We start from the raw sequence: 114,476 nt of genomic DNA, 5'->3' as shown, positions 1-114,476 counted from the left end.
CCGACGGTGGTGCCGTTGCGGGGGTACACCGCAGCATCGGCCTCGTTGGCTTTGGCCACCGTGCTGAAGGTCTGGGATTTCTTCGTCTCCCGGCCCGCTTCGTCGACGATCGTGAAGGAGTATGTGTAACGGGTGTCGAATTCCAGTGGATCCTGCGCGGTCCAGGTGGATTCGTCGGGGCTGGTTGTCCCCGGTACCCGGTCCCCGCCGTCGACAGGTTCCAGCACGACGTCCTTTACGAGGCCGTTGACGGCCTTGACGGAGGCTGCCGCGGCAGGGTTGACGTCTTTGGCATCATCGGTGGGGGTAACGCCCAGCTCGACGGGTTTAACCACCGGGGCGCCGAGGCCGGGAACGTTCCGCATGGGCGATGACGATTCCGAGGGCATGGCACCGCCGGCCCAGCCCGGGGAGCTGGCGACACCGATCCCGCCGGCGCCGACCGCCGCGCAGAGCAGCAGCACGGCGGCCATTTTCCTGGCGGACTTTCCGTTGGCCGGGCCGCCGGACCGCGGACCGCTCACGGTCTCCTCGCGTCGGCGCCCCATACCTCGAACCTTCATCATTTCTTCCATCTTCCGTCCCCCAACCGAATTTCCACTCCTGGCGTCCGCGCAGCCGTCCGCGGCCTTTCGCCTCAGTTCGCGTACTGCGCCCAGGGGATGTTCCAATCCCCGTAGCCGTCGTCGAAGGCGGCGAAGTCTCCTTCGGTGTTGACCACCTGGACCACGTCACCGGTGGTCATATTGTCGAACACCCATTGCGCACCGTCCGGCCCGAGGCCGACGCAGCCGTGCGAAAGGTTTGCCTTGCCGAGAAAGGGCATGGCCGAGTCCGTGGCCTGGTGGATGAACTCCCCGCTTGTGGTCAAGCGCGTGGCGAAGTTGACGTCGAGCTGGCCGTAGTACGCGGGGTCGCCCGGCTTGAGCCCGATGGTGGACGCATCCATGTGCTCCACGCGGTACTTCTCCATGAACACAAGGTACCCGCGGGCAGAAGGGAACCGGGTGTCGCCCATGGTCGCAGGCCATTTGCCGACCTGCTGGTCGTTGATGCTGGCCGTGAACGTGTGCGCGGTCGCGTCGGCGATGGCGACCTTCTTGTCGCCGATGTGGACGGTGACCTTCTTGTTGAAGTTGCCGATCTGCCCCTTGCCGAGGTCCACGCCGAACAGCTGCATGTCCATCGTGATGGTGCTGTTTGCCGCCCAGAAACTCTCCGGACGGTACCTGACCATCGTGTCGCTGAACCAGTGGAAGTCACCCGCCTGCCCGGACGTGGAGGTGATCTTGATGGCCTTCTCGACGGCGTCCCGGTTCAGGACCGGTTCGCTGAAAGTGATCTGCAGGGGCTGCGCGACGCCGACCTTCATGCCGTCCAGCGGGTAGATCGCGGCGTCGGCCTCATTGGCGGTGGAGACCGTGGTGAAGCTTTGCGTGGTGTTGCTCTTGCGCCCGGCGTCATCCAGCACGGAGAACGTGTACGTGTAGCGGGTATTGAATTTCAGCGGCTCCGACGCTGTCCAGCTGGCGCCGGCGGCACTGAGGCTGCCCTTTACCGCGCCGCCGGAATCGCTGGTGAGGGCCACCCGCTCGATTTTTCCGTTGCTGACTTTCAAGGTCACCGGCGCGCCCGGGTTGACCTGCGTGGCGGCCTTGGCCGGGGAGACATCCAGCCTGACCGGGGCCACCACGGGGAAGGCCAGTCCCGGCGTCGAACGTTCCGGCGACGCGGCCTCGGACGCGAAGGTCGGGTGGGCCAGCGGACCTGCCGCGGCAAACACTCCGCCGCCGGCCGCCAGGGCGCAAACCGCTCCGAGCAGGACGAGCTTGCGGCCGGTGCTCCAGCCTTCCGGGGCGATCACGATACTCAGGTCCTTCCAGACGTTACCTTGCCAGCATAAGCGAACCCGTGGCCCAATCCACCGGCCGGTTCCGCCACGATACGGTCACGAAGAAGGGGCTCCGGACCGGGCGGTCCGGAAGCCCCTTCCAGCTGTGCTTGCTCCTAGTAGCGGTAGTGCTCCGGCTTGAACGGACCGGCCACATCCAGGTCCAGGTACTCGGCCTGCTCCTTGGACAGCTCGGTCAGTTCGACGCCGAGGGCGTCCAGATGCAGCCGGGCGACCTTCTCGTCGAGAATCTTCGGCAGCACGTAGACCTGCTTTTCGTACTCGCGCCCGCCCTCGGGCTGGTCCCGCTTGGTGAACAGTTCAATCTGCGCGATCGTCTGGTTGGCGAAGGAGTTGCTCATTACGAACGAGGGGTGCCCGGTGGCGTTGCCGAGGTTCAACAACCGGCCCTCGGAGAGGACGATGATGGACCGTGCTGCCGGGGTACCTTCATCGAAGATCCACTCATGCACCTGCGGCTTGATCTCGACCTTCTTGATGCCGGGGATCCGGCCGAGTCCGGCCATGTCGATCTCGTTGTCGAAATGGCCGATGTTGCCCACGATGGCCTTGTCGCGCATGCCGGCCATGTGCTCGGCCATGATGACGTCCTTGTTGCCGGTGGTGGTGATGAAGATGTGGCCCTCGCTGAGCACGGATTCCAGCTTCGCGACCTGATACCCGTCCATGGCGGCTTGGAGCGCGCAGATCGGGTCGATCTCGGTCACGATTACCCGGGACCCCTGGCCGCGGAAGGCTTCCGCGGCACCCTTGCCGACGTCGCCGTAGCCGCAGACGACGGCGACCTTGCCGCCCATGAGGACATCGGTGGCGCGGTTGATGCCGTCCGGCAGCGAGTGGCGGATGCCGTACTTGTTGTCGAACTTGCTCTTGGTAACCGAGTCGTTGACATTGATCGCCGGGAACAGCAGCTTTCCCTGCTCGGCCAGCTGGTACAGGCGGTGCACGCCGGTGGTGGTTTCCTCGGTGACGCCGAGCAGGCGGGAGCCGATCCTGGTCCACCTCTGGGCGTCCTCCTGCAGTGAGGCGCGCAGCACGTCCAGGAAGATCCGGCCTTCTTCGGATTCATCGGCAGCGGCGTCCGGCACGGCTCCGAGCGCTTCGAATTCGACGCCCTTGTGCACCAGCATCGTGGCGTCGCCGCCGTCGTCAAGGATCATGTTCGCGCCGAGGTCCGGGTCGGTGTCCGCGCCCGGCCACGTGAGGATCTGCTGGGCGGTCCACCAGTATTCCTCGAGGGTTTCGCCCTTCCAGGCGAAGACCGGGACGCCCTGCGGGTCCTCGACGGTTCCGTTGCCCACCACAACGGCGGCCGCTGCCTCGTCCTGGGTGGAGAAGATGTTGCAGGACGCCCAGCGGACCTCGGCGCCAAGGGCGGTGAGGGTCTCGATCAGCACCGCGGTCTGCACCGTCATGTGCAGGGAGCCGGCGATCCGTGCGCCCTTGAGCGGCTGGCTGGCGCCGAATTCCGCGCGCAGGGACATCAGGCCGGGCATTTCGTGCTCGGCCAGGCGGATCTGGTGGCGGCCGGCTTCGGCCAGGGAGATGTCCGCGATCTTGTAGTCGAGAGTCATGTGAATCCTTTGTGTTGCCGGCTGGTCGTCGGTGGCCGGGTGGCTGTGACCTTGCGTGTCGGTGACTGGAAGTAGTTCGGCGCCGCTTGTTTCGGGGATTGGCGCGGAAGGACAGGTCCGGGCGGGGGCCGCCGCGGGACGGGCCTTGCTGCTGCTGGTCCCGTCCTTGCCCTAACCCGCGGCGCGGGGCCCGGCGTCGTGCTGGTCGGAGGGCGCAGCGGTGGCAGCCGGGAGCAGCTCCGGCGGCAGCAGCAGCGGGATACCGTCCTCGATGCGGTAGCGCGGCTTCGCGCCGGAATCGTCTGCCGCCGTCGCGACGAGCTCCTCGCCCTCCTGGACCAGGGCGGATCCAGTGACGGGGCATCGGAGGACAGACAAGAGCTCAGGACTGAGATTCGGCATGGTGAACGCTCCTGGTGGGCGCCGCAGCAGGCGCCGGTGGCTTACGGATTTTGCAGTTCCAAGCCTACCGCCAGTTGCAGCTCACGATGGTTCGCGCAAAATGCGCAGGTGCCCCCTGCGGGTGCCTTCCGCCGCGGCGGGCGCCTCCAGGGCGGGGTGCGCGCTCCGCTGGCCCGGGACCGGGTCCGACGCGCGGGGACGCGAAGCTGCCTCGCGGACGGCGTTTGCCAGCGCCAGCAGGTCGTCCGGGCCGGGCCCCGCCGGGGTTGCCGGCATGGCCAGCCGAAGGACTTCCCAGCCACGCGGGACGGTCAGGGATCCGGCATGCTGCTCGCACAGGTCATAGCAGTGCGGTTCGGCGTAGGTGGCCAGGGGCCCCAGCACTGCGGTGGAGTCCGCATAGACGTACGTCAAAGTGGCCACCGCCGAATTGCGGCAGGCTGACCTTGAACAAAGACGAATGGCACCCACGACATCACAGACTACTCCCCTTCCGCGCCGGATTCCCGCACCCGGGGACCTCCCGCGGCGGGTCGCGGGGGCCATATCGCGTAAATCATCCGCCGGGTTTAGAGTCAACATATGCAGTCATCGCACCAAGATCCGGGTTTTACGGTCCGCTTGGCTGACCCCGCCGCCGCAGCCGGCGACGTTTCCGCTGCCCCGGCCGGTTCCGGTCGCGGCGCCGCGCCAAGGGGATTCCGGCAGCGGCGCAGGAACAGGCACGGGCGCGGCCTTCGGGGCGAACTCATGCTGCCCACCCTGCCGGCATACCGGACACGCTCCGAGCGCTTCGACGATTTCGTCCTCGACTCGGCCCAGCGGCTCCATGACATCTGGGGCAAACCGCTGGACGGCGTGCGCTTCGCCGTGGACGAGATCCCTCCGGGCCTGGAACAACTCGTTGCGGATGGTGCCCCTGCCCCGATGGGAGCTTACAGCCCGGCGACTGAGGAAGAGGGTCCGGTCATTACGCTCTTCCGGCTCGTCGTCGAACAGGCCTGCGGCAGCCGGGAGGAACTGCAGGACCTCGTGCACGACGTCGTCGTGGAGCGCACGGCCGAGATGCTTGGCGTGCCGCCCGAATCCCTCGACCCGGTGTACCGCCGCCGCTACTGACCCGGCGGGCGCCGCCGGCCGGCACCGCACCCGATGGCCCCTGCAGCAGCAGCTGCGTACCGGCCAGAGTCAGTATCCCAGCGTGACCGGGACCTGTTCCTGGCCGGCGGCACCGGGCGCCACCGCGACCGTTGAGATGTCCTGCGTGCCGTCCTGCTGCAGCAGCACGGCGCCATAGGCCGCCTCGCCGGCGGCGGAGAGCAGATACCCGACGACCGGCGAACCGTCCACGTCGGCGGGCACCTTAATGGAGGCCGTGGTGCCGCCGGCCATGTCCGCGGCGGCGGCCGATCGGATCTTTCCGTCGGCCGTAATCGGCGTGTAGGAGATCGTGGCCCGCCCGTCCGGGGCCCCGAAGACCAGATAGCGGTCCCCGGTGGTGGGTAGGGGCACGACGTGCTGGCTTCCGAGCCTGGCCGAGGCCGGGGACCAGGCGAGATCCGCGGCATCCTCGGAGGCGAGCCCCTTGGTGACCCGGGCGGCAGCGGTGAAGGAGACGTCCGAGCTGGCTTCGACCGTGTAATAGCCAGCCGGCACACCGGCCAGCGAGACTTCGGTGACCGAGCCGGCCGTCGCCTTCACGACGCCGCCACCGGGCAGGGCCTTCTGCCCGTCGCGGCCGTAGAGCTTGATGGCCACGACGGCGTCGGCGGATCCGGGCACCGCGATTTGCAGTGATGGTCCGGCATCCGCGAAACCCGGTTTCGCAGTCAGGGTCGCCAGCGCGGCGGGGTCCTGGATATCCACGCCGGCGATCACCTGGCGGACGGCGGGAGCGGTTCCCGGCACGATGAAGTCCACCCCGCCCGGGGTGAGTCCGCGCAGCACGCTTTGCTGGATGACGGCGGCCACCGGACCGCCGGCGCTGCGCACCCGGACGCCGAGCCGTTGCTGTCCCGGGGCCAGGCCGGCCAGGATGACCGAGCGGGTGGTGCCGGGGGCAACGAGGAGACCCCGGCTTCCGGGGGCCTGGATCAGGCCCTTCGCGCCGTACAGGTCGAGGCTGACTGTGGCCGGGGTGGTCGAGGCGTTGGTGAGGTTCAGGACGGCAGTCCGGCCGAGCGCGGTGTTCGCGCCGACCAGCCACAGATCGTTCGCCGGCTGCTGGCAGGCCGCGGCGGCTGAACCGCGAAGGTCGCCGTCCCCGGCCGTGTAACTCATCAGGGCACCGGCGGAGGCCTGCCGGTTCGCCTGGGCATCCGCGCTCAGGACGCTGACGGCGTCGACGGGGCGCTGCGGTACCACCCCGGCCAGCAGCACGGGCGAACCGGCGGCGGGCTTGGCGGCGGGCGTATCCGGCGCGGACGGGTCGGCGGCCTTAGCGAGCTCAACCAGGGTCTTGCCCTTCAGCGAGGCGAGCCGGCTGCCGGGGAGCTCTCCCGCGGTGGAGCCGAGCACCACGGCGTTCACAACGGTGTTTGCGGTGCCAGATTCGGGACTGAACTGCGGATCGGTGCCTACCGGGGTGCCTTCCAGCAGCCGCGCGGGACCCGGACAAACGCCGACGCTGCTGCCGGCGGGGACGGCGGCCAGCGGCGCGTCGAGCTGCCTGCTGCTGCCGGGGCCCTGCGGCGACAGCGAGGCCGCCGACACGAGCCCGCCGCCCGCTGCAACCAGCACAAGGGCGGACAGGACGCCGGCCACCGTGCCGCCGCGCGGACGGCGTTGCCGTCCCGCCGGCGCCGCCGAGTCGGCTGCCCGTCGGCTGGCCGGCTTTGATCCATCCTGTTCCGCGGCTTCGTGGCCGGCGTTCTCGCCGTCGCCGGATTCCTTATGCATGCTGATGTTCCTTACGCAGGGAGCCTTCGTCCCGTGAGAGCCCGGTGTTCGGCCGGCGCGCCGGCATGGGAATGGCGAGCAGGGCGGTCAGGCCAATCACGATGGCCTGGGCTATGCCCGCCCAGAGGGCCCACGGCGCCTCGTAGCGGATGCTCAGCTGGCCGCCCTCGGCCGGCAGGGTGAAGGCCTGCGCCCAGCCCGAGGCCGTGGCGGTCAGGCGGCGGCCGTCGAGCCAGGCAGTCCAGCCCGGGTCGGCGCGTTCGGCGAGTACGACGAGGCGGCCTTCCGGCCCGGCAGGGACCGGGGCTCCGGCGGACACCGCTTCAGAGGGCAACAGTTCGATGGCCGCACCGGCGCCGTCGACGATCCGTACGCGGTGCGCGACGTCGGAGGCTTCGATGACCGGCTGGTTCAGGGGGCTGATCCGCCACAGCCAGCCGGCGTCGGTCTTGCCGACGGCGACCAGCCCGGGGACCGCGTCCATCCGGCTGGAAGTGAGCTGGGCCGCCGTGTCCGAAGCCCGCAGGACCACGAAGCCGACTCCGAGCCGTTCCAGGTCTTCACGGGGATCCACTCCCTGTCCGGCCACGATCGTCGCCACCACGCTGCGCAGGGACCCGGCGACGGCGTCGTCGTCGCGGACTGTTTCGTTCCCCGGCGCCCCCTGGATGGACCGGGCCGCGGCGACGGCGGACAGCGCATCCAGGGTGGTACCGGCACCGCGCATCAGGGTGGCATCGAAGCCGCCGTCTCCGGTGATGGAGATGATCAGGGTCCGGGCCTGTTCCGGGCCCTCGCCGCGGTCGATCGCCGTAGCCGGGAGGGCGCGGGGCGTCGCCGGCTGGACCAGCCGCGGGGTGCCGAGGCTTCCCGCGGCGGCGGACGCCGCAACGGGGGTCCCGGGCTGCAGGAGGTTCTGCGCCGCCCACGCCGTGAGTCCGGCGAGCGGTCCGGCGAGCAGCAGGACCGTGGCGGCGGCGGCGGTGGCGCGGATCAGGATCCTGCGTCCGGCCGTCGCTGCTGCGGCCCGGCCGGCGGCGTCCAGCAGACCTTCGGTTCCGAGCAGGGCGGCGCCAAGGATTCCGAACGCGGCGGCGGATACGGCGGATCCGGTGAAGGGAGTGACCAGGACGCCGGCACCGGCCCCGGTGGCGACGTGCCCGGCGAGCCAGCCGCCGGCCAGCATGAGCACTGACCCCGCAAAGAGCCACCGGGCCACGCGTGCGCGGCGTCCGGGCAGGAAGAGCGCGGCGATCGCGAGCAGCAGGACGGGCAGCCCGATCAGCAGGGCGAGCAGCAGGGCCCATGGCACAAGCGGGCCGCCGGCGCTGCCGCCGAAGACCGGAAGGCCGGTGAGGCCGCCGTCCGCGGCGAACCGGACCGGCTGGCCCAGCGCCTGCTGCCAGAGCGGCGCGGCGTCGAAGCCCAAAGGCAGGCCCGGATCGGCCAGCAGGGCCCGCGGCCGGTCGAGAACGGAAAGGGCAAAGGGTACAAAGAGCGCCGCGCTGGGCAGCAGTGCCCACCACACCGTGCGGCCCCGGCGGCCGAGGAGCACGCCGCACAGAATGACCACCACGATGGCGGGTACCAGCAGGGCGGGGGCCGCCGCGGTGACGACGGCGAGCGCGAGCCCGGCTGCGGCGGCCGCGGTCCAGGAGGGGGTTCCGTTGATGCCGGGCTTGACGGGAGGCTTCTCGGTAAAGCGCTTCTCCCCCGGTGCGGGAGCTGCATATCGCCCGCGTCCGACGGCCGTGCCGGTGGCGCGCAGCAACGCGAGGACCAGCAGTGGCATCATCACGTGGGCCAACAATGCGCCGACGCGGCCCTGGTTGAGTGCCACCTGAAGGGCCGGTGCGCAGGCCCAGAAGAAAGCGGCTGCCAGGCGGAGCCGGCGTCGTTGCGTCAGTGCGCCGGCAGCCAGCCAGGCACCGAGCGCGGACAGCGGCATGGCGAGGATGAGCAGCCAGAGGACCGCCGCGTTGGCATCTCCGGCGCCAAGGACGCCCAAGATCCAGAGCACGTAATCGAAGGGGTCGCCGTGGCCGGGGAGTCCGGCACCGAGGCTGATCCACCAGCTGGAGGCATGGGTCCAGATCTCGGCCAGCCGGAGCGAGACCGGAATCAGCGCACCGCCCGAGACCGCGTCGGCCCGGAACACGTTGAGCAGCCCGAGCAGGGATGCGGCGGTGGTGACGAGCACGGCGAGCAGCGCACCGTTGCCCACCCAGCCGCGCTCGGAGGTGGCGAGGGCAGCGAAGTCCTGCGATGAGTCCCCGCTGGGTTCGTCGGCCAACTCGTCGCCGGCGAGGCCATCGGCGGCGTCATCGGCTCCCAGGGCTTCCATCAGGGAGCGCCGGTGGGCCCAGACCTCGCGCCGCGGTGTCTGGAGTCCCTTGATGACGGAGCGGCGGATGCGGCGGGACTTGGCTGCGTTGCGGCGGCCTCGGACCACCGCTGCGGGGCGTCCGAGGGCGACCAAGGTTGCAAGCAACTGGGAGAAACCGTGGCCCGGGTCTTTGACGGCGATGCTTAGGACAAGTTTGAAAAGGCTTCCCAGGAGGGCGCCTGCCGCGTGCAGCGGGACCTGCCAGCCGGCCGCATGCTTGAGCCGCAGATGGACCTGGGCCTTGCGGGCCGCCTTCGCGTTGCCCAGCGCGTGGGGGCGATGCGAAACGTGGAACATTTTGGCGGTCGGGACCACCACCACCCGGTGTCCGGCCAGCCGGTTGCGCCAGCAGAAGTCGATGTCGTCGCCGCTGCCGGGAAGCGCGGGGTCAAAACCTCCGAGATCCTCCCAGACATCCCGGCGGACGAGCATGCCGGCGGAATTAACGGCGAACGTGTCGGTGCGGCCGTCGTACTGGCCCTGGTCGAGTTCGTCAGCGTCGATCAGGGTCAGCCGCTCAGCCCAGCGGCTGGTGGACAGCCCGACGTCGATCAGGTGCCGTTCGGCATGCCAGTCGAGTTGTTTACAGCCCGCGACAGTGACCGACGGGGCCCGTTCCACGGCGTGCAGCAGTTCGGCGAGGGCCTCGGGGGCCGGGGCGGCGTCGTCGTGCAGCAGCCAGATCCAGTCCGTGCCGGGCTGGTCGGCGCCGCCCTCCGCGGCGGCGCCGGTGGCCGCGGCGGTGCCGGTGGCCGTGTGCCATGGTGCGAGGGCGCTGAGCCCGGCTGCCACGGCGGCGCCCATGCCGCTCCGGGGCTGCTCGAAGTGCGTGACGTTGGCCTTGCCCAACGCCTGTTCCAGGAGAGCCGCGGAATGGTCACGGGAACCGGTGTCGACGCCGATAACAGCATCCGCCGGCCGGGTCTGGCCCGCCAGCGCCGCCAGGGTCCTGGGGAGGAAGTCACCGCCGTCGTGGGAGACCACGACGGCGGTGACTCGTACTTCCTGAAGAATTAGACTGCTCGCTTCCTAAGCCGGCGGCGCTCCCGCTCGGAGAGACCGCCCCAGATCCCGAAACGCTCGTCGTTGGACAGGGCGTACTCGAGGCACTGCGAACGTACATTGCATGCGCCGCAGACCTTCTTGGCGTCGCGGGTGGAGCCGCCCTTCTCGGGGAAGAACGCCTCCGGGTCCGTCTGCGCACAGAGCGCATCCGTCTGCCAGCCGAGCTCACCTTCATCGTCGAAGTCCTGCTGGGACGGCAATCCGATCCAGACCGGCTGCGCGGTGGTTCCTGCGTGGAGGGTCTGCAGTTCCATCGGCGGGTCGTGCAGATCGTTATCCTGGTCCGGGTTACCGGCCAGAAGTTCGTGCGCCGCGAGGAAGGCCGTGGCCTGGTCCTGGAGTGAGTCCCTGGCGTGTTCGTTGTAGCGGTCTGCTGCGTCCGGGTCGGCCGGATCTACGTACCAATCACTCGGCACGCCGCGCGAACGGTATTTCGCCGTCGCCTGGCCGGCAACTACGGCATCTTCATGGATACGCTCTGCAAGCCCCATGGCGTTTCCCTCCTGATTTTGCAGCCTCTGCCTGTCCCTAGGACACTCGGATGTGTTCCGGTTTCTGCGCATTGGCCTTCGATACCTAATTACACGCGTGTAAGTATCCGGGAGTCAAGCCACGGCGGGAATAATAATCAAGGTCGGACGCGAACCGGGGGCACGCCACGCCCGCACTTTCGAACCTTCCGAGGTGCTGCAGGCCTGCAATTATCAGCGTACTGAGTACTTTCAACGGTTTTTACCGGAATTCCGCGGTAGTTGCGCATCCTCACTGCGCCGGAAACCGACCCCCAGGGCGGGGCTATGACAGAGATCACACCCGGGCGCCCCGCGGCACAACTGCCGTGACAAGATGAACCCATGAGCATCCCGGCATTCGATCTGATGACAGCCCTGCGCTCCGGCCAGTCCACCTCGCCGCGGCTCACCTGGTACGGACCGGAGGGCGAGCGCGTGGAGCTCTCCGGCCGGGTCCTGGACAACTGGGTGGCTAAAACCAGCAACCTCCTGCAGGACGAGCTCGACGCCGAGCCCGGAACGCGGCTCCGGCTGGACCTGCCCGCGCACTGGAAGTCCCTGATCCTCGCCCTCGCGGCCTGGCAGCTGGGGATGGAGCTGGTGCTCGACGCGGGCGAAGCGGACCTGCTGGCCACCGCCGACCCCGGCCCCGCCGCCGCCCAAGGTGCGTACGACGCCGTCCTGGCGGTGGCGCTGCCCGCCCTCGCCATGCGCTGGCCGGGCGAACTACCGAGCGGCGCCGTCGACTACGCTGCGGAAGTGCGGTCCCATGGTGACGTGTTTATGCCGCACATCGAGCCGGAAGCCTCCCGCCCGGCCCTGCTGACCACCGCCGGGACTGCCCACACGCACGGCGGCCTGCTGGACGGGTTCGCGGCACTGCAGGACGAAGCCCAGCGGCTGCTGGTGCCCGCCGCGGACGGCCTCGAGGCGGCCCTGGCCCGTTCTCTGGGCGCCTGGAAGCACGACGGTTCGGTGGTGCTGGTGCACCCCGACGTCGAAGTGACGGACAAGCTGCTCAGCGCCGAACGGGTCGACACCTAGCAGCCGGCCCCACCTGCTGGCGCCGGGGAACCGGCCCCGGCTAGGACTGGTGGCCGGGCAGCTCCGGATCCTTGACCTTCGGCTCCGGTACCCGGACGCCGTCGGGGGTGTGCGGGTGCGGGTGCCGTTCGATGATTTCGTGGTCGTGGGAGAACTCCGGCTCTTCGTCGAGTTCCTTGTTGAACACCAGGAAGCGGTAAGCGAAGAAACGCACCACTGTTGCCACGAGGATGCCGGCGATGCCGGCGGCGAAGAGCATGTTCTTGTCCGTGACACCGAACGCGTACTTGGCGAGCGCGGTGAATCCGGTGGAGATGCCGATGCCGATGCCGTTGATGAGGATGAACATCAGGAACTCGCGCACCACATTGTCCTGGCGGCGGTGGCGGAACGTCCAGAAGCGGTTGGCAATCCAGGAGAAGATCGTGGCGACGCTGGCGCCCACGAGTCGGGCCTTGGCCTCGCTGTCGGTCATCGGCCCGTGCATCAGGTAATACGTGAGTCCGTTGTCTATGACGAACGCAACACCGCCCACGGCACCGAACTTGGCCACTTCGCGCCAAAACAGCGAGGCCAGCCCGCGCATGCGCTCAGTAAGTGTAATATTCATGACCCTCCGTGGCCTGCTCAGAACTGTCGGCCTTTGGGCCAACGGCCCATTTTAGCGCCGATTGCCGGACATGTGCCCCGCCCTGGCGCTTCCCTTGCGGTTGGAATTGGCGCCCGGCACCCCCGCTGCCCGTCCCGCCAGGGCTGGAAATACGACGGAATACGCCGCCCCGCCTGTCTCCGCCGCCGCAAAGTCGGGGTTAGGGCGAGGCTTTCGGTAGTCTGGGAGATGTGACTTTTCCTGTAATCGGTGTTGTTGGCGGCGGCCAACTTGCCCGAATGATGGCCCCGGCAGCCACTGCCCTGGGCTTCGAGCTCCGCGTCCTTGCCGAAGCTGAGGATGTCTCGGCGGTCTCCGCCGTGGCTAACGCCCCGGTCGGTGATTACACCGACCTGGACCATCTCCTCGAGTTCTCCCGGGGCGTGGATGTCCTGACGTTCGACCACGAGCATGTCCCCACCGAGCACCTGCGTGCCCTGATCCGGGCCGGCGTGAACGTCCACCCGGGCCCGGATGCCCTGGTCAACGCCCAGGACAAACTGGTGATGCGCGCCGCCATCGACCGGCTGGAACTGCCCAACCCGCGCTGGGCCGCCGTCGCTGACCTGGCGGAGCTCATTGCCTTCGGGGACGACACCGGCTGGCCCGTGGTCCTGAAAACCCCGCGGGGCGGCTATGACGGCAAGGGCGTGCGGATCATCGATTCCGCCGAGGACGCCGCGGGGGCCGCCGCATGGTTCGACGCGATGACTCCGCTGCTGGCCGAGGCCAAGGTGGAGTTCAGCCGCGAACTCTCAGCCCTCGTTGCCCGGACCCCGGATGGCGAGTCCCGTGCGTGGCCTGTGGTGCACACGATCCAGGTCGACGGCGTATGCGACGAAGTCATTGCCCCTGCCCTGGACATCCCGCTCGAGGTGGCCGCCGCGGCGGAAAACGCCGCTATCCGGATCGCCACCGAGCTGGGCGTCACCGGTGTCATGGCCGTTGAACTGTTCGAAACCCCGGGCATCGGCGCAGGCTTCCTGATCAATGAACTCGCCATGCGCCCGCACAACACCGGCCACTGGACGCAGGATGGCTCGGTCACGAGCCAGTTCGAACAGCACCTCCGTGCCATCCTCAACTTGCCGCTGGGCGCCACGGACGTCCTCGGACCCGTCGTCGTCATGAAGAATTTCCTCGGCGGCGACAACCAGGACCTCTTCTCCGCCTTCCCCGCTGCCCTCGCCAGCGAGCCCGCCGCCAAGGTCCACTGTTACGGTAAGGCCGTGCGGCCGGGCCGGAAGATCGGCCATGTCAACCTCGTCGGCACGTCCACGGCTGAGGTCGGGTCCGTCAGGGCACGGGCCACCACCGTGGCCAACATCATCAGCACCGGACGGGCTCAGGCCAGCATGCCATCAGTACTTTCCGAGGAGACCGCATGAGCGCCAGCATCGAAACGCAGACCGCCGGCAGCGCATCGCAGAATGCCGGCAACGGTGACCCCCTCGTGGGACTCGTCATGGGCTCCGACTCGGACTGGCCCGTGATGGAGGCCGCCGCCGAGGCCCTCGCCGAATTCGGCATCCCCTTTGAGGCCGACGTCGTCTCCGCCCACCGCATGCCCGCCGAAATGATCCGCTACGGGCAGACGGCGCACCAGCGCGGACTGCGGGTCATTATTGCCGGAGCGGGCGGCGCAGCGCACCTGCCCGGCATGCTCGCGTCCGTCACGCCGCTTCCCGTGATCGGCGTGCCCGTGCCGCTCAAGACGCTCGACGGCATGGATTCCCTGCTGTCCATCGTGCAGATGCCCGCGGGCGTTCCGGTCGCCACCGTGTCCATCGCAGGTGCGCGCAACGCCGGATTGCTGGCCGTGCGGATCCTGGCGTCGGGCACGGACAGCCTGGCCGTCCAGCTCCGGGCAGACCTTGTTGAGTTCGCCCAGGAACTCAACGACGTCGCCTCGCGCAAAGGCGCCAACCTCCGCCAAAAAGTGAGCGAAGTGTTCGCCGACGGAAACGTCGTTCCGCGGGGCAGCCGTTAAGGATTACCTGATGACCAACAGCTACGCCCCCGCGCCGCAGAACAGTCAGCGGCCGGATCGGCAGAACCAGCAGCCGTCCCTGACGAACCCTGTCCGGTATCCCTCGGGCGCCGCGGCACCGGTCCTGACCAAGCGCGCGTTCCTGCTGGTCCTGATGACACTGCTGGTTCCCGGAAGCGCCCAGATCGTTGCGGGCAACCGGCGGCTGGGGCGGGCCGCCCTGCGCGTCACGCTGGTGGTGTGGGCCCTGGTCCTCTTGGCGGTGGTCCTGCTCCTGACCGCGCGTTCAACGCTGATCAACCTGATCACGAACCCCCTCGCTTCGCTCCTGCTGGTCATTGGCCTCGCGGCGCTTGCCCTCGGCTGGGCCGTCCTGTTCTACAACACGCTGCGCCTGATCCGCCCCGTCCTGCTGAGGCCGAAAGTGCGTCCCGCCGTCGTCGTGGCCCTGGTGCTTGCAATGGTCCTCGGCAGCGGATCACTCGGCTACGCGGCCTACCTGCTCAACGTGGGACGCGACGCGATCGGGAACATCTTTTCCAACGGCCCCACTATCGAACCGTCCGAGGGCCGGTACAACTTCCTCATGATGGGCGGCGACGCCGGGGCGGACCGCACGGGGCGCCGGCCGGACAGCCTCTCCGTCATCAGTGTTGACGCCAAGACCGGCAAGACCGCCATCATTTCGGTGCCGCGCAACCTGCAGAACGCGCAGTTCAGCGAAGACTCCCCCATGCGCAGCATCTACCCCGACGGCTACGACTGCGGCGACGAGTGCCTCATCAACGCCATCAACACGGAAGTCACCAACGAGCACCAGGACCTGTACCCCGGGGTGCAGGATCCGGGGGCGCAGGCGACGCTCGAGGCGGTTTCCGGAACGCTCGGCATCAAGGTCCAGGCCTACGTGCTGGTGGACATGGAGGGCTTCTCCAAGCTCATCGACGCGATGGGCGGCATCAGGATCAAGGCCGGCGGCTGGGTCCCCATGAGCGGTGACATGGTGGACGAGGCCAATGGCATTCACGGCATGCCGCTGGGTTGGATCCCCGCCGGGGACCAGACCCTGGACGGCTACCACGCCCTCTGGTACGGCCGTTCCCGGGAATTCGTGGACGACTACGCCCGGATCCAGCGGCAGCAGTGCGTCCAGCAGGCCATGCTCAAACAGCTCGATCCGGCCACCCTGCTGTCCAAGTTCGAAGACATTGCCAAGGCGGGCACCAAGGTGGTGGACTCCAACATCTCTGCAAGCCAGCTCGGAAGCTTCGTAGACCTTGCCATGAAGGCCAAGAGCCAGGACGTGGGCCGGCTGACCATCGGCCCGCCCGACTTCGACGCGTCTTTCTCCACGGTGCCGGACTTTGACGTCATCCAGGAGCGGGTGGACCAGCTCCTCGCCGCGAAGGCCTCGGCTTCCGCCGATGACGGCGTGCTGCCCCAGGCTGCGGCGCCCGGACCGCTCTCCGCCGCCGGCGCGGTCCCGGGCACGCAGCCCGCGCCGTCGCCGTCGGACTTCACCCCGGTCACCACGACGCCGGACGGCAAACCGATCACGGAAAAGATGCTCAACAATTTCAAGCGCCAGGGCGACGAACAGTCGATCCGCGACCTGGTCGCCACGAACGGGCAGTGCGCGCCCCTGTAGTATCTTCCCCGCACACCGGACTGCGGGACGCGGCCGGGACCGGATCAGGTGCTCCGCCGAAACCTCCACGACCGAACGTTCTTGACCAGATAGGGACCAGGCAGTGTACGAACTCGAGAACGTCCTCCGGCCTTACGCCTGGGGTTCCACGACGGCGATCGCCAAACTGCTCGGCCGGACCGCCTCCGGCGGTCCCGAGGCTGAGCTGTGGATCGGCGCGCACCCCGATTCCCCGTCCGTGGCGCTCTCATACGCGGCGTCCGGCTCCGGCGGGGCGCACGCCGCGGGCTCCGACGACGACGGCCGCCGGAGCCTGAACGCCCTGATCGCGGAGGACCCGGCACACCATCTGGGCGGCGAGAGCCTGGCCGAATTCGGTCCCCGGCTCCCGTTCCTGCTCAAGGTCCTCGCCGCCGAGCGCCCGCTCTCCCTCCAGGTCCACCCGACGCTCAAACAGGCGCGGGAAGGCTTTGCGCGCGAGGAGGCAGCCGGCATGGACCCGGCCGCGGCCGAACGCAACTACAAGGACGACAACCACAAACCTGAAATGATCTTCGCGCTGACGGACTTCGAGGCGCTGTGCGGCTTCCGGCCGGCCGCGGAGTCGCGGGCCGTTTTCCTGCATCTGGCCGCCTGCTTTGACCTGGCCGGGCTGGAGCTTCCGCCGCTGCTGCCCCTGTTGCTGGATGATCTGGCCCAGCCCGACGAGCCGGCGGCCCTCCGCGCCGCCTTCGAACGGCTGATCGCCGGCGGCGAGGACGTCTCGAACGCCACCGCGATGATCGTCGCGGCCCTCATCTCCGGAGCGCCCATGGCAACGCACGTGGCGGAGCTGACCACCGTCGTCAACCTCAACGGCGACTATCCCGGCGACCCGGGCGTGCTGATCTCGCTGCTGCTGAACCGGATCTCGCTGGCCCCGGGAGAGTCCGTGTACCTTCCCGCCGGCAACGTGCACGCCTACCTGCGCGGCCTCGGCATCGAGGTCATGGCCTCCTCAGACAACGTGCTCCGCGGCGGGCTGACGCCCAAGTTCGTGGATGTGCCGGAGCTGCTCAAAACCGTGGCATTCGAGTCCGTTGGAGTGCCGATGCTCGACGCCGAGACCACGATGCTCGGCCAGGAACTCTTCTGTCCCCCGTTCCGGGAGTTCCAGCTGCAACGGGTGGAACTTCGGCCCGGCGGGGGGCCGGTTCCGCTGGCACAATCCGGCGCCGCCGTGGTTCTCGTCGTCGCCGGCGCCGTCCTGCTCGACTCCCCCAAGGGCGAGCTTCGCCTCGACCGTGGCGCCAGCGCATTCCTGCCCGCCGCCGAGGCCCCGGTCAACGTCCACTCCGTCTCCGGTGCCACCGAGACTGCCCTGGCGTTTGCCGTCACCACCGGACTGAAGGCCTGACAACGTGGACTATTTCCTGCAGGGCCCCCGATGGGCCGACTTCCTACGCGCACTGGGCCGGACCGTCCATGAAGAGGCCGGGCCGGGCTGGAGCTTCCTCGCGGTAGAGGAGTCGAACCCGGCCGGGAAGCTGCTGTACGCACCCTACGGTCCGGTGGCCGCATCGCTGGAAGCGTTCGACGCCGCCCTAACGGCGCTGACGGAACTTGCGCGCCGCCGCGGCGCGGTGTTTGTCCGGATCGAGCCTGTGAGCGCCGGCCTGCGGGTCCCCGACGCCGCCGCCGTGCTGCGCGGGCGCGGACTGCAGCCCGCGCCGGCGAGCCAGCAGCCCGAGCTCAGCTGGATCGTGGACCTGGACCGCGACTTCAAGGAAGTCCTGGCGGACATGAAGCCGGTGAACCGCAACCTGTACCGGAACATCCACAAGAAGGGCGTGACGTTCCGCTCCAGCCAGGATCCGGCCGAGATTTCGGTGTTGCTGGAGTTCCTGCACATGACGGCCGCACGCAACGGTTTCAAGCCCCAGAGCGACGAATACCTCAGCCAGGTGGCCCGTTCCCTGATGCCGGCCGGCGCCGCGACGCTGTTCATCGCCGAACTGGAGGGCACGCCCATCGCCGCGGCCCTGGCGTACGACTCGGCGGACACCCGCACCTACGCCCATGCCGCGCTGGATGATACCCACCGCAAGCTCAGTGCCGGGATTCCGCTGCTGGTGACCCTGATCGCCGATGCCCAGGCGAAGGGCCTGAAGCACGTGGACCTCTGGGGTGTGGCCCCGGAAGACCAGCCGGACCACAAGTGGGCCGGTTTCACGGCGTTCAAGAAATCGTTCGGCGGACGCGGGGTGGAGTACCCGGGAACCTGGGACCTGCCCGTACAGAAGCTGCGTTACGCCGCATACCAACTCGCCCGCCGGGCGGCGCAGGCCGCGAAGACGATCCCCGCGAAGCTCCGTCCATTGAGGGACAAGCTTCCAGCCCTCCGGCGCTAACGTTAGGCGGGGACGCTGCTCCCTCTGACCAGTGGACATGTCCGCTGTTGAGGCTGGTGAGCACGGCCAGCCCGGCCCCTGCGCCCACTGGACATGTCCCCCGCTGGGCCTGACCAATGGACAGAATGCCAATCTGCTCATTCCTTAGCGCGACCACTGGACATGTCCCCCGCCCAGGCTGGTGAGCGCGGCCAGCCCGGCCCCTGCTCCCACTGGACATGCCCCTCCCTGGGCCTGACCAATGGACAGAATGCCAATCTGCTCATTCCTTAGCGCGGCCACTGGACATGTCCCCCGCCCAGGCTGGTGAGCGCGGCCAGCCCGGCCCCTGCTCCCACTGGACATGCCCCTCCCTGGGCCTGACCAATGGACAGAATGCCAATCTGCTCATTCCTTAGCGCGAGCACTGGACATGTCCCTGGGTGAGGAACTGACCCCGCCCCCGGACGCAGCGGATCCCGGGCGCAAAGTGCGTCCCGGGATCCGGTGGTGCTACTGGTCGCTGCGGACGCTGGTCCGCGGCGGCCTAGCCCTTACGGGCGTAGCCTTCCCACTTGCTGGCCTGGTGCTCGCCGTCCACGAACCGGATAGTGCCGGACTTGGAGCGCATCACGATGGACTGGGTGAGAACCTTGTCCTTGGAGTAGCGCACGCCCTTGAGCAGGTCACCGTCGGTGATGCCGGTGGCCGCGAAATAGCAGTTGTCGCTGGACACGAGGTCGTTGGTGGACAGCACGCGCTCAAGGTCGTGACCGGCGTCGATGGCCTTCTGCTTTTCTTCATCGCTCGTGGGCCATAGGCGGCCCTGGATCACGCCGCCGAGGGACTTAATGGCGCAGGCCGAGACGATGCCTTCCGGCGTTCCGCCGATACCCATGAGGGCATCCACTCCGGTACCGGCGCGTGCGGCCGCGATAGCCCCGGCGACGTCGCCGTCCATGATGAACTTCGTGCGGGCACCGGCTTCGCGGATTTCCTCCACGAGCCCACGGTGGCGGTCCCGGTCAAGGATCATGACGTTGAGCTGGTTGACCTTGACGCCCTTGGCCTTGGCGATGAGGTGCAGATTCTGCTTGACCGGCAGGCGCAGGTCAACCATGTCGGCCGCTTCCGGGCCCGTCACGAGCTTCTCCATGTAGAAGACCGCGGAGGGGTCGAACATGGACCCGCGCTCCGCGACGGCCAGGACGGCCAGGGCGTTGTTGATGCCAAGGGCGGCGAGGCGGGTTCCGTCGATCGGGTCGACGGCGACGTCACACTCAGGGCCCGTTCCGTCCCCCACGTTCTCGCCGTTGAAGAGCATCGGGGCCTCGTCCTTCTCGCCTTCACCGATGACGACAACGCCGTTGAAGTGGACCGTCTGCAAGAAGGAGCGCATGGCGTCGACGGCGGCACCGTCGGCCTTGTTCTTGTCCCCGAAGCCAACCCAGTGGCCACCGGCGATGGCCGCGGCTTCGGTGACGCGGACCAGTTCCAGTGCGAGGTTGCGGTCAGGCTCATCGATCCCGACGGCGAGCGACGGGGAAAGCGTGGAGTATTTCTGGGACATGGGCGCTGGTGTCACGTGAACCTCTTCTTCGAGTGGCGATCATTGATGCCGGACGGCCAAGGTCGATCCGTCGCGGTGATTCGTCTGTAACTGATCATAGTCGCGCAGGAAAGCTACGTCTCAGCATGACCCTCCCGTGAAACACCTCACCAAATCCCCAGCCCGCCCGCCCGAATGTGAGAACGGCTCCGGCATGGGCGACTATAGAGGTGTGAGTGAAATGCAGGATACGTCCGCCACAGACCCAGCAACCCCCGCCGGCGGAACCGCCCAGGGCGCCGCCCGCGCTGAGGTCCAGCCGCCCGTCAAGCCCGTGATCGCGCCGGGGGCGGCGAAGCGGGCGAACGCATCGGTCATCGGAATGATCATCGCGCTGGCGCTGAGCATCGGCACTTTCCTTCCGATCGTGCTGATGAATCCGTCACCGAAGAGCGACGGCTACCGGCCTGACGTCAATGTCAGTGCCATTGCGCAGAACGCTGCGGGTGTGGCGGGATTCACACCGCTGGCCCCTTCCGCGGGCGACACATTCCGTCCGAATTACGCCCGTTGGGAGTCCGGCACGGGCAGCGGAGTCGCCACCTGGGAGGTCGGCTACATCACTCCAAAGGAGTCCTTCATCGGTCTGGTGCAGACCCGGCAGTCCAACCCCACCTGGTTGTTGCAGCAGGTCAGGAACGCTCCCGTGACGGGAACCCGGAACGCCGGCGGACGGGACTGGGAACTCCGGGACAGCGGCAAGGGCGACAAGAGCATGGTGCTGGTCCACCGCGGCACCACCGTCATCTTGACTGGTCCCGCCCAGCTGGACGAGTTCAGCGCGCTGGCCGCCGCCGTCGTGAAGTCATTGGACAGTAATCCCGAAGCAACAGTTTCACCCTCCACCGCTCCGTCCCCGTAAGGTAGTGGCCGTGGCCACTTACCTGACTCCTGCACTTGCTTGGCGCCGTCTCCGCGAAGGCAACGAACGCTTCGTTTCCGGCACTTCCTCACACCCGAACCAGGACGCCTCGCGTCGGTCCTCCCTCGTGGAGAACCAGCACCCTTTCGCCGTAATCTTCGGTTGCTCCGATTCGCGGCTGGCGGCCGAGATCATCTTCGACCTGGGTCTGGGCGACGCGTTCGTGGTCCGCACCGCGGGCCAGGTGATCGACGACGCCGTGCTCGGCTCGCTCGAATACAGCATCAGCGTGCTGGCTGTTCCCTTGATTGTGGTGCTGGGACACGACAGCTGCGGAGCTGTCAGCGCCACGAAGTCCGCCGTCGAAACCGGCCAGATGCCGGTCGGCTTCATACGCGACCTCGTCGAGCGGATCACGCCCTCCGTCCTGACCTCCCTCCGCAACAATGAGACCGAAGTCAACGACATGGTGGTGGAGCACGTCAAGCAGACCTCGCAGCGGCTGGTTGACAGCTCGCGTGTGATTTCCGCCGCAATTGAAACGGGACGAGCCGCAGTCATTGGATTGTCGTACAGCCTCGCGGATGGCCGGGCGGACCTCGTTTCCGGCGTCGGCGAGCTCTAAGAGACGGATCGGGGCACTTCACGGTTTTAGCCCCGGCCGCCTCCGCCCAATAAGCTAGCTCCATGACCTCCACTGAAGAGTTGAACACCGAAGAGTTCCGCATTGAACACGACACGATGGGCGAAGTCCGCGTCCCTGTCAACGCCCTGTACCGCGCACAGACGCAGCGGGCAGTCGAGAACTTCCCCATCTCGGGCAAAACCCTGGAGCGCGCCCACATCGAGGCCCTCGCGCGGGTCAAGAAGGCTGCCGCGCAGGCCAACGCTGAATTGGGAGTGCTCGACGGCGAGCTCGCCCAGGCGATCGCCGACGCTGCCGATGAGGTCGCTGCCGGGAAGTACGACGGCGACTTCCCCATCGACGTCTTCCAGACCGGCTCCGGCACGTCCTCCAACATGAACACCAACGAGGTGCTCGCCGAGCTTGCCTCCCGCGCCCTCAAAGCGGCGGGAAGCGACAAGGTTGTCCACCCGAACGACCACGTCAACGCCTCGCAGTCCTCGAACGACGTCTTCCCGACGTCGGTTCACGTGGCGGCGACCTCCGCCCTGATCAATGACCTGATCCCGGCGCTGGACTACCTGGCGACGTCGCTGGAACGCAAGGCCGTCGAGTTCAAGGACGTCGTGAAGTCCGGCCGCACGCACCTCATGGATGCCACCCCGGTCACTCTGGGCCAGGAATTCGGCGGCTACGCTGCGCAGGTCCGTTACGGCATCGAGCGCATCAACGCCTCCCTCCCCCGCGTGGCTGAAGTTCCCCTCGGCGGCACGGCTGTCGGCACCGGCATCAACACCCCGGCCGGTTTCCCGGAGCGCGTGATCGAACTCCTCGCCGCCGACACCGGGCTGCCGCTGACCGAGGCCCGCGACCACTTCGAAGCCCAGGCCAACCGGGACGGTCTGATCGAAGCCTCGAGCCAGCTGCGCAACATCGCGATCTCCTTCATGAAGATCAACAACGACCTGCGCTGGATGGGCTCCGGACCCAACACCGGCCTCGGCGAAATCGCGATTCCGGATCTCCAGCCCGGCTCCTCGATCATGCCCGGCAAGGTCAACCCGGTCATCTGCGAAGCCTCCATCATGGTCTGCGCGCAGGTCATCGGAAACGACACCGCCATCGCCTGGTCCGGCACCAACGGCGCCTTTGAACTGAACGTCGGCATCCCGGTCATGGCCGCCAACCTGCTCGAATCCGTGCGCCTGCTGGCCAACACCAGCCGCGTCATGGCGGACAAGATGATCGACGGCATCACCGCGAACGTGGAGCGCGCACGCTTCCTGGCCGAGGCCTCCCCGTCCATCGTCACCCCGCTGAACAAGTTCATCGGCTACGAAAACGCGGCCAAGATCGCCAAGAAGGCCGTGGCCGAGGGCCTGACCATCCGCGAAACTGTGGTGGCCATGGGCTTCCTGGAACGCGGCGAACTGACCGAGGAACAGCTGGACACCGCACTGGACGTCATGTCCATGACGCGTCCGCCGCACAAGGCCTAGTCCACACAACAAGGTTTAGACCGCACGAGGCCTAACCGACTGTTGACCGCCCTCCGCCGGCCGGCACCCTTCAGCTGAAGGGTGCCGGCCGGCGTCGTGCTGGCGCCTGATCCGGTACCGTCTACAGCGGCTAGGTCCGGGGCGGCTTTCCCCCAGCAGCCCGCCGCTCCTCCACCGTATATGCCGCTGCCGCGGCGGCGTCCGCCATGCTGGCGCCACCGATCCGGGCCTCCCTCAGGCGGCGGGTCTTGGCGGACTGGACCGAGAAGGCCGCGTCCACGTTCCCCGCGGCATACGTCAAGGCGTCCTCGGCCCGGATGCCCAGGCTGCTGGCCGTCAACACGGCGTCCTGGTTGGCGCCCAGGTAGGTGAACTGCCACCCCCACTGGCTCTGCTGCTGTTCGACCAGAGCCTTGACCATGGCTCCGGTTGCCTCCCGCGAGGAGTTCTCGTGGCCATCGGTCAGCACGGCAACAAGGACCGTGCCCGGGCGCTGGTCCTCGGGCAGGGACGCCAGCTCCGCGCCGGCCTCCCCGATCAGCCGCACCATGGCATCGTGGAGGGCCGTGCTGCCGCGCGGCTGCAGGTCCAGAGGAGGAACATCCTGGATGTCCATGGCGGCGTAGACCCGCTCGTAGGTGTCGTCGAACTGGGCGAGGGAGAGCCGGCAACGGCCGGCCACCGATTGCTGTTCGCGGACGAAGGCAGCGAAACCGCCCACCGTGTCGTCCGCAATGGCACTCATGGATCCCGATCGGTCCAGCAGGACATGAACGTGGGTCAGGGCAGAGTCGGTCATGCTTCCCCATTTCCGGCCCGGACACCCGGGCCAACTTTTTCCAGCGGATGGTTGGACAAAAGCAGGGTACGTCCGGCCACCGACAATAAGACCGCTCCTCAGCCTCCGGGTACCCGCAGCCCGCAATCAGGATGCATTTTGCACTTAAACATGATGAGTGCAAATATGTACTTTGTGATTCACAGTGCAAATATTGAGGGCGGCCTCCGCGAGCGCAAACGCGCCGCTACCCGCGCGGCCATTACCGCCAGCGCCCGCTCGATGACTGCCGAGCGCGGCCTCAACGGCTATACCGTCGAGGAAGTCTGCGAACGGGCGAGCATCTCCCGACGGACCTTCTTCAACTACTTCCCCTCGAAGGAAGACGCGATCGTCGGGCATGTGGACGACGATTTTCCGGAAGAGATCGTCAGCCGCTTCGTCGCCGGGGGTGCAGGCTCACCGGCCGGCACCATCTCCGGCTCGCTGCTCTCCGATCTCGTGCAGCTCTCCCTGGACCTGTCCGAACGGATGAGCTCCTCCGAGGAAGAGACCCGGCAGCTGATCGGCGTCATCCAGAAGGAACCGCAGCTGATGCTGCGGATCATCGGCGCCTCCGAAGAACGCGAGGCCGAATTCGCCCGGATGCTTGGCGCCCGGGAGGGCGTCCCGGACGACCACCCCGTGGTCCGGATGGCGGTGACCCTCTTGGGCACCGTCGCACGGCGGACAAGCGCCGCCTACTTCTCAGCAGGCAACACCCGCCCCTACAGGGACATGCTGCTCGAGAACGTCGAAGCCGCCCGCGCACTCTTTTCCCTCCCCCTCAACCTCCCGTCCAAACCCGCCGAAGGACCGCAATGAGCACCGCCCTGACCACCCCACCGGCAGCCGAGCCGCTGCTGCTGACCCAGAAACGCATCTGGATCATCTTCTCCGCCCTGATCGCCGGCATGCTGCTCTCAAGCCTGGATCAGACCATCGTCTCCACTGCCATGCCCACTATCGTCGGCAAGCTCGGCGGCGTCGAGCACCAGGCCTGGATCACCACCGCCTACCTGCTGGCCACCACCATCGTGATGCCCATCTACGGTAAGTTCGGCGATATCCTGGGCCGCCGGAACCTGTTCCTCGTCGCCATCGGGCTCTTCACGCTCGCATCGGTGGGCTGCGCGTTCGCCACCGATTTCTGGGGCTTCGTGATCTTCCGCGCCCTCCAGGGCCTGGGCGGCGGCGGCCTGATGATCCTTTCGCAGGCCATCATTGCCGACATTGTGCCGGCCAAGGACCGCGGCAAGTACATGGGCCCGCTGGGCGCGATCTTCGGCCTCTCCGCCGTCGCCGGTCCGCTGCTTGGCGGCTACTTCGTGGACCACCTGACCTGGGAATGGGCCTTCTACATCAATATCCCCATCGGGATTGCGGCGTTTGCCATTGCCTGGTTCACCCTTACGCTGCCGAACAAGAAGGCCGAAAAGCGCATTGATATTCTCGGCGTGCTGCTGCTGTCCGCTGCTACTACTTGCCTGATCTTCTTCACCGACTTCGGCGGCAAGAAGGACGAAGGGTGGGATTCCCCCCTGACCTGGGCCTTCGGGGCCGGCATGGTGCTGGCGGCGTTGGCCTTCGTGCTCGTGGAGCGCAAGGCCGAAGACCCCATCATCCCGCTGAGCCTGTTCAAGAACCGGATCTTCGTGAACTCGACGGCGATCGGCTTCACCCTGGGGCTGGGCATGTTCGCGGCAATCGCCTTCGTCCCGACCTTCCTGCAGATGTCCTCCGGCACCTCCGCCGCTGAATCCGGCCTGCTGATGCTGCCCATGATGGTCGGCTTGATGGGCATGGCCATCTTCTCGGGCATCCGGATTTCCAAGACCGGCAACTACAAGATGTTCCCCATCCTCGGGGCCACCTTGACCATCGCCGCCATGCTGTGGCTGACCACCCTCACCGCTGCCACGCCCATCTGGGTCATCTGCGTCCAGCTTCTTGTCTTCGGCGCAGGCCTGGGCTCCATCATGCAGGTGATCGTCCTGGTGGTGCAGAACTCGGTTCCCGCGGACCAGATCGGCACCGCGACCAGCACCAACAACTACTTCCGCGAAGTAGGAGCGTCCCTGGGCGTCGCGGTCTTCGGCTCCATCTTCACCACCCGGCTCGCCGAGTCCCTGACCAACGCGTTCACCGGGGCCGGCGCCACTGCCGACCAGGCCTCGCAGTCGACCCGCACCCTGGATCCGCAGGCGCTGAGCCAGCTCCCGGAACAGCTCAAGGCCGCGATCGTCAACGCCTACGCCGATTCGCTGGCTCCGGTGTTCTGGTACCTGCTGCCTTTCCTCGGCATCGCCCTGATCCTGGCACTCACCCTGAAACAGATCCCGCTCTCGGACACCGCAGGCATGGTGGCACGTGGCGAGGCCGTGGGCGGCGAGGAGGCCGAGCGCCTCGAAGCGGAACGCCACGCCGGCGGTACCGCTTCGGCCGGGAACTCCGCTGCGGCAGGTGCAGCCACTCCCGCCGATGGCGGCGCCGCGGTACACACGGACGACGACGAACTCACCGCTGTGCGCCGCTAAGGCACACTGCCAAGAGAGGAGTAAGGACGCCGCAACTCCTCGAGTTGCGGCGTCCTTTGTGTTGTTGCGGGTCGTTTTCCGTGGCCGTTCGCGCACCCCGGGTCGACTACGTCATGTCGTCGAACGCTCACGAACGCGCCTGAGCCATTCGGCAACGAGGGCCTGCACGAGGTCAGGTTGCTCGTGCAGCAGAGCGTGCCCGGCGCGATCAAGCACGGCAAAGGTAGCCCGAGGGTAGTGCTCAATCAACTCGCCCGGGCCTGTGTGCCCGGCCGTGGCATCCTGCCGCCCGGCAAGGATCAACGCTGGATGCGGATAGGGTTTCGCGGCTTCCGGCCGATCCCGGAGCTCCCAGCGGGAAAAGATTCGCAGCAGGCCCGGCTCGTCCACAAGAGATGTTCCAGGAGCCACATGCTCCTGGAACCGGCGCAGGGTTTCCGCCGTCTGAACAACGAAGTAACTGCGGTAGGCTGCCTCCTGATCCGGGTCCAGTCCGGTCAGGTCGGCTGACGACACCAGGACCTCGTGCTTAGGCACGTTCCGCGTCTGCGCACCAACCGGGCAGATGAGCGCCAACCCGACAGCCTGATCAGGCCTCCGGTTGGCAATCGCCCGGGCTAAGTACCCACCGTACGACTGACCAATGACAAGAAACGGCTCATCACCCATCGTGCTGTCGATAAGGCCGAGGAGAATGTCCAGGACGTCATCGTTGCTCGTGATCGTCCCGGGCGCCGGGGTGCGGCCCATCCCCGGCAGGTCCGGATACAGGCGCCGAAAGCCAGGCACGGTGCTGAATATCGGTTCAAGAGCGCCGGCGATCTCGCCATGATCCACCCCGGCCCCATGCAGGGCGAGAACCGGCGTGCCGCTGCCGTACCCGGCGTAATGCACAGGCACTCCACTGACCATGGCTTCCATCCGGACAGTGTAGGACGCCTGGCCACCCTCCTGCATCAAGTGCGCTTAGTGCCGGAAGTGCGCGGCCCCATCCGCCTTCGCGGCCCTCTCAATGCCCTCCAAGTGCCCCGGAATGAGCTCAGGAAAGTCCCCGGGCCGGAACCAGCCGACGGCGAGGGACTCGTCGTCGTTCACTGTCGCCTCCCCCGAAACGTACCGGCAGCGGAACACCATGGTCAGGAACTGGCAGACGTCCCCGTTCGGATACGTCACGTGGCCCGAGGCGTCCACCTCCACGAGTCGCTCTGCGGCCGCGACCACGCCCGTCTCCTCCAGGATCTCCCGCAGCAGTCCTGGCGCCGGCTCCTCGCCCGGTTCCAGGATCCCGGCGATCAGGCCCCACCGCCCGTTATCGGCACGCTGGCCGAGCAGGACCCGCCCGGCGTCGTCGAACACCACGCCCCGGACCGCCGGAATCCAAAGCATGTCGTGGCCGATAGTTTCGCGCAGCTTCAGGATGAAGTCGGGGGTAGCCATCCCGCCAGCCTAACCGGCGCTTCCCTGGACGGGCGTGCGCGGCGAAGCCAGGAAACGTGTCATGTCGGCATCAACATGGCCACGGCAGTTCCGGCGAGCATGAACGGTCCGAACGGGATGCTCGACTTCAGCGTGCCGCGCCGCGAGACCAACAAGCCAAGGCTCCACAACCCACCCAACAGGAACGCGGCGAAGGTCCCGGCCAGGACGTGCGGCCAGCCCAGGAAACCCAGATACATGCCCAGGACGCCTGCAAGCTTGACGTCGCCGAAGCCCATTCCGGGCGGGTAGAGCGCCCTCAGCAGGAAATAGAACAGCCACAGCGCAGCACCGCCGGCGACGACGCGCAGGCCGGGCACGCCGAAAAGACCTGCCTCGGCGTCGGGCACGGCGGCCGCGGCAGCTGCCCCCGCGCCGGCATGGATGGCCACCGCGCCCAGCAACAGCGCGCCGGCCACGGCGTAGGAAGGGAAAACGATCCGGTCCGGCAGGCGGTGGTACCGGACATCGATTACCGTGAGCCGCACCGCCATCGCCGTGAAGTAGGCGCAGGCCAGCAGCACCAGCCAGAAGGCCAGCGGCGCCACCTCGCCTAGTTCCCGGAGTCGTTGGATCACCCTCGGATGCTACTGGATATTCCCCAGAACGCGGCCGGGCCCGCGCGTACACTGTGGATATGGCCGCATGGGACAGCAGAAACCGCCCCGGGCCAGGCGCGCCCAAAGGTCCGGCGGAGCAGGCGGCCACCTTCCGCAACCTGTGCCGGTCCTCGCCCTGGAAGTGGCAGTCGCTGCGCTTCGAGTACCTGGACCGGCCCGTTCCCAGCCCGGGCACGGACCCGGCAGGCGACGCTGCTGCCGGAAGTCCGGATCTGGTGCGTGCCTGGCTCCGCCGGCCCGGTGCCCTGCGGCTCGAGACCGCCGAGCGGCTGGTCCTCCACAGCACGACGGGAATCAATGATTCCCGGGACGGCTTCTACGTGAGTTCCACACGCAAGTCGTGGCTGCTGCCGCCGCAGCTGGTCACACCGGTGTACGACGGCGGCGGCCTGGTCCGGCGGCGCCCGGAGGCCGCCTACGGCGAGCCCTGCTTCGGCAACGGCAGATTCGGCGCCGCGCTGGATCCCGTAGAACTGGCCGGCAATGCCCCTGTTCCACTGGAATTCCCCAACTCCAACGCGGTGGAGGTCGGCGCCATCTCGGAGGTTGACCATGAGGGCCGCCCCGCGCTGGAAACCACCGTTTCGCCCAACGCCGGGTACCGCCCGGCGTACCCGGACGCGCCGCTGTGCCGGCCCGGCCGCACCCTCGTGCGGATCGACGCCGGTACCGGCGTGTGCGTCGCCAGCCGCTGGCTGGAGGGCGGCACGGACAGCTACGGCCACTGGTTGCGGATCCTGGCCGTGGACGAGTACATGCTGGATGACCTGTTCCTGGCCGAGTCCATGAACCTGACCGACGTTCGCCGGCACATCAGCTGGGACGTGTCACCGGGCGTGTGATTGGCCGTCCCTGTCCCCTGCCGTTAGGCTTCCGGGATGACTGAGCTCGCCTCCTGCTGGCCCCCCTTCGGCCTGACCCTGGCCACACCGCGCCTGACCCTGCGCCCCATCCGCGACGAGGAGATCCCGGCTGCGGTGGAGGCGGCCCTGAGCGGCATCCACGAGCCCGGCCGCAGCCCCTTCAGCAGGCCATGGGCCGAAATGCCGGCCGACGAGCTCGGGCCCAACATGGCTCGGTGGTACTGGCGGTGCCGCGGAAACATGTCGCCGCAGGAGTGGACCCTGCTGCTCGGCATCTGGCATGACGGTGAGTTCATCGGCTGCCAGGACATCGAGGCCAGGGACTTCGCCACCCTGAAGACGGTGAGCACCGGCTCCTGGCTCCGCCGGAGCGCGCAGGGTCAGGGCTTCGGCAAGGAGATGCGGGCCGCCGTCGCCCTCTACGCCTTCGACTGGCTCGGCGCCGAAGCCGCCGAGTCCGAGGCCGCCGCCTGGAACCAACAATCCCTCGGAGTCTCCCGCTCCCTCGGCTACGAACTCAACGGAGTCACCAGAGCCTCCTGGGGCGGCGTGGCCCAAGAAGTCCAAAAAGTCCGCCTGACTCCCGCCACCTTCAAACGCCCCGACTGGCAACTCAAAGTGGAGGGCCACGAAGCCACCGCCAAATACTTGGGGATCGAGTAAACACGAGCGTGTCCGCGGCGGCCCGCCGTCGCTTAGGCACCTCCCGTCGCTACGCTGCGGTCGCTGGGCGACCTTCGCTCCGCTTTGGTCGGCGATGCGCTCCTTCGCGGGACACCGCGTTCCCGCGAAGGTGAGCCACTCGCCAGCCGGGACATGGCCCTTCACAAAAGGCGAAGAACGCACACGCCGGACCGCGGTCCTTCGCGAAGGAGCGCATCGCGACCCATCGGTCCCCGGAGGTCGCCCAGCGACCGCAGCGGGACCCTATGGGCCGTGTCTAAGCGACGGCGAAGGGCCGCGGCCCGGCGAACCCGGCCACGGCCCCCTGCTAAGAGGCGGCCGAAACTTAGATCTCAGCCCCTTCCAGCAATTCAGTCACGAGCGCCGCGATCGGCGAGCGCTCCGAGCGGGTCAGCGTGATGTGGCCGAAGAGCGGGTGTCCCTTGAGCGTCTCGACGACGGCGGCCACGCCGTCGTGCCGTCCGACCCGCAGGTTGTCGCGCTGGGCTACGTCGTGGGTCAGAACGATCTTGGAGTTCTGGCCGATCCGGCTCATCACGGTCAGCAGGACGTTCTTTTCAAGCGACTGGGCCTCGTCCACGATCACGAACGCGTCGTGCAGGGACCGCCCGCGGATGTGGGTCAGCGGCATCACCTCGAGCATGCCGCGGTCCATCACCTCCTCCACGACTTCCTGGCTGACCAGCGCACCCAGGGTGTCGAAGACCGCCTGCGCCCACGGGTTCATCTTCTCCGCCTCGGACCCGGGCAGGTAGCCCAGTTCCTGGCCGCCGACCGCGTACAGCGGCCGGAAGACGATGACCTTGCGGTGCTCCCGGCGCTCCAGGACCGCTTCCAGGCCGGCACACAGGGCAAGCGCGGACTTGCCGGTGCCCGCCCGGCCGCCGAGGGAGACAATTCCGACGGACGGGTCCATCAGGAGGTCAATCGCGAGCCGCTGTTCGGCGGAACGGCCGTGCAGTCCGAAGACGTCGCGGTCACCCCGCACCAGACGCACCTGCTTGTCGGCTCCGACCCGGCCCAGGGCCGATCCCCTGCTGGAGAGCAACACGAGCCCCGTGTTCGCCGGCATCTCGGCAGCTGCCGGGATGAAAACCGGTTCGTGGCCGTAGAGCGTCGCAACCTCCTCCTCGCTCGCATCGAGCTCGGCCACCCCGGTCCAGCCCGAGTCCTTGACGAGCTCGTTGCGGTACTCATCGGCCTGCAGCCCCATGGCCGAGGCCTTGACGCGCATCGGCAGGTCCTTGGACACCACCGTCACATCCCGACCCTCGTTGGAGAGGCTTTTGGCGACGGCGAGAATCCGGCTGTCGTTGTCCGCGCCGCGGAACCCGGCGGGGAGCACGTCGGCGGAGATGTGGTTCAGCTCCACCATCAGCGTGCCGCCGTCGGAGCCGATCGGAATGGGCCGGTCCAGGCCCCCGTGCTCGACCCTCAGCTCATCGAGGAGCCGTAGCGCCTTGCGGGCAAAATAGCCAAGCTCGGGATCGTGCCGCTTGCCTTCCAGTTCGGTGATCACGACGATCGGCAGAATGACCTCGTGCTCCGCGAAGCGCAGCAGGGCACGAGGGTCCGACAACAGCACCGAGGTGTCAATCACGAAGCTCCGGGCCGGTTCCTTGCTTGCTGTCCCTTCCCCGGAAACAGCAAGACCGGTCGCGGCGGAATCCGCTGCACCGGTCTTTGAGGTGGCTCGCTTGGCGCGAGAGGTAGCCTTCTGTCCCATGTCGGTTCCGACGTCGGGCAGTTGTTCAGAAATAGCCACATCAACTCCAGCCCCGGGGCGCATGCCCGGATTTGTTAGTGGTGAGGCGGCTCGGCCCGAAGGCCGCATGCGGCCTCCCATACACCCGGTGCGAAAGTCCGCTCCATGTACTGGCCTCCCCGATCAGCGGGCGGTTTGCCTGCTAATGGGAATAACGTAAAACGCGGCCGTCTTGTTTCCGCGCCCATTTTTCGGCGATTCCTGTTGCCATTGTGTGAACAACTTGGAAACGCATCAGGAGCCGAAGCGGCGCTGCCTGCCGGCATAGTCACGCAGGGCGCGGAGGAAGTCCACTTTCCGGAAAGCCGGCCACAGCGCTTCGCAGAAGTAGAACTCGCTGTATGCGCTCTGCCACATCAGGAACCCGGAAAGCCGCTGCTCGCCCGACGTCCGGATCACGAGGTCCGGGTCGGGCTGGCCGCGGGTGTATAGGAACCGGGAGATGTCGTCGACGCTGAGTTCGTCAGCGAGCTTGCCGATGTCGGCGCCGCGGCCGACGGCGTCGTGCAGGAGTTCGCGGACGGCGTCGACGATCTCCCGGCGCCCGCCGTAGCCGACGGCGACATTGACGTGGAGCTTCTCGCGCGCGGGTGTGCGGGCGGTGAGTTTGTTGAGCCGTTCGGCGAGGTAGTCCGGAAGGAGCTCAGGGGCGCCCATGGCGTGCACGGAGATCTCGGCGTCCTCGTCGAGCCGGTCCAAAGTATTTGCGATGATGCCCATCAGCAGGTCGAGTTCTTCGCCCGAGCGGTTCATGTTGTCCGTGGAAAGCATGTAGAGCGTGACGACTTTGACGCCGAGTTCCTGGCACCAGCCGAGGAACTCGTGGATCTTGTCGGCACCGGCCTGGTGGCCCTGGCTGGTCGGAGCGTTGAACTGACGGGCCCACCGCCGGTTGCCGTCCACCATGACACCGATGTGTTTGGGGATCCGCTCCGGGTCAAGGGACCGTTGGAGCCGGCGCTCGTAGAAGCCATAAAGGAACCCGGGCAGTTCCATCCGGCGATTCACCTGGCTTCCTTGAAGTACGACTGCAGTGCACATCCTAGGCTACCTGCCGCACAGCGGCGGCGGGTGCAGGGCGGCACGGTCGGTGCCCTGCAGAACTTGTTACCGATGAGTAACTTACTAGCCCGTAGGATATTATGGCGGCATGGAAAGCAACAGCCCGGAGCCCTTGCCGAAGCGCCCGGCGGACCGCGGAAGCGCAATGGACGACGCCGCTGTCAGGCTGGCCGAGCTGCTGATGATCAAGCCCAAGTGGCGTGGCTGGATCCACACCGGAACGGCCCCGCTGGCGCTCGCAGCAGGCCTGGTCCTGGTTCTTCTGGCCCCCACCCCGGATCTTAGGATCGCTTCTGCGATCTACGCCTTCACCGGCGTCTTGCTCTTCGGCATCAGCGCCATTTACCATCGCGGCAACTGGTCTCCGCGGGTCAAGATGGTGCTGAAGCGGCTGGACCACACAAACATCATGCTGGTCATCGCCGGCAGCTACACACCGCTCGCCTGGGCGCTCCTGGATCGGCCCAAGGCCGAATTGCTGCTTTGGGTCATCTGGTCCGGCGCCATTCTGGGCGTGCTGTTCCGCCTGCTGTGGACCAACGCCCCGCGCTGGCTCTACGTACCGATCTATATAGCGCTGGGCTGCGGCTCCCTGTTCTACCTGCCGGAGTTCTTCGCCGCCAATGCGGCCTCCGCCATCCTGATCTGTGTGGGCGGCGTCCTCTACATCACCGGCGCCGTTTTCTACGCCCTGAAGAAGCCAAACTTCAGCTACAAGCACTTCGGCTTCCATGAGCTGTTCCATGCCCTCACGGTCTTTGCCTTTGCCGCGCACTACATCGCGATAGCCATCGCCGTCCTCAGCTGAGGCGGGCAAAGGCCCAGCCGCCGGCAGCGCCCCGGCCGGCCTGCCCGCCTGGCAGCGGAATCTCCCCAGCTTTGACTGCGCGACGCCGAGACGCACCGGCGGTTCGGTCCGACACGCCGGCCGCCGACTCCAAAAGTGGGGAAATTCCGGCGTCGAGGTCAGGAAATTCCGCCCTGCCACGATGAGTTCGGGTAGTTGCCGCCTGCAGGCGAGGCATGGCCGGTCGGATCAGCGAAGTCATCCGGCCATGCTAGCGAGGCGATCCCGGACCGCGCCGGCAGAACCGACGGGTAGTTCGCAGACCATGCCGCGGCACAGGAACACCTGCGGCGAGCCGTCCGGGGCGGGTCCCCGGCCCCGCAGCAGCGGCACGGAGGGCGCGGCGTCGGCGGCGTCCTGGACGGCGATCACAAGCCCGGGGCTCGGCGAGCGCAGCAGTTCCCGGTGCAATGCCGCGCGTTCCGGGGTGTCCGGGCCGGCAACTGCGGCCTCCACCGGGCCCGCGAGCGCGGCCTGCGCCGTCGCCAGCAGCCAGCCGGCCACGCGGGGTGCCCGGGTTGCCAGCGGCGGCAAAAGGTCCAGGATATTGCCGGCCAGGGCGCGGTGCCGGCCGGAGCCGGACAGCGCCGAGTAGGACAGCAGCACCCCGGCGAACGCGGCGGCGCCACTGGGGGCGGCGTTGTCGAACGGATCCAGCGCCGCCCGGCCGCCCTGGGCGTTCAGCACCTGGCCCGACTCCCCGGCGCTGTCCTGCAGGGCCCCGTCCGTAACGAACCGGAAGCAGGCAGCGGTGATCAGGTCCTCGGCCAGGCGGTACCAGCGCGCCTGGCCGGTGACCGAGTGAAGCGCCAGCAGTCCCTCCGCGCAGAAGGCGTAGTCCTCCAACAGGCCCCCGATGCCGCGCGCCACCCCGTCATGCGAGACCCGCACGAGGCTGCCCGGCACGTTCCCTTCGCCCGCGTGCCAATGCACCCGTTCGAGGTACGCCGCGATCCGCCCGGCGGCCGCCGTCAGATCAGGACGGTCAAGCACCGCGCCGGTTTCGGCGAGCGCCGCCACAGCCAGGCCGTTCCAGCCGGCCACCACCTTGTCGTCCCGGGCGGGCTGCGGCCGCCGCGAGCGTTCCGCCAGGAGCACCGGCAGCACCCGCTGCCACAGCTCCGCGTCCGCCGGCCCCATCTCCCGCCCGGGATGCAGCGGGGAGCCCTCGGCGGTCACCGTGCCGCGCCCGCCTACATTCATCAGGCGGGCGACGGCGGCGCCGTCTTCCGCACCGAGCAGCGCGGCCAGTTCCCTGGTGGTCCAGAGGTAGGTGGCCCCCTCGGAGTGCCGGCCGGCCACCACGGTGTCGGCGTCGAGGGAGGAAGCCACGGCTTCCGGAAGTCTTTCGGGGCCGGTACCCGCCGCGGCAGAACCCGCCGCCCCGGACACCGGCCGGGTTGCCAGGCCCAGCGCTGCCAGGAGCCAGTCGGCAGTGCGGCCGGCGACGTCGGCGGCTTCGGCCGCCGGGTACTCCGCCGTACCGCCGAGCCGGACCCAGTGCGTGTACAGGCGCAGCAGCTGGGCGTTGTCGTAGAGCATTTTCTCGAAGTGCGGAACCGACCAGTCCCGGGTCACCGAGTACCGGGCGAAACCCCCGTCGAGCTGGTCAAACAAGGCCGAACGGGACATGGCCGCGAGAGTGCGGCCCGCCATGTCCCGGGCGGCCAGTGCGCTGCCGGAATCCGCCGCGCGGAACGGCCCGGCGCCGGAAGCGGCGCCCGATCCCGCTGCGGCATGCCGGATCAGGAATTCGAGCACCGGCGACGGCGGGAACTTCGGCGCGGTGCCGAAGCCGCCGTCGTCCGGGTCTTCGGAGTCGGCGAGGGCTGCCACGGCCTCGGACACCAGCTCTGCGCTTACCGGTTCGGGCGGGCGGTCCAGCCGCACCGCGGCGCCGAATTGCGCAGGGCCAAATTGCGCGGCGGCGAGCCCGCGGGCCAGGGTGTCGGCGTTCTGTTCCAGGGCGCTGCGGCGTTCCGTCCAGGCCTCGACCACGGCCTCGAGGACCTGGCGGAAGGAGGGCCGGCCCGGCAAGGGTAGCGGCGGGAAATAGGTGCCGGCGTGGAAGGCACGCCCGTCGGGCAGGAGGAAGACGGACATCGGCCAGCCGCCCTCGCCTGTGATGGCCTGGGTTGCGGCCATGTAGACGGCGTCGACGTCAGGCCGTTCCTCCCGGTCCACCTTGACCGCGACGAAGTGGGCGTTCAGGAAGTCTGCGGTGGCCTGGTCCTCAAAGGATTCGTGCGCCATGACATGGCACCAGTGGCAGGCTGCGTACCCGATGGAGAGGAACACCGGGACGTCCCGCGCAGCGGCGAAGGCAAAGGCTTCGTCCCCGAACGGGCGCCAATGGACGGGATTGCCCGCGTGCTGCCGGAGGTAGGCAGAGGGCTCCGTCCCCAGGGCATTGGCAGCCTCGGGGACAGTCCGGGGAGTTCCGCGGTCAGCGGTTTCCGGGTCCCGCATCGCCGTTGACTTCCGGGCGCGTTCCAGCCCCGGAATCCGGGTCCGGGTCGAGGTTCCGGCCTGCAGCTTCCGGGGACGCCGGAGCATCGCCGTTCAGGGCCGCCTCTTCGGCAGCGGCGCGCTCTTCTTCCACCTGGGCACGGTAGCGCACCCGGCGGATGCGCCGCACCATATCCACAATCAGCAGCGCCGTGAGCACGACGATGAAGGCGGTCAGCAGGAAGCCGAGCAGCCCGGGTGTCACCTGGTCTTGGGACAGTCCCGGGCGCAACGACGGCGAGGGGGCGGGTGCCGGTGTTGTTGCCAGGGCGTTGAGCAAGGAATGCACGGCTAAAGACCTTCTGTGGGACTGAGCGGCCCCGATGCCGGGGCGGTTCTACAGGGCATAATTTCTACAGGAATAATTTCTACAGGGCATAGAACTTACCTGTTGGGTCTATCTTAGCCCGGCGAAGAAGTCCTTTTCAGGCAGTTCGGTGGGGATCCTGGATCGGATCAGCGAGTAGTCCTCCCACGGCCAGACGCGGCGCTGCAGCTCCGGCGACACCGCGAAGAAGAATCCCTCCGGGTCCACCTGGGTGCGGTGGGCGCGCAAGGCATCGTCCCGGGCCTCGAAGAAGTCCCCGCACTCGATCTGGGTGGTCGTGGCGTGGGTGGGTGCGGGAGGCGTATGGCCCTCCGCGTCGGCCTCCAGCCACGCGGCGATGCGCTCCGCGTAGGGCGATTCGAGTCCGGACTCCGTTAGCGCGTGGTGCAGGGCGTGGAACCGCTCCGGGCTGAACGCACGGTCGTAGTAAAGCTTGCTCGGCGCCCATGCCTCGCCGGTACCCGGGTAGCGGGCCGGGTCCCCCGCGGCGTCGAACGCCTCGACGGCCACGCGGTGGGCCATGATGTGATCCGGGTGCGGATAACCGCCGTTCTCGTCGTAACTGAGAATGACCTGCGGCTTGAACTCGCGGACCAGGCGCACCAGCGGCGCGGCGGCCCGCTCCAGGGGCTGTGTGGCGAAGGAGCCGGCGGGCAGCGGCGGCAGCGGATCGCCTTCCGGCAGTCCCGAGTCCACGAAACCAAGCCAGCGCTGCCGGACGCCGAGGATCCCGGCCGCCCGCTCCATCTCCAGCCGGCGCGCCCCGGCCATGTCCCGCTTGGGGTGCGGCTCGCCTTCCATGGCGGGGTTCTGGATGTCGCCGCGGGCGCCGTCGGTGCAGGTCGCCACGAGGACGTCCACGCCGTCGGCGGCATACATGGCCATCGTGGCGGCGCCCTTGCTGGATTCGTCGTCGGGATGAGCATGGACAGCCAGCAGTCGAAGCGGCGCTGACGGGCTGGGGGACGCTGTCATCGTGGGACGGCTCCTCTTTCATCTACAGGTGTTCGGTACAGGTCCTCGTGCATTGGACTTCTCGTCCGGTTGCGGCCTGGATCCCGGCGCGGAACATCCGCGTCCCGATCCACACTAAACTGGACTGGTGACTTCCGAGGATCAGCCTGCCGTGCCCGCGCCGGCATCTCCCAGCCTAGCCAATCGTTACGGCGGCCAAAAGCGCGCACTCTCCGGCAGGACCAAACGCATCATCCTAGCTGCCGCCCTCGCGTCGGGCATCGGATTTATGGCCTGGATTTCGACGTCGAACGCGACCGCGTCGGTGACCTTCAAGGACATCGGCTACAGCACCCCGGACGCCACCCTCGCCGAAGTCGACTTCCAGGTCACCAAGGATCCCGCCACGGACGCCAAGTGCGCCCTCAAGGCGCTCGACGCCAAGTTCGCCGTGGTTGGCTGGAAGGTAGTCGACGTCGGGCCCAACGCCGCGGACGAAGGCGCCGACGGCGGCCGCACCACGGCGCACCGGGCGCTTGTCCGGACCGAGGCGCAGGCCGTTTCGGCCGTCGTCGACAGTTGCTGGATTCCGGACGGCGCCAAATAGTTCCGGTACGGGCCGCTCCGGCCCCAAGTAACACGGTGTGATCCACGCCGCTGCGTTCTTTGGTTTATCCACAGCATTGACTACAATGGATCAATACCTTTCCCCCGCTGAGCTGGTTGCTGAGTTCCATAAGTGGCCACCGAGGCGGGGTCTTTGCTTGTTTGACCACATAAAGGAGAAGTCCGTGTCTACCCCCAACAGCGCAACTGCAGCTTGGCTCACCCAGGAAGCTTTTGACCGCCTGAAGGCAGAGCTGGACCACCTCTCCGGCCCCGGCCGGGCGGAAATCGTTCAGAAGATCGAAGCTGCCCGGCAGGAAGGCGACCTCAAGGAGAACGGCGGCTACCACGCGGCCAAGGAGGAGCAGGGCAAGATCGAGGCCCGCATCCGCCAGCTCACTGCCCTGCTGCGGGACGCCCACGTGGGCGAGTCACCGGCCGACGACGGCATCGTGGAACCCGGAATGATCGTCGTTGCCCGGATCGCGGGCGACGAGGAGACGTTCCTGCTCGGCTCCCGCGAGATCGCAGGCGACTCCGACCTCAATGTCTTCAGTGAGAAGTCCCCGCTGGGTGCCGCGATCGTCGGCCACAAGGAGGGCGACCAGATCAGCTACACCGCACCGAACGGCAAGGACATCGCGGTGGAGATCATCTCCGCCAAGCCCTACGTCGGCTGACAGCAACCCTGCGTTCCAGGACGGAACGACGACGCCGGCCTCCCCTACGCGGGGAGGCCGGCGTTTTTTGTCGGCAGAATGAGGCGGCGGCCGCTTAGCGTCCGGCGCGCAGGGCCCCGGTGCCGCGAGTGCTCAGCAGCAGCGCGGCCGCGACGCCGCCGATCGCCCCGCCCAGGTGCGCCTGCCAGGACACAAAGCTCGCCACGGTGGGAAGGATGCCGAAGAGGATGCCGCCGTAAGCCATGAACAGCACCACCGACAGCACGATCTGCCACCAGTTGCGGTTGACGAAACCCCGGACCAGCAGGAACGCGAAGAGGCCGAAGACCAGCCCGGACGCGCCGACGGTCACTTTGAAACCGCCGATCAGCCAGACCACCACCCCGGATCCCAGCCAGCTGGACGCCAGCGCGGTGACGAAGACGCGCATGCCGGCCAGGAACACCAGGAACCCGAAGATGATCAGCGGGAGGGTGTTGGACATCAGGTGAGCCAGGTTGGCGTGCAGCAGCGGGAACGTCAGGATGTCCAGGAGTCCGTCGAGGGTACGCGGCCGCAGACCGAACGTGCGGTTCAGGGAATGCAACAGCACTGTGTTGACGATCTCGATGACGTACAGCAGCAGGACGAAGGAACCCACCACCAGCAGCCCTCGCCGGGCCCGCGCGGCGGGGGTCTCAACGGTACGGGGCCGTTCGTCCGGAAAAGAGTCGAGGGTCATGGCGCCTAGTGAACCACAATCGGCTGGAAGCCCTCGGCCCGGAGAGCCGCGAGGACCTGTTCGCAGTGCTCGTGGCCCTTGGTTTCCAGGTTCACCGTGATGGAGACGTCACCCATACTGATCGAGCCGCCCACCCGGGTGTGGTCCAGGCCGGTCACGTTGGCGTCGTTCTCGGCGATGATGCGGGCGATCGTGGCAAGCGAGCCCGGGCGGTCGTCCAGCATCATGCGGACCGTCATGTACCGGCCGGCGGCCGAGAGACCGCGCTGGATGACCTTGAGCATCAGCATGGGATCGATGTTGCCGCCGGACAGCACCACCGCCACGGTCCCCGGGTTCTCGATCTTGCCCTCCATCAGGGCCGCGACGCCGACGGCCCCGGCGGGTTCCACCACCATCTTGGCGCGTTCCAGCAGGAAGATCAGCGCGCGGGCCAGGGCGTCCTCGCTGACCGTGACGACGTCGTCCACGAGTTCGCGGATGATGCTGAAGGGCAGCTGCCCGGGCCGTCCCACGGCGATGCCGTCGGCCATTGTCGAGACCCGCTTGAGCGGCACCAGGGCGTCAGCGGCAAGGGAGGGCGGATAGGCTGCGGCGTTTTCCGCCTGCACACCGATGATGCGGATTTCCCGGCCGAGTTCCTTCGCCCGGGCCTTGACCGCCACGGCGACGCCGGCGAGCAGCCCGCCGCCGCCGACCCCCATCAGGATGGTGTCGACGTCGGGGACCTGCTCCAGGATCTCGAGCCCGACGGTGCCTTGGCCGGCGACGACGTCCACGTCGTCGAACGGGTGGACGAAGACGGCGCCGGATTCGTCCGCATAACGCTTTGCCTCGGCGAGCGCTTCATCGACGTTGTGGCCGTGCAGCACCACCTCGGCACCGTGGCTGCGGGTGGCGGCCAGTTTGGGCAGGGCGACCCCGAGCGGCATGTAGATTCGGGCCCGGATGCCGAGGCTCTTCGCCGCGACAGCGACGCCCTGGGCGTGGTTGCCGGCCGAGGCGGCTACGACGCCGCGCTTCTTTTCGTCCGGGGACAGTTTGGCCATCCGCACGTAGGCCCCGCGCACTTTGAACGAGCCGGCGCGCTGCAGGTTTTCGCACTTAAGGAACACGTCCCCGCCGACGAGGCTGCCGAGGGCCCGGGACGACTCCACCGGGGTCCGCGTAATGATCCCGTCGAGCAGCTTCTGCGCCTCCAGGACATTGTCCAGCGTGACGGGCAGGCTCTCAAGGGTAAGCACGAACGAGTCTCCTTCTTCGGATCAGGCTCCGGTGCCCCGGCCGGCGTCGCTGCCCGGGTCACCATGGTGGTGTGCGGCGTCCTCCCGGCGGCCGGGAGTTTCACCCGACAGGTGGACGTCTCTAAAGGTGTTGTCGACGCCGGGCACGGCAGGAGCAAGGATGCCCTGCTGACCCGCGGCTGCAAGCACCCCATCATGTTCCCACGTTCTGCCGGCAATGTAGCGAATCGCCGAGTTTGCTACGGCGAGGATCGGCACCGAGAACAGGGCCCCGGGGATCCCCGCGAGGTACGAACCGGCCGCGACAGCGAGGATCACGGCCACCGGATGCAGGGCAACGGCCTTGCCCATCACCAGGGGCTGCAGGATATGGCTTTCCAGCTGCTGGACCAGCAGCACGATTCCGAGCATGATCAGGGCATTGACCCAGCCGTTGGCGACGAGGGCCAGGAGCACGGCGACGGCGCCGGTCACCAGGGCACCGACGATCGGGATGAAGGAGCCGAGGAACACCAGCACGCCCAGCGGCAGGGCCAGGGGCACGCCGATGATGGCCGCGCCCACGCCGATGCCGACGGCGTCCACGAAAGCGACGAACATCTGGATCCGCGCGTAGCTGACCATCGAGGCCCAGCCCTTGCGGCCGGCCCCGTAGGTCGCGGGGCGGGCCTTCCTGGGCAGCAGCCGGACCAGGAAGGCCCAGATGCGCTCTCCTTCCAGCAGGAAGAAAATCAGGATAAACAGGGCAAGGATCAGCCCCGCCGCGAAGTGCCCCGCGGTGCTCCCGAAGGACAGGGCGCCGCTGAGGATGCTGCTGCTGTTGTTCTGCAGCGCCGCAGAGGCTTCCTTGATGTACTGGTCGATCTGGGCGGCGGAAAGGTGCAGGGGGCCATCCGCCAGCCAGCCCTGGATTTTCTGGATGCCGACCAGCGCCTCGCTCCACAGCTCGGAGAAGCCGGACACGAGCTGCCGGCCCACCAGCGCCAATGCGCCTCCGATCGCCCCGATGAAGCCCAGGACGGTGATAGCGACGGCGGCGCCGTTGGGCAGCTGCCGGGTCCTGAGCCAGCCTGCCACGGGATTCAGCAGTCCGGCCAGCAGGGCGGCCACCATGATGGGGATCAACAGGAAACTGATGTGGCTGAGCAGCCAGATCAGGGTCCCGCCGAACAGCAGGATCAGGCCCAGCCGCCAGGACCACGCTGCGGCGATCCGCACCCCGTAGGGAATGTCCCGGTCCAGCTGGCGGTCCGTCAGAACCCGGAGGGGTGCGGCGGGCATGGCCGGATCGGATCCAGGGTGCGGTGCGGCGGCGTCAGCTGGGGTCATAGCTTCATGATTCACCAGTCGCGCCCGGATGGGAAACTCCGCTCTCCAGCGCGGCGCTGATGCCCCAGCTCATCGAGAACTCCTCCCCCGGAGCCAGCCAGCGGAGGCCGTCTCCGCTGTTGAATGCGTTGGCCGGCCCGGTCATGGGTTCAATCGCCACGGCCTTGGCCCGCCCCGGGAAGTTCGTGGTGACGAAGACGTGGACGTAGCGGCAGTTTTCGTCCTGCCAGAGACTGACGCTCCGCCCGTCCGGGGCGCGCAGCGTGTGCCGGGCGATGCCGCCGTCGAACTCCAGGTCGGTGTAGGCGGAGTCGATGTCCAGCCCGCCGACCAGCCGTCCACCGCGAAGGTCGTAATCGCCGTCGACCGGTTCGCTGCTGCGCGGAATGCCGCGGGCATCGGCCACGATCCTCGTGCCGGCGCCGACGGTCACGGTGAGCTCCTCGCTGGGCAGCTCCCCCAGCCGCAGGTAGGGATGGGCGCCCAGGACGCACGGAGCCGGTGCCTGGGAGTCGTTGATCAGGGTCTGCCGGACCACCAGTCCAAGGTCCCCGGCCAGTTCGTAGCGGACGCGGTGGCGCAGCAGGAAGGGATAGCCGTGCTGCGGGAAGATCACGGCTTCCAGCGTGACCGAGAACTGCGATTCGTCCACGAGCCCGTAGGACGCGTTGCGCAGCAGCCCGTGGCTGGCGTTGTTGCGCGACACCTCAGTGATGTCGAGCTGCTGCTTCTTGCCGTCCAGGTGCCAGATGCCGTCCTCGACCCGGTTGGCCCAGGGCGCCAGGGTGATCCCGGAGGCCCCCGGCGGGATCTGCGCATCGCCGTAGCCTTCGGTCAGCTGGGTACCGCCGCGGCTGTAGAGCCGGAGGCCGGCGGCCAGCTCGGTCACGACGGCGAGCGCGTCCCCGCGCCGGAGTTCGTACTGCCGGCCCGTGGCATAGCGCCGGGCCGAGCCCTCGGTGCCCGCTGCGGCTGCCGCGGAAGCGTCCGCGGAATGGGAGGTGGTCTGATCCATGGCACCACGGTACAGACCCTGCGGCAGGGCGTATACCTTGGAACCATGAGCTGCCGCAGGAACGCCGATCTGGCATGACCGCTCGCTTTGGCCCCGGCGAACTGTCGGCTTCGTTCCGGAGCGTCTTCGGCACCGACCCGGACGGCGTCTGGCAGGCTCCCGGACGGGTGAACCTGATCGGCGAGCACACGGACTACAACGAAGGGTTCGTGCTGCCGTTCGCGATCGACCGGACCGCCCGGGTGGCAGTCCGGCTCAGGCCGGACTCGACCATCCGGCTGATGTCCACGTTCGGCAACCAGGGGCTGACGACGGCGGACGCCGGGTCCCTGAGCCGTGCCGCGGCGCGCGGCTGGACCAAGTATCCACTGGGAGTGCTCTGGGCGCTGCAGCAGCGCGGGCTTGCTGTGCCCGGCCTGGACCTGCTCCTGGCTTCGGACGTGCCCCGGGGCGCGGGCCTCTCCTCCTCCCATGCCATTGAGTGCGCCGTCGTCACGGCAATGAACGAACTCGCCGGCGGCGGTCTGGGTGTCGAGGACATGGTCCTGGTCACCCAGCGCGCCGAGAACGACTTCGTCGGCGCACCCACCGGCATCATGGACCAGTCGGCCTCGCTGCGCGGCTCCTCCGACCACGCCGTCTTCCTCGATTGCCGGGACCAGAGTGTCGAGCTCGTGCCGTTCGACGCCGAGCAGGCCGGGCTGGAACTGCTGGTGATCGACACGAAGGTTTCGCATTCGCACGCCACCGGAGGCTACGCCGCCCGGCGGGTGTCCTGCGAGCTGGGCGCCGAGGTCCTCGGCGTGGCGTCCCTGCGCTCGCTTTCCCTCGGGGACCTCGACGAGGCCCTCGGGCTGCTGGACGAGGAGACGTTCCGCCGGGTCCGCCATGTCGTGACCGAGAACGACCGCGTGCTGCAGACTGTCGAAGCCCTGCGGAGCGCCGGCCCCCGGGCGATCGGTCCTCTCCTGGATGCCTCCCACGGCTCCATGCGGGACGACTTCGAAATTTCCTGCCCCGAACTGGATCTCGCGGTGGAGGCGGCGCGCTCCGCAGGCGCACTTGGCGCCCGGATGACCGGCGGCGGCTTTGGCGGCTCCGCGATCGCCCTGACTCCGCAAGGGGCGGCGCGCGGGGTGCGCGACGCCGTCGGGCGCTCCTTTGCAGCGGCCGGATACGCTGCGCCGGACATCTTCAGCGTCCGCCCGGCAGCCGGGGCCATGCGCGTGGCCTGACCCGAGCGTAGGCTGGGCGCATGTCAGAAGCAGTCATCGTTTCCACTGCCAGAAGCCCCATCGGACGCGCCTTCAAGGGCTCGCTCAAGGACGAGCGGCCCGATGACCTCGCCGCCGCCATGGTGACCGCCGCACTGGCCGCCATCCCGGCCTTCGATGCCGCCGACCCGGAGCGGGGCCTCGACGACTTGTACCTGGGCTGTGCCGAACCAAGCGGCGAGGCAGGCTCCAACATGGCCCGGGTGGTCTCCATCCTGACCGGACTGGACAACGTTCCCGCCGCCACCATCAACCGCTTCTGCGCCTCCAGCCTGCAGACCCTCCGGATGGCCTTCCATGCCATCAAGGCCGGCGAAGGCCAGGCGTTCATCTCCGCCGGGGTGGAAGCGGTGTCCCGGTACCGGGACTGGGCCGGGGCCGGCGAAACGGACGCCGGCACGCACAACCCGCTCTTCGACGCCGCCCGGCAACGCACGGCGGCGCGTGCGGCCTCCAACACCCCTTGGACGGACCCCCGGCTGGGCGGCCGGATGCCGGACATCTACATCGCCATGGGCCAGACCGCCGAAAACGTCGCCACCAGCTACGGCATCGGCCGGGCGGACCAGGACGCCTGGGCGGTGCTCAGCCAGAACCGCGCCGAAGCCGCCATCGCCGCCGGCTTCTACGCCCGGGAGATCACGCCGTACACCCGGAAGGACGGCGCCGTGGTGGACCGCGACGACTCACCCCGGGCAGGTGTCACCCTGGACGCCGTCAGCGCCCTCGAGCCGGTCTTCCGCAGCGGCGGCACCGTCACGGCCGGCAACGCCTGCCCGCTGAACGACGGCGCCGCCGCCGTCGTGGTTATGAGCGATGCGCGGGCCCGCGAACTCGGGCTGCAGCCGCTGGCACGGATCGTCTCCACCGGAGTCAGCGCCCTGTCCCCGGAGCTGATGGGGATGGGCCCGGTGGAAGCGAGCCGCCGTGCGCTGGAGCTCGCTGGGCTGGGCATCGGGGACATCGACCTCGTGGAACTCAACGAGGCGTTCGCGGTGCAGGTCGTGGCCAGCGCCAAGGAGTTGGGGATCGACGCCGACAAGCTCAACGTCAACGGCGGGGCCATCGCGCTGGGGCACCCGTTCGGCATGACCGGCGCCCGGATGACCACCACGTTGCTGAACAGTCTCCGGGAACGGGACGGGCAGCTTGGGCTGGCCACACTGTGCGTCGGCGGCGGGCAAGGCATGGCCGTCGTCCTGGAACGGCTGACCTGACGCGCTAGACACCCGGCCGGGCTGGTTGCGGCACGCAAAAGGGGAGCCCCGAACGCTTCAGTTCGGAGCTCCCCATTACTACGTGCCTAGCCGGTCGGACCGCTAGTCGTCGCCGCGGAGGATGGCCAGCAGGCGGATGATCTCCACATACAGCCACACCAGCGTCACAGTGAGGCCGAAGGCAGCTGTCCAGGAGAAACGCTGCGGGGCGCCGCTGCGGACGCCGGCTTCAATGCTGGTGAAGTCCATGATCAGGGAGAAGGCAGCCAGGCCGATCGCCAGCAGGCCGATGAAGACGCCGAGCGGGATGCCGAAGATCTCCATGCTCGTGCGCAGGCCGAACGGGGAGTCCACCGCGCCCGTCCACATCATCACCATGTTGATCAGCGAGAAGACGGCGTAGCCGATGATGGCGATCATGAAGAACCGCATGGCCTTCGGGGTGGCCCGGACCTTGCCGCTCTTGAAGAGCACAAGCGTCACGGCGAAGACGGAGAGCGTGCCGATGACGGCCTGCAGGCCAACACCGGGGTAGATCCCGTCCAGGATCCGCGTCAGGCCGCCAAGGAAGAGTCCTTCCAGGCCGGCGTAGGCCAGGATCAGCGCCGGTGAGGGCTGCTTCTTGAAGGTGTTGACGAGTGCGAGGACGAATCCGCCCAGCGCGCCGACAATCATCAGCATGGACGCCAGGCCCTGCGCGACAACCAGGGTCACGGCTGCGCCGGCGATCACCATGCCGAGGCAGGCCGCCGTCTTCATGATGACGTCGTCGAAGGTCATGCGCCCCGTGTCGGCGGGGCCGGCGGCGGGCCGGTTGTACATGTCCTGGAGCTGGTCCTGGGTCATGCCCTGCTGGGCTGCATTCCAGCCGCCCTGCGCGTACTGGCCCTGGCCGTAGGGGTTCTGGCCGAAGTTGCCCTGGCCGTAGGCCTGCGGGGCAGGCGGTGCCTGGGTGGCTCCACGGAAGTTCTTTCCGTTGAAGATCGGGTTTCCGCCAAGTGCCATTGCGGGTGTCCTCCAAATAAAAGGGGGTGAGTGATGAACCATGCGGAGCTGTTGATGCTTACGTACTTACAACCCACGCTACCAATTTCCACGGCTGACCGGGAGGGATAGTTCCCGGAGAGCCTCCGCCGCAACTCAACCGTGATCTGCAGGCCGCGTTTCCGGCCGTTTGGGGGATGTCCAGGACGAATGTTTAGGAATACTCTGGATCAACAAAAGTTTTCTTTAGCTCAGGTGAATTACGGCATGGGCACTGCTTCACGGTTGTTACCCGATCGCGACGTTCTCCCTGCTCGCGGCGGCATTCTTTGCCCTGAACGCGCTGTAACATGGGGCCCAACAGGTGACGGACATCACAGGCTATTCCGCATTGCATCGCATTACCGCACCACCCGTCACCTGAACGTTCGCAGCGGTTGCAAAGGCGCAACCCAGACCACCCCCATGTGGAGGTTTTCAATTTGAGAAACACACCGAGAGGCCTGTCGCAGAGACGGCGCGGCAGACTGCTGAAAGCTGTGGGGGCCGTATTCGCCGCCGTGGCCGCGCTACTGCTCATCGTCGCACCGGCATCGCAGGCCACGAGTCCCTCGCCGACACCATCCCCGTCGGCTACCACGTTCCAAAACAGCATCAGCGGCTTCCTCCGCGGCGACGACCGCGCCCCGATAGCCGACGTGACCATCACCGCCAAGAGCGGTGACTTCACGGGAACCACGAAGTCGGGACCCAACGGCTCATGGACCATCGGTGTCCCCACCCAGGGGACATACGAAGTTGAGCTCGACGAATCCACTCTTCCGGAGGGCATCAAGCTCGCCGAAGGGCAGGAAAACCCCCGCAAGGTCACTTTCAGCCAGACCTCCAATCTCTCGGTGATCTTCACCTTTGGACAGGGCATCGTCATCCAGCAGCAGGACTTCGGCCAGAACCTGCTTAACCGTCTGGTGGCCGGCCTCAGCTTCGGCCTCCTGCTGGCCCTTGCCTCCGTGGGCCTGTCGTTGATCTTCGGCACCACCGGCCTGACCAACTTTGCACACGGCGAAATGGTGACCCTCGGCGCCGTCCTCGTCTTTGCCTTCAACGCCATGGGCCTGCCGTTCTGGCTCGCCATCATTCTGTCCCTGCTGGGCGGCGGGTTATTCGGCTACGTCCAGGATGCAGGTCTATGGAGGCCACTGCGGCGCCGCGGTACGGGCCTGGTCCCCATGATGATCGTGAGCATCGGCCTGGCGCTGGCCGTCCGCTACGTGATCCAGTTCTACTTCGGCGGAGCCACGCAGCAGCTGCCGTTCGCGCAGAGCTCGGAAATCCAGATCGGGCCAGTCTCCATCTCGCCCAACAACCTCTGGTCCCTCGTGATCAGCGCCGTGGTCATCGCCGTGCTCGGCGTCATCCTGCTGAAGACCCGGCTCGGCAAGGCCACCCGAGCGGTCGCCGACAACCCGGCTCTCGCAGCCGCCTCCGGCATCGACGTCGACTCCGTCATCAGGATTGTCTGGATCACCGGCGGCATGCTCGCCTCGCTGGGCGGCATCCTGTGGGCGTACTACCGTCCCGGCGTCACCTTCGACATGGGCTCGCAAATCCTGCTGCTCATCTTCGCCGGCGTCACCCTCGGTGGCCTTGGCACGGTCTGGGGTGCCCTGATCGGTTCCATCATTGTCGGCATCTTCGTGGAGCTGACCACCGTGTTCGGCCTGGCGGCCGACCTCAAATACGTGGGAGCACTGTTCATCATGATTGTTGTCCTCTTGTTCCGGCCTCAGGGCATCTTGGGCCGTCGCGAGCGCGTGGGTTAGGAGACAGCCATGGACTTCGGATTCATACTTTCCAGCGCTGCCGGTGAACTGTTCAGCCCGACGACGGCGGCTTACGCCCTTGCCGCCCTCGGCCTTGCGGTCCACTTCGGCTACTCGGGCCTGCTGAACTTCGGCCAGGCCGGCTTCATGGCGGTGGGAGCCTACGGCTTCGCCATCTCCACTCTTACCTTCGGCGTGCCCTTCTTCGTCGGCCTCCTGATCGCCATCGTCTGCGCGAGCATCTTCGCGTTGCTCCTGGGCATCCCCACACTGCGCCTGCGCGCGGACTACCTGGCCATCGTCACGATCGCGGCCGCGGAAATCGTCCGCTACATCGTGACCACGAACCAGCTGACCGCGGTGACCGGCTCTGCCAACGGGCTTGCCGCCTTCGAAGGCGGGTTCTATGCCATGAACCCGTTCCCGGAAGGCTCCTACCTGGGCATGAACAACCGGGACTTCTTCATCCGCGTCGTCGGCTGGGGCCTCGTCATCATCTGCTGCACCCTGGTGTGGCTGCTGATGCGCAGCCCCTGGGGCCGCGTCCTCAAGGGCATCCGCGAAGACGAAAACGCCGTCCGCTCCCTCGGCAAAAACGTCTACGCTTACAAGATGCAGGCCCTTGTCATCGGCGGCGTGCTCGGCGCCCTCGCGGGCATGATCTTCACCCTCCCCCGCGGCGCAGTCCAGCCGGCCAACTACGGCACCGAACTGACGTTCTTCCTGTACACCTGCCTGCTGCTCGGCGGCCTCGGCACGGTACTGGGACCCGTCATCGGCGCCATGATCTTCTGGGTCGTGCTGTCTCTGACGCAGGGCATTCTGTACGGCCTGATCGAATCAGGCGCCGTCACCTGGCTGAACACGGTCCAGGCCGGTCAGCTGCGATACATCCTGGTGGGCGTCGCCCTGATGCTACTGATGATCTTCAGGCCGCAGGGCGTCTTCGGCAACAAGAAGGAGCTGGCGTTCGCATGAGCACTCAGAGCGGATCATCCGCAATCACCGGAAGCACCGGGCAGTCAGAAGAGATCAACTACATGACGGACGCGCGTCCGATTGCCGCCGACGAGACGGCACCGGGCTGCAAGAAGCGCGATCCGATCGTGGTGGCGGAAAACGTCACCCGCAGCTTCGGCGGCATCAACGCCGTCGACGTCGAATACCTTGAGATCCCCAGGCACAAGATCACGGCGCTCATCGGCCCGAACGGCGCCGGCAAGACCACCCTGTTCAACCTGCTCACGGGCTTCGATACCCCCAATTCGGGCAAGTGGCAGTTCGAAGGCCAGAGCATTGCCGGGGTCTCCCCGTACAAGGTTGCCCGGATGGGCATGGTCCGTACCTTCCAGCTGACCAAGGTCATGGGCAAGCTCACCGTAATGGAGAACATGCGCCTCGGCGGCTCCAACCAGCCCGGAGAACGCCTGTCGAAGGCCCTCTTCAAGGGCATCTGGGGCGGCCGGGAGAAGGAAATCACCGCCCAGGCAGATGTCCTGCTGGAGAAATTCAAACTGGACGCGAAGAAGGACGATTACGCGGCGTCGCTTTCCGGCGGCCAGCGCAAGCTGCTCGAAATGGCCCGGTCGCTGATGGTCCGGCCCAAGCTGGTCATGCTGGACGAGCCGATGGCCGGGGTCAATCCGGCGCTGACGCAGTCGCTGCTGGACCACATCAAGAACCTCAAGGCCGAGGGAATGACCGTGCTGTTCGTTGAGCATGACATGAACATGGTCCGCCACATCGCCGACTGGGTGGTCGTGATGGCTGAGGGCAAGATCGTGGCCGAAGGCCCGCCCGCCGAGGTCATGAAGAACCCGGCCGTGATTGACGCCTACCTGGGCGCCCACCACGACGTGGATCTGGGTGACTCCGAAGGCATCAAGGAGCTTGCAGCCGAACTCGTGGCTGACGAGGAGTCGATTGTCGGTACCGAAAACGCCGGCATCATCTCCCTCGACGTCGTCGCACCGGAGGCGCAGGAGCCGACGCCGCCGGCCGGCAACGGTCCGGTCCGCGGCAGGCGCAGCGCCGATGAGCCGACCCGCACAGACAAGGACACAGAATGAGCGCCACCAGCGCGGCACCCGCCGCCGCCCCCGTGCACGATGAGGACTCCGTCGTCAAGGTCACCAACCTGGTGGCCGGCTACCTCCCCGGTGTCAACATCCTCAACGGCTGCAGCATCGAGGCCCGCAAGGGCGAGCTGATCGGCATCATCGGACCGAACGGGGCCGGCAAGTCGACCCTGCTCAAGGCGATGTTCGGCCTCGTCAAGGTCCACTCCGGTTCGGTAGTGGTCCGCGGCCAGGACATCACCGGGCTCAAGGCCAACAAGCTGGTCAGCAAGGGCGTCGGCTTCGTGCCGCAGAACAACAACGTGTTCGCCACCCTGACCATCGAGGAAAACCTGCAGATGGGCATGTTCCAGCGGCCCAAGGACTTTGCCGAGCGGTTCGACTTCGTCGCAAGCCTGTTCCCCGAGCTCGCCAAGCGGCGCGCTCAGCGGGCCGGTTCGCTCTCCGGCGGTGAGCGCCAGATGGTCGCCATGGGACGGGCCCTGATGATGGACCCGGCCGTGCTGCTGCTCGATGAGCCCTCCGCAGGCCTCTCCCCTGTCAAGCAGGATGAGACCTTCCTCCGGGTCCACGAGATCAACCGGGCCGGCGTCTCCGTGATCATGGTGGAGCAGAACGCGCGCCGCTGCCTGCAGATCTGCGACCGCGGCTACGTCCTCGACCAGGGCAAGGATGCCTACACCGGCACCGGCCGGGAGCTCATGAAGGATCCTAAGGTAATCCAGCTGTACCTGGGCACGCTGGCCGACACCGTCGAATAGCCTTCCCGCGGTATCTCCCTGTAGTACTACACAGAAGGGTCGTCACCAGCCGGTGGCGGCCCTTTTGCATGCCTTGGCGTCGTCGCCGTCCCCCACGGTGCCGTGCGGGCCCCTGCCGCGCCTCCGGGCGCCTCCGCAGCCACTTGCTCGGCGCCTGCGCTCGTTCCTCCCCGGCGGCCCCCTCCCCTCGCAAGCTCGGGCAGGGATCCCTGCCGCCGTGGGCCCAGCGCGACAACGGCGCTTTCGCAAGCGCCTGCCTCCGTCGCCCTCAGTGGTTGTCTCACCTGCCGCTCCCCCGGCAGAACGACGGCGGCGCTTTCCAGCGCGCTCCCCCGCCCGCCCACCAGGAGGGCTGGACCGCGTGACGCTGGGCCGGCCATCTGGTCTCCTCATCCTCCCGCCACGCAAGAGACCCCCGTCCGGATGGACGGGGGTCTCTTGGTGTCGGTGGGAAGCGGCTTACAGCTTGCCGAATTCTTCCTTGGCCGGCGTGTACTTGTTGTCGTCCTGGAACTCGTAGATGCCGATGTAGGCTTCCGTCGGGTCCCCGGCTTCGGAGAACGTTACGGGGCCGGACTGGCCGTCGTAGTCGATGTCCTTGCCGTTGCGGAGCAGGGTGACGCAGGACGGGAAGTCGTTGCACTTGTCGCCGGTTTCAGACACTGCCTTGAGCTGAGCCGCGATGTCGGTGCCCTTGGTGCTCTTCGCAGCCTCGGATGCCAGAGCGATCAGGTTCACTGCGTCGTATGATTCGCCAGCGTAGCTGTAATCCTTCAACGCCGGGTCAATCGCCAGCAGCTTCTTCTTGAAGTCATCCTTCGCGAAAGTGCCCGGGATGGTGCCCTGTGCGCCCTTGAGCGTGCCGGCCTGGAAGTCCTTGCTGTAGTCGGACATGTTGCCGTCCACGAGGAACATCTGAGTGGGCTTGATGCCCTTGCCCGTCATCAGCGGGACAATGCTCTTGGCCTGGTCAAAGGTGATCAGGGCGATCGCATCCGGCTTGGCCGCGATGACCTTGTCCACCTGGCTGCTGAACTGCGAATCGCCTTCGTTGAAGAGTTCTTCTGCAACGACCTTGCCGCCGGCTGCTTCGAACGATGACTTCACGTTCTTCGCGAGACCGGTGCCGTAAGCGTCGTTCAGAACGATCATGCCAACGGTCTGGGCACCGCAGGTAGCCATGTAGTTGCCGAGGACCTTGCCCTGCAGCACGTCCGAGGGGGCGGTGCGCCAGTACAGGCCCTTGTCATCCCAGGTGGTGAAGTCCGGCGAGGTGTTGGCCGGGGAGAACTGGATAACGCCAGCACCGGTGATCTGGTTGATCACGGTCTTGGACACACCGGAGGAGGCAGCGCCTACGACTGCGCTGACCCCGGAGCCCAGCAGGGCCGTGGTGGACTGGGTGGCGATGTCCGTCTTGGTGTCGCCCGAGTCGCGGTGAATAACCTCGACCGGCTTGCCCAACACGCCGCCGGCGTCATTGATTTCCTTGATGCCAAGGTTCACACCCGCGATTTCGGGCGGGCCGAGGAAGGCCAGCGAGCCGGTGGTCGGCAGGAGCGAGCCGATCTTGAGCGGCGTCGGGGTGGTGGTGGTGGAAGCAGGCACGGAACCGCCGGCACCGGCGGCAGTGGTGGCGCTGCCGGTTGCACTGGGAGCCGGGCAGGCGATGCCAGCGGCCGCGGCGGAGGCGGATCCAGTCGACGTCGGGGTGGACGAGCCACCACAAGCCGTAGCCAGAAGAGCGACGCCGATGCTGAGCGCTGTGAGCTTAGCGATGCGGGGCGCCACCTGGGGGAGTGAAGTCATGTAAAAAATCTCCTCGATCTAAAGGTGCGAACGGCCCTTTGATGCGAAAGATCAGGTGTTCCTGATTTAACTTCAAGCTAGTGCAATTTTGGCCCGAACATAAGTGACTACGGTCACATCCTTATAACACTCGTTGCATAGAGGGAATCAGCGCGAGGATCGGGGAGGCTCTGGACGCCGGGCGTCCGGGGCCCAAGGGTCGCCCTGCTCGGTCGGGCCGCCGACGCCGAGGCGGGCATGGCCGTGGGCAGCGATGGAAGTACCCCAGGTGGGACTCGAACCCACAACACGCGGATTTTAAGTCCGCTGCCTCTGCCAATTGGGCTACTGGGGCGCCCGGTCCATGGTATCCCGTCCCGCTGTCCTCCGCCCTGCCGGGGCTAGCCGAACGGGCCGGCGTAGCGGAAGGTCCCGCTGACGCCCCCCGGCCACAGGGCCAGCGGAAGCAGTTGGAAATGCGCGCCCCAGGCGGGGTCCGGGGCCTCGACGCCGAGGGAGGTGGACGGCACGAAGCCGAACCGCGAGTAGTACTCCGGGCTGCCGAGCAGGGCAATACCGCGCTCCCCTGCCGCATTTGCGCGGGCCACGGTTTCCGTCATCAGCGCGGAGCCGATCCCGTGGCGCTGGAGCCGCGGCACCACGCCGATGGGACCCAGGCCCAGCAGTTTCAGCTCCCCGGCCCAGCCGCGGGTGCTGATCACATGGCCCACGATCTCACCGCCGAGCTCCGCCACGATGCTGAACTCAGGCAGGTATTCCTCGCACTCGAAGAGCCTGGCCAGCAAGTCCACCTCTTCCGGTTCCCCCTCGACGCGGAGCCCGGTGACCGGCGAGACGGCGAAGGCCGCAGCGGTCAGGGCCAGCAGGTCGGGGCGGTCCGCGGGCTGTTCACTGCGGAGCACAAGCTCGGGCGCAGGTTTCTGCTCGCCGCTGTCGGCGACCAGTTCGTGCAGTACCTCCAGGGCCCGGTCGGCGTCGGACACGGGGACCAGGATGTGGTCGTGGTGGAATCCCGCCAGGACATTGCAGCTGATCTTTGCCTCCGTCAACGCGGCGCTGACCGCTGCCGTCAGGCCGACTGCCTCGAGCGCGGAGTGCACCTGCAGCGTGATCCAGGCGCCGACAAAGTCATAGGACAGCTCCAGGCGGTCCGCTTCGTCGCGCTGCAGCACCACGGTGAGGCCTTCCGCCTCGCGGACTGCTGCCGCGATGGCGCCGGCCAGGGGTTTGCCATGCGGCCACAGGGCGTAGACAAACTCGCCGTCGCGGCGTTCGGGGCGCATGGTGGCCAGAAGGGTGTGCAGGTCCTTTTCAGCTGTCATGGTGCCAGTCTAGGCGCGGGGTCTGTCCGAGGCCGTCCGGCGGGGGCCGCCCGGGCCGTCGGGCAGGGGCGGCCCGGCCTCCGCCGACGCAAAAACGGCGGCCGCTCCCCCTGAAGGGAACGGCCGCCGTCGAAAGGCGCGCGCTGGCTACTTGGAGTCGGCCGGCACCGATACCTTGGGAGCGCCTGCTGCCGGCGTGCCTGCGGCCGGGGCGGGAGCCGCTGCGGGCTTGGGTGCCGGGCTCGCGGCGGCCACGAAGGCGCCGCGGGGGTTGTCCAGGTCGATCAGCTGGGTGGTGTCGCGGCCCATGAAGAAGGCCAGGATCCAGCCGAAGATGACGCGGAACTTGCGTTCGAACGTGGGCATGGCGAGGCCGTGGTAGCCGCGGTGCGCCAGCCAGGCCAGCGGGCCCTTGAGCCCGATGCGGCCCAGGATGTTGATGTTGGCAACACCCTTCCACTCGCCGAACCCGGCAACGGCGCCCAGGTTCTTGTGCTTGTAGTCCTTGAGCGGCTTGTCCCAGCGGGAAGCCCACAGGTTCTTGGCGAGGCGCTTGGCCTGGCGCAGGGCGTGCTGGGCGTTGGGGACGCAGGTTCCGTCCGGCAGGCCGCTGCCCGAGAGGTCCGGCACGGCTGCGACGTCGCCGGCGGCCCAGGCATTCTCGACGATTCCCTCGTCGCCTGCGATGCGCAGGTCCGGGAGGACGCGGACGCGTCCGCGCGGCTCGAGCGGGAAGTCGGTGGAGCGGACCATCGGGTTGGCCTGCACGCCGGCAGTCCAGACCAGGGTGTCCGACTCGAAGTCCTGGGCCGGGGTCTTGTCCGGAAGGTTGATGAGCTTCAGGGAGCCCTCGGCGTTGTCCAGCGAGGTGTTCAGGAGGACCTCGATACCGCGGCTGCGGAGGTGCTCGACGACCCATTCGGCCTGCTTGGCCGTGACCTCGGGCATGATGCGGCCCATGGCCTCAACCAGGACGAAGCGGACTTCCTCCTGCTTGACACGCGGGTTGTTCTTGACCGCGGCGCGGGCAAGATCTTCCATTTCGGTGATGCACTCGATGCCGGCAAAGCCGCCGCCAACGACGACGAAGGTCAGCGCGCGGGCGCGCTCAACCGGATCCGTCATGAGCGAGCCGGCTTCGATGCGCTCGAGGACGCTGTTGCGCAGGGCCACGGCTTCCTCGATGGTCTTGAGGCCAATGCCCTTGTCCGCGAGGCCCTTGATCGGGAAGGTGCGGGTGATCGCGCCCGCAGCAACGACGACGTCGAAGTAGGGAATCTCGAAGTTCTCGCCACCGTCGGCCGGGGCAACCACGGCGGTGCGGTTGGCGTGGTCGATCGAGAGGACGCGGCCCTGGATGAGTTCCGTCTGCTTGAGGTGCTGGCGGTGCGAGACGACGGCGTGGCGGGCCTCGATGTTGCCGCCTGCCACCTCGGGGAGGAAGGGCTGGTAGGTCATGTAGGGCAGCGGATCAACGACGGTGACGATGCCACCGGCATTCGCGATCTTGTTCTGCAATTTGAGGGCGACGTACAGGCCGACGTACCCGCCGCCGACGACGAGTACCCGGGGACGGTCCTGGAGCTGAGGGGTGGATGCCATGCGTCAAGAATACAGTAGTTTGTGAAAAACTTCACTAACTACGCTTGGCGCGACCTGACCGGCAGCAGAGGCCGTTCTGGAGGCACATAACGACCCCTGCTGCGGGCTAGTTGGGCTTGCCGGAATCCACGGAGTCGAGGACCCCGGTTTCCGGCCCTCCGGGCCCGTCCTGCCCTCCGCTCGCGCCCGGGCGTCCGGCGCGGCGGAGCTGGAAAACCGCTGCGGCGATGATGGCCAGGAACAGCGCCCCGAAGCCGAGGACCACCATGGCCGGAACGGCGCTGTCGAATTGCGAGGGCTGCTCCGCCACCGGCACGGTGGCCTCCGGCAGGGTCGGCAGGGCGCTGGACGGAGCGGGGGCCTCCGTGGCCGGTGCCGTCGCCAGGTTCCCGCGGCGGTGGACGCGGATCCAGTCGGAGATGGAGCCCAGGGGGTTGGTCTTGGTTTCCGGCACGTCGGCCTTGAGAGCTGCCTCCGCGTTGAGCACCCCAAAGCCGTAAATCGGGTCTTTCCCGGTCGCCCCGGCGTCCTTCGCCGTGCTGACGATCCGGTTGATGACCTGGCTGGCCGTCATGTCCGGCCACTTGGAGCGGATCAGGGCGGCGACGCCGGCGACGATGGGGGTGGCGCCGGAGGTACCCGCCCATTCGGCGTAGCCGCCGGAGGGCAGGCCGCCGATCAGGTTCTCGGCGGGGGCCGCTACGCCGATGCTGATGCCCTGCGACGAGGAGTCGATGCTGGCCCGCCCCTTGCGGTCCAGCCCGGCCACGGTCAACACTCCGGGAATGGTGGCCGGGGCGCCGACCTGGATGTTTCCGCCCAGCCGGTTGCCGGCGGCGGCAACGATCACGACGTCCTTCTGCTCGGCGTAGAGGAATGCCGCATCCCAGCTCTGCGGCCACTCCGGAGACGTGCTGCCGAGCGAGATGTTGATGACGCGGGCGCCGTTGTCGACGGCCCAGCGGACCGCCTCGGGGATCTGGTCCTGGTCGCTCTTGCCGCCGGGGTTGGCGGAACCGAGCCAGGTGGAAACGGAGAGCAGTTGAGCTTCGGGCGCAACCCCGACAATCCCGTCCGGTCCGACAGTGGGACCAGGCCGTGCGCTGGGGGTGGGGCTCGGGCTGGCGCTGGCGGTGGCCGGGGGCTGGTGTCCCCGGCCCGCGAGCATGGTGGCCACCAGGGTGCCGTGTTCGGGCTTGGCGCCGATGCTCTCCCGCCCGTCCGGGCTGCCGGCGCCGGACACATCCGCTCCCCCGGACAGCACTCCGGCAAGGTCCGGGTGCGTGCCGTCCACGCCGCTGTCGATCACGGCGATCTTGACGTTGGCGCCCTTGGAGACTTCCCAGGCCTTGGTGATTCCCGACTCGGCGAGCCAGTATTCCTTGTCGCGCCAGGAATCCGCGTGCGCGGCGGGAGCCGCCGCGAGCGCTATCGGAACGCTGCCGCCCGCCAGGGCCAAGGCCATCAACGCGGAGGCGGTCCGGCGAGGCCGGGCTGTTGCTCTGGTCATTCGGGTCCTATCGGCGGTACAGCGGTGGCGCCGCAGGTCCGTTAGGGCCGCGGCAGGAGGAACGGAGTTTATCCAGCGGAGCTAGCTCCGGCGGATGCCCGGTTTAGCTGATGCTGAGGGCAATGCCGTCAAGAATATCGTGTTCGCTGCTGACGGCCGTGGTGATGCGGCCCTCGGTGGCTTCCGCAACGCGCTCCAGGACGCGGCGCCACACCAGCCCGCCGGCGCCGATCACGTCCACCCGGCCCGGGTGCATGTAGGGCAGGGCGGCCCGCTCTGCCCGCGTCATTTCCAGGAGCTCGGTGCAGGCGCGGCGGACCGCCGCCAGGCTGAGTTCGGCTCCATGGATCGCCGTCGGGGAATATTCCGGAAGGTTCAGCGCGTGGGCGGAGATGGTGGTGACGGATCCCGCCACCCCGACGACGACGGTGCTGCGGTTCAGCGGTACGGTCCGTGCGGCCTCGCTGATCGCGGCGTCGATGTCGGCTTCCGCCGCGGCGATCTGCTCCGCCGTCGGCGGGTCGTTGCGGAGGTGGCGTTCCGTCATCCGGACGCAGCCGATGTCGACGGACTTCGCGGCAATGACGCCGTCGGCGTTCCCCAGCACGAACTCAGTGCTGCCGCCGCCGAGGTCCACGACCAGCACGGGGTCCGGGCCGCGGGAGGGCAGGACGCTGCTGGCGCCGGCGAAGGAGAGGGCGGCTTCTTCGTCGCCGGTGATCACCTCGGGTTCGACGCCGAGGAGTTCGCGGATCCCGTCGATGAAGACCTGCCGGTTGCGCGCGTCGCGGGTGGCAGAGGTCGCGACGAAACGGATTTTTTCGGCACCGTGGTGGCGGATCAGTCCGGCGTATTCGCGCGTTGCAGCGAAGGTGCGGTCGAGGGCTTCCTGAGCGAACTCGCCGGTGGCGTCGACGCCCTGGCCGAGGCGGACGACGCGCATTTCGCGCACGACGTCGGTGAGCGGGGGGGTCGTGCCTCCGGAATCCGGTGCGTGGGTGTCGGCGATGAGCAGACGGATGGAGTTGGTTCCGCAGTCGACGGCGGCGACGCGCGTCACTGGCCGGCCTCTGCTTCGGTGGTTTCCGGCTGGCCCGGCAGTTCCGTGCGTGCCTTGCGGACCGGGGCCGGCCGGCCCACGATCTCCGGAAGGCCCTGTGGTCCGTGCCGGCTGAGGTCCTGCGAGGGGACCTCGCCGCCGGTGTCCCAGGCGCCGTCGCAGTAGCAGCGGTCGCTGGTCCACCATTCCGCGATGCCGGCGATCGCCTCGTCACCGAGCGGGTTCACCCCGGGCCCCGCAGCCAGGGCGTGCCCCACCAGGACGTGCAGGCATTTGACCCGGGTCGGCATTCCGCCGGCGGAAATACCGTCGATCTCGGGCACGGTGCCGATGCCGGACCGGACGCCGATCTCGGCCCGGGCGGCCAGATAGGCCTCGTGGGCGGCGCGGTAGCCGTCGGCCAGGACCGCATCGGCGCCCAGCCGCTCGTTCATCTCATTCATCAGCCCGGCGGCCTCAAGCCGCGAAACGGCGGAGGTGATGACCGGGTGCGTCAGGTAGAAGGTGGTGGGGAACGGCGTGCCGGTGCTGAGCCGCGGCGACGTGGCCGCGACGAGCGGGTTTCCGCAGACGCAACGGGCTGGGATCTCGACGACGTCCCGGACCGGGCGGCCGAGCTGCCGGCTCAGGACCTCAAGATCGTGCGCGGAGGGCTGGCGGGACTCTTGGAACGCACCTGCTGTGCTGGCGGCGTCGGCCGGCGCTGCTGCCGGCTTCCCTGCCTTGAGGGTCTCGTCCACTCGGTTCTCGTCCACTGGCGCGGCACCTTTCCTGCCCTGTACGGCCTGTCCGTCGGAATGGCCGGCGGCGGGCGCCGCTTTAGTCTGTTGCCGAACGCCGGATGGAGTCCCAGAGGGAGTCCACCCATGGCAGCTTGGCCGGGTCTTGGGATGTTGCTGCTCCGGCCGCGCCACCGGACTCGCCGGCAGGAAGATCGCTGCCAAAGACCCAGTAGCCCGTCTCTCCGGGCATAACCATGTTAATCCGGTCGCGGGCCTGCTGCTTAACGTAGTTGGGATCCTGCCAGCGGGAGACCTGGCGCCTGAGGTCGTTCTGCTCGGACTGTTTCGCGGCGATGTCAGCCTGCAGGGCTGCGATTTCGGCGCGTTTCTCGAAGAAGATCTTGACGGTTGGCGCCAGCATGATAGTGATGGCAATCATGACCACGGACAGGGCCAGCATGCGTCCGGAGAACGCTTTGGCCGGGACCGGGGACTCATCCGGCTCGGCAGGAGGCTTCCCGCCGTCGCTGGCCCGGGCCGTTGATGCCTTGGCGGCGGACCTGTCACCGGTGACCTTCGTGGCGCCGGTCCTCGCCCCTGTGCTCTTGGCCCCTGCGCTCTTGGTCCCTGTGGTCTTGGTTCCGGCAGCTTTGACGCCGCTGGCAGGCTCCCGGTCCGAGGCGGCTTTGCCGGCGTCTTGCTGGGGGCTGTCGCGGCGGGAGCCTGAAGCCGGGGCGGCTGTATGGCCCGGGGCAGTCCGGCCGCCGAAGTCGGCCTGGATGACGTCGCCGCCGTCGCCCGTGTCCTGGGACTCCGGGGCCGCGGGCGTGGCCCGGGGAACCTTGGGGCGGCGGGTAGCCATGTCACTCCTGTAATGCCCGGTCCTTGCTGGGCTGGCTTGCTGCTTTGTCCTGACCTCCGTGGCCGGCACGGGCGGCACCAGCCCGGCACCAACAAGGGTGCCGAAAACAGAACCGGCGGCCATGGTCTTTCAACCATAGCCACCGGTTACTGGATTTCGTTGCTACTAGCCCTTGAAACGCGGGAAGGCGCTGCGGCCGGCGTAGCGTGCGGCGTCGTCGAGTTCTTCTTCGATGCGCAGCAGCTGGTTGTACTTGGCAACGCGCTCGGAGCGGGCCGGGGCACCGGTCTTGATCTGGCCCGCGTTGGTGGCAACCGCGATGTCAGCAATGGTGGTGTCCTCGGTCTCGCCGGAGCGGTGCGAGGTGATGGTGGTGTAACCCGCGCGCTGGGCGAGGGACACGGCGTCGAGCGTCTCGGTCAGTGAACCGATCTGGTTCACCTTGACCAGCAGCGAGTTGGCGGTGCGCGAGTCGATGCCGGTCTGCAGGCGCTCGGGGTTGGTCACGAAGAGGTCGTCGCCGACGATCTGGACCTTGTCGCCGATGGCGTCGGTGAGGGCCTTCCAGCCGTCCCAGTCGTTCTCATCCAGCGGGTCCTCGATCGAGACCAGCGGGTAGTCGGCAACGAGTTCGGCGTAGTAGGCGCTCATCTCGGCCGAGCTGAGGGCCTTGCCTTCGAACTGGTAGGCACCGTCGGTGAAGAACTCCGAGGAGGCAACGTCGAGGGCCAGGGCGATGTCCTTGCCCGGGGTGTAGCCGGCGTTCTTGATGGCTTCCTGGATCAGGTCCAGGGCGGCGCGGTTGGACGGGAGGTTCGGCGCGAAGCCGCCCTCGTCGCCGAGGCCGGTGGAGAGGCCCTTCTCCTGCAGCACGGCCTTGAGGGCGTGGTAGACCTCGACGCCCCAGCGCAGGCCTTCGGAGAAGGTCTCGGCGCCGAGCGGGACAACCATGAATTCCTGGATGTCGACGTCGGAATCGGCGTGCGAGCCGCCGTTGAGGATGTTCATCAGCGGAACCGGCAGGACGTGGGCGTTCGGGCCGCCCAGGTACTTGTAGAGCGGCAGGTCGGCGGACGCGGCGGCGGCGTTGGCCACGGCAAGGGAGACGCCCAGGATGGCGTTGGCGCCGAGCTTGCTCTTGTTGGCGGTCCCGTCCAGGTCGATCATGGACTGGTCGATGCTGCGCTGGTCGGTGGCGTCGAAGCCAATCAGGGCCGGAGCGATCTGGTCGATGACGGCGTCGACAGCCTTCTGGACGCCCTTGCCGAGGTAACGGCCCTTGTCGCCGTCGCGGAGCTCAACGGCCTCGTGCTCGCCGGTGGAGGCTCCGGAGGGGACTGCTGCGCGGCCGATCTGGCCGTCGGATAGCAGAACTTCAACTTCTACGGTCGGGTTGCCGCGGGAATCGAGGATCTCGCGGGCGTGGATGGCATCGATAAGCGCCATGAATATGCTCCTTTGGGTGAAGCGATCTGCTGGGGAATGACTGCTGGGACTCTGGCTGGAATCAAGCTGAAAACCGACGTCCTCGTCCCTCCTAGCCTAGTCGAGAGTGGCGCAGGTTACGGAAACCTATCCAATTCCCGGCGTCATCAAGGCGACGGCGGGAGTGCGTGGCTGTCCTGGAAGCGGCGGGCGGCCCCGCGGAGGGCGCGTTCGGCGTCGAGCCCCTTGGCCCGGGCCGCGGCGGCAATGCCGAAAAGCAGCTCCCCGAGTTCCTCTTCGGTGCCGGGGACGTCGACGGCGGATCCGGCGCCGGCCGGCGCGAGGCCGGACCGCTCGGCGCGGTCCAGAAGCTTCTGGGCCCGGGCCAGGGCCGGGAGCGCCGCGGGGACGCCGTCGAGGGCGTTCCCGGGATGGGACTTGTCCGTATGCAGCAGCTTTTCGGAACGCTTGACGGCGTCCCATTTCCGGACGATTTCCTGCACCGTCGCCGGGAAGGAGTCCTGCAGCGTGCCGTCGGGGCGGAACACGTGCGGGTTGCGGCGGATCATCTTGGCGGTGAGGCCGCGGGCGACGTCGTCGAGATCGAAGGCGTTGCGTTCCTGCGCAAGCCGGGCGTGCAGGACTACCTGCAGCAGGACGTCACCCAGCTCGGCCTGCAGTTCGGGATCCCCGCCGCCGGCTTCGATGGTCTCGGCGACCTCGTGGGCCTCCTCAAGGAGGTACTCCACGAGGGATTCATGGGTGAGGGCACCCATCCAGGGGCAGTGCTCGCGCAGCGCCGCGATCACTGCCACCAGCCCCTGGACGGGTGAGGTGTCCTCGTTAGCCAAGGTCGGCGTAGGCCTCGTTGATGTACTCGACGAGGGCTTCCTTCTCCTCCAGCGGGAGGAAAGCCGCCTCAGCTGCGTTAAGGGTCAGCTCCAGCAGGTCATCGAGGTCGTAGTCGAAGGTCTCCACGAGCAGTTCGAACTCGTCGGTCAGGGTTACGCCGCTCATCAGCCGGTTGTCCGTGTTGATGGTGACGTTGAAGCCGAGCTGGTAGAGCATGTCCAGCGGGTGGCTTTCGATTCCCTCGCCGAAGCCGGCAACGGCGCCCGTCTGCAGATTGGAGGAGGGGCAGATCTCCAGGGCGATGCCGCGGTCGCGGACCCAGCTGGCGAGCTCGCCGAGGGTCACAAGGCCGATGTTGTCGCTCTCGTCCGCGTCTGCCGCGGCGTCTTCGTCGTCCTCGAATTCGACGGTGACGTCCTCGGCGATCCGGATACCGTGGCCCAGGCGGAGGGCCCGGCCGTCCACGAGAGCGGACTGGATGCTGTCCAGTCCGGCGGCCTCACCGGCGTGCACGGTGGCCGGGAAGTTGTGCTGCGCCAGGTAGGTGAAGGCGTCCTTGAACCGGGAAGCGGGGAAACCGTCTTCGGCGCCGGCAATGTCAAAACCGACGGCGCCCTTGTCGCGGTGGCGTACGGCGAGTTCGGCAATCTCCTGGCCCCGGTCCGCGTGGCGCATGGCGGTGATGAGCTGGCCGACCTGGATGTCGCGGCCGGTCTCCGCGACGGCGTCCACGCCCGCTTCGAGGCCGGCCTGCACGGCCTCCACCACTTCGTCCAGGCTCAGGCCCTGCTGCAGGTGCTGCTCGGGAGCCCAACGCACTTCGCCGTAGACGACGCCGTCGTCCGCCAGGTCCTCGACGAACTCCTTGGCGACCCGGAACAGGCCGTCCTTGGTCTGCATCACGGCGATGGTGTGGTCGAACGTTTCAAGGTAGCGCACCAGGGAGCCGGAGTCGGCTGATTCGCGGAACCACTGCCCCAACGCGACGGGGTCGGTCGAGGGCAGCGTGTGGCCGACGGCCTCGGCCAGTTCGATGATGGTGGCCGGACGCAGCCCGCCATCCAGGTGGTCGTGAAGGGAAACCTTGGGAAGGCCCTTCAGGTCGAAGTCGAGGTCAGGGGCAGCGTCAAGAATAGTCTCAGTCACGTTCCCACCTTAGGGTCGGAGGACCCCGGATGCCAGTTGCCGCGGATCCGGGCGCTGGCGGACATTCCCGCCGGTACTGCTGTCTCGGTCAGGAGGTTGCGGTCAGGGGGTTGCGGCGGGCACCGACTCGGCCGCGGCGGGACTGTCCGAAAGTTCGGCGGCGGGGCCGGAGGGCACTTCCTCGGCCGGGCTGGACGGCTCGTCGTGCCGCGCCAGGCGTTTGTGCCACCAGCGGAGCGCGTGATCGATCACTATGCCCAGCACGATCGCAAATACGACGGCTATGCCGGCGCTCAGCAGGGGGTTGTGGTGCAGCCACGGGAAGGAGCTGGCCAGGATGCCGATGCCAATGGAATAGGCCACCCAGGTGAGGCAGGCGAACGCGTCCAGGGCGAAGAATTTCCGGTGCGGAAACCCGGTGGTGCCGGCCACGTAATTGACCGCCACGCGTCCCCAGGGAATGTAGCGCGCCGTGAAAATCAGGACCGCGCCGCGCTTCTCAAGCTCGTAGCGCGCCCAGCCGAACACCTTCTGGACCTTTGGCTTGCGCATCCACCGCCAGCGCTCAAGGCCGATCTTCCGGCCCAGGAGGTAGGCCATGTTGTCGCCCGCAATCGCGCCGACAAGCGCGGTCAGGCCCAGAATCCAGAGGTTGGGATTTCCGCTGTGCCGGGAGAACGCCGCCAGCGCAACGATAAGGGTCTCACTCGGGACCACCATGGCGAATCCGTCGACAAAAAAGAAGACCAGCAGGAGGGGGTATATCCACCACTGGCCCGCTGCATGAAGCACGGCCTCATTAATGAACTCCACGCAGCATTGCTCCTAGACGAAATGAGGCTAACGAAAGTGACGTAAATCGCTCCCTAGTGTCCCACGGCCGAGGCGCGGTTCGCTACGTCTTCGCACCGGAGGTTTGAACCGGTTCCCCGCACCCGAAGCCGCCGAACCGGCCCCCCGGTCCCCTATTCCGGCGCAGGCCCGGAGGCCGGGCCGGGCTTCTCAACCGGTGCCGGGAGTTTGCCGCGGACCCTGCTGATCACCAGATCGATGCCGATGCCAAGAGTGATCGCGCAAACCACTGCCACGATCACGCCCAGCAGGTGGTTGTCTTCGAACCACTGGCCAAAAAACATCCCGATGGCCACGGAGTAACTGGCCCAGAGCACGGCGGACAACACGGTCAGTCCCACGAACCTGGGCCTCGGGTAGTGGGTTGCTCCCGCGGTCAGGTTAACGGCGACGCGGCCGATCGGGACAAAGCGTGCCACCAGGATCAGCGATGCCGACCGCTTGCGCAGCTCCCGGCCGGCCCAATGGAAGGCCGCCTGCATCCGCGGTCCGCGCATCCAGGACCAGCGCCGCGTACCCGTCCGGCGCCCGATCAGGTAGGCCGCGTTGTCGCCCACGAAAGCGCCCCCGGCAGCGGTCATCAGCAGCAGCGCGGGAGCCGGGACGTCCGCCGTCGCAGCAACCGCGGCCAGCCCCACCACCACCGATTCACTGGGGATGGGCGGGAAGAAGCCGTCGATGACGCAGCACGCGAACACGAGGATGAGGACCCAGGGTTGCGCGGCGGCTGCCAGGATGAAGTCGTTGATTGCCTGCACGGTTTCCTAACGCACGGCGGCTCGCGAACTCTCCCGCACCGAACGGGCCGCGGTCCGGACCGCTCCCCGGGAGTATTGCTGTGGAGCCAGTGTACTGCCGGCCCCCACCCTTGGTTGCCCTATCACTTGTGGCGGCTAAACCAGAGAGGTTTGGGGACCACAAGTGATAGGGCAACCGGGGTTTGCTCAGGCGATGCGGTCGATGATCAGCTGCTGCGCCGGGCGGGAGCCTTCCGGTGCAATCACGACGGCGTGCTCCAGCGCTTCCTTGGCCCGCTCGAACTTCTCTGGCGTGTCAGTCAGCAGAGTCATCAGGGGCTCGCCGGCCTTGACCATGGCGCCGGGTTTGGCATGCATGCGCACGCCGGCCCCCGCCTGGACCTGGTCTTCCTTCCGCGCGCGGCCTGCGCCCAGGCGCCACGCCGCGACCCCGACGGCCATGGCGTCGAGTTCCACCAGGACGCCGTCGGCGGGCGCGTAGATCACCTCAGATTCCTTGGCTACCGGGAGCTTCGCGCGCGGGTCCCCGCCCTGCGCCGCGATCATGCGGTTCCAGACGTCCATGGCCCGGCCATCCTTGAGCGCTGCCCGCGGATCGGCGTCGCGGACACCGGCGCAGGCAAGCATCTCCTCGGCCAGCCGGACGGTCAGTTCGACGACGTCTTCCGGACCCCCGCCGGCGAGAACCTCCACGGATTCCTCGACCTCGATCGCGTTGCCCGCGGTCAGGCCCAGCGGCGTGTTCATGTTCGTCAGCAGCGCCACCGTGTTGACGCCGGCGTCCTTGCCGAGGGCCACCATGGTCTCGGCCAGTTCGCGGGCGCGGGCCTCGTCCTTCATGAAGGCACCGCTGCCCACCTTGACGTCGAGCACCAGCGAGCCGGTGCCTTCGGCGATCTTCTTGCTCATGATGGAGGAGGCGATCAGCGGGATGGCCTCGACGGTGCCGGTGACGTCCCGCAGGGCGTAGAGCTTCTTGTCGGCCGGGGCCAGGCCGGCGCCCGCGGCACAGATGACGGCGCCCACGTCCTGGAGCTGGGCCAGCATTTCCTCGTTGCTCAGCGCCGCGCGCCAGCCCGGGATCGATTCGAGCTTGTCCAGGGTCCCGCCGGTGTGGCCAAGGCCGCGGCCGGAGAGCTGCGGCACGGCCACGCCGAAGACCGCGACGAGGGGTGCCAGCGGCAGGGTGATCTTGTCCCCCACGCCGCCGGTGGAGTGCTTGTCGCTCGTGGGCTTTACGCCGCCGTCGGGCCGGCGCAGGCTGGAGAAGTCCATCCGCTCGCCGGAGGCGATCATCGCCGCCGTCCAGCGGGAAATCTCGGCGCGGTCCATGCCGTTGAGCAGGATGGCCATGTTCAGGGCCGCCATCTGCTCGTCGGCGATGGCGCCGCGGGTGTACGCGTCGATGGTCCAGTCGATCTGCGCGGGGCTGAGCACGCCCTTGTCCCGCTTGACGCGGATGATGTCGACGGCGTCGAACGCTTCGGTGCTGTTGGTCTGTGTCACTGGTGTCACCGGGTTTCCTCCAGGTGTTGGGGGCCAAAGGCATCGGGAAGGACCTGGTCCATGGTCCGGATTCCCTGCGTGGTCATGAGCTCCATGTCCGGAGCCCGGAATTCGTAAAGCAGCTGCCGGCAGCGTCCGCACGGCATCAGGACGTTGCCGCCGGCGTCGACACAGTAGAAGGCGCGCAGCAGTCCGCCGCCGGTCATGTGCAGATTGCCCACGAGCGCGCACTCGGCGCACAGGGTCAGTCCGTAGCTGGCGTTCTCGACATTGCAGCCGCTGACGATGCGGCCGTCCGCGGTGAGGGCCGCTGCCCCCACCGCGAACTTCGAATAGGGCGCATACGCGTTGTTCATCGCGGCCACCGCGGCGGCCTCGAGGGCCGCCCAGTCGACGTCGGTGCTGTCCACGCCCGTCAGCCCTTGACGTACGGTATGCCGCTGGCGGCGGGAGGACGGGATCGGCCCACGAGGCCGGCCACGGCCAGCACCGTCACGAGGTAGGGCAGCATGGCCATGAACTGGCTCGGGACAGGGGTGCCGATGATGGTCACGATGCTCTGCAGGTTGTCCGCGAAGCCGAACAGCAGGGCCGCGAAGAATGCCCCGATCGGGTTCCAGCGGCCGAAGATCAGGGCGGCGAGGGCAATGAAGCCGCGGCCCCCGGAGATCTCCTTGGTGAAGCTGTCGATCGCCACGAGGGTGAAGAACGATCCGCCGATGCCGGCGATGGCACCGCCGAGGGTGACGTTCCAGAAGCGGGTGGCGTTGACCTTGATGCCCATGGTGTCCGCGGCCTGCGGGTGTTCGCCGACGGCCCGGACCCGCAGGCCCCACTTGGTCTTGAACAACCCGACCCAGACCAGCAGAACGGCGGCGTACATGAGGTAGCCGACCACCGACTGCTTGAACAGGATGGGGCCCAGCACGGGGATGCTGGACAGCACGGGGATCTCGATGATCGGCAGCCGGCCGGGGGCGTTGAACATTTCCTTGTCCGCCTGCATGACGGTGCTGAACAGGAAGCCCGTGAGGCCGGACACCAGGACGTTGAGCACCACACCGACGATGATCTGGTTGACCACGTACTTGATGCTGAACAGGGCCAGCACCATCGACACCGCGGCCCCGGCAACGGCCGCGGCGAGCAGGCCCACGTAGGGGTTGTGGGTCAGGGTGGCCACGATGGCGGCGGTGAAGGCACCGCCCAGGAGCTGGCCTTCGATGGCGATGTTGACGACGCCGACGCGTTCGCAGAGCACGCCGGACAGCGAACCGAAGACCAGCGGCACGGCGAGGGTCACGGACCCGGCGATCAGGCCCGCCAGCGAGATGCTGGGGGTCCGGGCACCGCCGACCACCCAGATCAGGAAGGCGGCCACGAAGAGGACCATGAAAGTGATCGGCAGCCAGCGCGGCGGCCGCTGGTTCTTGGTCTTGAGGAACAGGGCGTAGCCCGCCAGGCCCAGCATGATCACGGAGAGCACGATCCCGCCGAGGAAGGCGGGCACTTCGATCGCGGGCAGCTGGAAGAAGTCACCGCTGGAGGAGATGCCGAACTTGGCGGTCTGGTTGGGACCGAGCAGGCCGAAGAAGATGAACGCGACGGCGCCCAGCACCAGCAGCGTCACCGGCAGCTTCCAGGTCACTGGTTTGAAGGTTACGGACGGCGTGGTGTCCGCGGCCGGGGCGGCCTGTCCCGCTGGGGGTTTGTCGGGCTGCGATTTGCCCGGTTGGGGCGACGTTGCTGTTGTGCTCATGCTGCACCTCCGGTGGTTGCTGCCTGCGGGGACTTGCCGGCGGGTGCGGCCTTCTTCTTGCGCGGGTTGAGTCCGAAGATCGCCCGGACCAGGGGCGGCGCTGCGATGAACAGCACGATCAGCGACTGGACCACCAGCACGATGTCGATCGGGGTTCCGGTCTGGATCTGCATCTGCACGGCTCCGGCGCGGAAGGCGCCGAACAGCACGCCGGCGGCGAAGGTGCCCCACGGCGTCGAACGTCCCAGCAGCGCCACCGTGATGGCGTCGAAGCCGTACGTGGCCGCGACGCCGTCGGTGAGGACCTTTTCCGTGCCCGCCACCTGTGCGACGCCGGAAAGTCCGGCCAGGCCGCCGGCGATTGCCATCACCAGGATCGTGGCGCGCGGCACGTTGATGCCGGCGGTCAGCGCCGCCTTGGGGTTGGCGCCGACGGCCCGGAATTCGAAGCCGATCGTGGAGCGGTTCAGCAGCCACCAGACGAACACGGTGGCAGCGATGGCCAGCAGGAAGCCCAGGTGCAGCCGGTACTGGCTGCCGAGGATCTGCGGGTACACGGCGGAGGGGTCCAGGACCGGGGAGATCGGAGTGGTCTCCCCCGGGCGCTGGAAAGCCGGCGTGTCCAGCAGGTAGCGCACAAGGTACAGCGCGATGTAGTTGAACATGATGGTCACGATCACCTCGTGGGCGCCGGTCCTGGCTTTGAGGAGCCCGACGAGGCCGCCCCAGAGGGCACCGCCGGCGATGCCGGCCAGCAGGACCAGCAGCAGGTGCAGCCCCATCGGCAGGTGCAGCGCGAAGCCGACCCAGGACGCCAGGATGCCGGCCATGATGATCTGGCCCTGGGCGCCGATGTTGAACAGGCCGGCGCGGAAGGCCAGGGCGACGCCGAGGCCCGCCGTGATCAGCGGGGTGGCGATGGTGAGGGTCTCCAGGAGCGGGGCGAACTGGCCGCCGATGCCGGAACCGCGGGGGTTGAACACCGAGCCCTGGAACAGGGCCACGTAGGAGCGGGTGGCGGCGGACCAGACGGCGGAGAAGAAGTCGCTGGGGCGGGCAAAGAGGTAGCCCGCCGTGGCGCCGACCTGTTTGTCCGTGCTGGCGATGAGCAGGCCGCCGAGGATCAGAGCGAGGAGCACGGCCAGGACGGAGACGATGCCGCTGCCGGTGAAGATCCTGCGCAGCACCGAGTCCGGACCACCCGGGACAGCGCCGCTCTGCGCCGAGACAGGCACGGCCGAGGGCCGCATGGCTCCCCCGGCGGTGTCCAGCGCGGCGACCGAGGCGGCGTCCGGTGCCTGGATCTCTCCCTCGGGCGCCGTGTCCGGCGCCGAGCCGGAGGCCGTTTCCGGGGCCGGTTCCGCCGCGTGGCGCGGGTGGTGTTGTTCAGTCATGGTGTTCTCCTACGGCGCCGGAGTGGGTCTCCTGCACAGGCTGTGCGGCATGCGCCGGGCTCGTGGCCCGGCTGCCGGCGTGGTGCTTGGTGGCGGTGTCCGCCTGGGCGTCGGCCGGGGACAGTCCGGCCATCATCAGTCCGAGGACATCGCGTCCGGTGCCGGCGGGGACAATCCCGACGAGCTTGCCCTTGTAGAGCACTGCGATCCGGTCGGCGAGCTCAATCACCTCGTCCAGTTCGGTGGAGACGATCATCACGGGGGTGCCGTGGTCCCGCTCCGCCACGATGCGTTTGTGCAGGAACTCGATCGATCCGACGTCCACGCCGCGGGTGGGCTGCGAGGCGATGAAGAGCCGCAGCGGACGGGACAGTTCCCGCGCCATCACGACTTTCTGCTGGTTGCCGCCGGACAGGGTGCCCGCGGCGAGCGAACCGGAGGGGGTGCGCACGTCGAACTCGTCGATCCGGGTTTTCGCGTTCTCCAGGACCTTGGCCGGGCTCATGCTGATGCCCTTGGCGAACGGTGCCTGGTCGTAGCGGTCCAGGATCAGGTTTTCGGCAATCGAGAAGGTGCCGATCAAGCCGTCAACGGAGCGGTCCTCCGGCACGAAGCCGACGCCGGAGTTGAGCACGTCCTTGACGTTGCGGCCCACAAGTTCTTCACCGTCGAGCAGGATGGAGCCCTGGACCCGGTCCTGCAGGCCCAGGATGGCCTCGGTCAGTTCGGTCTGGCCGTTGCCCTGGACACCGGCGATGGCGAGGATCTCACCACGGGCGATGTCGAAGCTGATGCCGTCCACCACGTGCTGGCCGCTGGGCGCAATGACCGTCAGGTCCTGGACCTGGAAGGTCTTTTCCTGCGGCTTGGCCGGGGCCTTGTCCAGCGTCAGGCTGACGGCCCGGCCCACCATCATGGAGGCGAGCTCGGTTGTCGAGGCGCCGGGATCGGCGCTGCCGACCACCTTGCCGCGGCGGATCACCGTGATGGTGTCCGAAACGGCCTTGACCTCGCGGAGCTTGTGCGAAATGAAGACGATCGAGGTGCCGTGGCTCTTCAGCTGGCGCATGATATCCAGCAGCTCATCAGTGTCCTGCGGGGTGAGCACGGCGGTCGGCTCGTCGAGGATCAGCACCTTGGCGTCGCGGACGAGGGCCTTGATGATTTCGACTCGCTGCTGCACGCCCACCGGAAGGTCCTCGATCAGCGCGTCGGGGTCCACGTCGAAGCCGTACCGGTCGGAGATCTCCTTGATCTTCCGGCGGGTGTCGTCAAGGTTCAGGAAGCCGCCGGCCTTGGTGGCTTCCGCTCCAAGGGCGACGTTTTCGGCGACCGTGAAGACGGGAACCAGCATGAAGTGCTGGTGCACCATGCCGATGCCGGCTGCCATGGCGTCCCCGGGGCCGCGGAAGGTGACGGGTTTGCCGTCGATGAGGATTTCGCCCTCGGTGGGCTCGTACAGCCCGTACAACACATTCATCAGCGTGGACTTGCCAGCGCCGTTCTCGCCGAGCAGACAGTGAATCTGCCCGGGTTCAACGACCACATCGATGTGGTCGTTGGCTACCAGGGAGCCGAAGCGTTTGGTGATCCCCTTGAGTTCAAGTTTCAAAACTCTGACCAATCTCGAAGTGTCCGGACGGCTTGGCCCGGACGGGTGACGGGGCTGCAGGACCAGCCTAGTGCCTGCGGCCTGCAGCGGAACTGCGTCCGCTCAACGAAAAGCGCCACAGCCCGTGCGGTGGATGACCGTACGGGCCGTGGCGCTTAGCGGAGGAAGTTAGACCTTCGGGCTGGCTGCGGATTCAACCTTCAGCTTGCCGTCGGCGATGTCCTTCTTGATCTGGTCCAGCTCGGTCTTCAGCTCGGCCGGAACCGCGGAATCCAGGTCGTGGAACGGAGCCAGCTGCACGCCGTCGTTCGCGAGGGTGCCGACGTACGGCGTGTTCGTGAACTTGCCGTCCTTGTCTTCCTTCACAACGGTCTCAACGGCCTCGCCCATCTGCTTCATGACGGAGGAGAGCATGATGTCCTTGTAGTCCGGCGCCGTGAGGAAGCCGTCGGAGTCGACCCAGATGAGCTTGACGTCCTTGCCTGCAGCCTTGGCTTCCTTCAGGGCCGCGCCCGCACCCTTACCGACCGGACCGGCGACGGGCATCACGATGTCCGCACCCTGGTCCAGGAAGTTCTGGGTGAACTGCTTGCCCTTGTCCTGCTTTTCGAAGTCACCGGTGAAGGAGCCGTCCTGCTTGGCCTTGTCCCAGCCAAGGACCTTGACGTTCTTGCCCTTCTGTTCGTTGTAGTACTTCACGCCGTCGGCGTAGCCGTCCATGAAGATGGTGACGGTGGGGATCTTGATGCCACCGAAGGTGGCCACCGTTCCGGTCTTGGTGGTGCCGGCCGCGAGGTAACCCGCCAGGAAGGCCGCCTGCGCCGTGTCGTAGATGATCGGCTTGACGTTGCTGATCGGGGTCTCGTAGCCGAAGTCGATGATGGCGAAGTGGCTGTTCGGGTTCGCCGTGGCCTGCGCCTTCGTGGCGTCGCCGAGCAGGAAGCCGACCGTGACGGTCAGGTTGCAGCCGGCCGTCACCATGGCCCGCAGGTTGGGCTCGAAATCGTTGTTGGTCTTGGACTCAACCTGGTTCACCTTGATGCCCAGGTCCTTCTCCGCCTTCTTCAGGCCTTCGTAGGAGGACTGGTTGAATGACTGGTCGTCGAATCCACCCGAGTCGGAGACGATGCAGCCGGTGAAGTTGCTGGCCGTCTGGGTGGCGCTGCTGCCGGCTTCGGGGGCTGCCCCGCAGCCGGTCAACAGGAGTGCAGCCGCGCCCGCGGTGGCGACACCGGACAGAGAACCGCGCTTGAGGGTGGCACGCAGAGAGTTCTTCAATGTTCCTCCAGGAAGAAAGATTATGCGCTACGACGGGAGTTCAATGAGTGTCTGTCTGCGGGGTTCCCGCTGAATCTGTTTTCACTGATGAATTCGCAGCACTGCGCCGAGGCGCACTGATGCAAGCTACTTTAGTGGCCTGCGACACGTGCTGATAGCACACCGTCGCTGGATTGCGCAGATTGTTGAGAACTTGTTACCAAGCGGTAGCCGCTGCGCGGGCGCGGGCCAGCGACGCCCTAGATCCGGACGAGCATCTTGCCGGTGTTGGCGCCGTCGAGCAGGTCAATGAAGGCCTGCGGCGCATTTTCCAGCCCGTCCACCACGGTCTCGTCGTACCTGACCGTGCCGTCGGCCAGCCAAGCCGCCATCTGCTGGGCGAATTCCGCGGAATGCTGCCGCTGTCCGCCGACGAGGAAGCCGCGCAGGGTCAGCTGTTTGCCGATGGCGACGGCCAGGTTGCGGGGGCCAGCCGGGGCGGCGGTGGCGTTGTACTGCGAAATGGCGCCGCACAGGGCCACCCGTCCGCCCACGTTCAGGACCGAGAGCGCCGCCTCGAGGTGATCCCCGCCGACGTTGTCGAAGTAGACGTCGATCCCGTTCGTTCCGGCCGCCTCCTGCAGCAGCTCGCGGACCGGGCCGTCGTGGTAGTTGAAGGCGGCGTCGAAGCCGAGCTCCAGCAGCCGCGCCACTTTCTCGGGGCTGCCGGCACTGCCGATCACCCGGGAGGCTCCCCTCGCCTTGGCGATCTGTCCCACGAGGGAGCCCACGGCCCCGGCGGCTCCGGAGACGAAGACGGCGTCCCCGGGCTCGAACTCTGCGACCTTCAACAGCCCGGCGTACGCCGTGAGCCCGGTCATGCCGAGCGCCCCGAGGAATGCGGAAGCCGGGGCAAGGTCCGTGCGGGCCGGCGTGGTGGCGGTGGCATCCACGACGGCGTACTCCCGCCAGCCGAGCTGGTGCACGACCGCGTCCCCCACCGCACGGCCCTCGGCCCGGGAAGCGATAACCTCGCCGACGGCGCCGCCGTCGAGCGCCGCATCCAGGGCGAACGGTGCGGAATAGGACTTGACGTCGTTCATCCGGCCCCGCATGTAGGGATCGACGGAGATGTAGAGATTGCGGACCAGCACCTGGCCGTCCTGCAGGGCAGGCAGCGGGGCCTCCGCGAGCCGGAAGTTCTCCGGCACCGGGCGGCCGTGCGGCCGGGACGCCAGCTGGATCTCACGCGTGGTGGTGGGGAGTGCGCCGGCGGGGCGTTGCGTCGCGGGTGCGCTCGGGGTGCTCATGCTGCTACCTCCAGGATGCTGATGTCGACACTCATGTTGCCGCGGGTGGCGTTGGAGTACGGGCAGATCTGGTGCGCCTTCGCCACGAGAGCCTCTGCGGCCTCCCGCGCCATGCCGGGCAGCGCGACCTCCAGCTCGGCGGCCAGTCCGTAGCCGGCGCCGTCGGCGAGGGCGCCGAAGTGGATCTTGGCGGCGACAGCGGAATCCGTCAGGTCCGCCCGTTCCTTGCGCCCGACCAGGCGCAGGGCCGAGTGGAAGCACGCAGCGTACCCGGCGGCGAACAGCTGCTCGGGATTCGTGCCCTCCCCGGTGCCACCGAGTTCGACCGGGCTGGCCAGGGTCACGTTGAGTTTGCCGTCCTGGCTGCGGGCGTTGCCGTCGCGGCCTTCACCGGAGGCGAGGGCAACTGCAGTGTAGAGAGTCTTCAAGGGGTTCCGTTCGGTTGGGGTTAAGTGTTCAGTGGCGAACTCGCCGGAAGCCTGCGGAGTCGCCGTAAACTTCCGGCGAATGGGCGCGCTTCCCGCGATTTCGACGGCGGCCTCGTCGGCGGGAGGTTGGAGGTCAGTGCTCAGCGGGCGGAGTGCAACGCGGCGGTGAGCCGGCCGAGGGTGTCCCGGAGCTGGTCAAGTTCTGCGGGCGTGAGCCCGGCGGCGTCCGCGAGCTGTTGCGGTATCCCGGCGGCTTTGCCGCTCAGGGCGGCGCCGGCGCCGGTCAGGAGGACCTCCACGCGGCGCTCGTCCTCCGCGGACCGGCGCCGTTCCACGAGGCCCAGGGCCTCGAGCCGCTTGAGCAGGGGCGAGAGGGTGCCCGAGTCGAGCCCAAGCTCCTCCCCCAGTTCCCGGACGCTGCGCGGCTGCTCCTCCCAGAGCACCAGCATCACGAGGTACTGCGGGTACGTCAGCCCGAGCTCCTCGAGCAGAGGCCGATACACCGCGGTGGCTGCCCGCGACGCGGAGTACATCGCGAAGCAGACCTGCCGGTTGAGGCGGGGTGCGGCCGTGTTCGGGACGGGGAGGCTCGGTTCGATGGTCACAGCTCAACGGTAGTCCACAATTGAATTGTGCACAACCTAACCATTGGTGCGCGAAGAAGTGGGCGGACAATCAGCCCGAATGGAGGTGAGACGCGTCCTATAGGTCGCGGATGGTGCGCAGCGCCGCGGCGGTGAGGACCTGGATGCCCAGGCCGAGGGCGCGCTCGTCCAGGATGTAGTCGCCGCGGTGAAGGTCGTATTCCTCGCCGCCGGGGGTTTTGGTGCCCAGCCGCATCATGGCGCCGGGGGTTTCCGCGAGGAACCAGGCGAAGTCCTCGCCGCCCATCGACTGCGGCGTCAGGACGACGGCGCCCTCGCCGATCTCGGCGCGGGCCGCGGCCTCGATGAGGGCGGTCTCGTGTTCGGAGTTCACCACCGGCGGCACCCCGCGGGTGTGTTCGAGGTGGACGTCCACGCCGTAGGGCGCCGCGATCTCCTGCACCACCTCGTCGAGGATCTTTCCGGCACTGTGCCAGGCATCACGGTCCAGGCAGCGCATGGTGCCTGCCATGTAGCCGGTGCCGGGGATGGCGTTCGGAGCGGAGCCGGCCGAGATCTGGCCCCAGACAACGGAAACGCCGCTGCGGACGTCCACGCGGCGGGACAGCACGGCCGGGACGTTGACCGCGATCTGGGCGAGGGCGAAGACGAGGTCTTCGGTCAGGTGCGGGCGGGAGGTGTGGCCGCCGCGCCCGGTGAGTTCGATTTTGATCGTGTCCGAGGCCGAGGTGATGGCGCCGATCCGGGTGCCGATCTTGCCGACGTTGATCCGCGGATCGCAGTGCAGTGCCAGGATGCGGGGGACGCCGTCCAGTACACCCTGCTCGATGCAGGCGTGCGCACCGCCGGGCATGGTCTCTTCGGCGGGCTGGAAGATGATCCGGACCGTGCCCCCGAGCGGGGACTCCTCATGCATGCGCTGCAGGACCAGGGCAATGCCGAGCATGGTGGTGGTGTGCACGTCGTGACCGCACGCGTGCGTCACGCCGTGGTTTTTGGAGGCAAACTCGAGGCCGGTCTCCTCGATGATCGGGAGGGCGTCGATGTCGCCGCGGAGGGCGGTGGCGATTGGCCCCTCGCCGACGTCCACGGTCAGGCCGGTACCCTCCAGGCGGCGGGGCTTGAGCCCGGCGGCTTCGAGCCGCTTGGCAAGCTTGTCGGTGGTCCGGAATTCCTTGAAGGACAGTTCCGGGTGCGCATGCAGATCACGTCGGAACGCGATCATCTCCGGCAGGAGCGGCTCCAGCCACGGTCCCACGAGGGTGGTGGGTTCAGCTTCAGTAGTGTAATTGCGCACCCAATAACTCTAGCGAGCACGTAACAATTACCGGCATCGGGTACGGCGCGTTACGGCTTCCTGAACAATCGCCGCAATTCAGGGGCTACAGGACGTCGGTGTCGCCGCTGGCCTTGAGGGCGTCGACAGCCTGCTTGACGCGCTGCGAGTGCTCCTTGTGCATCACGAGCAAAGCGTCCGGGGTATCGACCACCACAACGTCCTTGATCCCGATCAGCGCGATCACGCGCTTGGTATCGGAGACCACCACGCCGCTCGCGTCCTCCGTGAAGACGCGGGCGCCCTCACCAATCACGGTGACGTCCTTGACTTCCTTGGCGCTGTTGAGCCGGCCCACCGAGGCGAAGTCCCCGACGTCGTCCCACCGGAACGTACCCGGAACGACGGCGACGTCGCCGGCGGCGGCGGCCGGTTCGGCCACGGCGTAGTCGATGGCGATCTTGGGCAGGGTGGGCCAGACACGGGCCTGGACCTCATCGCGCTGCGGGGTGTCCCAGGCCTGGGCGATTTCCTGCAAGCCGGCGAAGAGTTCGGGCTGGTTGGCTTCGAGGTGCTTGAGCATCAGCGAGACCGGAGCCACGAACATCCCGGCATTCCAGACGTATTCGCCACTGTCGACATACTCCTGGGCGACCTCTTCGCTGGGCTTCTCCACGAATTCGACGACGGCCTGCGCGCTGGGGGCCCCGGCCACGCCAAGGTTCTTCCCGGCCCGGATGTAGCCGAACCCGGTGGAGGGGTGCGTGGGCATAATGCCGATCGTGACAATCTTGCCGGCCGCGGCGGCGTGGATGGCCTCCCTGACGGCATCATGGAACAGCCCGTCCGGACTGATCACCTGGTCCGCGGCGAAGGAGCCCATGATGGTGTCCGGGTCGCGCTCGTGCAGGATGGCCGCGGCGAGGCCGATGGCGGCGCCGGAGTCCTTGGGCTCGCTCTCCAGCACCAGGTCCGCGTCGTCAATCTCCGGCAACTGGCGGCAGACGGCGTCACGGTGGGCCTTTCCGGTCACCACGAGCATGTGCTTGCCGGCCAGCGGCTCCAGCCGGTCGTACGTGGATCTCAGCAAGGTGCTGCCCGACCCCGTGAGGTCGTGCAGAAACTTCGGGGCTGCTGCCCGCGACAGGGGCCAGAGGCGGGTCCCCACCCCGCCTGCCGGAATCACGGCAATAAACCGGCCCAGGGCCGAGTCGTTGGGTGAGTCCTGGCTTGTCACTTTGTCTGTAGTCATCAGGGCTACTTTAGCCGAATGCGCTCCGGCCGCCTTGGAGCAATGCACAGGACACGGCCCAGCCCGCGCGCGCAACCGCCCGGCAACGGTCTCCGCCGGGGCAGCAAATGTGGTGTTCGTCTCAAAAGGGCACGAAAACCGCGCCGGGGCCTGTCACCTACCGGGGGCTGAATTGAATAAGCTGTGAGCGAAGCCTAGATTTAGGCTTGAGCTTACGAGTGCTCTCGCAGCAGGCGTTCCCCCCGCGTGGATCCCATGCCAGCGCCGCTGTGTTGCAGGGAGGTTTATTCAGTGCCGACAAAACCAGCTGGCACCTTGTACCGCGGCCGTGAAGGCATGTGGTCCTGGGTTGGACATCGCATTACCGGTGTAGTGATCTTTTTCTTCTTGTTGGTCCACGTGCTGGACACCTCATTGGTGCGTGTGTCCCCCGAGGCGTACACCGCCGTGATCGGTGCCTACAAGAACCCCCTGATGGCCCTGGGTGAAACGGGCCTCGTCGCAGCGATCGTGTTCCACGCCTTCAACGGCCTGCGGATCATCGCCGTCGACTTCTGGAAGAAGGGCGCGAAGTACCAGCGCCAGATGCTGTGGACGGTGCTCGTTCTCTGGGTCGTCGTCATGGTGGGCTTCTCCATCCGCCACCTTTCCCTCGCCCTTGGAGGTCACTAGCCATGAGTGCAACTGAGATTCAGAGTCCCCGCAGCGGGAAGGCGGGCGCAGCCAAGGTCGGCGGCGACCGCATCGCCCCGCAGTACCGCCGCAGCGGCACGTCCAAGGGCAACTTCGAGATGTTCGCCTGGCTCTTCATGCGGCTTTCCGGCGTCGTCCTCGTGGTCCTCATCTTCGGCCACCTGACGGTCAATCTGCTCGTAGGCGACGGCATCCATGCCATCGACTTCGGCTTCGTGGCCGGCAAGTGGGCCGACCCGTTCTGGCAGATCTGGGACCTGGCCATGCTGTGGCTGGCCATGTTGCACGGCACCAACGGTGTCCGCACCATCATCAACGACTACGCCGAAAAGGACGCCACGCGTCTCTGGCTCAAGATCGTCCTGTACGCGGCCACTACCGTCATCATCATCCTGGGCACCCTGGTCATCTTCACCTTTGACCCGTGCCCCGTGGTCAACGGCGTTCAGCTGCCGGGCGGATTCTGCCCCGCGCCGTAGCAGCGGCGCTGCCGTTCCGAGCCGTGCCCGCGGGCACAAGCTGCGGTCCGTCAAGGCAACCCACCCCTGCCCGGTGCAGGTTTGGGATCACGAGACTTCACCGGGCAGGCTCCGCCGGCCGGTGTTTGATACCGAATTTTGAGAGAAAGAGCGTCTGGTATGCAGGTCCATAAGTACGACGTCGTCATCGTCGGTGCCGGTGGCGCCGGGATGCGCGCGGCGATTGAATCAGGTCAGCGCGCCCGAACGGCAGTATTGACCAAGCTGTACCCCACCCGCTCCCACACCGGCGCGGCGCAGGGCGGCATGTGTGCGGCCCTGGCGAATGTCGAGGAAGACAACTGGGAGTGGCACACCTTTGACACCATCAAGGGCGGCGATTACCTCGTTGACCAGGATGCAGCCGAGGTCATGGCGAAGGAAGCGATCGACGCCGTCCTGGACCTGGAAAAGATGGGCCTGCCGTTCAACCGCACGCCCGAGGGCCGCATTGACCAGCGCCGTTTCGGTGGCCACACCCGCGATCACGGCAAGGCTCCGGTCCGCCGCGCCTGCTACGCCGCCGACCGCACCGGCCACATGATCCTGCAGACCCTGTACCAAAACTGCGTCAAGCACAACGTCGAGTTCTACAACGAGTACTACGTGCTGGACCTGCTGACCGTCGAGGAAGACGCGGTCCGTGAGGACGGCACCCCGTACAAGCAGAAGCGCGTTGCCGGCGTCGTCTCCTATGACCTCGCCTCCGGCGAACTGCACGTCTTCCAGGCCAAGTCCGTCGTGTTCGCCTCCGGCGGCGCCGGCAAGGTCTTCAAGACCACCTCCAACGCCCACACCCTCACCGGTGACGGCATGGGCATCGCGTTCCGCCGCGGCATCCCCCTGGAGGACATGGAGTTCTTCCAGTTCCACCCGACAGGCCTCGCGGGCCTGGGCATCCTGCTGTCCGAGGCTGCCCGCGGCGAAGGCGCCATCCTGCGTAACTCCGAGGGTGAGCGCTTTATGGAGCGCTACGCCCCGACCATCAAGGACCTCGCGCCCCGCGACATCGTGGCCCGTTCCATGGCCAACGAGGTGCGTGAGGGACGCGGCTGCGGCCCGAACAAGGACTACGTCCTCCTGGACCTGACGCACCTGGAGCCGGCGCACATCGACGCCAAGCTCCCGGACATCACCGAATTCGCCCGCACCTACCTCGGCGTGGAACCGTACACGGAACCGGTTCCGGTCTTCCCGACGGCGCACTACGCCATGGGCGGCATCCCCACCAACATCAGCGCCGAGGTGCTCCAGGACAACGACACCGTGGTCCCGGGCCTCTACGCCGCCGGTGAGGTCGCCTGCGTTTCGGTACACGGCTCCAACCGCCTCGGCACCAACTCGCTGCTGGACATCAACGTCTTCGGCAAGCGCGCCGGCATCGCCGCCGCGGAGTACGCCAAGACCGCGGACTTCGTGGAACTGCCCGCAGATCCGGAGGCCTACACGCTGGACCTGCTGAACCACGTCCGCACGGCTGACGGCACCGAGAAGGTCGCCGCGATCCGCAAGGAACTGCAGGACACCATGGATGCCAACATGCAGGTGTTCCGCACCGCGGAGACGCTGGACCAGGTCCTGCGGGACATCGCGTCCTTCGAGGAGCGCTACCAGCGCATCAGCGTCCAGGACAAGGGCAAGCGCTTCAACCTGGACCTGCTGGAGGCCGTGGAACTGGGCTTCCTGCTGGAGCTCGCCAAGGTCATGACCGTGGCGGCCCTGCACCGCGAGGAATCCCGTGGCGGACACTTCCGCGAGGACTTCCCCGAGCGCGACGACGAAAAATTCATGAAACACTCCATGGCGTACAAGGATGAGCACGCCCCGGCGGATGGTTCCGCCGAGTCGATTGCCGGCATCCGGCTTGCCACCAAACCGGTGGTCTTTACGCGCTACGAGCCGATGGTGAGGAAGTACTAAGATGAGCGCTGAACTCGCTGAGCCAGCATCCAAGATCGAACTGCCCGCCGGCGTCGGCGGCGGCGGGGAGATCCCGTCCTTCGACGTCACGCTGCGCGTGCGCCGCTACAACCCTGAGGTCTCCGAGGACGCCACGTGGGATGACTTCAAGGTCACCATGTACGGCACGGACCGCGTCCTGGACGCCCTGCACAAGATCAAGTGGGAAATCGACGGCAGCGTCTCCTTCCGCCGGTCCTGTGCCCACGGCGTCTGCGGTTCCGATGCCATGCGCATCAACGGCCGCAACCGCCTCGCCTGCAAGACCCTGCTGAAGGACCTGGACACGTCCAAGCCCATCACGGTCGAGCCGATCAAGGGCCTGCCGGTGGAGAAGGACCTGATCGTGGACATGGAGCCGTTCTTCCAGTCCTTCCGCGAAGTCATGCCCTTCCTGATCAACCGCGGCCACGAGCCCACCAAGGAACGCCTGCAGTCCGCCGAGGACCGCGAGCGGTTCGACGACACCACCAAGTGCATCCTCTGCGCCGCGTGCACCTCGTCCTGCCCGGTGTTCTGGACCGACGGCCAGTACTTCGGCCCGGCCGCGATCGTCAACGCGCACCGCTTCATCTTCGATTCCCGCGATGACGCCGGCGACATGCGCCTGGAGATCCTCAACGACAAGGAAGGCGTGTGGCGCTGCCGCACCACCTTCAACTGCACCGAAGCATGCCCCCGCGGCATCCAGGTCACGCAGGCAATCGCCGAGGTCAAGCAGGCCATCCTGTCCCGCAAGATCTAGCGACCGCTCGCCCCAAGCAGTACGACTAGAGCAGTTCGACTAAAGCAGTACGACGACGGCGCCTCTCACCTTTCGGGTGGGGGCGCCGTCGTCGTAAAGGCACCCAACGAAAGGGTCCCCATGTCCCGCTCCGAAAAAGTCTCATTCCGCGGTTCCACCGGCGAGCTGCTCTCCGGCATCGTCGACGTCCCGGAGGGGCCGGTGAAGGGCTGGGGCGTGTTCTCGCACGGCTTCACGCTGGGCAAGGACAGTCCCGCCGCGTCCCGGATGTGCAAGGCGCTGGCGGACAACGGCGTGGGCATGCTCCGCTTCGACAACCTGGGGCTCGGCGAATCCGCAGGGCACTGGTCCGAGGGTTCCTTCAGCCACAAGGTGGCGGACACCGTGAAGGCCGCCGAATTCATGCGCGAAGCGGGCCGGGCCGCCTCCCTGCTGGTGGGCCATTCCTTCGGCGGCGCCGCCGTGCTGGCCGCGGCGGGCCAGATTCCGGAGCTCGACGCCGTCGCAACCGTGGGCGCCCCGTTCTCGCCCAAGCACGTGGCCCACGTCTTTGACGCCGCGTTGGACCGGATCCTCAGCGAAGGCAGCGCCGAAGTGGACCTGGGCGGCAAACGGGTCGAGATCCGCCGGCATTTCGTGGAGGACCTGGAACACGCCGACCTGACGGACTGCATCCGCCGGCTGCACCTGCCGCTGATGGTGCTCCACTCCCCCACAGACAACACCGTCGGGATTGAGAACGCCAGCTCCATCTTCCAGACCGCGCGGCACCCGCGCAGCTTCGTCTCGCTGGAGGGCAGCGACCACCTCCTGACCGGCAAGGGCCAGGCGGCGCGTGCCGCGAAGATTATTTCGGCGTGGGCCGATCAATACCTCGACGCCTGAACCCTGCTGCGGGGCTCCGCCGGCGCGGGGACGGCTCCACCGGGGTCTTGCCGGGCTGCACCTGGCGGGATCCCCAGCCGGTGGTCTTGCTAGCAGGCTCGGCCTTGAGGTCTTCCTCCCGGATGGCGGCCCAGGCCGCGGCGATCAGGTACACCTGGCTGACCAGGTTGAACCAGATGAGCAGCCCGATGATGATGGCGAATGGCGCCAGGATGGGGTTCCGCCCCGCACCGGCGAGCAGTTCGGCGCTGAAGATCTGCAGCACGCCGGTGCCCAGCGCGGCAAGGATGGTCCCTTCCAGCAGCGAACGCCGGGCCAGCTTCACTCCCGCGGCCAGCCTGAACATGATCAGCGCCGTGGCCCAGCCCAGCAGCAGCGGCACGGCGATCTTGACGGAGGTGGTCAGCGGTCCTGCCACCAGGGGGTCGAGGCTCAGCTGTTCGGTCACCCACCCCGCGGCGGTACCGAAGACCAGCGACGCGCCGGCGCTGATCACCAGCGCGACGCCCAGCAACAGCAGGGTGCCGATGTCGTGGAGTTTGAGCAGGATCGGGTTCATCTTCCGGGGGCCGAGCCCGATGACGCCGCGTACGCCGTCGCGCAGGCCGTCGATCCAGCCCAGCGAGGTCACCACTGTCACCGCGGCCGCGATCACCGCGGCCCAGCCCAGCCCGTCCGGGTTCAGGAGCTCCTGGGGATCCACCAGGCCCTCGCCGCCGTCGACCTTCAGCAGGCCGGGCGCACTGGTGGCCACGCTGCGGACCACGCGGTCCAGCAGGGCCGGCTGCCCGCGGAGCACAAGTCCGGCCAGGGAGAAGCCGGTGGCCAGCAGGCCGGTGATGGAGAAGAACATCCGGAAGCCAATGCCGGCACTCATCAGCGGGCCGTGCTGGCGCCCGTAGTGCTGGAACGCACGCATGGGACGGAAGGCGTTGAGCCGGGCCAGCAGCCACTGCATCATCGGCAGCAGCGCCGCGGGTCCCCCGGCGCCGGAGCGGCGCGCCTTGCCCCAGTCGACTTTCTTCCGGATGACCTCCAGCTTCAGCCGGGCCAGATCGGTGGGAGGGGGCGGCTCAGCGGGCGTCTGCTGCGCCGCCCGGGCCTCTGTCGTCGTCGCGTTCGGTCCCAAAGTCAAGCTCTTCCCGTAGCTGCCATATGCCGTTGTCGTCGTGCTCGTAAAGTCCCATGCTAGCCACCGGGAAGGTGGCCCGGTAATCCTTGAGCACCGTTTCGGCCTCGTCGAGGCTTTCGGGGGCGACGTCGTGGGCAACCGTGACGTGCGGGTGGTAGGCAAACGGCAGTTCGCGCTCCAGGGGGCCGGTCTGGAGCTGTTCGTGCAGGCTGACGCACTGGCCGAAGCCGTCGTCGACCTTGAGGAAGACCACGGGAGAGACCGGCCGGAAGGATCCGGTGCCGGCGATCGTCACTGTGAACGGTTCCTGCTTGCTCGCGACCGTCCGCACATGGCTGCGGGTCGCCTCCCAGTCCTGCGTCATGGTGGTGGTCACGAGCGTGATGTGGGCGGGGATGATGCCGGCCATGGGGTCACCGAAGGAGGCCCGCCAGCGCTGGAGTTCCTCGGCGACCTCCGGCGGGAACTTCAGGATCACTCCGACGCTGATGCCCTCGCTGGGGGACTTTCCGTTGCCGGCGGGGGACCTGCCGGCTCGCGGGGCGTCTGTCGGGGTGACTTTGCTGACGGGGGACATCGGCCTAGCGGACTCCGTTGGTTCCGGCGTAGGGCAGGAAACCCACCTTGGCGTAAACGTCCTGGAGCGTGGCGGAGGCGATCTCGCGGGCCTTGTCGGCGCCGTGGGCCAGCAGGCGGTCAAGCTCCGCGGGGTCGTTCAGGAGTTCGCTGGCCCGGTCCCGGATCGGAGTGAGGCGCTCGGCCACCACCTCAGCGAGGTCCACCTTGAGGTGGCCGTACATCTTGCCCTGGTAAGCGGCGACGAGCGAATCGACGCTCTGCCCGGTGATGGCGGAGTAGATGGTCAGCAGGTTGGAGACCCCGGGCTTGGCCTCGCGGTCGAAACGGATTTCGGTTTCCGCGTCCGTCACGGCGGACTTGATCCGCTTGGCGATCAGCTTGGGATCATCCAGCAGGTTGATCAGGCCGGCCGGCGACTCGGCTGACTTGGACATTTTGGCCGTGGGGTTCTGCAGGTCGTAAATCTTGGCCGACTCCTTCTGGATGAAGGGCGCGGGAACGTTGAAGGTCTCGCCGAAGCGGGAGTTGAAGCGCTGGGCCAGGTCGCGGCTGAGTTCCACGTGCTGTCGCTGGTCCTCGCCCACCGGCACGCCGTGCGGCTGGTACAGGAGGATATCCGCGGCCTGCAGGATCGGGTAGGTGAAGAGGCCCACGCTGGCCTGCTCCGAGCCCTGTTTGAGGGCCTTGTCCTTGAACTGCGTCATCCGGGAGGCCTCGCCGAAGCCCGTGATGCAGTTCAGCACCCAGGCCAGCTGCGCGTGCTCCGGGACCTGGGACTGGACGAAGAGCGTGCACTTGTCCACGTCCACGCCGCCGGCGATGTACTGGGCGGCCGTGACGCGGGTGCGCTGGGCCAGCTCCGCCGGATCCTGCGGGACCGTGATGGCGTGCAGGTCCGGGATGAAGAAGATCGCGTCGTACTCCTCCTGCATCCGTACCCAGTTCACCAGGGCCCCGAGGTAGTTCCCGAGGTGCAGGGAGTCGGCCGAGGGCTGCATTCCGGAGAGGATCCGGTGCCGGGCACCGGTGGCCGTGGTGGCAGGAGCAGCGGGCACGACGGCGGGATCGGGGTGAGTTTCGGCGTCGCACTCGGTGCCGGCGGTCGCAGTGGAAGGAGAGGTCATGGAGGAGAAGCCTTAAAACTAGAGCCGGTAGTCCACTACCAGCGGGGCGTGGTCGGAGAAGCGGGTGTCCCAGGACGGCGCCCGGTCAACAACGGCCGACACTGCGGCAGCAGCGAGGGCGGGCGTGGCCATGTGGTAGTCAATGCGCCAGCCGGTGTCGTTGTCGAAGGCCTGTCCCCGTTGCGACCACCAAGTGTAGGGGCCGTCGACGTTACCCGCCAGGCCCCTGTGAACATCCTTCCAGCCGATATCCTCCCCGAAGAAGCGGTCAAAGTAGGCACGCTCCTCCGGAAGGAAGCCGGCTTTTTTGACGTTGCCCTTCCAGTTCCGGATATCCAGCTCCGTGTGTCCCACGTTGAGGTCGCCGACGACGAGGGCATGGTCACTGTGCTTGGCCAGCTCGGGCAACCGGCTGGACATGACGTCCAGGAAGCGGAACTTGTCGTCCTGCTTGGGGCTGCCGGCCTCACCGGAGTGCACGTAGGCGCTGGCCACGGTCAGCCGGGATGCTTCGCCCTCGGCGTTCCGCACCGTGTAGTCGGCCTCGACCCAGCGGCCGGCGGTGGCGAAGTAGTCCTCCCCGATGCCCACCCTGGTGTCCACCGGCTCTTCGCGGGAGGCAATCGCGACGCCGGCCCGGCCCTTGGCCTCGGCTTCGGCGTGCAGGATGTACCAGCCGTCGCCGAGCAGTTCGTGGACGATCGCGTCAGGCGCGCGGACTTCCTGAAGGCAGAGGATGTCCACTTCGCGGGGCTCCAGCCATTCCGCCATGCCCTTCTTGTAGGCGGCGCGAAGGCCATTGACGTTGACTGATGCGATGCGAAGGTGGTCCTTCTCCAATGCCGAGCTCACCCGATCCACTCTAGTCGATGATGGTTCCGCGGACGGGCTCGTCGCTTCCGCCGGAGGACTTGATCATGTCCCGCGCGTTGGTGGCGGTGATCTCGATGGTTTCCAGGGCACGGCGGATGGTGTCCTGGTCCCCAGCGGCGCCCTTGGCGCGCTCCTGCTCCACGACGCGGACCTGCACCTGGACGATCTTGAAGGAGTGGTCCAGCTTCAGGTCACGCACCTCGTCGGCCTGGCGCCGTTCGCCCACGAGGCGGGTGCCGCCGGCGTCAACGCCGGACGCCGGCGCCCGGCCGGTTGCTGCGTTGAAGGCGTTCTGCGCCTCGTTGAGCTTCGCCGTGGCCTTCTTCGCGGCCTTCTGGATGCTGAAGACGACGAACGATGCCAGCGCCAGCCAGAAGGCGGCGATGATCGCCACGACCCAGCCCACGACGTCGTTCTGGTTCGCCGCAAAGATGACCGCGACCAGGAACGCGATGATGAACACGGTCATGCCAAGTCCGCCGATCCGGAACATCGAAAACTTGCCCGTGGCGGCGTTGTACGCGGACGGCTTGGAAGACGCGGAGTTGCCCAGAGATTGCATTTCTCCATTATCGCAAACCCCGGCCGCGCTCCCGGCCGCTTCCACCCCGGGCGAACGTTTCGCTGCCCGGTCCGGGACCGCGTTACCTGAGGAACAGCGCGCGCAGCCGCCCGGTGGTCAGGAGTACGCCAAGGATGATCATCCCGAGGTAGTAGCCGACGTGCACGGCCGTGGCCGGGGTGAAGACGCCCACGCTGATCTGGCGGAGCAACTCCACGCCGTGCCACAGCGGCAGAGCCTGGATCAGCCACTGGATGTAGTCCGGGTACACGCTGAGCGGGTAGAAGGTGGCGCTGAACAGGAACATCGGCAGCAGGATGAAGCTGATCCAGTCCATCTGCTGGAAGGTCTTCAGGAAGCTGGTGATGCCCATCCCGAAGCTCGCGAAGCCGAACGCGATGAGCACCGAGGCGGGGATCATCAGGACGGCCCACGGCGTGGTGATGAGCCCCAGCAACCCCATCACGGCGGTGAAGCCGGTGGCATAGAGCATCCCGCGCAGCAGGGCCAGGAAGATCTCGCCCATGGCGACGTCCAGCGGGCCGAGCGAGGTGTAGAGCATGCCCTGGTAGAGCTTTGCGAAGTTCATCTTGAAGAACACGTTCCAGGTGGAGTCATACACGGCGCCGTTCATCGCGGACACGGCCAGCAGCGCCGGGGCGATGTAGGCGGCGTAGGAGATGTCCTGGCCGCCCGGTCCCTGCACGGAGCCGACGATTGCGCCGAGGCCCACGCCCATCGAGATCAGGTACAGCACGGGCTCGAAGAACCCCGAGAGCATCACCAGCCAGTTGCTGCTCTTGGTGGCCATCAGTCCCCGTGCGACGACGGCGCGGACGTTGCGGGAGTAGAGCGGCCCGAAATGCCGGTTGCGGGCGGCCTCGGTGACGCTGCTCATGCGCCCATCCTGCGGACGAACTGGCGTTTGCTGAGCATCCAGCCCAGCACTGCCAGGCCCAGCAGGAACCCGGCGTGTGCCAGAGTGAGCAGCGGTGTCTCCGGGTAGCCGTAGCTGAACACCCGGCCCAGCTCGGTGCCGTGCCAGATCGGTGAGATCCAGCCGGTCCAGCGCACGGCCAGCGGCAGGGTGTCCAGCGGGAAGAACGTGCCGGAGAACAGGAACAGCGGCGTGACGATGAACCGCATGACCATGGCGAACTGGCCTTTGTCGTCCGTGATCGAGGCCGCGTAGGCCATCAGCGGCAGGCCGAAGGACAGCCCGGCGAGGGTGGCGACGACGATCGAGACCCACCCCCAGCCGCCGGGGGCGGCACCGAACAGCGCCACCACCCCGAAGTAGATCGCGGACTGCAGCACCAGGCGCAGGGTGACCGCGATGATCTGGCCGCCGGCGATCTGCCCCGGCGTCAGCGGCGAGGCGTGCGGACCGTAATAGACCCGGCGCCACTTGAAGCCGTCCATCACGGGAAAGGTGAACTCGGTCGCCGCCGTCATGACCGCCGCCGAAATGAGCAGCGCCGGGGCGATGAAGGCGAGGTAGCTGGCGCCGCCGAAGGCCGTGGTGCTGTTCGTGTCCACCAGGGTCGCCAGGCCCACGCCCATCGCGAACAGGTACGCGACCGGCTGCCCGACGCCGTACAGGACGATGGTCCAGCCGTAGCCTTTCATGACCCGCAGGACCTGCTCGGCGTAGTAGAAGGCGCCCCACTTCCGCGCCCGGGCCGCCGAAACCGCCGGGGAATGGGCGCGCAGCGGCACCCCAGCCGGCGCTGCCTCAGTCAACCCTTCCTTCTCAGTCAACGAGGCTCCTGCCGGTCAGGCGCAGGAAGACGTCCTCCAGTGAGGAGCGCCGCACCAGCGAGGTGACCGGCCGGAGTCCCCGGGCCGAGACCTGCTCGAGCGCAGCTTCGCCGTCGTGCGCGTAGATGAGGACGCGGTCCGGCAGCGTCTCCACCCGCTCGCCGATGCCGTTGAGCTCGGCGCCGACCGTGGCGTTGCGCTCGGAGCCGAAGCGGAGCTCAAGGACCTCGCGCGGAGAGTACTCGCGGATCAGGCTGGCGGGCGAGCCCTCGGCCATGATCCTGCCCTTGTCCACCACAATCAGGCGGTCGCAGAGCTGCTCGGCCTCATCCATGTAGTGCGTGGTCAGGATCAGGGTGACGCCCTGCTCCTTGAGCCGGAACAGCCGGTCCCAGAGAATGTGGCGGGCCTGCGGGTCCAGCCCGGTGGTTGGTTCGTCCAGCAGCAGGATCCGCGGCTCGTTGATGAGCGAACGCGCGATGGTGAGCCGGCGCTTCATGCCGCCGGAGAGCGCGTCCACCTTGGACTTGGCCTTGTCCGTGAGCTGCGCGAACTCCAGCAGCTCGTCGGCCTTGGGCTTCAGATAACTCATCGGCAGGCCGAAGTAGCGCCCATAGACCAGCAGGTTGTCCCGGACCTTGAGCTCCTCGTCGAGGTTGTCCTGCTGCGGGACGACGCCCAGGTGGGCCCGTACCTCCGGACCGTTCAGGTCCGGGTCCAGGCCCAGAATGCTGAGGCTGCCGGAGGTCCGCTGGGAGACCGCGCCGATCATCTTCATGGTGGTGGACTTGCCGGCGCCGTTGGGGCCCAGCAGCCCGAACGCCTCACCGGCGGTGACGCGGAAGGAGATGCCGTCGACGGCGGTTACCTCGCCGTAGCTTTTGGTGAGGTTTTCGGCCGTAATGACGTACTGCGGCGCGCCGGCTTCGGAGGCGCTGCCCAGGCCGGCTTCCTTCCGGGCGGAATCTTTGGAGACGAGTTCAGCCACCCGCACCACGCTAGTAGCTGCGCCCTGCCCTGAGAAGAGCCGGACCGCAAGATCCGCCCGCCGCCCGGTGGCACACGGGATATTGCCGGCACAAAAACGGCAGGGCGCCGGCTCCCGAAGGAGAAGGCGCCCTGCCGGGCGGTGCCGGGCGGTGCGGACGGTGCCGGGCCGAGTTTCTCAGGCGCCGCCCGCGGTGCAGGCTAGGCGCTGGCTTCTGCCAAATGGCGCTCGGCGGTTTCCACCACGTTGGCCAGCAGCATGGCCCGCGTCATCGGACCCACTCCCCCGGGATTCGGTGAGAGCCAGGCGGCGACGTCGGCCGCCGCGGGGTCCACGTCTCCGGTGACCACGGCCTTGCCGGAACCGTCGTCGACGCGGCTGACGCCGACGTCGAGCACGATTGCGCCGGGCTTGAGGTCTTCGGCCTTGATCATGTGCGGCTGGCCGGCCGCAGCGATCACGACGTCGGCCTGCCGGAGTTCGGCAGGCAGGTCCACCGTTCCGGTGTGCGCCAGGATGACCGTGGCGTTGACGTCCTTGCGGGTGAGCAGCAGCCCCACCGGACGGCCGATGGTGACACCGCGTCCCACCACCAGCACGCGCTTGCCCTTGAGCTCGATCCCGTGCCGGGTGAGCAGTTCCACGCAGCCCTTGGGCGTGCAGGGCAGCGGCGACTTCAGGGGTCCGCTGACGTTGGCGACGAGCCGCCCGAGATTCGTCGGGTGCAGGCCGTCGGCGTCCTTGTCCGGATCCATCGCCTCCAGGATGACGTCCTGGTCGATGTGCTTGGGCAGCGGCAGCTGGACGATGTAGCCGGTGCATTCCGGGTTCTCGTTGAGCTCCCGGACCACGGCCAGCAGGTCCTCCTGCGTGGTGTCCTCGGGCAGGTCGCGGCGGATCGAGGTGATACCAACCTCGGCGCAGTCCTTGTGCTTGCCGCCCACGTACCAGGTGCTGCCCGGGTCGGAGCCCACCAGGATGGTGCCGAGGCCCGGCACGATCCCCCTGGCCTTGAGCGCGGCCACGCGTTCGGTCAGCTCGGCCTTGATGGTGGCGGCGGTGGCTTTGCCGTCCAGGATCCGTGCCGTGTTTGTTGCTGGAGTTGCCGGCGTTGCAGTCTCTGCAGAGGTCATAGGGTCACCACTGCTCGTGCTGCGGGTACAGCGGGAAGTCTGCGGCCAGCTTGTCCACGCGGTACTGCAGGGCCTCGACGTCCGTGGCAGAGCCGGACTTCAGCGCGGTGGCGATGATGTCCGCCACCTCGGTGAACTCCTCGGCGCCGAAGCCGCGGGTGGCCAGGGCCGGGGTGCCGATGCGCAGGCCGGAGGTGACCATCGGCGGGCGGGGATCGAACGGCACGGCGTTGCGGTTGACGGTGATGCCCACGGAGTGCAGCAGGTCTTCGGCCTGCTGGCCGTCGAGCTGGGAGTTGCGCAGGTCCACCAGGACCAGGTGCACGTCGGTACCGCCGGTGAGGACCGAGACGCCGGCGTCGGAGACGTCCGCCTGGCTGAGGCGGTCGGCGATGATCCGGGCGCCTTCCAGGACGCGCTCCTGGCGTTCCTTGAATTCCTCGGTGCCGGCGATCTTGAACGCCACGGCCTTGGCGGCGATCACGTGCATGAGCGGGCCGCCCTGCTGGCCCGGGAAGACGTTGGAGTTGATCTTCTTGGCCCACTCCTGCTTGGCCAGGATCACGCCGGAGCGCGGGCCGGCGAGGGTCTTGTGCACGGTGGAGGTGACGACGTCGGAGTACGGCACCGGGCTCGGGTGCAGACCTGCGGCGACGAGGCCCGCGAAGTGCGCCATGTCGGTCCAGAGCAGTGCGCCGACCTCATCCGCGATCGAGCGGAACGCCGCGAAGTCGAGGTGGCGGGGGTACGCGGACCAGCCGGCGATGATGACCTGCGGCTTCTCGGCGATGGCCTGTTCGCGCAGCTTGTCCATGTCGATCCGGAAGTTGTCTTCCTCGACCTGGTAGGCGGCGACGTCGTAGAGCTTGCCGGAAAAGTTCAGCTTCATGCCGTGGGTCAGGTGGCCGCCGTGCGCCAGCGACAGGCCGAGGATCTTTTCGCCCGGCTTGATCATGGCGGAGAGCGCCGCGGCGTTGGCCTGGGCGCCGGAGTGCGGCTGGACGTTGGCGTATTCGGCGCCGAAGAGGTCCTTGACCCGGTCGATCGCGAGCTGCTCGGCGATGTCGACGTATTCGCAGCCGCCGTAGTAGCGGCGTCCCGGGTAGCCTTCGGCGTACTTGTTGGTCAGGACCGAGCCCTGGGCTTCCATCACGGCGCGCGGGGCGAAGTTCTCGGAGGCGATCATCTCCAAGGTGCCGCGCTGGCGGCCAAGTTCCTGGGCGAGGACGGCGGCGATTTCGGGATCGAGCTCGGCCAGCGGCTGGTTGCTCACGGCGGTCGAAGAAAGGTTAACGGAAGTAGTCACGAAGAACTCCTGGCTAGGCAACGGGCACTGCTTAAGGTCAGGTTACCGGCTGGCCCGTCGCGGCGCCCCTAGATTACGGGCCGGCAATGCGGCGCGCAGCAAGGGCAGGCACCGTTCAGGGATGCCGACGGCGGGGCGGCAGCGGGAGCTGCCGACCGGCAAAACATGACCCTCGGCCCAGGCGTACGATCCGTGGTCTTCGTGAGTGCCGCTCCCTGGTGGTTAACCACCCAACGCCAGTTGCGACCGTTCAAGCCTACCGCAGCCGGTGCCCCGCACGCAGGTAGGCTGTACGTCGTGACTGACCAGCTGACTGATTCCTACATCCTCACCCTCTCCTGCCCGGACCGGCCCGGGATTGTGCACGCCGTCGCCGGCGCCCTCCTCGTCGCGGGCTGCAATATTACGGATTCGCAGCAGTACGGCAGCCAGGGAACCGGGACCTTCTTCATGCGGGTCGAGGCCACGACGTCGTCCGCCCAGGCCGAGCTGCACGCCGCGCTGGAGCCGGTGGCGCAGGCCTTCGGCATGCAGTGGAGCCTTAACCCGGCCGGCCGGAAGGTGCGCACCCTGCTGATGGCGAGCACCTCGGCCCACTGCCTCAATGACCTGCTCTTCCTGCAGCGCTCCGGGACCCTGCCCATCGAGATCCCGGCGATCGTCTCCAACCACAAGGACCTGGCCGGCCTGGCCGAGTTCTACGGCATCCCGTTCCACTATGTCCCGGTCACGCGGGACACGAAGACGCGGGCCGAGGACGAGCTGCGCGCCCTGATGGCGGAGCACGACATCGAACTCACCGTCCTGGCCCGCTACATGCAGATCCTCTCCGACGAGCTCTGCACCGAGCTCACCGGCAAGGCCATCAACATTCACCACTCTTTCCTGCCGTCCTTCAAGGGCGCCAAGCCGTACCACCAGGCCCACGCCCGCGGCGTGAAGCTCATCGGCGCCACCGCACACTACGTCACGGCGGCCCTGGACGAGGGACCGATCATCGAGCAGGAAGTCATCCGGGTGGACCACCGGCGCACCGCCGAGCAGTTCGTCCAGATGGGCCGGGACGTGGAGGGCCGGACGCTGGCCCAGGCGGTGCAGTGGCACGCCGAACACCGCGTCCTGCTGGACGGCAACCGGACGGTTGTCTTTAACTGACGTCGGTTCTTTACTGGAAGCGTGGCAGCTTTGCGGCAGGAACTGCTTTCGGAATTCGTCGCGCTGCTCAAGGCTGAAGGCCGGCGCGGCGTGCTGGGGCTCAACTGCGCCCTGGGTTCGGACGGGCTGCTGTTCGTCCAGTCCGGCATCCATTTCACCGGGGTGGACCCGTCCGAGGAGAACGTCCATTCCGCGCGCGCCCGGGGGCTGGACGTTGCCGTCGCCGGGCCCGAGTCCCTGCCCTTCGCGGACGCGGCGTTCGCCTCTGCGTGGGCTGCGGACGCCCTGGCGGGGTTGCCGCCGGAGCAGTGGGACGGCGTCGTCCGCGAGCTGGAGCGGGTGACCGCGCCGGGCGCGCCGATCGCCGTCGTGCTCCCCGACCCCGACCAGGGCTTCACGATCCTCCGCTCCCCCGCCTGACCCAACTTCCCCGTTGCGCCATCAGTTCTGGTGCCTATCCGGCCCTGTGAGGGACCACAACTGATAGCTCAACGGGGCGGCGGCGTGTTCTAGGCTGGGGGCATGGCTCCCCTCTACGCGTTCGCCGGCGACACCCCGGCCGTCCATGACTCCGCCTTCATCGCGCCGACGGCCTCGGTGATCGGCAAGGCCACGCTGGCGGAAAACTCCAGCGCCTTCTACGGGGTCTCCGTCCGGGCCGACACCGCCGCGATCACTGTCGGCGCCGGCACCAACCTGCAGGACAACGTGGTGCTGCACGCCGATCCCGGCTTCCCGTGCACGGTCGGAGCGCGGGTCAGCGTGGGCCACAGCGCCGTGGTGCATGGCTGCACGGTCGAGGACGACTGCCTGATTGGCATGAGTGCCACGATCCTCAACGGCGCCGTGATCGGCGCCGGGTCCCTGGTCGCGGCCGGAGCGGTGGTGCTGGAGGGCACCGTCGTGCCGCCCCGCTCCCTGGTCGCCGGGGTGCCCGCCAAAGTCCGCCGCGAACTCAGCGACGACGAGTTCGCCGGGGTGCAGCGCAACGCGGCGCACTACCAGGACCTGGCCCGGGCCCACCGGGAGCTGCACAGCTCCTGACGGGCCCGCAGGGCGCCTGACCCGCGGACGCCTGGGCCGCAGTCACCTAGTCCAGCGCGATCGGGCCGAACTCGGCCAGCAGCTCCCCCGGGCCCGGGTTGCCCGGTGCCGTGCGTCCGCCCAGGTGGTTGACGACGCCCCATACCGCGTTCAGCCCGGTGGTGACGGCACCTTCGGCCCAGCCGGCCGTGAAGGAGACGTCGTCGCCGGCGAGGAAGATCCCGCGTTGGTGCTCCGCCAGCGAGTCCTGTTTGAAGTGGGTGAAGAGCCGCTGCTGGTAGCGGTAATGCCCCGGCAGGTTGGCCTTGAACGCGCCCATGAAGTTGGGGTCCGCTTCCCAGGAGACCGTGATGGGCTGGCCCACGATGTGTCCGGCGATGTCGACGTCGGGGTAAATCTGGGCGAGCGAGTGCAGCATCAGCTCCACGCGCTCGTCGGCGTCGAGCGCCAGCCATTTCAGCGCGTCGTCGTTCCAGGTGTAGGACAGCAGGATCACCGCCGGCTGGTCCGGGCCGTTGTCCAGCAGGTAGGTGGCCCGGTTCAGCCGGTCCGTCAGCGTCATGGACAGGACCTCGCGGCCGGTGGCGGGATCGATGTCCTTCCAGAAGGGCCGGTCCACCATCACGAAGGTCTTGGACGACTGCATGTAGTGCGAACGCTCGATCGCCGTCCAGAGCTCGGCGGGAAACAGGTTCTCTTCGGTGTGGATCCGGGTGGACAAGAGCCACGACTGGCAGGTGGTCACCACGGCGGGGAACGCGGACTCGCGGCCCCACCGTTCCCGGACCCGGAAGTTGCCGTCCCCGTCCCGGGCGATCCGGTTCACCGCGCCGCGCGGTGCCCCGGCGTGCAGCGACGCGAGGGAGGTCCCGTCGGGCCAGTGGGCCATGCCCGACGGCGCGTGCTGCCAGAGTGCCTCGGGAAGGCGCTGCGCTCCGCCGGCGATGAGCCGGTGCTGGTCGTCGGCATCCGTGTAGACGACCCGCAGGATTTCCAGGATGGAGTTGGGAAAGTCCGTGTCCCAGCCGCCGGTCCCGAATCCCACCTGGCCGAAGGCCTCACGATGGGCGAAGCCGGCCTGTTTGAACGAGTCGCTGCCGGCGATGAAGCCGTAGAACGTCTGCTCGTCCAGCAACGGGAGCAGCTCGTTCCAGAGTTCCTTGATCCGGGCCGTGTCCCGGGCGCGGATGGCGTCCTGCATCTCGGTGAAGCTGGCGCCGTCGTTGACGGCGGCCTTCCAGGCGTCGGCCACCTCGCGGAAGAACGGCGGGAGGTCCGCGGGGGTTTCGGCGTAGAACTTCTCCCCGGCGAGTTCGATCACCGTGCTGGAGGTGACGCCCGCCAGCGGGTTGGGGAAGTCCTGGGTCTCCAGCCCGAGCAGGTCCACGTAGTGGTAGAAGGCCTTGCCGGAAACCGGGAACCGCATCCCGCCAAGGTCTGCGACGACGCCGGCCGCGGAAGGGAAGCCCGCGGTGCGGAGGCGGCCGCCGATCTGGTCCGCTTCGTAGACCACGGGGCGCAGGCCGAGCTTCATCAGCTCGTAGGCCGTGACCAGCCCGGAGAGGCCGGCGCCAACCACTGCCACTTCGGTCCCGTGCAGCTCGGCGGGGATCGTCCCCAGGCCGTCGGGGTGCGCCAGGTAGTGGTCGTAGCTGAACGGGAAGTCCGGATTCAGCATGGTGATCGGTGCCTCGGCGGCGCCACGGCCCCGCGCGTCAGGGCCGGGGGCGGGCAGTTCGGTGGCGGTGGTCATGAGTGGTTGGCTTTCGTCGGTTCGGGGCTGGGGTCAGCGGTGTCGGTGGCTTGTCCGGCGGATAGCTCACGGTATTCCTCGGAGCTCAGGGCCGCTACCCTCGAGTTCCGGCGGCCGTAGCCGAAGTAGGCGGCAACGCCGACGAGCATCCAGATGCCGAACGTCGCCCACGTGTCCGCGCCGAGGTTGGCCATCAGGAAGGCGCACATGAGCGCTCCCAGGATGGGCGTGAGCGGAAACAGCGGAACCCGGAAGGTCCGCTTGAGCTCCGGCCGCTTGCGGCGCAGATAGATGACGGCCACGTTCACCAGGGCGAAGGCGAAGAGCGTGCCGATGCTGGTGGCGTCGGCCAAGGCGCCAAGCGGAACCAGTCCGGCGGCGAGGGCCACCAGGGTGCCGACGATCAGGGTGCCGGCTGCCGGGGTGCCGGTCCGCGCCGAGACCCGGCCGAAGATCTTGGGGATCATTCCGTCCCGGGCCATGGACAACAGGATCCGGGTCTGGCCGTAGAGGACGGTCAGTACGATGCTGGCGATGGCCAGGACGGCTCCGATGGCGAAGACCAGGGCGATCCACGGCTGGCCGGTGGTCTCCTCGAGGATTTTCACGAGGGCGGCTTCGGTGCCGTCGAACCAGCCCCAGGGCCGGGCCCCGATGGCCGCGACGGCGACGAGCACGTAGATGGTGGTGACGATCAGCATGGACAGCAAAATGGCCCTCGGCAGGTCGCGCTTGGGGTTGCGGGCCTCCTCTCCGGCGGTGGAGGCCGCGTCGAAGCCAATGTACGAGAAGAAAACGCTGGAGGCGGCGGCCGAGACCCCGGCAGCACCCATGGGCAGGAGCGGCTCGAAGTGGCCGGCGTTGAAGGCGGTGAAGGCCACGGCGCAGAAGAAGATCAGAATCCCGACCTTGATCACCACGATGGCGGTGTTGATCCAGGCGCTTTCCTTGGCCCCTCGGACCAGCAGGATCATGGCCAGCAGCACAATGACCATGGCGGGAATGTTCATCACTCCGCCGTCGCCGGGCGGCTGCGAAATGGCGTCCGGGAGGGACAGGCCGAAGACGCCCAGTGCTTCGTTGACGTACTGCCCTGCCCCGACGGCGACGGCGGCCACGGAGACGGCGTATTCCAGCACCAGGCACCAGCCGCAGATCCAGGCCATTCCTTCGCCCATGGTCGCGTAGGTGTAGGAGTAGCTGGAGCCGGCCGCGGGGACCAGTCCGGCCATCTCGGCGTAGGAGACGGCGGAGAGCAGCGCCGCGAACCCGGCGATGGCAAAGGAGATCCAGATCGCCGGGCCGGCCAGCGGCACCGATTCGCCCAGGATCACCAGAATGCCGGTGCCGAGCGTGGCGCCGACGCTGATCATCGTCAGCTGCAGGACGCCGAAGCTGCGGACCAGCCGGGTGCCGCCGTGGCCGGTTTCGGCTTCGCTGACCAGCTGTCCGATCGGCTTCCGGCGAAGCAGCTGCGCTGTCAGGCCGGGACGGCTGGCAAGGGCCGGGGGCCGTTCGCCGGTAAGAGTAGGCACAGTCATCGTTGACGTCCGTTCGTGAGTAGTGGTTGTTGTGTCCCCGGTTCAGCCTAGGGCTGTGAGCTGGCTCTCAGGGTTGTGCAAAATGACCTATAGTGTTCTGGCATGAGATGTATTGCACCAAAACGACCCGTCCCCTCCCACTCGGCCGGGCGCCCGGCCGGGCGCTCGGCCGGACGGGCCGTGTCGGCCTCCGTATCGGCCTCCGCGCCGGCCGGAGGCAGCCATGGCTGCTGACGCCGCGGAACGGCTCGGCTTCGTCACGCTGGGGCAGTTCCTCCGGCAGCTGCCGGAGGAACTCACCATCCTGCACGATGGCGGCAACGGCGCCGGCCGGCTGCGCTGGGTGGAGCCGAGCGAACTCGAGGACCCGACGCCGTACCTGCTCGACGGGGAATTCCTGTTGACCGCAGGGCTGCCGTTCCTGGGCGACGGCGGCGGCGCGGACCGCGTCGAGGCTTACGTGGAGCGCCTCGTCGGGGCCGGGGTGGGCGCGCTGGGGTTCGGCTTGGAACCCTACTTCGACGCCGTGCCCGAGGCCGTCGTTGAGGCCTGCCGGCGGCGCAACCTCACGCTCGTCGCCATCCCCCAGTCCATCCCGTTCGCCGCGATCGGGCTCGAGTTCTCGCAGTTGCTGGAATCCGAGAACGCCACGACCTTCCGGCAGCTGGCCGACGCCAACCGGCAGCTCATGCGCGCCGTGTTGTCGGCCCGGCCCGAGCACGAGCTGCTCGCGGCGCTCGTGCAGCGGGTCCCGGTGTGGGCCATCCTCGTCGGCGCGGACGGGCGGATCCGGGCCCGCGGCTCCGGCGGCGCCCACGGCACCGGACCCTCGCCCGGCCGGGAACCGGCCGCGCTCCAGCCGCTGCTGGCGAAGCTCCTCAGGGGCAGCGGCCCCCGCGTGGAGCTGGACTCTTTCGACGACGCCGGTTCGGCCCTCGTGTTCGGCCATCCCCTGCGCAGCTCCCGCGACGCCAACCTGGGCGCGCTCGTCCTTGGCGCGGACGCGCCGCTGACTCCGGCGCAGAACAGCGTGGTTTCGGCCGCCGTCGGCCTCCTGGAGCTCCTGGTCCGCCAGCGTACCAGCGGCTCGCTGGCACCCAGCCAGCTGGCCACGGCGCTGCTCCTGCACCCGGAAAGCCTCAGCAGGCCGGGCGGCACCGAGCACGTCAACGGTATCAAAGACCTCGTCGCGCAAAGTGTTTCCTCCGCCCGCTCCGGACAGCTCCGCGTTGTCCAGGGGGTCAACCTGACGGCCGCCGTGCGCCGCGCCGGCGAGAGCCCGGTCCGCGAACTGCTGGAGTGGCGCAGGATGTTCGACACCAAGCTGGTGGAAATTACCGACTACGGTTTTGCGGCCATCACCCGGCTGAAGGTCGACGACGCCCTGCTGGCCGAGGTTGAGCGCCTTGGCTGGCGGCTGGTGGTGGGAAGCACGACCGAGTTCACCGGCCTCGCGGAGGCCTACCGGCGGAGCTCCTCCCTCCGCGGCCGGGTGCGGACAAGCGGGCGCAGCATCCGCGTGGACGACGTGACCTTTTCGCTCGCCGGGCTGCTGGGGGGCGAGGCGGGGGCCATGCTGGCGGAGCGGCTGCTCGCGCCGGTCCTCGGCCTGGAAGCCGAGCGCCGCGATTCCCTGCTGGGGATCCTGCGCGCGTGGCTGGGCGCGAACGGCAGCTGGGACGCGACGGCGAAGGCCACGGGGCTGCACCGCAACAGCGTGCGCCGCCACATCGGGACGCTCGCGGAACTGCTGGACCTGGACCTCAACGAGGCCCAGGCGCGCGCCGAACTATGGATTGCCCTGCAGTACACGGACGCGCTTCCGGGTATGCCGCCCGACACGCCCGCCGCGCTGGAGTCCGCTGCCGGTCAGGCGCCCCAGGAGCGGTAGGTCTCCGAGCGGCGGTCGGCCAGGTACGCGACGGCGGTTTCCGGGGCTTCCCCGGCTTCCGCACCTTCCCCGGCTTCCGCGGGCGCAGCCGGTTCGGGCAGCTCGGCGAACAGCAGTTCGGGCCCGGCCCCGGCTGCGGCCAGCAGCGAGCCGTCCGGGGCGGCGATCACGCTGCCGCCCAGGAAATCGCAGTCGTCCTCCGTGCCGGAATGGTTGGCGTAGGCCACAGTGACCTGGTTTTCCAGCGCCCGGGCCCGGACCAGCAGCTGCGGGACGGCCTCAAAACCCTCGGAGAGCGCTGTCGGGACCAGCACCAGCCGGGCGCCGCGGACGGCGGCGGCGCGGACCGTTTCGGGGAATTCGACGTCGTAGCAGATCACCAGGGAGGTCGGAACCCCGTGGAGGTCAACCACCGCGGGGGCTGCGTCGGCCGGCGAGAACGCATTCCGTTCCTCCGCTCCGAACAACTGGACTTTCGCATAGCTGAGCAACTCGGTGCCCCGCTCGTCCACGAGGGTGGCCGTGATCTGCCAGGCCCCCTCGGGGGTGACGGCCGGCAGGCTGTAGACCAGGGCGATGCCGTGGCGGGCGGCGAGTCCGGCCAGGGTCCGGCGGATGGCCGGAAGCGTGGCCGGATCAAACTCCGCGCGGATCGTTCGTGGCGCGTAGCCCACGGGAAACAGCTCCGGGGTGAGCAGCACGTGGGCGCCGGCCGCGGCGGCCTTCCCGGCCGCCTCGTCCACCGCGGCGCAGTTCGCCTCCACGTCCAGCACGGCGGCGTTCGCCTGCATCAGGGCCAGCAGCACCATTCCACCTCAGCATCTCCAGGCGTCCGCACCGGGCGGCGGACGATCGTCCCCCTCAGCCTAGCCACGCGGGGCAACCGCTCTTCCGGTGCATTTCGCCCCGGTGGGGGCGGCGGTGGGGCGGAATGCCCTGCCGGTCCCCTGCGGTCCCCGCCATGCCTTGCGTTAACTTCTTGACTACAAGCGCGGGATGCGTCACGCTTCATTGCATGCCCTCATCAACGAGCTCAACGAGGAGCCGAACCAAAAACCCCGGATCGCAATCCGCGCTCCGGCATCTGAACCAGCAGCGGATAATCGAATGCCTCCTGGCGGGGCCTTCCACCCAGGCCGAACTGGCGCGGCAGACGGGCCTGTCCACCGCGACCGTGTCCAACATCGTCCGCATCATGCAGGACGCCGGCCTCGCCTCGACCGAGCCGATCACCAGCTCCGGGCGGCGCGCCCTCAACGTCCGGCTCAACAGCAACGGGGCCGTGGCTGTCGGCATCGACTTCGGCCGCCGCCACCTGCGCGTGGTCCTCGCATCCCTCAGCTACCACGTCATCGCAGAGGAGTCCGTGCTGCTGCCGCTGGGCCACCATGCCGAGGAAGGCATCTCCGCCGCCGTCGGCCTGCTGGACCGGCTGCTGGTGGACGGCGGCGTGGAACGCAGCGCCGTCGTCGGGGCCGGCGTCGGCATCCCGGGGCCCATCGACCGCCGCACGGGCACGGTGGCGCAGGGCGCCATCCTCCCCGAATGGGTGGGCATCAACATCCTGCAACGGCTCGAGGACGCGCTGGACCTGCCGGTCTTCGTGGACAACGACGCCAACCTCGGCGCGCTGTCCGAGGTGACCTGGGGGCCGCACAGCGGGATCAGCAACCTGATGTTCCTCAAGATCGGATCGGGCATCGGCGCCGGGCTGATCCTCAATGGCGTGCCCTACTACGGCAGCGTCGGGATCACCGGCGAAATCGGCCACGCCACCATCCACGAGCACGGCCTGGTGTGCCGCTGCGGAAACCGCGGCTGCCTGGAGACCATCGCTTCCACCACCACCATGATCGAGCTCCTGGGCCGCGGCGGGAACACGCTGCTGGCGCCCGATGACATCGTCCGCAACGCCCTCGCCCGGGACTCCGCGACCCTGCGCGTGGTGGACGACGCCGGACTGGCCGTCGGCCGCGCCTTGGGCAATGTGGCGAACCTGATCAACCCCGAAGTGATCGTGGTGGGCGGTCCGCTGGCGGATCTCGGCGAGCTGCTGCTGGACCCGATCCGGCGGGGCCTGGTCCGCCACGCAGTGCCCATCATCGGCGAGACAACCATGCTCACCATGTCCTCGCTGGGCAACCGGGCCGAGGCCCTCGGAGCCACCTCGCTGGTCTTCCAGCACGCCGGAATCCGGCGGAACTGAGTTTTCGTTACCGGGCCGTTGCGTTAAAGACTTGACGACAATGGGCGGGACCGAGTTTACTTTTGCATCAGACGACCCTGCGGTTTGCAGGGGCGGACAACGAAGTCACGCATTGGAGGCGTAAGGGCAGATGACGTCCCTCAACACGCACAGCGATCCGATAATTCTCGAGATGCGCTCCATCACCAAGGAATTCCCCGGCGTTAAAGCATTGTCGGAGGTGAACCTCCGGGCGAAAGCCGGTGAGATCCACGCCATCTGCGGTGAAAACGGCGCCGGCAAGTCCACCCTCATGAAGGTCCTCTCCGGGGTCTACCCCTTCGGCAGCTACACCGGCGACATCGTGTACCAGAACGAAGTCCAGCAGTTCAAGGACATCCGGGCCAGCGAGCACGCCGGCATCGTGATCATCCACCAGGAACTCGCGCTGATCCCCGAGCTGTCCATCATGGAGAACATCTTCCTCGGCAACGAGCCCACCAAGCGCGGGGTGATCGACTGGGCCGAGGCCCGGACCCGCTCCACCGAACTGCTTGCCAGGGTGGGCCTGCGCGAGGACCCGGACACCCCGATCAAGGAAATCGGCGTCGGCAAGCAGCAGCTCGTGGAAATCGCGAAGGCGCTGAACAAGTCCGTGAAGCTCCTGATCCTGGACGAGCCCACCGCGGCGCTGAACGAGTCAGACTCCCAGCACCTGCTGGACCTCATGCTCGGCCTGAAGGGCCGTGGTATCACGTCCATCATCATTTCCCACAAGCTCAACGAGATTGAGCAGATCGCGGACTCCATCACCATCATCCGCGACGGAAAGTCGATCGAGACGCTTGACGTCAAGGCCGACGGCGTCGACGAGGACCGCATCATCAAGGGCATGGTGGGCCGGACCCTGGAGTCGCGTTTCCCGGATCACGAGCCCAAGATCGGCGACGTCTTCTTTGAGGTCAAGAACTGGAACGTGGGGCACCCGCAGATCCAGGACCGCCTGGTTTGTAAGAGCTCGAACTTCTTCGTCCGCCGCGGCGAGATCGTCGGCTTCGCCGGCCTCATGGGTGCCGGGCGCACCGAGCTCGCCCGCTCCGTCTTCGGCCGGTCCTATGGCCGCTTCATCTCCGGGCAGGTCTACAAGGAGGGCAAGGAGATCACGCTCAAGAACGTGCGCCAGGCCATCGACTCCGGCCTCGGCTACGTCACCGAGGACCGCAAGTCCCTCGGGCTGAACCTGCTCGACGACATCAAGGCCACCACCGTCTCGGCCAACCTGCGCAAGATCAGCAAGCACAGCGTGGTGGACGCCAACCAGGAATTCACCGTGGCCGAGCAGTACCGCAAGTCGCTGCGCACCAAGGCGCCGTCCGTGGAGGAGGGAGTAGCCAAGCTCTCCGGCGGAAACCAGCAGAAGGTGGTGCTGGCGAAGTGGATGTTCACCGACCCGGACCTGCTGATCCTGGACGAACCCACCCGCGGGATCGACGTCGGCGCCAAATACGAGATTTACGGCATCATTCAGCAGCTCGCCAACCAGGGGAAAGGCGTCATCGTTATCTCCTCCGAATTGCCCGAGCTGCTCGGCCTCTCGGACCGGATCTACACGATCTTCGAGGGCGCCATCACCGGCGTGCTCGACAAGGACGAAGCCAGCCAGGAAAGCCTCATGAAACTCATGACCTCCGCCCGCAAGACTGCATGACCCTCCGTGACCTTCCAGAACAATCCGATCACTGACGGAAAATAAGGACTGAAAAAATGAACGCGCTCAAGAAGCTCTTTGGCGGCAACACCCGCCAATTCGGCATGATCTTCGCCCTGGTTGCGCTGATCGTCTTCTTCCAGATTTTCACGGAGGGCCGCACGCTCACCCCGGGTAACGTCATCAACCTCTTCAACGGCAACTCCTACATCCTGATCCTCGCGATCGGCATGGTCCTCGTGATCATCGCCGGCCACATCGATCTTTCGGTGGGGTCGGTCGCTGCCTTCGTGGGCGTCACGGTGGCGCTGATCATGCGTGACTGGGACACCCCCTGGTACCTGGCCGTCCTGCTGGGGCTGCTGCTGGGAGCGGTGATCGGGGCCTGGCAGGGGTTCTGGACCGCGTATGTCGGCATTCCGGCGTTCATCGTGACGCTGGCCGGCATGCTCCTCTTCCGCGGCTTCAACCAGTTCGTCGGCAAGTCCAACACCATCCCGGTCCCCGCGGACTTCCAGTACCTCGGTTCCGGCTACCTGCCGGAAGTCGGCCCCAACACCGGCTTTAACAACCTCACCCTGCTGCTGGGCCTGCTCGCCGTCGCCTTCGTGGTCTTCAGCGAGATCCGCTCCCGCCGCAACGCCAAAGCCCTCGGCGCCGAGGTGCCCGAAGCCTGGGTCTCCGTCACCAAGCTGGTCCTGATCTGCGGCGCCATCCTGTACGCGACATACCTGTTCGCCACCGGCCGCCCGGGCACCTCGTTCCCCATCCCGGGACTCATCCTCGCGGTCCTGGTCATCGTCTACGGCTTCATCTCCTCGAAGACCATCATCGGGCGCCACATTTACGCGGTCGGCGGTAACCGCCACGCCGCGGAGCTCTCCGGCGTCCAGTCCAAGAAGGTCAACTTCCTGGTCATGATGAACATGTCGATCCTGGCCGGCCTCGCCGGCATGATCTTCGTCGGCCGTTCCACCGCCTCCGGCCCGTTCGACGGCGTCGGCTGGGAACTGGACGCCATCGCGGCTGTGTTCATCGGCGGCGCCGCCGTGACCGGCGGCGTGGGCACCGTGATCGGCTCGATCGTCGGTGGCCTGGTGATGGCCGTGCTGAACAACGGTCTTCAGCTCCTCGGCGTCGGCGCCGACCTGACCCAGATCATCAAGGGCCTCGTGCTGCTGATCGCCGTCGCGTTCGACGTCTACAACAAGACCCAGGGCAAGAAGTCGATCATCGGCATGATGATGAAGAACTTCAACCGCAGCAGCACCGAGCTCCAGCCCGACGAAACCACGTCCACCAAAGAGGTCATCTCGAAGGGTGCCTGAGCGGCTCCCGGTCCGAGATCCCCTGATTCTCCCCACACCATCTAAAGAAAGTGAACCAAGCAATGCAACTGATTGGTAAAGCAGGAAAGGCAGCAGCGATTGCTGCTATTGCGGCACTGGCGCTGACAGCCTGCGGCCGTTCCGAAACAGCCACCGGCGGTTCCACCGCCGGCGGCGAGGCGTTCCCCAAGAACTCCTCGATCGGCGTCGCGCTCCCCCAGAAGACCTCGGAAAACTGGGTCCTGGCGGAGAAGCTGTTCAATGACGGCCTCAACGGTGCCGGCTTCAAGGCCGATGTGCAGTTCGCCAACGGCGGCGTCTCGGAGCAGCAGAACCAGATCAGCGCCATGGTCACCAAGGGTGCCAAGGTCATCATCGTCGGTGCCATCGACGGTGCGCAGCTGGGCACCCAGCTCAAGCAGGCCAAGGACTCCGGCGCCACGATCATCGCGTATGACCGTCTGCTCCTGAACACCGAAAACGTCGATTACTACGTGGCCTACGACAACTTCAAGGTCGGTGTCCTCCAGGGCGAGGCCCTGCTCAAGGGCATGCAGGCGAAGAAGGCGGCGGGTCCGTACAACATCGAGCTGTTCGCCGGTTCTCCGGATGACGCCAACGCGAAGGTCTTCTTCGACGGCGCCATGAGCGTCCTGAAGCCGAAGATCGACGACGGCACCCTCAAGGTGCTGTCCGGCCAGAACACGTTCGAACAGGCCGTCACCCAGGGCTGGAAGGCGGAGAACGCCCAGCGTCGGGCCGACACCCTCCTGAGCGGCACCTACGGCAGCGCCTCGCTGGACGGCGTGCTTTCCCCGAACGACACGCTGGCCCGCGCAGTCCTGACCTCGGTCAAGGCCGCCGGCAAGCCGCTTCCGGTCATCACGGGCCAGGACTCCGAGGTTGAGTCCGTCAAGTCCATCCTCGCCGGTGAGCAGTACTCCACCATCAACAAGGACACCCGCAAGCTCGTTGAGCACGCGATCACCATGGTCAAGGACATCCAGGCAGGCAAGAAGCCCGAGATCAACGATGACAAGTCCTACAACAACACTGTCAAGGTTGTTCCGGCCTACCTGCTGGAGCCGGTCATCGTGACGAAGGAAAACGTCAAGACGGCCTACGCCGACGATCCGGTACTCGGCCCGCTGACGAAGTAGTTCCGGTTCCGCGCCTTTCATGGGCGCTGAGCCCCAGGCAACACCAGGGCCCCGGCTCCCCCGCAAGGGAGGGCCGGGGCTCTTGCGTGTGCCCTGTGCGCCCTTGCCGGGCGCCTTCCCGGAGGTTCCTGCACGCCCTCCGTGTGCCTTCACAGCCCATCCATAGCTTGGCTGTGACCTCCGCACAGCAGTCCGTACAACTGTGGAAGAAGACGCCGGACGTTCGAGCCGGCCTGATCCTAGACCGGTCGCTGGCCAACAAGATGGACCGGCGGTTCCGGCTCCAGCAGGGCCGGCTCACCGAGGAAGCCGCGCGCAGCCGGGCCACGGTCGGGATGGCGGGCTAGCCGGGGCGGCGGCGGAAGCCGGCGGCGGAACCCTCCCGCAGCTTCCGCCGTCGAATCCGGAACCCTCCCCCAGCTTCCGCCGTCGAATCCGGAACCCTTCGGCACCGGGGTGAGAGGATGGCACCATGACTGCCCTCATCGCGAAACCTTGGCTGTCCGACCAGCCGGACCAGGACCCCCGGACAGCCACCGGCGCCCGACTGCGCTGGGGCGTCATCGCCACCGGCGGCATCGCCGCGGCAGTCACCCGGGACCTGGAGCTGCTGCCGGACGCCGAGCTCTACGCCGTCAGTTCGCGCACCCAGGCGGCAGCGGACGCCTTCGCCGCCGACTACGGCTTTGCGCGGGCTTACGGGGACGACGTCGGGCAATCCGGCTACGAGCGGCTGCTGGCCGATGAGGCTGTGGACGTCGTTTATGTGGCGACGCCGCACGCCCATCACCACGAGATCGCTTTGGCTGCCCTGACCGCCGGCAAGCACGTGCTCTGCGAGAAGGCCCTGACCGTGAACGCGCGCGAGGCCAGTGAGCTGGTGGCCCTGGCCCGGGCCAGGGGGCTGTTCCTGATGGAGGCCATGTGGAGCCGCTTCCTGCCCAGCATGCAGCGCGCCTTCGAAATCGCGGCCTCGGGCGAAATCGGCGAGGTCAAATGGGTGGGGGCCGATCTCGGCTTCCCCGCACCGTATTCGCCCACGTCCCGGCTGTGGGCCCGCCGGGACGGCGGCGGCGCCCTGCTGGACATCACCGTGTATCCGCTGCTGTGGGCGCTCGGCACCTTGGGTTTCCCGCAGACCGTGAGTGCCACAGGCTGGGTCAACGACGACGGCGTGGACGCCCAGAACGCCCTCACGCTCGGCTATCACCATGGCGCGCAGGCGCAGCTGACCTCCTCGTTGCTGGCGCACGGACCCCGCACCGCCACCGTGGCCGGCAGCGCCGGGTTCCTGCAGGCGATCGGCTCGATCAACAACCCCAAGGAACTCCATGTCCGGGTCGGCTTCGACGACGTCCGCAGCGAGCGCTTCGAGGTTGTCGGGAGAGGCTACAGCTACGAGCTCCGCGAGGTGACCCGCTGCATCCAACACGGCCTGACGGAGAGCCCGGTCATGCCGCTGGAGGACTCGCTGAACACGATGCGGCTCTTCGACGGGGTGCGCGCCCAGCTCGGCGTGAGCTATGCGAACGACGCCCGCTGACGGCGCCTCGACTGGCGGAAATCCGGCCTTTTACCGCCGGATTCCGCGGCTTTTTTCTCCGCACTCTGGACTGACCCGGGCGGCCGGACTTACCCTGTAGGCAATCGTCGAGCCATCGGGGAAATGGGGTGTGCGCAATGGACCCAGCATTGGACCTGTTGCGCGCGCGCCGCCCAATCCGGCGGGTGATTCTGGCCGGCGTCGCCGGATTCGCCTGGCTGGCGCTCACTGCGACAGCTGCCAACGCCGACGACGCCGCCACTTCAGTCGGCATGACCGGCAGCACCAAGACGTCGATCTCGACGGCGCTTGCGCTACCGGCCGACATCCTCGGGATGTTGGTGTACGCGTATCCGGCGACCGACACGCCAGGGATACCAGCTCCGCTTCCAGCGCCGGCCCTTCAGCCGGTCCAGGCGGCGGCAATACCTGCCGCGGTTGCATCCGTTCCCATCCCACCCGCCTCTGTTCCGGCTGTAGGGCATGCAGCTGTGGGGCATGCCGCAACCCCGGGGCACGCCGCGCCAAGCTCGGCGGTGTCACCCCCGGCACCGGCCGACCAGCCAGCGGCCATCCCTGCTCCGTCGCGGTCCGCGGCCGCCCCCAAGGCCTCGGCCGCGCCGACCGTTCCAGACCCCAACGCACCGGCCAAGCGCCCCGAAACTCCGCCTCCGGTCCCGGGTTCGTCACCCGTGCCAGTTGCAGACCCGGCCAAGCCCGCGCCGGTTGCCCCCGCGAAGCCTGTGCCCGTCCCAGACCCCGCGAAGCCCGCGCCCGAGCCTGACTCATCGAAGCCTGCCCCCGGCCCGGCCCCCGACTCCAGCCCGGCCAAGCCCGCGCCCGGTGCAACGAAGCCTGCGCCTGACCCGTCCAAGCCGGCAACTGACACGCCAAAGCCTGCCCCCGACCGCGATTCGGACTCCGGCGACCCGGCCAAGCCCGCGCCTGATCCCACAGACCCGGCTGACTCGGATGATGATGCGGATTCTGAACCGGTCCCGGACTCTGACCCAACCAAGCCTCCTACTGCACCACGCCCCGGCTCGGACTCGGATTCGGACTCTGAACCGGCCCCGGACTCGGACCCCACGAAGCCGGCGCCTGCACCGAACCCCGATTCGAACACTGACACTGACCCCACCACCCCCGCGCCGGATCCAGCCAAGCCCACGCCCGACCCGAGCGCCCCTGCCACACCGGCCCCGGGCGGTGAGCCTCCAGTTGCCGCCCCAGCAACTCCAGACCCTGAGAATCCAGGCCCTGCGATTCCAGATCCGGCCAACCCCGTTCCCGGCGCCCCCGCAACGGATCCCGCGCTGCCGGATTCCGTGGTCCCCCGGCCTTCCGCCCCGCTGACGCCCGTCGCTGACACCGTCGGCGTGGCCGAGCCTGTGGCGCCTGCCGCGGGCGGTGTCAGCTCCGATTGCGACGCCCAGGCACAAGCCGCGCCCCCTCCGCGGGAAGTGATGACGGCCAGCGCCGAGCCCGTCCGTCTCCTCCGGAACGCCTCCGTTCCGCCGCGAGCCTCCGGTACTGCCCCGGCTCCTCAGCCGCCGTCGGGCGCACCGGCCGCGCCCGATACGGTTCCTCCGGCTGCCCCCGCTGACCCCGGTCCGTCCGAGCGTGGACCCAGCCCGTGGCGCGGCGGTCCTGGACTACCCGCGCCCGACGCCCTCCCTGCCGGCACCGGTTCCGGCTCGGGCAACGCCCACGCGTCCAACGGTCCTGCAGGCGCTGCTGCCTGGTTGCCCAACCTGTACTTGTTCATCCCCACGGCCGATGCCGACCCAATCCGAGGTCCGCTGCAAATAGAGCACTCAGCATTCGCAGCTGACCCCGGTTCATCTCCTGACTAGTTAGCCGTCTCTGCCCTCCACAGAGCACGGCCAATCGGGCTGCCTTGAGGCGCCCGCCACCAGTCATTCAGGAGATTCCCAATGGACGCCCCCGTCCCCGCCCGGACTTCCGGCACCCCTCTTTCCACCGTCCCGCGTTCAGACGCCCCCCGTTCGGCCGGGCCCTCGGTCCCGCGGCGACCGGTGGCCGTTCCGCAACGGCACCGGTCGGCCGAATTGCAGAAACCGCACTGGTCCTGCAGCGCCCGTCAGCTGGCGCGCCGAAAACCGTCCCGCCGGCAGGATGAACATCCGCCCTAGTGAGCCAACCGCTCCCGCTGTGGTCCCCTGACCGCCGGAGCGAAGTCGTTGGGTCCGCTGGGGGACTCAACGGCATTCACAGACTCCGGCGGAGTACGCGCCCCACACCGTGGCCGCCCCGGCGGCCACGGTGTGAACGCGGCGCAAACCCGCCCCGTACTATTCTTTAGGAGCGCCACGGCGGCGCACTGGAAAAGGACGGGAACGTGGACAGTTCGCCCAACAGCGTCGCGGTTGATCTCGTGGGTGGCCGCTACCGGCTGGGCGAAGTCATCGGCCGGGGCGGCATGGCCTCCGTCTATGCCGCCAGGGACTTAAACCTCGGCCGGGACGTTGCACTCAAGCTCTTTGCCCCACAGTCGGCCGACCCTGACGAACTCAGGCGTCAGGAGGCCGAGATTGAACTATTGGCGACGTTGAATCACCCGAGCCTGGTGACGCTCTTCGACGCCGGCATCGACAGCCGGATCCCGGACGAGCCCCGGCCCTTCCTGACCATGGAGTTAGTGGACGGCCAGGATCTCCGGACCCGGATCAGGCACACCCCTCTCTCGCTGAACGAACTCGCCGTCGTGGGTGCCGGTGTGGCCGCCGCGCTGGCCTACGTCCATGCGCTTGGCATCATCCATCGGGACATCAAACCGGCCAACATCCTGCTGGTGCCCGGACGCCCCGGTGAACCGTTGCGGCCAAAGCTTACTGACTTCGGGATCGCCCGGATAATGGACGGCACCCGGCTCACCGCGACCGGCACCATGGTGGGCACTGCCGCCTATCTGAGTCCGGAACAGGCCCGGGGCGCCGACCTCGGACCGGCGAGTGACGTCTACTCGCTGGGCCTCGTGATGCTCGAATGCCTCAAGGGCGAGGTCGAGTTCCCCGGCAGCGCGGTGGAATCGGCCGTGGCACGCCTGCACCGGGCCCCGTCCATTCCGGACACTGTCCCGGCCGAGTGGGCACAGCTGTTCCGGTCCATGACCGCCCTCGATCCTGCGGACCGCCCCGAGGCCGCGGACCTGGAAATCGCTCTACGCCATGCCCTCATCTCGCCCCAGTCGCTGCCCGGCATGCTGGCCGCGGAACCTACCCGGGTTCTGCCGGCTCCGCCCGCCAGACCTCCGGGGCTGCCGCTGCCGCCGGAGTACAAGGCCGGGACCCGCCCCCTTCCCCGGCTGGATCCTGATGCCCCGTCGCAACCCACAGGGACAGCTGCTCCCCGGCCGGAAACACCCTCCCTTGCAACCCGGACGGTAGCCCGCTTCCGGCACGCGCGCCGGCGCACCCGGGTCGCGGTCCTGGCCGCTGTGGTTGCTGTCCTTGCAGTGCTGGCGGTGGCCGCGGCCGCCGTTCCCTCGCTCACGGCGCCGCCGGCACCCGCCGTCGTTCCCTATCCGTCCGTGACCGGCAGCCTGGGCGAACACCTGGCGGAGCTGCAGAAAAGCGTGCAGCCATGAGCCGGCGCAGGCCCCTGCACGACGCCGGACGCCGCAGCCCCGGCCGGATGCCGGCCGCTGGATTGCTGGCAGCTGCCGTTCTGGCCGCAGTGCTGGCCGGCTGCTCCGCTCCGACGGCGGAACTTGGCCAGGATGCGGCCAAGCAGCTCCAGTCCCAGGTCCTCGCCGTCACCGAGGCAGCCGCGGCCAATGACGTTGCCGGCTCCCTGAAGCTCCTGGACGAACTCGTGGTCAAACTGGACGACGCCGCCACCCGGGGTGAGGTGTCGTTCAAGCGCCACCAGAGCATCAGGGCATCGGCCGAAGCTGTCCGTACCGACCTCGCGGCGCAGCAGGCTGCTGCGGCTGCGGCTGCCGAAGCGGCCCGGGTGGCGGCGGAAAAGGAAGCGGCGGCGCAGGCCGCCGCGAAGGCAGCTGCCGATGCTGCGGCCGCCCCGCGCCCGGTCGTGATCGCGCCCGCGCCCGCACCCGTCCAGGAGAATCCTGGAAAGGGCGGCAAGGCCAAGGGCAAGGACAAGGACGGCTGAGGTCCGTCTCCTTTTTTTCGAAGGGCGTCCGGAGCTGGAGGAGTGCTGGACCGTGACGGCCAGCCCACGTCGGCGCCCGCCAACGGCTGTCATCAGCAAGCTTACTAATTGCCGGAATTCGCGCTAGCGTGGAAATGTGGCGCGAGCCGCGACGACGATCAGAGCCGCGGGCCGCAGCCCGCCAGCTGAAGGAGCGAAGTACGCATGGCAACTGTCCAGGAATCCATTGAAGTCGATGTTCCACTGAGCCAGGCCTACAACCAATGGACCCAGTTCGAGGACTTTCCACATTTCATGAGCGGAGTCGATTCCGTCACCCAACTCGACGACACGACGGTCCATTTTAAAACCAGCATCGCCGGCGTCAAACGGGAATACGATGCCCGGATATCCGTCCAGGAGCCGGACCAGCGGGTCACGTGGGAAAGCTTGGATGAGCCCCGCAACGCCGGAACCGTCTGGTTTGAACCGATCGACGTGACAAGGACGAAGGTCAGCGTCGAGCTCTCGTGGGAGCCTGACACGGCCGCGGAGAAGGTCGGCGCCGCTGTTGGCCTGGATTCCAGGCAGGTGGGATCGGACCTGAAGAAGTTCAAGACGTTTATCGAAGAGCGCGGCACCGAGACTGGTGCTTGGCGCGGCCGCGTCGACGACGGCGCCGCCGTCGGTACCGAAACGGGCACCGGTACCGGTACCGGCGCCGGTACCGGCGCTGTCAGTGCCGACGCAAGGACCGCGGTTCCGCTTGAGGAGGAAGCGGATTACGGGGCAGCGCCGAACTTGGGGCGAGTCGATACCGACCCTGACATGGCAACGGAGCCACCCCTGAGGCAGGATCCGGGACGCTGAGCCGCGGCTTGTCCTGAACAGAAATGCGGAACGCCCCGCCTCCCATTCGGGAGGCGGGGCGTTCCGGGCTCCAGTGCTCTCGCGCCCGGGGCCAGGCTACTTGGCCAGCGTCGCCAGGACTTCGCGGAACGTTGCCGAAGGGCGCATGACGGCGGAGGCCTTGGCCTCGTCGGGGCGGTAGTAGCCGCCGACGTCGACCGGGGAGCCCTGGACGGCCAGGAGTTCGCCGGTGATGGCCTCTTCGCTCGACGTCAGCGCGCCCGAGACGGCGGCGAAAGCCTCCGCCAGCTCGACGTCGTCGCTCTGGCGCGAAAGTTCCTCGGCCCAGAACTTGGCCAGGTAGAAGTGGCTTCCACGGTTGTCCAGCTCGCCGGCCTTGCGCTTCGGGGACTTGTCCTCCAGCAGGAAGGTGCCGGTGGCGCGATCCAGGGTGTCGGCCAGGATCTGGGCGCGGGCGTTGCCGGTGGTGGTGGCGAGGTGCTCGAAGCTCACGGCCAGGGCAAGGAATTCGCCCAGGCTGTCCCAGCGCAGGTGGTTTTCTTTCAGCAGCTGCTGGACGTGCTTGGGGGCGGAACCGCCGGCACCGGTCTCGAAGAGGCCGCCGCCGTTGATCAGCGGGACGATGGAAAGCATCTTGGCGCTGGTGCCGAGTTCCAGGATCGGGAACAGGTCCGTGAGGTAGTCGCGGAGCACGTTGCCGGTGACGGAGATGGTGTCCTCGCCCTTGCGGATGCGCTCCAGGGTGAAGGCCGTGGCCTCGTCCGGGGACATGATCTCGAGCTGCAGGCCCTCGGTGTCGTGGTCCTTGAGGTATTCCTCGACCTTGGCGATCATGTTCGCATCGTGCGCGCGGCCCTTGTCCAGCCAGAAGACAGCCGGCGTGGCGGAGGCACGGGCCCGAGTGACGGCGAGCTTAACCCAGTCGCGGATCGGCACGTCCTTGGTCTGGCAGGCGCGCCAGATGTCGCCCGGGCTGACCTGGTGTTCGATCAGCACGGTGCCGGCGTCGTCGACGATCTGGACGGTGCCGGCGGACTGGATCTCGAAGGTCTTGTCGTGGCTGCCGTATTCCTCGGCCGCCTGGGCCATCAGGCCGACGTTCGGGACGGTGCCCATGGTGGTCGGGTCGAAGGCGCCGTGGGCGCGGCAGTCATCGATGACCACCTGGTAGATGCCGGCGTAGCTGCTGTCCGGGAGGACGGCGAGGGTGTCGGCTTCCTGGCCGTCGCGTCCCCACATGTGGCCGGAGCTGCGGATCATGGCCGGCATGGAGGCGTCGACGATCACGTCGGACGGAACATGCAGGTTGGTGATGCCCTTGTCGGAATCAACCATGGCCAGTTCCGGGCCCTCGTTCAGGCCCTTCTGGATGGCCGCTTCGACGTCGCCGCGGATCTCTTCGGGCAGGTCCTCGAGGCCGTTGAGGATGGAGGCGAGGCCGTTGTTCGGGCTCAGGCCCGCGGCGGCAATCTGGGCGCCGTAGGTGTCAAACACCTCGGCGAAGTAGGCCTTGACGATGTGGCCGAAGATGATCGGGTCGGAGACCTTCATCATGGTGGCCTTCAGGTGCGCGGAGAAGAGCACGCCTTCGTCCTTGGCGCGGGCCACCTGGGCGGCGAGGAATTCGTCCAGCGCGGCGGCGCGCATCACGGTGCCGTCGATGACCTCGCCGGCGAGCACGGGGAAGGCCCTGCGCAGGACCTTGATCGTGCCGTCTTCCTTGACCAGCTGGATCTTGATGTTCGTGTCCGAGCCGATAACGACTGACTTCTCGTTGGAGCGGAAGTCATCGGCGTCCATGTGCGCGACGTTGGTCTTCGACTCGGGGGTCCAGGCGCCCATGCTGTGCGGGTTCTGCCGGGCGTAGTTCTTGACCGAGAGCGGGGCGCGGCGGTCGGAGTTGCCCTCGCGCAGCACCGGGTTGACGGCGGAGCCTTTGAGCTTGTCGAAGCGGGACCGGATGTCCGTCTCCTCGTCGGAGCTGGGGTTGTCCGGGTAGTCGGGCAGCGCGTAGCCCTGGCCCTGCAGCTCGGCGATCGCGGCCTTCAGCTGCGGCACGGAGGCGCTGATGTTGGGCAGCTTGATGATGTTGGCTTCGGGCGTCTTGGCGAGGGCACCGAGTTCGGCAAGGGCATCGCTGACCTGCTGCTCTTCGGTGAGGTAGTCGCCGAACGCGGCGATGATGCGGCCGGCTAGCGAAATGTCGCGGGTCTCCACTTCCACACCGGCCGTCGAAGCAAAGGCCTCAACAATCGGCAAGAACGAATAGGTGGCCAGCATCGGCGCTTCGTCGGTGTGGGTATAGATAATCTTTGCCATTGCTCGGGCGTCTCCCTGAAGGTCTGCGGATATCCGGAATCGGGTGTTA

102 protein-coding genes, 1 tRNA gene and 1 riboswitch (1 of these 104 running past the window's edge) are annotated in these 114,476 nt (G+C 67.7%); of the genes, 41 read left to right on the top strand and 62 right to left on the bottom strand.

The annotated features are described in order from the left end of the window. The 5 genes from OM977_RS05755 to OM977_RS05735 all read right to left on the bottom strand — a co-directional run. Positions 1-548 carry the 5' end (the start) of a L,D-transpeptidase gene (locus OM977_RS05755; protein ID WP_264356560.1) on the bottom strand. 727 nt of this gene lie to the left of the window's left edge, so only the first 548 of its 1,275 coding nucleotides appear in the window; its start codon is at positions 546-548; its stop codon lies beyond the left edge, outside the window. An 89-nt stretch (positions 549-637) separates the two neighbouring features. Further along, positions 638-1,861 (bottom strand): L,D-transpeptidase, encoded by a 1,224-nt coding sequence (locus tag OM977_RS05750; RefSeq protein ID WP_264357315.1) that lies wholly within the window; start codon positions 1,859-1,861, stop codon positions 638-640. Positions 1,862-2,007: 146 nt separating this feature from the next. Beyond that, positions 2,008-3,486 (bottom strand): adenosylhomocysteinase, encoded by a 1,479-nt coding sequence (gene ahcY, locus OM977_RS05745; RefSeq protein ID WP_264356559.1) that lies wholly within the window; start codon positions 3,484-3,486, stop codon positions 2,008-2,010. 171 nt (positions 3,487-3,657) lie between these two features. Beyond that, complete coding sequence (locus OM977_RS05740) at positions 3,658-3,888, bottom strand: Trm112 family protein (RefSeq protein WP_264356558.1); 231 nt, start codon at positions 3,886-3,888, stop codon at positions 3,658-3,660. A gap of 81 nt (positions 3,889-3,969) precedes the next feature. Further along, positions 3,970-4,359: a DUF3499 domain-containing protein gene (locus OM977_RS05735; protein ID WP_264356557.1), complete on the bottom strand. Its 390-nt coding sequence runs from the start codon at positions 4,357-4,359 to the stop codon at positions 3,970-3,972. Positions 4,360-4,470: 111 nt separating this feature from the next. On the opposite strand from OM977_RS05735, the gene OM977_RS05730 reads away from it, so the two are divergent. Further along, entirely contained in the window at positions 4,471-5,007 is a 537-nt protein-coding gene (locus OM977_RS05730) for a metallopeptidase family protein (RefSeq protein WP_264356556.1), read from the top strand. Between the two features lie 69 nt (positions 5,008-5,076). On the opposite strand, the gene OM977_RS05725 is transcribed toward OM977_RS05730, so the two are convergent. From OM977_RS05725 to OM977_RS05715, 3 genes are read right to left on the bottom strand one after another with little or no spacing between them, the layout of a single operon-like run. After that, positions 5,077-6,786 carry a DUF5719 family protein gene (locus OM977_RS05725; protein WP_264356555.1) on the bottom strand — a complete coding sequence of 570 codons (1,710 nt, stop codon included), beginning with the start codon at positions 6,784-6,786 and terminating at the stop codon, positions 5,077-5,079. After that, positions 6,779-10,156 (bottom strand): glycosyltransferase family 2 protein, encoded by a 3,378-nt coding sequence (locus tag OM977_RS05720; protein WP_264356554.1) that lies wholly within the window; start codon positions 10,154-10,156, stop codon positions 6,779-6,781. The genes OM977_RS05725 and OM977_RS05720 overlap by 8 nt, the downstream gene beginning before the upstream one ends. A 29-nt stretch (positions 10,157-10,185) precedes the next feature. Next, complete coding sequence (locus OM977_RS05715; RefSeq protein ID WP_264356553.1) at positions 10,186-10,728, bottom strand: WhiB family transcriptional regulator; 543 nt, start codon at positions 10,726-10,728, stop codon at positions 10,186-10,188. Positions 10,729-11,091: 363 nt separating this feature from the next. On the opposite strand from OM977_RS05715, the gene OM977_RS05710 reads away from it, so the two are divergent. After that, complete coding sequence (locus tag OM977_RS05710) at positions 11,092-11,793, top strand: TIGR03089 family protein (protein WP_264356552.1); 702 nt, start codon at positions 11,092-11,094, stop codon at positions 11,791-11,793. A 40-nt stretch (positions 11,794-11,833) separates the two neighbouring features. On the opposite strand, the gene OM977_RS05705 is transcribed toward OM977_RS05710, so the two are convergent. After that, positions 11,834-12,403, bottom strand: coding sequence for a GtrA family protein (locus tag OM977_RS05705; RefSeq protein ID WP_264356551.1), 570 nt, complete (start codon positions 12,401-12,403; stop codon positions 11,834-11,836). 278 nt (positions 12,404-12,681) lie between these two features. Here OM977_RS05705 and OM977_RS05700 point away from each other — a divergent pair, with 278 nt between their 5' ends. The 5 genes from OM977_RS05700 to OM977_RS05680 all read left to right on the top strand — a co-directional run bounded on the left by OM977_RS05700 (position 12,682) and on the right by OM977_RS05680 (position 18,470). Next, complete coding sequence (locus tag OM977_RS05700) at positions 12,682-13,830, top strand: 5-(carboxyamino)imidazole ribonucleotide synthase (RefSeq protein ID WP_264357314.1); 1,149 nt, start codon at positions 12,682-12,684, stop codon at positions 13,828-13,830. Positions 13,831-13,907: 77 nt separating this feature from the next. Beyond that, the gene (gene purE, locus OM977_RS05695; RefSeq protein ID WP_264357313.1) at positions 13,908-14,432 is read left to right on the top strand and encodes a 5-(carboxyamino)imidazole ribonucleotide mutase; all 525 of its coding nucleotides are present in this window, start codon (positions 13,908-13,910) and stop codon (positions 14,430-14,432) included. Between the two features lie 10 nt (positions 14,433-14,442). Then, positions 14,443-16,080: an LCP family protein gene (locus OM977_RS05690; protein WP_264356550.1), complete on the top strand. Its 1,638-nt coding sequence runs from the start codon at positions 14,443-14,445 to the stop codon at positions 16,078-16,080. Positions 16,081-16,183: 103 nt separating this feature from the next. Beyond that, positions 16,184-17,476 (top strand): mannose-6-phosphate isomerase, class I, encoded by a 1,293-nt coding sequence (gene manA, locus OM977_RS05685; RefSeq protein ID WP_264356549.1) that lies wholly within the window; start codon positions 16,184-16,186, stop codon positions 17,474-17,476. Between the two features lie 4 nt (positions 17,477-17,480). Continuing rightward, positions 17,481-18,470, top strand: a complete 990-nt coding sequence (locus OM977_RS05680; protein ID WP_264356548.1) for a lipid II:glycine glycyltransferase FemX — start codon at positions 17,481-17,483, stop codon at positions 18,468-18,470. Positions 18,471-18,996: 526 nt separating this feature from the next. Here the strand turns inward: OM977_RS05680 and glpX are convergent. Continuing rightward, complete coding sequence (gene glpX, locus OM977_RS05675) at positions 18,997-20,019, bottom strand: class II fructose-bisphosphatase (protein ID WP_264357312.1); 1,023 nt, start codon at positions 20,017-20,019, stop codon at positions 18,997-18,999. Positions 20,020-20,239: 220 nt separating this feature from the next. On the opposite strand from glpX, the gene OM977_RS05670 reads away from it, so the two are divergent. The 3 genes from OM977_RS05670 to OM977_RS05660 all read left to right on the top strand — a co-directional run bounded on the left by OM977_RS05670 (position 20,240) and on the right by OM977_RS05660 (position 23,044). Continuing rightward, the gene (locus OM977_RS05670) at positions 20,240-20,920 is read left to right on the top strand and encodes a DUF4245 domain-containing protein (RefSeq protein ID WP_264357311.1); all 681 of its coding nucleotides are present in this window, start codon (positions 20,240-20,242) and stop codon (positions 20,918-20,920) included. A 10-nt stretch (positions 20,921-20,930) separates the two neighbouring features. Then, complete coding sequence (locus tag OM977_RS05665; protein ID WP_264356547.1) at positions 20,931-21,545, top strand: carbonic anhydrase; 615 nt, start codon at positions 20,931-20,933, stop codon at positions 21,543-21,545. A 62-nt stretch (positions 21,546-21,607) separates the two neighbouring features. Beyond that, the gene (locus tag OM977_RS05660; protein ID WP_264356546.1) at positions 21,608-23,044 is read left to right on the top strand and encodes a class II fumarate hydratase; all 1,437 of its coding nucleotides are present in this window, start codon (positions 21,608-21,610) and stop codon (positions 23,042-23,044) included. Between the two features lie 130 nt (positions 23,045-23,174). Here the strand turns inward: OM977_RS05660 and OM977_RS05655 are convergent, their stop codons facing one another. Then, positions 23,175-23,843: a vWA domain-containing protein gene (locus OM977_RS05655; RefSeq protein WP_264356545.1), complete on the bottom strand. Its 669-nt coding sequence runs from the start codon at positions 23,841-23,843 to the stop codon at positions 23,175-23,177. Between the two features lie 165 nt (positions 23,844-24,008). Here OM977_RS05655 and OM977_RS05650 point away from each other — a divergent pair, with 165 nt between their 5' ends. Beyond that, the gene (locus tag OM977_RS05650; RefSeq protein WP_442960700.1) at positions 24,009-24,686 is read left to right on the top strand and encodes a TetR/AcrR family transcriptional regulator; all 678 of its coding nucleotides are present in this window, start codon (positions 24,009-24,011) and stop codon (positions 24,684-24,686) included. Next, positions 24,683-26,398 carry an MDR family MFS transporter gene (locus tag OM977_RS05645; RefSeq protein ID WP_264356543.1) on the top strand — a complete coding sequence of 572 codons (1,716 nt, stop codon included), beginning with the start codon at positions 24,683-24,685 and terminating at the stop codon, positions 26,396-26,398. The genes OM977_RS05650 and OM977_RS05645 overlap by 4 nt, the downstream gene beginning before the upstream one ends. A 111-nt stretch (positions 26,399-26,509) precedes the next feature. On the opposite strand, the gene OM977_RS05640 is transcribed toward OM977_RS05645, so the two are convergent. From OM977_RS05640 to OM977_RS05630, 3 genes are read right to left on the bottom strand one after another with little or no spacing between them, the layout of a single operon-like run. Continuing rightward, the gene (locus OM977_RS05640; protein ID WP_264356542.1) at positions 26,510-27,319 is read right to left on the bottom strand and encodes an alpha/beta fold hydrolase; all 810 of its coding nucleotides are present in this window, start codon (positions 27,317-27,319) and stop codon (positions 26,510-26,512) included. A gap of 45 nt (positions 27,320-27,364) precedes the next feature. Continuing rightward, entirely contained in the window at positions 27,365-27,835 is a 471-nt protein-coding gene (locus OM977_RS05635; RefSeq protein WP_264356541.1) for an NUDIX hydrolase, read from the bottom strand. A 59-nt stretch (positions 27,836-27,894) separates the two neighbouring features. Next, positions 27,895-28,452 carry a prepilin peptidase gene (locus OM977_RS05630; RefSeq protein ID WP_264356540.1) on the bottom strand — a complete coding sequence of 186 codons (558 nt, stop codon included), beginning with the start codon at positions 28,450-28,452 and terminating at the stop codon, positions 27,895-27,897. Positions 28,453-28,511: 59 nt separating this feature from the next. Here OM977_RS05630 and OM977_RS05625 point away from each other — a divergent pair, with 59 nt between their 5' ends. Continuing rightward, positions 28,512-29,336: a hypothetical protein gene (locus OM977_RS05625; protein ID WP_264356539.1), complete on the top strand. Its 825-nt coding sequence runs from the start codon at positions 28,512-28,514 to the stop codon at positions 29,334-29,336. A gap of 36 nt (positions 29,337-29,372) precedes the next feature. Beyond that, positions 29,373-30,020, top strand: a complete 648-nt coding sequence (locus OM977_RS05620; protein WP_264356538.1) for a GNAT family N-acetyltransferase — start codon at positions 29,373-29,375, stop codon at positions 30,018-30,020. A 346-nt stretch (positions 30,021-30,366) separates the two neighbouring features. Here OM977_RS05620 and OM977_RS05615 read toward each other — a convergent pair whose 3' ends face one another. Further along, positions 30,367-31,806: a PhoH family protein gene (locus tag OM977_RS05615; RefSeq protein WP_264356537.1), complete on the bottom strand. Its 1,440-nt coding sequence runs from the start codon at positions 31,804-31,806 to the stop codon at positions 30,367-30,369. 234 nt (positions 31,807-32,040) lie between these two features. Then, complete coding sequence (locus OM977_RS05610) at positions 32,041-32,802, bottom strand: isoprenyl transferase (protein WP_264357310.1); 762 nt, start codon at positions 32,800-32,802, stop codon at positions 32,041-32,043. A 211-nt stretch (positions 32,803-33,013) separates the two neighbouring features. Between OM977_RS05610 and trhA the strand changes: the two genes are divergently transcribed. Then, positions 33,014-33,676 (top strand): PAQR family membrane homeostasis protein TrhA, encoded by a 663-nt coding sequence (gene trhA, locus OM977_RS05605; protein ID WP_264357309.1) that lies wholly within the window; start codon positions 33,014-33,016, stop codon positions 33,674-33,676. A gap of 237 nt (positions 33,677-33,913) precedes the next feature. Here the strand turns inward: trhA and OM977_RS05600 are convergent, their stop codons facing one another. The 3 genes from OM977_RS05600 to mca form a co-directional block, all read right to left on the bottom strand. Beyond that, the gene (locus OM977_RS05600) at positions 33,914-36,184 is read right to left on the bottom strand and encodes a thioredoxin domain-containing protein (RefSeq protein ID WP_264356536.1); all 2,271 of its coding nucleotides are present in this window, start codon (positions 36,182-36,184) and stop codon (positions 33,914-33,916) included. Beyond that, positions 36,162-36,512 carry a hypothetical protein gene (locus OM977_RS05595; protein WP_264356535.1) on the bottom strand — a complete coding sequence of 117 codons (351 nt, stop codon included), beginning with the start codon at positions 36,510-36,512 and terminating at the stop codon, positions 36,162-36,164. The genes OM977_RS05600 and OM977_RS05595 overlap by 23 nt, the downstream gene beginning before the upstream one ends. A 108-nt stretch (positions 36,513-36,620) precedes the next feature. Next, entirely contained in the window at positions 36,621-37,526 is a 906-nt protein-coding gene (gene mca, locus OM977_RS05590) for a mycothiol conjugate amidase Mca (protein WP_264356534.1), read from the bottom strand. 127 nt (positions 37,527-37,653) lie between these two features. Here mca and OM977_RS05585 point away from each other — a divergent pair, with 127 nt between their 5' ends. Together OM977_RS05585 and greA are read left to right on the top strand one after the other, a co-directional pair. After that, the gene (locus tag OM977_RS05585) at positions 37,654-38,112 is read left to right on the top strand and encodes a DUF4307 domain-containing protein (RefSeq protein WP_264356533.1); all 459 of its coding nucleotides are present in this window, start codon (positions 37,654-37,656) and stop codon (positions 38,110-38,112) included. A gap of 184 nt (positions 38,113-38,296) precedes the next feature. Further along, on the top strand, positions 38,297-38,791 hold the full coding sequence (gene greA, locus OM977_RS05580; RefSeq protein WP_264356532.1) for a transcription elongation factor GreA: 495 nt from the start codon (positions 38,297-38,299) through the stop codon (positions 38,789-38,791). A 94-nt stretch (positions 38,792-38,885) separates the two neighbouring features. Here greA and OM977_RS05575 read toward each other — a convergent pair whose 3' ends face one another. The 4 genes from OM977_RS05575 to OM977_RS05560 are packed head-to-tail and all read right to left on the bottom strand — an operon-like array spanning position 38,886 to position 43,100. After that, positions 38,886-39,512, bottom strand: coding sequence for a rhomboid family intramembrane serine protease (locus OM977_RS05575; protein WP_264356531.1), 627 nt, complete (start codon positions 39,510-39,512; stop codon positions 38,886-38,888). Between the two features lie 5 nt (positions 39,513-39,517). Further along, entirely contained in the window at positions 39,518-40,756 is a 1,239-nt protein-coding gene (gene ilvA, locus OM977_RS05570) for a threonine ammonia-lyase (protein ID WP_264356530.1), read from the bottom strand. Positions 40,757-40,777: 21 nt separating this feature from the next. After that, positions 40,778-42,085 (bottom strand): AI-2E family transporter, encoded by a 1,308-nt coding sequence (locus OM977_RS05565; RefSeq protein ID WP_442960699.1) that lies wholly within the window; start codon positions 42,083-42,085, stop codon positions 40,778-40,780. A gap of 4 nt (positions 42,086-42,089) precedes the next feature. Next, positions 42,090-43,100, bottom strand: a complete 1,011-nt coding sequence (locus OM977_RS05560; protein WP_264356529.1) for an aldose 1-epimerase family protein — start codon at positions 43,098-43,100, stop codon at positions 42,090-42,092. A 74-nt stretch (positions 43,101-43,174) separates the two neighbouring features. Between OM977_RS05560 and galK the strand changes: the two genes are divergently transcribed. Next, a complete protein-coding gene (gene galK / locus OM977_RS05555; RefSeq protein ID WP_264356528.1) occupies positions 43,175-44,335 on the top strand; it encodes a galactokinase in 1,161 nt (386 codons plus the stop codon). 20 nt (positions 44,336-44,355) lie between these two features. Further along, on the top strand, positions 44,356-45,591 hold the full coding sequence (locus tag OM977_RS05550; RefSeq protein ID WP_264356527.1) for an acetyl-CoA C-acetyltransferase: 1,236 nt from the start codon (positions 44,356-44,358) through the stop codon (positions 45,589-45,591). 102 nt (positions 45,592-45,693) lie between these two features. Here the strand turns inward: OM977_RS05550 and OM977_RS05545 are convergent, their stop codons facing one another. Continuing rightward, positions 45,694-46,596 carry a Bax inhibitor-1/YccA family protein gene (locus tag OM977_RS05545; protein WP_264356526.1) on the bottom strand — a complete coding sequence of 301 codons (903 nt, stop codon included), beginning with the start codon at positions 46,594-46,596 and terminating at the stop codon, positions 45,694-45,696. 518 nt (positions 46,597-47,114) lie between these two features. Here OM977_RS05545 and OM977_RS05540 point away from each other — a divergent pair. Genes OM977_RS05540 through OM977_RS05525 form a run of 4 tightly spaced genes read left to right on the top strand, consistent with a single transcriptional unit; the run spans position 47,115 to position 51,237 of the window. After that, entirely contained in the window at positions 47,115-48,398 is a 1,284-nt protein-coding gene (locus OM977_RS05540; RefSeq protein WP_264356525.1) for a branched-chain amino acid ABC transporter permease, read from the top strand. A 9-nt stretch (positions 48,399-48,407) separates the two neighbouring features. Further along, the gene (locus OM977_RS05535) at positions 48,408-49,376 is read left to right on the top strand and encodes a branched-chain amino acid ABC transporter permease (protein ID WP_264356524.1); all 969 of its coding nucleotides are present in this window, start codon (positions 48,408-48,410) and stop codon (positions 49,374-49,376) included. Further along, entirely contained in the window at positions 49,373-50,467 is a 1,095-nt protein-coding gene (locus OM977_RS05530) for an ABC transporter ATP-binding protein (protein ID WP_264356523.1), read from the top strand. Before OM977_RS05535 ends, OM977_RS05530 begins: the two co-directional genes overlap by 4 nt. Then, positions 50,464-51,237, top strand: a complete 774-nt coding sequence (locus OM977_RS05525) for an ABC transporter ATP-binding protein (RefSeq protein ID WP_264356522.1) — start codon at positions 50,464-50,466, stop codon at positions 51,235-51,237. The genes OM977_RS05530 and OM977_RS05525 overlap by 4 nt, the downstream gene beginning before the upstream one ends. 459 nt (positions 51,238-51,696) lie before the next feature. On the opposite strand, the gene OM977_RS05520 is transcribed toward OM977_RS05525, so the two are convergent. The 24 genes from OM977_RS05520 to OM977_RS05405 all read right to left on the bottom strand — a co-directional run bounded on the left by OM977_RS05520 (position 51,697) and on the right by OM977_RS05405 (position 77,556). Further along, positions 51,697-53,046: an ABC transporter substrate-binding protein gene (locus OM977_RS05520; RefSeq protein ID WP_264356521.1), complete on the bottom strand. Its 1,350-nt coding sequence runs from the start codon at positions 53,044-53,046 to the stop codon at positions 51,697-51,699. A 260-nt stretch (positions 53,047-53,306) separates the two neighbouring features. Next, a tRNA-Leu gene (locus OM977_RS05515) sits at positions 53,307-53,380 on the bottom strand. A gap of 46 nt (positions 53,381-53,426) precedes the next feature. Next, entirely contained in the window at positions 53,427-54,368 is a 942-nt protein-coding gene (locus OM977_RS05510; RefSeq protein WP_264356520.1) for an N-acetyltransferase, read from the bottom strand. A 147-nt stretch (positions 54,369-54,515) separates the two neighbouring features. Beyond that, the gene (locus tag OM977_RS05505; RefSeq protein WP_264356519.1) at positions 54,516-55,970 is read right to left on the bottom strand and encodes an NAD(P)/FAD-dependent oxidoreductase; all 1,455 of its coding nucleotides are present in this window, start codon (positions 55,968-55,970) and stop codon (positions 54,516-54,518) included. Positions 55,971-56,076: 106 nt separating this feature from the next. Then, positions 56,077-57,480 (bottom strand): S8 family serine peptidase, encoded by a 1,404-nt coding sequence (locus OM977_RS05500; RefSeq protein WP_264356518.1) that lies wholly within the window; start codon positions 57,478-57,480, stop codon positions 56,077-56,079. Positions 57,481-57,583: 103 nt separating this feature from the next. Continuing rightward, the gene (locus OM977_RS05495; protein ID WP_264356517.1) at positions 57,584-58,540 is read right to left on the bottom strand and encodes a Ppx/GppA phosphatase family protein; all 957 of its coding nucleotides are present in this window, start codon (positions 58,538-58,540) and stop codon (positions 57,584-57,586) included. Then, the gene (locus OM977_RS05490; protein ID WP_442960721.1) at positions 58,537-59,280 is read right to left on the bottom strand and encodes a DUF501 domain-containing protein; all 744 of its coding nucleotides are present in this window, start codon (positions 59,278-59,280) and stop codon (positions 58,537-58,539) included. The genes OM977_RS05495 and OM977_RS05490 overlap by 4 nt, the downstream gene beginning before the upstream one ends. A 79-nt stretch (positions 59,281-59,359) precedes the next feature. Then, positions 59,360-60,124 carry an FtsB family cell division protein gene (locus OM977_RS05485; RefSeq protein ID WP_264356516.1) on the bottom strand — a complete coding sequence of 255 codons (765 nt, stop codon included), beginning with the start codon at positions 60,122-60,124 and terminating at the stop codon, positions 59,360-59,362. Positions 60,125-60,289: 165 nt separating this feature from the next. Beyond that, entirely contained in the window at positions 60,290-61,570 is a 1,281-nt protein-coding gene (eno, locus tag OM977_RS05480; protein ID WP_264356515.1) for a phosphopyruvate hydratase, read from the bottom strand. A 146-nt stretch (positions 61,571-61,716) separates the two neighbouring features. Beyond that, a complete protein-coding gene (locus tag OM977_RS05475; RefSeq protein WP_264357306.1) occupies positions 61,717-62,325 on the bottom strand; it encodes a MazG nucleotide pyrophosphohydrolase domain-containing protein in 609 nt (202 codons plus the stop codon). Positions 62,326-62,392: 67 nt separating this feature from the next. Further along, positions 62,393-63,547, bottom strand: coding sequence for an adenosine deaminase (locus tag OM977_RS05470; protein WP_264356514.1), 1,155 nt, complete (start codon positions 63,545-63,547; stop codon positions 62,393-62,395). Positions 63,548-63,649: 102 nt separating this feature from the next. Further along, positions 63,650-64,360, bottom strand: coding sequence for a DedA family protein (locus tag OM977_RS05465; RefSeq protein WP_264356513.1), 711 nt, complete (start codon positions 64,358-64,360; stop codon positions 63,650-63,652). A 152-nt stretch (positions 64,361-64,512) separates the two neighbouring features. Further along, positions 64,513-65,157, bottom strand: coding sequence for a DedA family protein (locus OM977_RS05460; RefSeq protein WP_264356512.1), 645 nt, complete (start codon positions 65,155-65,157; stop codon positions 64,513-64,515). Between the two features lie 186 nt (positions 65,158-65,343). Continuing rightward, positions 65,344-66,663: a thymidine phosphorylase gene (locus OM977_RS05455; RefSeq protein WP_264357305.1), complete on the bottom strand. Its 1,320-nt coding sequence runs from the start codon at positions 66,661-66,663 to the stop codon at positions 65,344-65,346. Positions 66,664-66,668: 5 nt separating this feature from the next. Next, entirely contained in the window at positions 66,669-67,019 is a 351-nt protein-coding gene (locus OM977_RS05450) for a cytidine deaminase (RefSeq protein WP_442960720.1), read from the bottom strand. 59 nt (positions 67,020-67,078) lie between these two features. Then, a complete protein-coding gene (locus tag OM977_RS05445) occupies positions 67,079-68,422 on the bottom strand; it encodes an ABC transporter permease (RefSeq protein ID WP_264356510.1) in 1,344 nt (447 codons plus the stop codon). Next, positions 68,419-69,816 carry an ABC transporter permease gene (locus OM977_RS05440; RefSeq protein ID WP_264356509.1) on the bottom strand — a complete coding sequence of 466 codons (1,398 nt, stop codon included), beginning with the start codon at positions 69,814-69,816 and terminating at the stop codon, positions 68,419-68,421. The genes OM977_RS05445 and OM977_RS05440 overlap by 4 nt, the downstream gene beginning before the upstream one ends. Next, positions 69,809-71,428: an ABC transporter ATP-binding protein gene (locus OM977_RS05435; protein ID WP_264356508.1), complete on the bottom strand. Its 1,620-nt coding sequence runs from the start codon at positions 71,426-71,428 to the stop codon at positions 69,809-69,811. Before OM977_RS05435 ends, OM977_RS05440 begins: the two co-directional genes overlap by 8 nt. Before the next feature lie 168 nt (positions 71,429-71,596). Then, positions 71,597-72,706, bottom strand: a complete 1,110-nt coding sequence (locus OM977_RS05430; protein WP_264356507.1) for a BMP family lipoprotein — start codon at positions 72,704-72,706, stop codon at positions 71,597-71,599. 239 nt (positions 72,707-72,945) lie between these two features. Continuing rightward, positions 72,946-73,995, bottom strand: coding sequence for an NADP-dependent oxidoreductase (locus tag OM977_RS05425; protein ID WP_264356506.1), 1,050 nt, complete (start codon positions 73,993-73,995; stop codon positions 72,946-72,948). Continuing rightward, on the bottom strand, positions 73,992-74,423 hold the full coding sequence (locus tag OM977_RS05420; RefSeq protein ID WP_264356505.1) for an organic hydroperoxide resistance protein: 432 nt from the start codon (positions 74,421-74,423) through the stop codon (positions 73,992-73,994). Before OM977_RS05420 ends, OM977_RS05425 begins: the two co-directional genes overlap by 4 nt. A gap of 140 nt (positions 74,424-74,563) precedes the next feature. Beyond that, positions 74,564-74,956 carry a MarR family winged helix-turn-helix transcriptional regulator gene (locus tag OM977_RS05415; RefSeq protein ID WP_264357304.1) on the bottom strand — a complete coding sequence of 131 codons (393 nt, stop codon included), beginning with the start codon at positions 74,954-74,956 and terminating at the stop codon, positions 74,564-74,566. A 169-nt stretch (positions 74,957-75,125) separates the two neighbouring features. Next, positions 75,126-76,325, bottom strand: coding sequence for an amidohydrolase (locus tag OM977_RS05410; protein ID WP_264356504.1), 1,200 nt, complete (start codon positions 76,323-76,325; stop codon positions 75,126-75,128). Between the two features lie 85 nt (positions 76,326-76,410). Further along, positions 76,411-77,556 carry a mannose-1-phosphate guanylyltransferase gene (locus tag OM977_RS05405; protein ID WP_264356503.1) on the bottom strand — a complete coding sequence of 382 codons (1,146 nt, stop codon included), beginning with the start codon at positions 77,554-77,556 and terminating at the stop codon, positions 76,411-76,413. Positions 77,557-77,892: 336 nt separating this feature from the next. On the opposite strand from OM977_RS05405, the gene sdhC reads away from it, so the two are divergent. The 5 genes from sdhC (at position 77,893) to OM977_RS05380 (ending at position 82,356) form a co-directional block, all read left to right on the top strand. Beyond that, positions 77,893-78,228 (top strand): succinate dehydrogenase, cytochrome b556 subunit, encoded by a 336-nt coding sequence (gene sdhC, locus OM977_RS05400; RefSeq protein ID WP_333474016.1) that lies wholly within the window; start codon positions 77,893-77,895, stop codon positions 78,226-78,228. A gap of 2 nt (positions 78,229-78,230) precedes the next feature. Beyond that, complete coding sequence (locus OM977_RS05395) at positions 78,231-78,728, top strand: succinate dehydrogenase hydrophobic membrane anchor subunit (RefSeq protein WP_264356501.1); 498 nt, start codon at positions 78,231-78,233, stop codon at positions 78,726-78,728. Positions 78,729-78,887: 159 nt separating this feature from the next. Further along, positions 78,888-80,687: a succinate dehydrogenase flavoprotein subunit gene (gene sdhA / locus OM977_RS05390; protein WP_264356500.1), complete on the top strand. Its 1,800-nt coding sequence runs from the start codon at positions 78,888-78,890 to the stop codon at positions 80,685-80,687. A gap of 1 nt (position 80,688) precedes the next feature. Beyond that, positions 80,689-81,471, top strand: coding sequence for a succinate dehydrogenase iron-sulfur subunit (locus OM977_RS05385; protein ID WP_264356499.1), 783 nt, complete (start codon positions 80,689-80,691; stop codon positions 81,469-81,471). A 120-nt stretch (positions 81,472-81,591) separates the two neighbouring features. Then, positions 81,592-82,356, top strand: a complete 765-nt coding sequence (locus OM977_RS05380; protein WP_264356498.1) for an alpha/beta hydrolase family protein — start codon at positions 81,592-81,594, stop codon at positions 82,354-82,356. On the opposite strand, the gene OM977_RS05375 is transcribed toward OM977_RS05380, so the two are convergent. The 10 genes from OM977_RS05375 to glyA form a co-directional block, all read right to left on the bottom strand. Beyond that, entirely contained in the window at positions 82,319-83,485 is a 1,167-nt protein-coding gene (locus OM977_RS05375; protein ID WP_442960718.1) for a YihY/virulence factor BrkB family protein, read from the bottom strand. The two genes, OM977_RS05380 and OM977_RS05375, sit on opposite strands and share 38 nt — an antisense overlap. Continuing rightward, positions 83,430-84,065, bottom strand: coding sequence for a 2'-5' RNA ligase family protein (locus OM977_RS05370; RefSeq protein WP_264356497.1), 636 nt, complete (start codon positions 84,063-84,065; stop codon positions 83,430-83,432). Before OM977_RS05370 ends, OM977_RS05375 begins: the two co-directional genes overlap by 56 nt. A gap of 4 nt (positions 84,066-84,069) precedes the next feature. Then, positions 84,070-85,191: a tryptophan--tRNA ligase gene (gene trpS, locus OM977_RS05365; protein ID WP_442960698.1), complete on the bottom strand. Its 1,122-nt coding sequence runs from the start codon at positions 85,189-85,191 to the stop codon at positions 84,070-84,072. An 18-nt stretch (positions 85,192-85,209) separates the two neighbouring features. Beyond that, entirely contained in the window at positions 85,210-86,043 is an 834-nt protein-coding gene (locus OM977_RS05360; protein ID WP_264356496.1) for an exodeoxyribonuclease III, read from the bottom strand. Between the two features lie 10 nt (positions 86,044-86,053). Next, positions 86,054-86,626 (bottom strand): hypothetical protein, encoded by a 573-nt coding sequence (locus tag OM977_RS05355; RefSeq protein ID WP_264356495.1) that lies wholly within the window; start codon positions 86,624-86,626, stop codon positions 86,054-86,056. 82 nt (positions 86,627-86,708) lie between these two features. Continuing rightward, positions 86,709-87,524, bottom strand: coding sequence for an ABC transporter permease (locus tag OM977_RS05350; protein ID WP_264356494.1), 816 nt, complete (start codon positions 87,522-87,524; stop codon positions 86,709-86,711). After that, entirely contained in the window at positions 87,521-88,387 is an 867-nt protein-coding gene (locus tag OM977_RS05345) for an ABC transporter permease (protein WP_264356493.1), read from the bottom strand. Before OM977_RS05345 ends, OM977_RS05350 begins: the two co-directional genes overlap by 4 nt. Then, positions 88,380-89,330, bottom strand: a complete 951-nt coding sequence (locus OM977_RS05340; protein WP_264357301.1) for an ABC transporter ATP-binding protein — start codon at positions 89,328-89,330, stop codon at positions 88,380-88,382. Before OM977_RS05340 ends, OM977_RS05345 begins: the two co-directional genes overlap by 8 nt. A gap of 245 nt (positions 89,331-89,575) precedes the next feature. After that, a complete protein-coding gene (locus tag OM977_RS05335; RefSeq protein WP_264356492.1) occupies positions 89,576-90,508 on the bottom strand; it encodes a bifunctional methylenetetrahydrofolate dehydrogenase/methenyltetrahydrofolate cyclohydrolase in 933 nt (310 codons plus the stop codon). Between the two features lie 4 nt (positions 90,509-90,512). Then, on the bottom strand, positions 90,513-91,814 hold the full coding sequence (glyA, locus tag OM977_RS05330) for a serine hydroxymethyltransferase (protein WP_270103232.1): 1,302 nt from the start codon (positions 91,812-91,814) through the stop codon (positions 90,513-90,515). Positions 91,815-91,982: 168 nt separating this feature from the next. After that, a riboswitch (ZMP/ZTP riboswitch) is annotated at positions 91,983-92,068 on the bottom strand. A 43-nt stretch (positions 92,069-92,111) separates the two neighbouring features. Here glyA and purU point away from each other — a divergent pair. The 3 genes from purU (at position 92,112) to OM977_RS05315 (ending at position 94,013) form a co-directional block, all read left to right on the top strand. Then, the gene (gene purU, locus OM977_RS05325) at positions 92,112-92,969 is read left to right on the top strand and encodes a formyltetrahydrofolate deformylase (RefSeq protein WP_442960697.1); all 858 of its coding nucleotides are present in this window, start codon (positions 92,112-92,114) and stop codon (positions 92,967-92,969) included. A 21-nt stretch (positions 92,970-92,990) separates the two neighbouring features. After that, complete coding sequence (locus tag OM977_RS05320; protein WP_264356491.1) at positions 92,991-93,389, top strand: class I SAM-dependent methyltransferase; 399 nt, start codon at positions 92,991-92,993, stop codon at positions 93,387-93,389. A 102-nt stretch (positions 93,390-93,491) separates the two neighbouring features. Further along, positions 93,492-94,013: a gamma carbonic anhydrase family protein gene (locus OM977_RS05315; protein WP_264356490.1), complete on the top strand. Its 522-nt coding sequence runs from the start codon at positions 93,492-93,494 to the stop codon at positions 94,011-94,013. A 46-nt stretch (positions 94,014-94,059) separates the two neighbouring features. On the opposite strand, the gene OM977_RS05310 is transcribed toward OM977_RS05315, so the two are convergent. Together OM977_RS05310 and OM977_RS05305 are read right to left on the bottom strand one after the other, a co-directional pair. Further along, entirely contained in the window at positions 94,060-95,766 is a 1,707-nt protein-coding gene (locus tag OM977_RS05310; protein WP_264356489.1) for a flavin monoamine oxidase family protein, read from the bottom strand. After that, positions 95,763-97,307 carry an amino acid permease gene (locus tag OM977_RS05305; protein WP_264356488.1) on the bottom strand — a complete coding sequence of 515 codons (1,545 nt, stop codon included), beginning with the start codon at positions 97,305-97,307 and terminating at the stop codon, positions 95,763-95,765. Before OM977_RS05305 ends, OM977_RS05310 begins: the two co-directional genes overlap by 4 nt. Positions 97,308-97,530: 223 nt before the next feature. Here OM977_RS05305 and OM977_RS05300 point away from each other — a divergent pair, with 223 nt between their 5' ends. Next, entirely contained in the window at positions 97,531-99,198 is a 1,668-nt protein-coding gene (locus OM977_RS05300) for a PucR family transcriptional regulator (RefSeq protein WP_264356487.1), read from the top strand. Here OM977_RS05300 and OM977_RS05295 read toward each other — a convergent pair. After that, the gene (locus tag OM977_RS05295) at positions 99,177-100,007 is read right to left on the bottom strand and encodes a nitrilase-related carbon-nitrogen hydrolase (protein WP_264356486.1); all 831 of its coding nucleotides are present in this window, start codon (positions 100,005-100,007) and stop codon (positions 99,177-99,179) included. The two genes, OM977_RS05300 and OM977_RS05295, sit on opposite strands and share 22 nt — an antisense overlap. A 206-nt stretch (positions 100,008-100,213) precedes the next feature. Here OM977_RS05295 and OM977_RS05290 point away from each other — a divergent pair, with 206 nt between their 5' ends. The 9 genes from OM977_RS05290 to OM977_RS05250 all read left to right on the top strand — a co-directional run bounded on the left by OM977_RS05290 (position 100,214) and on the right by OM977_RS05250 (position 112,108). After that, positions 100,214-101,404: an ROK family transcriptional regulator gene (locus tag OM977_RS05290; protein ID WP_264356485.1), complete on the top strand. Its 1,191-nt coding sequence runs from the start codon at positions 100,214-100,216 to the stop codon at positions 101,402-101,404. Positions 101,405-101,534: 130 nt separating this feature from the next. Beyond that, on the top strand, positions 101,535-103,091 hold the full coding sequence (gene mmsA, locus OM977_RS05285; protein ID WP_264356484.1) for a multiple monosaccharide ABC transporter ATP-binding protein: 1,557 nt from the start codon (positions 101,535-101,537) through the stop codon (positions 103,089-103,091). Positions 103,092-103,147: 56 nt separating this feature from the next. Then, positions 103,148-104,419: a multiple monosaccharide ABC transporter permease gene (gene mmsB, locus OM977_RS05280; RefSeq protein WP_264356483.1), complete on the top strand. Its 1,272-nt coding sequence runs from the start codon at positions 103,148-103,150 to the stop codon at positions 104,417-104,419. Positions 104,420-104,481: 62 nt separating this feature from the next. Next, a complete protein-coding gene (locus OM977_RS05275; protein ID WP_264356482.1) occupies positions 104,482-105,579 on the top strand; it encodes a substrate-binding domain-containing protein in 1,098 nt (365 codons plus the stop codon). A gap of 173 nt (positions 105,580-105,752) precedes the next feature. Continuing rightward, positions 105,753-105,926 (top strand): hypothetical protein, encoded by a 174-nt coding sequence (locus OM977_RS05270; protein WP_264356481.1) that lies wholly within the window; start codon positions 105,753-105,755, stop codon positions 105,924-105,926. 125 nt (positions 105,927-106,051) lie between these two features. Continuing rightward, positions 106,052-107,122 carry a Gfo/Idh/MocA family protein gene (locus OM977_RS05265; protein WP_264356480.1) on the top strand — a complete coding sequence of 357 codons (1,071 nt, stop codon included), beginning with the start codon at positions 106,052-106,054 and terminating at the stop codon, positions 107,120-107,122. Positions 107,123-109,484: 2,362 nt separating this feature from the next. Further along, the gene (locus tag OM977_RS05260; RefSeq protein ID WP_264356479.1) at positions 109,485-110,732 is read left to right on the top strand and encodes a serine/threonine-protein kinase; all 1,248 of its coding nucleotides are present in this window, start codon (positions 109,485-109,487) and stop codon (positions 110,730-110,732) included. After that, positions 110,729-111,259 carry a mucin-associated surface protein gene (locus OM977_RS05255; RefSeq protein WP_264356478.1) on the top strand — a complete coding sequence of 177 codons (531 nt, stop codon included), beginning with the start codon at positions 110,729-110,731 and terminating at the stop codon, positions 111,257-111,259. The genes OM977_RS05260 and OM977_RS05255 overlap by 4 nt, the downstream gene beginning before the upstream one ends. A gap of 204 nt (positions 111,260-111,463) precedes the next feature. After that, entirely contained in the window at positions 111,464-112,108 is a 645-nt protein-coding gene (locus OM977_RS05250) for an SRPBCC family protein (protein ID WP_264356477.1), read from the top strand. Between the two features lie 96 nt (positions 112,109-112,204). On the opposite strand, the gene OM977_RS05245 is transcribed toward OM977_RS05250, so the two are convergent. Then, the gene (locus OM977_RS05245) at positions 112,205-114,427 is read right to left on the bottom strand and encodes an NADP-dependent isocitrate dehydrogenase (RefSeq protein ID WP_264356476.1); all 2,223 of its coding nucleotides are present in this window, start codon (positions 114,425-114,427) and stop codon (positions 112,205-112,207) included. Between the last annotated feature and the right edge of the window lie 49 nt (positions 114,428-114,476).

The organism is Pseudarthrobacter sp. MM222 (genome assembly GCF_947090775.1).
In the GTDB taxonomy this organism is placed as follows: domain Bacteria; phylum Actinomycetota; class Actinomycetes; order Actinomycetales; family Micrococcaceae; genus Arthrobacter.
Note: the sequence above shows the minus strand (reverse complement) of the source record. Positions and strands in the feature narration are given on the sequence as shown.

What these genes read in the sequence shown, in the direction of transcription:
- ahcY (WP_264356559.1), bottom strand. Translation starts at nt 3,486, where the DNA reads ATGACTCTCGACTACAAGATCGCGGACATCTCCCTGGCCGAAGCCGGC.
- OM977_RS05740 (WP_264356558.1), bottom strand. Translation starts at nt 3,888, where the DNA reads ATGCCGAATCTCAGTCCTGAGCTCTTGTCTGTCCTCCGATGCCCCGTC.
- OM977_RS05730 (WP_264356556.1), top strand. Translation starts at nt 4,471, where the DNA reads ATGCAGTCATCGCACCAAGATCCGGGTTTTACGGTCCGCTTGGCTGAC.
- OM977_RS05725 (WP_264356555.1), bottom strand. Translation starts at nt 6,786, where the DNA reads ATGCATAAGGAATCCGGCGACGGCGAGAACGCCGGCCACGAAGCCGCG.
- OM977_RS05715 (WP_264356553.1), bottom strand. Translation starts at nt 10,728, where the DNA reads ATGGGGCTTGCAGAGCGTATCCATGAAGATGCCGTAGTTGCCGGCCAG.
- OM977_RS05710 (WP_264356552.1), top strand. Translation starts at nt 11,092, where the DNA reads ATGAGCATCCCGGCATTCGATCTGATGACAGCCCTGCGCTCCGGCCAG.
- OM977_RS05705 (WP_264356551.1), bottom strand. Translation starts at nt 12,403, where the DNA reads ATGAATATTACACTTACTGAGCGCATGCGCGGGCTGGCCTCGCTGTTT.
- OM977_RS05700 (WP_264357314.1), top strand. Translation starts at nt 12,682, where the DNA reads ATGATGGCCCCGGCAGCCACTGCCCTGGGCTTCGAGCTCCGCGTCCTT.
- purE (WP_264357313.1), top strand. Translation starts at nt 13,908, where the DNA reads ATGGGCTCCGACTCGGACTGGCCCGTGATGGAGGCCGCCGCCGAGGCC.
- OM977_RS05690 (WP_264356550.1), top strand. Translation starts at nt 14,443, where the DNA reads ATGACCAACAGCTACGCCCCCGCGCCGCAGAACAGTCAGCGGCCGGAT.
- glpX (WP_264357312.1), bottom strand. Translation starts at nt 20,019, where the DNA reads ATGTCCCAGAAATACTCCACGCTTTCCCCGTCGCTCGCCGTCGGGATC.
- OM977_RS05670 (WP_264357311.1), top strand. Translation starts at nt 20,240, where the DNA reads ATGCAGGATACGTCCGCCACAGACCCAGCAACCCCCGCCGGCGGAACC.
- OM977_RS05660 (WP_264356546.1), top strand. Translation starts at nt 21,608, where the DNA reads ATGACCTCCACTGAAGAGTTGAACACCGAAGAGTTCCGCATTGAACAC.
- OM977_RS05655 (WP_264356545.1), bottom strand. Translation starts at nt 23,843, where the DNA reads ATGACCGACTCTGCCCTGACCCACGTTCATGTCCTGCTGGACCGATCG.
- OM977_RS05650 (WP_442960700.1), top strand. Translation starts at nt 24,009, where the DNA reads ATGTACTTTGTGATTCACAGTGCAAATATTGAGGGCGGCCTCCGCGAG.
- OM977_RS05645 (WP_264356543.1), top strand. Translation starts at nt 24,683, where the DNA reads ATGAGCACCGCCCTGACCACCCCACCGGCAGCCGAGCCGCTGCTGCTG.
- OM977_RS05640 (WP_264356542.1), bottom strand. Translation starts at nt 27,319, where the DNA reads ATGGAAGCCATGGTCAGTGGAGTGCCTGTGCATTACGCCGGGTACGGC.
- OM977_RS05635 (WP_264356541.1), bottom strand. Translation starts at nt 27,835, where the DNA reads ATGGCTACCCCCGACTTCATCCTGAAGCTGCGCGAAACTATCGGCCAC.
- OM977_RS05625 (WP_264356539.1), top strand. Translation starts at nt 28,512, where the DNA reads ATGGCCGCATGGGACAGCAGAAACCGCCCCGGGCCAGGCGCGCCCAAA.
- OM977_RS05620 (WP_264356538.1), top strand. Translation starts at nt 29,373, where the DNA reads ATGACTGAGCTCGCCTCCTGCTGGCCCCCCTTCGGCCTGACCCTGGCC.
- OM977_RS05610 (WP_264357310.1), bottom strand. Translation starts at nt 32,802, where the DNA reads ATGGAACTGCCCGGGTTCCTTTATGGCTTCTACGAGCGCCGGCTCCAA.
- trhA (WP_264357309.1), top strand. Translation starts at nt 33,014, where the DNA reads ATGGACGACGCCGCTGTCAGGCTGGCCGAGCTGCTGATGATCAAGCCC.
- OM977_RS05600 (WP_264356536.1), bottom strand. Translation starts at nt 36,184, where the DNA reads ATGCGGGACCCGGAAACCGCTGACCGCGGAACTCCCCGGACTGTCCCC.
- mca (WP_264356534.1), bottom strand. Translation starts at nt 37,526, where the DNA reads ATGACAGCGTCCCCCAGCCCGTCAGCGCCGCTTCGACTGCTGGCTGTC.
- OM977_RS05575 (WP_264356531.1), bottom strand. Translation starts at nt 39,512, where the DNA reads ATGACCCTCGACTCTTTTCCGGACGAACGGCCCCGTACCGTTGAGACC.
- OM977_RS05565 (WP_442960699.1), bottom strand. Translation starts at nt 42,085, where the DNA reads ATGACCCCAGCTGACGCCGCCGCACCGCACCCTGGATCCGATCCGGCC.
- OM977_RS05560 (WP_264356529.1), bottom strand. Translation starts at nt 43,100, where the DNA reads ATGGATCAGACCACCTCCCATTCCGCGGACGCTTCCGCGGCAGCCGCA.
- galK (WP_264356528.1), top strand. Translation starts at nt 43,175, where the DNA reads ATGACCGCTCGCTTTGGCCCCGGCGAACTGTCGGCTTCGTTCCGGAGC.
- OM977_RS05550 (WP_264356527.1), top strand. Translation starts at nt 44,356, where the DNA reads ATGTCAGAAGCAGTCATCGTTTCCACTGCCAGAAGCCCCATCGGACGC.
- OM977_RS05545 (WP_264356526.1), bottom strand. Translation starts at nt 46,596, where the DNA reads ATGGCACTTGGCGGAAACCCGATCTTCAACGGAAAGAACTTCCGTGGA.
- OM977_RS05535 (WP_264356524.1), top strand. Translation starts at nt 48,408, where the DNA reads ATGGACTTCGGATTCATACTTTCCAGCGCTGCCGGTGAACTGTTCAGC.
- OM977_RS05530 (WP_264356523.1), top strand. Translation starts at nt 49,373, where the DNA reads ATGAGCACTCAGAGCGGATCATCCGCAATCACCGGAAGCACCGGGCAG.
- OM977_RS05525 (WP_264356522.1), top strand. Translation starts at nt 50,464, where the DNA reads ATGAGCGCCACCAGCGCGGCACCCGCCGCCGCCCCCGTGCACGATGAG.
- OM977_RS05520 (WP_264356521.1), bottom strand. Translation starts at nt 53,046, where the DNA reads ATGACTTCACTCCCCCAGGTGGCGCCCCGCATCGCTAAGCTCACAGCG.
- OM977_RS05510 (WP_264356520.1), bottom strand. Translation starts at nt 54,368, where the DNA reads ATGACAGCTGAAAAGGACCTGCACACCCTTCTGGCCACCATGCGCCCC.
- OM977_RS05505 (WP_264356519.1), bottom strand. Translation starts at nt 55,970, where the DNA reads ATGGCATCCACCCCTCAGCTCCAGGACCGTCCCCGGGTACTCGTCGTC.
- OM977_RS05500 (WP_264356518.1), bottom strand. Translation starts at nt 57,480, where the DNA reads ATGACCAGAGCAACAGCCCGGCCTCGCCGGACCGCCTCCGCGTTGATG.
- OM977_RS05485 (WP_264356516.1), bottom strand. Translation starts at nt 60,124, where the DNA reads ATGGCTACCCGCCGCCCCAAGGTTCCCCGGGCCACGCCCGCGGCCCCG.
- eno (WP_264356515.1), bottom strand. Translation starts at nt 61,570, where the DNA reads ATGGCGCTTATCGATGCCATCCACGCCCGCGAGATCCTCGATTCCCGC.
- OM977_RS05475 (WP_264357306.1), bottom strand. Translation starts at nt 62,325, where the DNA reads ATGGGTGCCCTCACCCATGAATCCCTCGTGGAGTACCTCCTTGAGGAG.
- OM977_RS05450 (WP_442960720.1), bottom strand. Translation starts at nt 67,019, where the DNA reads ATGAACAACGCGTATGCGCCCTATTCGAAGTTCGCGGTGGGGGCAGCG.
- OM977_RS05445 (WP_264356510.1), bottom strand. Translation starts at nt 68,422, where the DNA reads ATGAGCACAACAGCAACGTCGCCCCAACCGGGCAAATCGCAGCCCGAC.
- OM977_RS05440 (WP_264356509.1), bottom strand. Translation starts at nt 69,816, where the DNA reads ATGACTGAACAACACCACCCGCGCCACGCGGCGGAACCGGCCCCGGAA.
- OM977_RS05425 (WP_264356506.1), bottom strand. Translation starts at nt 73,995, where the DNA reads ATGAGCACCCCGAGCGCACCCGCGACGCAACGCCCCGCCGGCGCACTC.
- OM977_RS05415 (WP_264357304.1), bottom strand. Translation starts at nt 74,956, where the DNA reads ATGTACTCCGCGTCGCGGGCAGCCACCGCGGTGTATCGGCCTCTGCTC.
- OM977_RS05405 (WP_264356503.1), bottom strand. Translation starts at nt 77,556, where the DNA reads ATGACTACAGACAAAGTGACAAGCCAGGACTCACCCAACGACTCGGCC.
- sdhC (WP_333474016.1), top strand. Translation starts at nt 77,893, where the DNA reads ATGTGGTCCTGGGTTGGACATCGCATTACCGGTGTAGTGATCTTTTTC.
- OM977_RS05395 (WP_264356501.1), top strand. Translation starts at nt 78,231, where the DNA reads ATGAGTGCAACTGAGATTCAGAGTCCCCGCAGCGGGAAGGCGGGCGCA.
- sdhA (WP_264356500.1), top strand. Translation starts at nt 78,888, where the DNA reads ATGCAGGTCCATAAGTACGACGTCGTCATCGTCGGTGCCGGTGGCGCC.
- OM977_RS05385 (WP_264356499.1), top strand. Translation starts at nt 80,689, where the DNA reads ATGAGCGCTGAACTCGCTGAGCCAGCATCCAAGATCGAACTGCCCGCC.
- OM977_RS05380 (WP_264356498.1), top strand. Translation starts at nt 81,592, where the DNA reads ATGTCCCGCTCCGAAAAAGTCTCATTCCGCGGTTCCACCGGCGAGCTG.
- OM977_RS05370 (WP_264356497.1), bottom strand. Translation starts at nt 84,065, where the DNA reads ATGTCCCCCGTCAGCAAAGTCACCCCGACAGACGCCCCGCGAGCCGGC.
- trpS (WP_442960698.1), bottom strand. Translation starts at nt 85,191, where the DNA reads ATGACCTCTCCTTCCACTGCGACCGCCGGCACCGAGTGCGACGCCGAA.
- OM977_RS05355 (WP_264356495.1), bottom strand. Translation starts at nt 86,626, where the DNA reads ATGCAATCTCTGGGCAACTCCGCGTCTTCCAAGCCGTCCGCGTACAAC.
- OM977_RS05350 (WP_264356494.1), bottom strand. Translation starts at nt 87,524, where the DNA reads ATGAGCAGCGTCACCGAGGCCGCCCGCAACCGGCATTTCGGGCCGCTC.
- OM977_RS05335 (WP_264356492.1), bottom strand. Translation starts at nt 90,508, where the DNA reads ATGACCTCTGCAGAGACTGCAACGCCGGCAACTCCAGCAACAAACACG.
- OM977_RS05315 (WP_264356490.1), top strand. Translation starts at nt 93,492, where the DNA reads ATGGCTCCCCTCTACGCGTTCGCCGGCGACACCCCGGCCGTCCATGAC.
- OM977_RS05310 (WP_264356489.1), bottom strand. Translation starts at nt 95,766, where the DNA reads ATGACCACCGCCACCGAACTGCCCGCCCCCGGCCCTGACGCGCGGGGC.
- OM977_RS05305 (WP_264356488.1), bottom strand. Translation starts at nt 97,307, where the DNA reads ATGACTGTGCCTACTCTTACCGGCGAACGGCCCCCGGCCCTTGCCAGC.
- OM977_RS05300 (WP_264356487.1), top strand. Translation starts at nt 97,531, where the DNA reads ATGGCTGCTGACGCCGCGGAACGGCTCGGCTTCGTCACGCTGGGGCAG.
- OM977_RS05295 (WP_264356486.1), bottom strand. Translation starts at nt 100,007, where the DNA reads ATGGTGCTGCTGGCCCTGATGCAGGCGAACGCCGCCGTGCTGGACGTG.
- OM977_RS05290 (WP_264356485.1), top strand. Translation starts at nt 100,214, where the DNA reads ATGCCCTCATCAACGAGCTCAACGAGGAGCCGAACCAAAAACCCCGGA.
- mmsA (WP_264356484.1), top strand. Translation starts at nt 101,535, where the DNA reads ATGACGTCCCTCAACACGCACAGCGATCCGATAATTCTCGAGATGCGC.
- mmsB (WP_264356483.1), top strand. Translation starts at nt 103,148, where the DNA reads ATGAACGCGCTCAAGAAGCTCTTTGGCGGCAACACCCGCCAATTCGGC.
- OM977_RS05275 (WP_264356482.1), top strand. Translation starts at nt 104,482, where the DNA reads ATGCAACTGATTGGTAAAGCAGGAAAGGCAGCAGCGATTGCTGCTATT.
- OM977_RS05265 (WP_264356480.1), top strand. Translation starts at nt 106,052, where the DNA reads ATGACTGCCCTCATCGCGAAACCTTGGCTGTCCGACCAGCCGGACCAG.
- OM977_RS05255 (WP_264356478.1), top strand. Translation starts at nt 110,729, where the DNA reads ATGAGCCGGCGCAGGCCCCTGCACGACGCCGGACGCCGCAGCCCCGGC.
- OM977_RS05250 (WP_264356477.1), top strand. Translation starts at nt 111,464, where the DNA reads ATGGCAACTGTCCAGGAATCCATTGAAGTCGATGTTCCACTGAGCCAG.
- OM977_RS05245 (WP_264356476.1), bottom strand. Translation starts at nt 114,427, where the DNA reads ATGGCAAAGATTATCTATACCCACACCGACGAAGCGCCGATGCTGGCC.